The organism is Falsibacillus pallidus (assembly GCF_003350505.1).
Lineage (GTDB): Bacteria > Bacillota > Bacilli > Bacillales > DSM-25281 > Falsibacillus > Falsibacillus pallidus.
Map to the genome: position 1 here is coordinate 1 of NZ_QQAY01000015.1, position 81,374 is coordinate 81,374.

The following is an 81,374-nucleotide window of genomic DNA, read 5'->3' on the forward strand; positions in this document are numbered from 1 at the left end:
TCTGATCTTTCGCCACGTTTATACACGCCCTTTTTATAGTTGTATAGATTTAAACATGACGCCACTACCTGTGTCCACTTTTTATACTAACTTCAATAAGAGTTCGGTTTTCGCGCATAGACTGCTTGGGCCGGCGCATAGCGGGTGGTTTTTCGCGCATAGAACATGTAAGGCCGCGCATAGACAAACATTTTTCGCGCATAAAGCTCGTTGAGCATTGGCATCTGCCATGATTTCCATGCTATTGTTCCTCATTTGTCCATTACTAAAGACATTTTGCTCATTATTTCTTCACATTTTGTCCTTCCAGCAATGCAAAAGGGACATTTCATTCATTTTGAAGAGCCGATTTGTTCTCCAAGATCTTTGGAGAGACATCCCATTGCAATTTCAACAACATATCGTCCCATCGCTCCAAATTTCCACATAAAAAAAGACCCCCATAAGGGAGTCTTTTTAAAGGTTAATTAACCTTTGTTTACGTTAGCAGCTTGAGGTCCGCGAGCGCCTTGCTCAACGTCGAAAGTTACTTTTTGACCTTCTTCTAAAGTTTTGAAGCCATCGCCTTGAATTGCTGAGAAATGTACGAATACATCGTCTCCACCTTCAACTTCGATGAATCCGAAGCCTTTTTCTGCGTTAAACCATTTTACTGTACCTTGTTCCATGTGTGTTACCTCCTGCGTGGATTGAATCCACAATGTATTACTATTATTGCTCAATACGAATTCAAAGGCGAAAAAGACCGAACAAAAATAATTGTAGATTCATCATAACAGATGGTTTAGATAAATGCAACCCTCTTCCTCTCAAAAATAGGCTATAAAGAAACACACGGAAAGACGGCTCTTGAAACAGGCATGGAACTTACTGTTCTCCACGTATTGGTGGCTGGATTGTAAGCCTCTACTACGTTTAAATAGTTATTCGGAGGGATAAATCCGCCCATGACGAAAATTTCTGATCCACATGTACACGCTGCTGCCCCCCCATCTGGCTGTGGGCATTGGTGCACCTGTTGACCATGTATCGGTGGCAGGATCGTAAATATATACAGTGTCTACGGCAACGGCAGGATCTCCGGGATCATTAAGAAACGTATCTGGCGCTACAGGCTCATCTGGGTCTCTACCACCAAAGACATATATTTTACCTCCGAACGCCTCGGCTGCAACGAATGATAGAGGTTGAGGCAGCGGAGTTAGTGTGATCCATGTATTTGTCGCGGGATTAAAAGCATCATGATCTGCAAGATTCACCGATCCATTAAAGCCAGCAATTGCATGCAGCAGTCCATTCAACGTGACAACGGCAAGTTCCGACCTTGGAGTAGGAAGCGGCGTACCTAGTGACCAAGTGTTTGTCGCAGGGTTGAAAACTTCTACAGTGGCCAACACCCCTGCACCAGAACCATTCGTACCTCCCACGGTGTAAAACAATCCATTCAACACATCGCCTCCCAGTGAACCTCTTGGTACATTTGCGGTTGGGGCAGCCGTCCAAGTATCGGTTTCTGGATCATAAAACTCCGCAGTTGCCACACCTGTAAATGCGGAAGGCGAAAAACCGTGGCTAACGATCACTTTTCCATTTCTCAGTAGCCCTGCAGCCTGTGCTTCCCTGACACCAAGCATTGGAGATACTGTGGTCCATGAATCTGTTTGGCAAAAATACTCATCGACTTCATTAATGGCAGCACCAGCATTCTCTCCTCCAAATACCAGGATCCGTGTTGGAGTGCAGTTAAAGAAAACTTCTCCCGCTGTCAGGGAAAGTTTTATTTTTGCTTGAAGCGTTACCCAATCGTATACCTTTTCAGCACGGATGCAGGTATCCTCAAATACCTGAAGTTCCCTTTTGATTATTTCATCGTTTTGATTGGTATTCTCTGTTTCAGTCGATTGAAACACAACTGGACAGGACATAGGGATTCTTACGGGTGGGCACTGAGTCAGAATTTCATTTCTCGGGTTGCACAGCCCTGCTTGAACTTCAATCGTTGTATCTCCTGTTACTTTGATGGACTGGCAAATAGTCAAAAAGACAGAAAGCTGTCTGAGCGTATCTCCTGAACATTGAATGGTGGAAAAACAATTGAAGCTTGTCACCTTGCAATCAACGGTTGTACCTGTTGGTGCACAGAGCAGAACCTCTTCGTCAATATTAAACGGAATCGGCTCCGTCGTGCATGATCCATTGGCGCCGGTTACTTCCACTACTATATAGCCGCTTTTTAATAAATTGATTTTTTGTAATACCGCTGCAGTTCCATTCGGTATTCGAACGACGGTCTCTTTTCGTCCTGAAGGTTGTACAACTTCTTCACATCTAATGGAATTTTCATCTAAGGGATTGAGCCTTTGTCCTGTGGAATCAGTTAAATAGCAACTAATAGACAATGGCCCAATTAATTGACACGGATTAAGAGCCATTCTCTTCTCCCTTTCTTTCCTTTGGCTTACTATAAAATATGTGAAAATTCCACCTTTTGTGTTAGACGACTGCATCAATCAAACTCCATTTTCCGGGCAAAAAAAAGAATTCCTCGTGCACTTGAGGAAATCCTTTTTTAGAAAAATAATAATATCCCTTCAACAACGGACACAATAACCATGGCACCAAGCGGAAAAAGCTTCATGGAAAGGAAACCGTGCTTTTTGGATCCAATCCGCTCAAGAGGATTTTTCGCCGGCTGGGCAAGAAAATAAATCAGTCTGTCCCACTTGGAAGATTTTATGGTAAATTCCGGTACATGCACTTCATATTGGTCCAATTTCCTCTTCAGATCATGATCATTTTTAAATGGATTCTGCTCCATATCCGAAGTCCCCCAATTCTTTTTTTAATAGTTGAATGGCGCTGTGCAATCTGGATTTAACTGTCCCTTTCGGAACTCCAAGGATCTGGGCAATTTCGCCTTGGCTCAAATCATGATAGTAAAATAAGAGAACGACCGCCCGTTGAATTTCTGGAAGTTCGGCTACCGCAGCCTGGACAGCCATCCGGTCATCCTGCTGTATCGATTCCACTGGAGGTGGTGCAAGAAAAGGCAGGAGTGTCCTCCACTTCTTGCGCCGATTCAATTTCGTGACCATATGGTTGTAGGCAATTTGAAAAAGGTATGATTTTACCTTCCCTTTGCTTAAATCAAACCCATGCCGGCTGGACTGAATTTTCACAAAGACATCCTGAACGATATCGATGCTAAGCTGTTCATCTCTCGTGTAGCGGAACACAAAGCAATACAAAGGTTTTCTGAATGATTCATACAGGTGGGCCAGTGCCTCCGTGTCCCCGCTCTGGTAGGCGTACATCCATTCCTCTGCCCGCTCACTCAATGGAATCCCCCCATCTTGCTTTGATGGATTTCAGCGTATTTGAAATGCGGACAAGCAAATAGATTACTGAGATGAGCGTCCATACCTGTCCTTGGTTGGTGAAAAATTGGACATAGACATTCTCCCTGTCTTCCCCAAAGGAAATGAGCATATTTAAGACCTGTATACAGATAATCGAATAGATTGCCAGCCCCAATGTCAACGTATCAAACACATTCCACCGCAGGAATATCTTCGTCTTTTTATAATTGATTTTCCCGTTCTCTTTTACGATATATTTTTGATTCATCGGCAGCATGACCGCCATGATTAACCCAATGATTACAACCGTAACGATCAGCGAAACCATCCATCCCATCCCCATAGAAACACCTCATTTAATTTGTTTTTCATTAGCTATACAATCGGCATCGCAGAATGGTTCACTTTAATTTCAAAAAATTAATCTACCGGTATCCAGATATCCATTTCGTATTCATCTGTGTATTCTTTTCCAAAGAGCTGCAGTGGGACTACTTCGATCTCAGGGATTCCTTTTGTTATTGAATATCCATCCTGATCAAAAATCCCCCATATTTCACCATACGTTTCAGGGATCTCATGGGCACTCCCTCTATGTTTAAAAACAACATATTTATGAGCCGGGAAAATATGAACCGTCATCCCTTCCCCTATTTTCTTAAAATCCACTTGATCCAGTTCAACACCACACGTGTAAAAATAATCATTGCTGCGAGGAGGCAGGCAAACTCCAGTTATATGTCCAGGATTTTGGTCTACAAAAACTTTATACGCCTTCTTCCATAAATCAGGAATGGGATGGACCACATTACTGTTCCAAGTCCCTGGTGCACTGAAGCCCACTATCGTAAACGAATCTTTTTTCTTTTCTATAAAATCCATTTTTGAAGCCCCCTTTTTATTCAATTGTAATCGAGTAAATGGGGGTCATCCGGTCTTTTTATGCGATTTTACGGCAGGTACTCTCACTAAAGTGGAATATTATGGTTTAATAATGGTATTGATACCGCTTAAGAAGGGGGAGAATTGAATTGTTTTTTCTTCAAATGTCGGGCTTTCCAGGTTCGGGTAAATCCACTCTTGCAAGATTGATAGCAAAGGAAACAAGTGCTGTTATCGTCGACCATGATATTGTAAAGTCTGCCCTGTTGGAATCCATGAACGATAGTATCGAAGCAAAGGTTGCCGGGAAAATCTCTTACAATATCGACTGGTCATTAATAGATTTCCATCTCTCACAAGGACATAATGTGATCTTTGACAGTCCTTGCCTTTATTCAGAGATGGTTCAAAAAGGGTTGGACCTAACTGAAAAATACGGTGCTGAATACAAATATGTAGAATGTTTAGTAGACGATTTTCATCTCATAAATGAAAGATTGAAAACTCGCAATCGCAAAATCAGCCAAATAAAAGAAATTGCTTCCGAAGAAACTTTTTATCATGCCGTAGCAAGCAGCAAGAAACCATCTAATAAAGAATGCTTGGTTATTAATTCGGGACAGCCCATTGAAAATTATTTAGATGAAGTTCTAAAATATGTTTGCAAATAACCCGATCTTTACCGCTCCTCTTTTTGCGACTTCTGATATTTAAGAAATGCAATTCCATATAAAATGACGATAAGTACTCCTCCGATTAAAAAGACGTAAGACAGGAGCATCCTTCCATCCCTTTGGTGGTTATAGGCTTGAGAAAAGGCAATGATTGAGGTCAAAAAAGCCAACAGAGTCTCGGTCATTGTCAATTTTCGCATGAATAAGTCCCCTTTCAGGTTAAGGCGAAAACCAAATTTTTCAATATAGTATAATAGAAGCTTCTCTCTTTAAAAAGGAAATTCCTGCCCATGCAGCGAAGTTTATAGAGTTTAACGAATTCTATAAACAAAGCAGGTGCTAACTTTTTATGTTGACAAGCAAAAAACTGAAAGATATTGAAAAGCTGCAAAAAGAGTGTGAAGCCCACGATGGCATCCAACTAAAACTGAATTGGGAAATGCTGAAAGAACGGAATTCTGATCAGCTGGACTTTTTCTATTATGAAGGCGATGAACTCATTGGATTCCTTGGATTATATGGATTTGGTTCAACAGTGGAAGTCTGCGGGATGGTCAAACCATCTGAACGACGTAAAGGCCATTTCAAAAAGCTCTTCCATGATGGGATGGAATCAGTGAAAAACAACGGCTTTAAACGCATCCTTTTGAATACACCGGCTGGTTCTGCTTCTGGAAAATCATTTGTGAAAAGTGTCGGTGCGGAACATAAATTTTCCGAACATCAGATGAAATGGCAAGAGCAGCCCCTGAAAGAGACCGAGGGATTCACGCTTCGTCCGGCTGTGCCGGAAGACTTAGATGCAAGGGTGCACTTAAGCGTAACCGGTTTTGGAGTGAGCGAGGCAGATGCACGGGAAATGGAGTCAAGGACAAGCAATCGGGCAGACACCAAGGTCTATATGATTGACGTAAATGGCAGCACGATTGGTAAAATCCGAATATCTCTTGAAGAAGGCGGCAAGGAAGCCTGGATTTATGGTTTTGCCATTTCTCCCGAACAGCGCGGTAAAGGCATCGGGCGAAAAGTATTGAATAAAGTTGTCAACGATCACATTGCTGAAGGCAGATCTGTACACTTGGAAGTTGAAACGAAAAATGATCATGCACTTGGATTATATGAGTCTGTTGGCTTCAAAACCGTACATGCACAGGAGTATTATTCGTATTCGCTTTAACGAAATTGGCGTCTGCTTCAATTTGAGCAGACGCTTCAAAATGTGGTGAAATAAATGTTTAAACTATTAGTAATTGAAGATGACGCGACATTATTTAACGAGGTCAAAGACCGGCTATCCCAGTGGTCCTATGATGTCTTTGGCATCTCTGACTTCGGGAATGTCATGCAGGAATTTTCCGAAATCAAGCCTGACCTTGTCATCATTGATATTCAACTGCCTAAATTCGATGGCTTTCATTGGTGTCGGATGATTCGGTCGCATTCGAACGTCCCGATCCTTTTCCTTTCTTCCAGGGACCATCCCACTGATATGGTGATGTCCATGCAGCTCGGTGCAGATGACTTTGTCCAAAAGCCTTTTCACTTTGACGTGTTGATTGCAAAAATACAGGCCGTACTTCGCCGCGTTTATAATTACAATACAGAGGCAGTCAGCTTCAAAACATGGTGCGGCGCTGCGGTGGACTACGAACGGAATACGGTTTCAAATGACGAAGGATCTGTTGAATTGACGAAGAATGAAATGTTTATCTTAAAACTGTTGATTGATCAAAAGAATAAAATCGTGAGCCGGGACCATCTTATCAACAGTCTATGGGATGATAAGCGGTTCATCAGCGACAATACCTTGACTGTAAATGTAAACCGCCTCCGCAAGAGACTGGAGGAAATCGGTCTTGGGACCTTTATAGAAACAAAAGTGGGTCAAGGCTATATTGCCATCGAAGAGGAACCATCATGATCCGGAAATACATATGGGAAAGAAAAAGCTGGCTGCTATTCGTCATCGCAATGGAACTTCTTTTTATTTTTGTAGCCGTATTGGATGAAGCGATCCCTCTTTCTCCAATTTTGTATATGGTCTTCCTCTCTTCACTCTTGTTTATCATCTTTGTCGTCATTCGCTATCAGAGGGAAGTTAAGTTTTATCAAAAGCTTCAGGAATGGGACAACAATTTGAATGTAACCGATTTGGACTATCCAGTAGCACCCTTTGAAAAAATCGTGGCAGAGAGTCTTTCTAAACAAGCAGATTTATTAAAGGAGTCTTCATCTGATATCCGTACAGCGATGGAACAGGAAAAAGACGACTTGCTTTCCTGGATTCATGAGGTCAAAACCCCATTAACTGCGATGCACCTCATCATTGAACGAATGGAAGACAAAATGCTGAAATCCCAGTTGAAATATGAGTGGCTTAGAATCCACCTCCTGCTTGATCAGCAGCTTCATCAAAAAAGGATTACATTCATTGAAAATGACCTTTATATTGAAAAAGTTGATTTGGAATCGATTCTATTCGGTGAATTCAAAACGCTGCAATCCTGGTGCATCCAAAAGGGAATCGGATTTGACCTCGATTTAGTTGAAGCAGAAGTCCTTAGTGATGCCAAATGGCTTGCCTTCATCCTTCGCCAGCTGCTGACAAATGCCGTAAAATACAGCGAGGCTTCTGAAATTATGATTAAGAGCAGGATGGAAAACGAACGGACTATTTTAAGTATTCAAGATTTTGGGCGAGGCATCGAAGCAAAAGATTTGCCGCGTATTTTTGAAAGAGGCTTCACCTCAACTGTGGACCACCATGATAATGCATCGACCGGCATGGGACTATATTTGGCCAAGAAAGCTGCTGGACCATTGCTGATTGATATACAGGCAGGCTCGATTCGCGGGGAAGGCACAACCTTCTCCCTCGTATTCCCGCGGAAGAATGACTTTGTAGGAATCATGGAAGGCATCTGATTCGGGGAATTCAGAATGCACATTCAACCAAATGACACGGCGTGTGACAATAATGTCACATGCTTTTCTATTTTGTTCGTGGAATAAAAGGAAAAGGAAGTGGATGCTTTTTATAATAAAAGTATCAAATCAAAGGAGTTTTTCATTTATGACGATATTAGAAGCAGTAAAACTTCATAAAAGCTACGGGAACAAATGGAATAAACAAGAGGTATTAAAAGGCATTGATCTTACCATTCATGAAGGGGAGTTCGTTAGCATCATGGGAGCGTCTGGTTCCGGAAAAACAACACTTCTCAATGTTCTTTCCTCCATCGATAAAGTAAGCGAGGGCTCTATTAAGATTGAGAATAAGGAAATGACGAAAATGAAAGAGAAGCAGCTGGCTGAGTTTCGGAAGCATCATCTTGGTTTCATTTTTCAGGATTACAACTTGCTGGATACCCTCACGGTGAAGGAAAATATCCTGCTGCCGCTATCCATTTCCAAAACACCTAGAAAAGAAGCGGATTCGCGTTTCAATGAGTTGGCTGAGGAGCTGGGAATTCTTGAGTTAAAAGACAAATACCCAAATGAAATTTCCGGTGGACAGAAACAGCGTACTTCTGCTGCCAGAGCATTCATCCATAATCCAAGCATCATTTTTGCCGATGAGCCGACCGGTGCATTGGATTCTAAGTCAGCTTCGGATCTTTTGAATAAGCTTAAGTCTTTGAACAAAACACGCAAAGCTACCATCGTGATGGTGACGCATGATCCAGTTGCGGCGAGCTACTCGAGCCGGGTCATTTTCATTAAAGATGGCCAGATCTATACTCAATTGAACAAAGGCGATCAAGAACGCCAGCCATTCTTCCAAGACATCATTAAGACTCAAGGGGTGCTCGGCGGGGTGCAGCATGAACGTTAATCAGTTGATAATAAGGAATTTAAAAAAGAATCTGAAAAACTATTTCTTGTATGTTTTTGCTCTTATTTTCAGCGTCGGCTTATATTTTGCCTTTGTGACGCTGCAATATGATTCATCGATGGACTCCGTTAAAGGAACCATCAAAGGAGGAGCAGCCATCCGGGCAGCATCCATATTGCTGGTTGTCATCGTTTCTGTCTTCCTTCTCTATGCCAACACCCTCTTTATTAAACGGAGAAGCAAGGAGATCGGTTTATTCCAGCTGATTGGGATGACAAAAAATAAGATTTTCAGGATATTAACATTGGAGAATTTCATTCTTTATTTCGGCTCCATGATTGCCGGGATTCTTATTGGATTTTCATTTTCCAAACTGATCATTATGATTCTTTTCAAAGTAACAGGTGTTAAAGCAATTGCCACCCTTCACTTTTCAACACATGCTTTTTTTCAGACGGTGCTGGTGTTCTGCGGAATCTATATTTTGATCATGATCATGAATTTCATCTTTATTAAAAGGCAGAGCATCCTTTCCTTGTTCAGAGTGAGATCATCGACAGAGACTAAGGTTAAAAAGATGTCGATCTGGGGTATCATCATTGGGGTTATCGGGATTCTTCTCGTTGCGGCAGGATACTATATTTCTTCGAAGCTATTCAGCGGCGACTATACAACAATGCCAGAGCTATACGGAGCCATGATATTTATTCTTGGATCTGTCATTATAGGAACCTACCTTTTCTACAAAGGATCTGTCAGCTTTATCTTCAACATGATCCGCAAGCAGAAAAAAGGCTACTTGAATATTAATGAGGTGCTGTCGCTTTCGTCCATCATGTTCAAAATGAAATCCAATGCCCTTCTGCTCACAATCATCACAACGGTTTCTGCACTGGCGATAGGGTTATTGTCTTTGAGCTATATTGGATACTATTCAGCTGAAAAAACAGCTAAAAATCAGGTGCCGACTGACTTCTCACTCACAGATGAAAAGAGTTTCGATAGATTTACAGATGCATTGGAGAAGAACCAAATTCCATACAGCCAAAAGAGAATTGATGTCATTCAAGTACTTTTAGATGTTGACAAGCTCACCGATTCTGATTTTGCCGCTCTTAACGCCAGCATGGACGCCATGCCTACTTCGGCCATCAGCGAAAAGTCCGTAAAAGGTGTAAATGTTGCTAAGGATGAATTAGTTCTAACCGGATACAGCGACCTGCTTGGAAAAGTTATGCCATTGGTGGAGTCCGGAAAGACAGAATTAAAAAGCAAAACTAGCACATACAAACTGGACTATCTGGGATTAAGGGATGAATATCCTATCTCCAGATTTTATACTGGCGGAGGGTCTCCTGTCGCAATTCTTGATGATTCCCTCTTCCAACAGTTAAAAAAAGAGATGGATCCTTCTATTCAAAAGAAATCGAACACCTATATCGGGGTGACCATCGACAATCCTGACCAGCTTGTAAAAGCCAATAAAATCTTCCACAAACTAGGTTTGGATGTAGCATGGATGAATGACTCCCAGCTTGATATCAAGGACGAACAGAAAAGAAACATCGGTTTAATCATGTTCATCGTTGGATTCCTTGGACTCACTTTCTTGATTACATCAGGCTGCATCCTCTACTTTAAGCAGATGGATGAAAGCGAAGAAGAAAAGCCGAACTATACCATCCTTCGCAAGCTTGGGTTTACTCAAAGTGACTTAATCAAGGGCATTCGCAGCAAGCAGCTATTCAACTTCGGGATCCCATTGATTATCGGACTTCTTCACAGCTACTTTGCGGTTCAATCCGGATGGTTCTTATTCGGTGCGGAAGTCTGGACGCCGATGATTATCGTTATGGTGCTTTATACGGCCTTGTATTCCATCTTTGGAATGCTGTCTGTCGTCTATTACAAGAAAGTTATCAAGGAAGCATTATAAAAATAGCGGGCCATTTCGGCTCGCTATTTTTGGGATGCTTACATCACTGTAAACATCCACGTATGACCATACTTGTCTTTCACGGAGCCGTGGAGTTTGGCGAAGAAAGTTGCTTGAAGGTCCATATGTACGTGGCCTTCTTCTTTCAGCAGATTCCACGCATGCAATGCTTTTTCTTCTGAATTGAGTTCCACACTGATGGCAAAATTATCTCCACTAGTTTGCTCCCTCTGTGAATCAGATCCCATGATATAACCATTTTCAGCTAGTTTCAGCTGAGCATGCAGCACGAGGCTTTTATCCTCTTCTGCTACCGGAAAATTAGGGTTCGGCGGCATATCTCCATATTTTTGAAATTCGATAATTTCTCCCCCAAATGCTTCCTCATACAATTTGAATGCTTCTTCACAGCTGCGGTCAAACATCAAATATGGTTTAATCATTGCATTTACCCCTTTGCTTCAATATTTTTGTATAACTTCACTATACGCGAACAAATGTTCTATTGCAAGGATATTTTTTCCTGTTTTTTAGTATGTACATAAAAATTATGCTCCCATACTTCCTAATCAAACGTTTAAATAATAAAGAAAAAACGGGGAGTGACAGTCACTCCCCGATTTTTGTCGAACGTATTTTATTATGCTACCTGCGCATTGAAGGTCATGATCCACATGGATCCTGCGACAATGACGAAAACGATGAATAATCCTAAAATCAATGCCCAAACATTATATCTTGGCTTATCCCCATCTTTTTCTCTGATGTGCATGAAGAAGAATAGTTGAACCAAGAGCTGCAGGACTGCCATTGCAACGATTGATACGATCAATGTTGTTCCGCTGATCACATGCTTTAGCGTAAGGACCAATGGGATGATCGTCAATATGATGGATAGGATGAAGCCGATGACATAAGATTTGACTGAACCGTGTGATTCTTGATGAGACATCTTACATCACCCCCATAAGATAAACGATTGTAAGCAAGAAGATCCAAACGACATCAAGGAAATGCCAGTACAATGAAACAAGAGTTACTTTTCTTGTTGTCAATGCATTGATGCCATTTCGCTTCAACTGAATCATGATGGCTGTCATCCAGCAAAGACCGACTGAAACGTGGAGTCCATGTGTTCCAACGAGTGTAAAGAACGCCGTTAGGAATGCACTTCGGGAAATTGTAGCACCTTCAGATACCATATTGGCGAATTCAGAGACCTCAAAGCCGATGAATCCCAATCCAAGAAGGGCAGTGACAACCAGCCATCCGATCAGCTGATTGACTTTTCCTTTGTTCAATGCAAGCGTTGCAAGTCCACTTGTGAAACTACTTGTTAACAATAGGAATGTTTCTGTGATATAGCCTGGTGCTTCAAATAATTCTTTTCCAGTCGGGCCTCCGTCAAAATGTGAACGGAGGACCATGAATGTAGCAAATATTGTTCCGAATAAGATAACGTCTGATACCAGGAAGAGCCAGAATCCAAGGACGCTTAAATCCTCATGATGTTCGTGTTCTTCATGATGGTCATTTGTATGAGAAATGGCTTGAGACATTATACCAACCTCCCAAACTTAGCTTCTGTTTCCTTGATTTCTTCTACAGGAATGTAGTAATCAAGTTTTTTCGTGAAGGAACGTGCAAGCATGCTGCCTGCAACTCCAAGCAATCCAACGACAATCATCCATGTCCATCCGAAAGTGAATCCAAATCCGGCAATGAACCAGAACCAGGACATGATGAACGGAATTCCTGAATTCCTTGGCATATGGATCGGCTTAATTTCACTTTCTTTTGTCATTGGTACGATGCCTTCTTTTTTCATTCTCCAGAAATCATCTTGACCTTTGACAATTGGTTCTATTGCAAAGTTATATTCAGGTGCTGGAGATGGAATCGTCCATTCCAATGTGTGGCCATCCCAAGGATCGCCTGTTGTATCGCGTTCTCCGTACTTGATGCTGTATAGGATCTGCCATACTTGGAAGATGAACCCGATTCCCATCAATACGGCACCGATGGAAGAGATTAGGTTCAATGGACCCCAGCCCATGTCCCAGCCATAAGTGTACACGCGGCGTGTCATACCCATGAAGCCAAGAGCGTACTGAGGCATGAAGCATACGTAGAATCCGATATTCCAAAGCCAGAAAGCCCAAAGGCCTAATTTAACATTCAGCTTGAAGCCGAACATTTTTGGCCACCAGTAGTAAATACCTGCAAGGTAGCCGAACACTACACCACCGATAAGAACCTGGTGGAAGTGGGCGATCAAGAAGTAGCTGTTGTGATATTGATAATCCGCTGGTGCCACGGCAAGCATGACACCTGTTGCTCCCCCGATAAGGAACGTCGGGATGAAACCAAGCGTCCAGAGCATCGGCTGTTCGATGCGGATGCGTCCGCGGAACATAGTAAATAGCCAGTTAAAGACTTTAACACCTGTAGGGATGGCAATGGCCATAGTCGTAATCGCAAAGAATGCATTGACGTTGGCGCTTGCTCCCATCGTAAAGAAGTGATGGACCCAAGTGAAATAAGACAAGATACTGATGATCATCAAAGAGAAGACCATTGATTTGTAACCGAAAATTCTTTTCTTAGAGAATACACTTACAACCTCTGAGAATACACCAAATGCCGGAAGGACAACGATGTAAACCTCAGGATGTCCCCACATCCAGATCAAGTTGACATACATCATCGGGTTTCCGCCATGAAGCATTGTGAAGAAGTGTCCACCGGCAAAACGGTCGATGAATAGTAGTGCCAATGTAACTGTCAATACAGGGAATGCGATAATGATTGTTACACAGCTTGCAAATACAGACCATGTAAATAAAGGCATTTGCATCATCTTCATGCCTTTTGCACGCATTTTTAAGATTGTCACAACAAAGTTGATACCGGAAGCCAAACTACCTACACCGGAAAGCTGAATGCCCCAAATATAGAAGTTCTCTCCCACACCCGGGCTGCCTGAAAGCTCAGACAATGGCGGGTACGCAAGCCATCCTGCATCCGGGGATCCCCCGATTACGAATGACAAGTTGAATAGCATCGCACCTACGAAGAACATCCAGAAACTGAATGCATTCAAGAATGGATACGCAACGTCGCGTGCACCGATTTGAAGTGGTACAGCGATGTTAAATAAACCGAACATCATTGGCATCGCCATGAAAAGAATCATGATCGTACCGTGTGTTGTAAAGATTTCATTGTAATGCTCCGATTGCAGGAAATGCACATTCGGCAGTGCAAGCTGTGCCCTCATGAGAAGGGCGTCAACTCCGCCGCGGAAAAGCATCAATAATGATGCAATGATATACATGATACCGATTTTCTTATGGTCAACAGTCGTCAACCATTCACGCCAAAGCCATCCCCATTTTTTGAAATAGGTTAGCACGAAGAAGATGGCAACCATGGACAAACCGATGGAAACATCTGCTCCGTAGATCAAAGGATCTCCTGTTACAAAGAAATGAGAGGCAAAGTCTTTTATTTTATCGATCATTCTGTCTTCCTCCCCCTCTAGTTATGATCCATGTCCATCTCGGACATATCGCTCATATCTTCCATATCTTTCATTTCATGGAATTGGCTGTCGTCTTTTTTCTTGTCGTTCATTTTCATGTACTGACCGCCATTCTTATTAAGCACTTTTTTGAAGTGGTCTTTCGGATATGATGAGAAGTATTTAACATCTGATAATCCTTTTTTCTTCAAATTAGCGTAAGTATCTGTTGTCATAGCAGGCGACGTTTTCTTGACTTTCTCTACCCACTTATTGAAATCTGCCTGCGGTTTCGCAACCACATCAAATCTCATATGGGCAAATCCTTTACCTGTAAAGTTCGCTCCGCTTCCGAAGTACGTACCAGGCTCATCCGCTTGAAGCCAGAGTCTCATAGCCATACCAGGCATTGTATACTCCTGTCCGCCAAGCTGTGGAACCCAGAATGAGTTCATCGGGCCGTCAGCCATCAATTCAAATTGAACTGGCACCCCTGCTGGAATTTCAACATGGTTGACTGTCGCAATTCCTTGTTCAGGATATTCAAACAGCCATTTCCAATCCAACGATGTTACCTGGATTGTGATTGGTTTGGCATTTTGTACAGGCGGTTTTGTCAAAGTATGGATGCCTTTAACTGTGAACACACCCAAAATTGCGATAATGACAATCGGAATTCCCCACCAAATTACCTCCAGGGTTTTGCTGTCATCCCAATCCGGTTGATAAGGAGCCTTGTTGCCCGGCTTATCACGGTATCGGAGGATAATATATACGAGAATCCCCAGTACAGGAATAACGACAATTGCGCAAAGAACTACCGATAAAATAATTAGTTTTAATTCCGTGTGGCCAACCGGCCCTTTCGGATCCAATACAATCATCGAGCTGCTGTCACAGCCAGACAAAAGCAATGCGGTCGCTGCTGCAAGTAAAGCAACTTTTATTCCATTGAGCAAACCACGTTTTTTCAATGCAAGTCATCTCCTCTTAAACACCCGCTCAATAAAATAGTGTTTTTGTGTAATTTACAAACTATCGATTGTGATACTATCTTACTCCTTTCTGAGGTGTTTTTGGGATGGAAATTTGTGATGTTAACGAAAATGACAAATTTTCATTAATAAAGTGTTCAAAAAGATGTCACTATATTGTAATAATTTTCAATGTCAACCATATTTATTTTGGGAAGGATACGTCTGGAAAGATTATTGACTGAAATTTTCTATATTTCGGATAGTTTAGGAGGCGGTTTTACAGGGGATTTGGATGTATATTTTAAGAAACCATTCCAATGCACACAAAAAGACACATGGATCTGCTTATCCACGTGTCTTTTGTTTTTTCTCTATAATTTTTTATACCTGAGAAGGGTTCATATTATCCAATACATCTTCTCTTACCTTTTCTTGTTTCGGATGCTGCTGCATGGATTGGAAGGCAGCCCCGATAATCATCGTTTGAACACCGCCGACAATAAAGCCTATAGAAACCATTAAGTAGATGTTTTTATCACTAAAATCATACATTGTAACTGCCGTGGCTAGAATACCGAAGAAAAAGGAAAATACCCCAAAACGCTGCAACAACATTGATGGTGTAAACATCTTTTTCACAATAATCACTCCATTTTTAGTAATGAAAGAATTTTCTTACTATTATGATAACACAAAATAGACAAAAAGTGTTCATAATTTGTTCGAAATTTACCCATAATTTGTACAAATTTATTTTTTTCTTCCAAAACGTCTTCTTATTAGTAGTATACCCACTTGACGTAGGGCTAAATCATATCGAGATGAAACCTTTTCTTTATCCATCCGTAGAATTGTCATAACCCTTTAAAAAGGACGTGTAGATGATGAATCAAGCGATGCATAAATTTGAAGCGTACCAAGAGATCTTTCATGAGTTGAAAACGAAGTATAAATGGAGCTTTTCCGACAATCGAATTTTAATGATGGCTGCTTCTCTGTATGTTGCGAACGAGAAAGAGTTCAATTTGAAGCGATATGATGAAATTGTGGAGTATATCAAAGGAGAAGTCGGTTTGTTTTCCACTTTAAAAGGAAACGATCGCTTTACATTTGCGGCGATGCTGGATACGAAATTTGATGATTCGAAAGCTGCTTTCAAGGAATTCATTCAAACTTATGATTCCGTCATCGAAGCTGGTTTTCACCGGAGCACCTTCAGCTATATCGCGGCGATGGTTGCATTGACAGGAGAAAAAGATGCCAGTGATGCGATTCCCCGCTCTTATGACATTTATAAAAGCATGAAAAGCAACCACTTCTTCTTCACGGGCATGGATGACTACCCACTGGCCATGCTCCTTGCTCAAAGGGAGCTGGAGAAGGATGCAATGATGGCAGAAATCGAATCCTTCTACCAAAAACTGAATGAAGCGGGCTTCAGAAAGAGCAATGAACTGCAAAGCATGAGCCATATCCTTTCCCTTGAAGGCAAGACAAATCCGGATACGCTTGTGAGCAGATGCCAAGAGATGTTCTCTTTAATGAAGGAAAGCGGACTCAAGCCGAAAGCTATGCATTACCCTCATATCGCACTTCTGGCATTCTTGGATCAGGCGAAAGTCAATCTGCATCAAGTAGTGGATATCTTTGACCAGCTCAATGCAGAAAAAGATTTCAAATGGCAAAAGGATTTTAATCTTGTTATGGCCATCCAACTGCTGATTGCAGAAAAAGTTGGAGAGTCCACTGTTCTTTCAACGGCCCTTCATTCCACAATTCAAGCCCTGATCCAGGCACAGCAGGCTGCATGCATTGCAGCAGTGTCAGGAGCAACGGCGGCTGCATCTACAGCGGGTGCATAATTCAAAAAAAGCCTGATGAAGAGTCAGGCTTTTTCCTATTATTATCGTATTGCCTGCGGGAACCGGAACACATTGTAAGGGTCATACTTCTTATTAATCCGGTTCAGCCTTCCTGCATTCTGGCCTCCCCTCCTCTAATTGCTGCTACTTTCATTCATATTCCTGCATTCCCATCCTTACGCATGACTGCTTGTGACATTATGAAAGGATGAGTCATGTTATTCTAGATATTAAGAATAAAGAATGAGGAGTTTTACAGATGACCATTCGAAAAGCACTCAAAAAGGACAGCCAACAGGCAGCCGTTCTCATATACGATGCCATTCATGATATCGGGGAGGCTTTGACGGGGGAAACCGACCCAGACAAAATACTGCAGCAGCTTGCAGCGTTTTTTCAGAGTGAAGGCAACAGGCTCAGCTTCGAAAACAGTTATGTAAAAGTTGAGGATGGAGAAGTTGTCGGAATCATCATTTTGTATCATGGAAAAGACGCGGAGAAACTGGAGGAGCCGATAATCGCGCATTTACAGAGCAAATTTGGGGATGAAGGTGTAGATACAGATAAAGAGGCAGATTTGGAGGATTTTTATATAGATACTTTAAGTGTGTCTCCTGAGCATGGCGGACGGGGAATCGGGACTGCACTTATCGAATGCGCCTTGTTGGAAGCCAAAGAGCGCGGCTATCCTACCGTATCCCTTAACGTTGAAGAAGAAAACACGGGTGCCATGCGTTTATATTCGCGGCTTGGTTTCCGGGTGAGGAAAACTATCATGATTAATGGAAAGAACTATCATTATCTGGTTAGGGGAATTTAGATGGGGCTTGATTGGGGAGCCCCATTCTTCATTTAATTAAATCGAATAACTCATCCGGAACTAATTTGAATTTAGGATTGGTAAAGTCGCTTATCGGCTTCCAAATCAATTTAAAGGTATGTCCGGTGTCTTCCTCTCCTATGAAGGACGTGTTTTCATAAAAACTCTTATCAACAAATTCGGCATCATAAACAAATACAACTTCATGTCCAAGATTGCCATTGAATTCAAAAATATTTTCTATGGTTCCTAAGTATTTTACATTCGTTATTTGTGCACCAATTTCTTCAAGCACTTCCCGTTCTAATGCTGCGGAGCTTCTTTCTCCATACTCTATACCGCCGCCGATCGGACGATAAAAATATTCCCCTGTCACCTCGTCAAACCCTTCGATGACCACGATTGAATCATCTTTCTTAAATGGACATATAACAATAGGACGAATTTTTGATACTCTCATATATTCTCCTTTCCAAATCTTATTTGAATGTCAAAAGCCATTTAATTGCTTCATTAAGATCCTCAGCCACAAAATCCGGCTCTACTTCAGCCCACTTACCATGGAACTCCTTGTTTATGTATTGCTCATATGCTGCTTTTCCGCTCCCTGTTTTGACCAGGATTTTCTTGCATCCTGCCTCATGTGCAGCCAATAAATCCGTCCATCTATCCCCGATGACTGCACACTGTTTTAAACTCATTTGGTTCTCTTCAGCAGCCTTTTTTAGCATTCCTGGAGATGGCTTTCTGCAATGGCAGCCCTCAGAATGCTGGTGAGGACAAACATAAATTTTATCAAATCCAAAATTTCCAAGTTCCTTTTCAAAGCTTAATAAAGTTGCCTCTCCTATTGAAATTCCAGGCTGATTGGTAAAAGAACAAACGAGTACTCCTGATGTTTTCAATTGCTGTATTGACTCAGCCACACCGTGAAAAAGTTCAAATTCTCCTGGATAAATGACACGGTCGCTGCCGCCGAGAGTTCCGTCCCTGTCTATGAAAACCGCTTGTATTTCCATGAAGAGTCCTCCTTTTCTATTTGGATTATTAGGTTAACTCAATTTATCCAGCAAGATTTCTTTATGTTGGGAAGATAATCGAATCAACGGAAAATCCCCGCTAGTAATTAGTTTTTTAATCCTTTTTTGTTCTTCCCAAGCCAAGTCATAAAGGGAATAATTTATGATTCCTTTGTTATAGGCAACTTCCAATTCGTCAGCATCTTTCTCTATTAATTCACCTGAAGGAAGCAGGACGATATCCAAAAATAAATCATCCAAATAAGGGAGATCGTTTTCAATTGAATTTTCGAGGCAAATATCGATATACCATTGAATTATTTCTCCATTTGCATCAAACATGGTTGTGACGGCATGATTTTTCCCCATAGGAAATTGCTGCAGCCACAGGTAGCCATCATCAACAATACAGATATCCTGTTCCCCGTACTTCTTGAATAGTGGTTCACTTACTTTAATTGTGTTTAACAGCGTGATATATCCCTTAAATTCGTTCGTATTCAAATAGGTTTGTGCATATTTTCTTTCTAAGATTCTCTGCCACCCTGGACGGTTTCCAAATTTTCTTTCGAGCATGGTTTTCCTCCTTTCCTTTAAGTCATTCACGTCATTATAGGTATTTATATATAATTTTCCTCCTCCAATTTTTCGAATAACCTGTCAGTAGTTCCAATCACGATTTCAACTCCAGACACATGGTAAAACGTACTTGTAGTTTCAAAGTTCATTACTTTATCATCAGGTGAATGGAGAAAGATTGGTTTTCCTTGACCCAATGCAATCCCTAATTCAATATGACTTCCTTTGCCTGCCGGGAGAAGTACGATTATAAAATCTGCATCCTTTACTGCGATTCTTTCTTTTTCTCCTATATCTCTTAAATCCTTAATTGTTGATGCTCGGCTATTATCTGTCCAATCATATGTTTGGACATACCCCTTATTTTTTAATTGCCCACTAATAGATCTTACTTGCTCAATGTTTCGAAAACTTGATGCAACATAAAATTTTTTCATTTGTGTACTCCTTTTATATCAAACAATTAAAATTTAATTATTGTGCTGAAAAAGTGTGAGACATTACTAATAGTTGTTCCAATACCATTCACATCCCACACAAAAACATTCGCCTATTTCACTGCTATTATAGTGAATTCCCATGGTATATTTTCACCATTCCATACCCGGTGCTCTTCGAATTGTTTTAAAGTAAGACCAGCTGAAATAACTGAGTTGATGATCTCTCCTAATGTATAATAGCGCAGGGACACCTCTGGAAAAGAATCATGTTCTGCAGCATCAAAAAATGATTTATAAGCTACATCACCGTTATGGAGCTCTTCATCGAAATATCCATGAATGATTGTATTATCCCTGCCTATGCATCTTTTCAAAGGATGAAAATCACTTAATATCATTCTTCCCCCGCTTTTTAGAATAGAGAAAAGAATGTTCATTAACCTCTCTATGTCATTAAAATAATGAAGAACTCCACCTTCTAAATAGAGGATATCAAAGAGATGTGAATATCTGTCTAGGTCAATGTCATAAATATCCCCTATTACATACTCAATGTTTGTATTTGCACATTGTGCCAGCTCTAAAGCATATCTTTTATTCTCTTCTGAAATATCAAAAACAGTTACATCTGCTCCCAATAATGACAGTGGGACTGCTTTCCTGCCATTTGATCCACATATATTCGCAATCTTCATCCCATCAATCATGTGGAAAAACTGTTGGTGTTTTTTTAAGCTGGCTAAAGGATTTTCTATTATTTCCATAGCTTTTTCTTGTGGAGAACCGTCTCTTTTTTCCCAAAATTCGTATGCACGATATTCCCATGCCTTTTTATTGGTAGAGCTCTGCTCATTCATTCTTTCTGCCTCTTCTTTCCTGAATGATTTGTTATTTAGGCATTTCGAATCCTAAATTCAAAATAATAAAGGTTTTTAACCGTTTGTTGTAAAAGTATATAAATACCCTTTACATAAAGGAGTTGTATGTATGAGCAGCTGGTGGTACAGCCTCTATTTCATCATTTTGGGGATCGTTTCTTTTTTCACAGGTGAAATCGTTACATTTGCGATGCTCGGCTTAATTCTTATTGCACTGAATAATATCAATATTACGCTGAAGAAAATCTATCATCAGAATAAGCAGAATCAATCGGTTCCGAAAGAATAAATGCATAGGAGAACTTAGATGAAAAAAATAATCATGGGGTTAGTTGTAATACTCGTTATACTTTTTGCCTTTGAATATCAAAAACCTGTAATGACCTCCCTGGAGGCTGAGAAGAAAACGATAGAATGTATTAAACATCCACCTGAAGAGTGGCAGATCACCCCTGTTGATGTAAGTCTGGATGATTTAAAGTCGTTTTATATGATTATTAAGGCCAAAGAGGGTTTTTTCAACCAATTGACCAATCAAAGAGAAATGTCCGTAACAGCTGATTTGAAGGGCAAAAACCCGATGACGCCGATGGTCCAATTGGATGCCTATACTGGAAAGTGCTTAAGGATTATTGGTCCGATGGAGTAATATTACTCATCGATCTTTTTTCATGTCATCCAAAGGCTTCTTTGAGATTCCTTCTTCATAAAATTCAATCAGCCATCCATTTTTTTCAACGATTTTATCCGCACACATCATTGCGAGAAAGAATACGATTGCTGGATGATCTGTTGACAACCAGCCAGCCACCAAATAAAAAAGAACCAGTGTTGTAACGAATAGTGGAATTAAATATGATAATCCTTTTTTCAAACCAATCACCTCCTGCTTCTCATTATTTCAAAAATATTCCATAAATTCAACAATCCTCATTACACAAAATGAAGTTCCAGGTGACTGTCACGCCCCGGTTTTTGTCAAATGGTTGTGGTTGATTTGCCGCTGGCGCATAGACAGTGGCGTTTGGCGCATAGCCGGGCTGCAGCGGCGCATAGGATGGTTTTCTCGCGCATAGGAATTGGAAATTAGCGCATAGACAACCAATTTTGGCGCATATAACATGACTGTATAGAAAATCACCCATGTTTCCCAGCCATTTTTATCACAGAAATCAATTCCGGCTCATTTTTTTCATTTCCAGAACGGGAATCCATCATTTTAAGACGGAATTCCCCTCCACAACTAAAAAAATCGAGCATGCTCATGCATACTCGATTTTTTCTCTTCTTATTTGTAAAATACTTTGTCGATATTGTATTTTGCTTTTAGTTCATTGATGATGTACGTTTCATAGATTTCACGGTCCATCGCTTCGTCGACGATCATAACGTCAATGCGGTACACTTCATCACGGTATTTTTTCAATGGGGACACGTTGTCTTCCAGATGCTTAACAACACGCTGTCTTAGCTTTCTTGCTTTCCCGACAAACAAGAGCTCGTCGTTGATGTTATAAAACAAGATGATGCCGCCTTTGTCCCTTGGAATTTTATGAAGGTCGATGAACCCTTGCACTGACTTGATTACAGGTTCATTGTCCGCTGGATTTTGCTGTCTTTCCGTAATGGAAACATCTACTTTTGGTATCTCAATTTTAATCATTTTATCATCCACCCTATCTCTAGTAACAATTCATACTATCATAGCTCAAAAGAATACACTAGGGCAACATCCGTTATGAATTTCCCTATAAATTGAAACTTTTTCCTTTTATATCCGTAGATAAATTACACATAAAATGGGAGGAATGCAAGATGTCAAAAAAGCTGGCGCTAGTTTTATTAACCCTGATGCTTATCGGAGTTGTTTATGGAATCATTTCATCTCATATTACTATGCTAACTAGTATCGGCATCCTTTTCGGAGTTGTATTGGTGGGCTTTAAAAAGAAATGGAAGCTGAACTCATAAAAAAATGCCTGTCCCTTTTCAATAAGGACAGGCATTTATCATTCTACTGGATCATCCACTTCAATTTTCCGGTCTGAATACAGTTTAGAATTCAGTCTGATGAATTGGTAGAGATGTGTGATGATTACTTTCAAGACAGCGTATCCCGGAACAGCGAGGATGATTCCGACGATTCCGAACAGGTTGCCGGCAGTCAAGATGACGAAAATGACGGTGATCGGATGGATTTCCAAGCTTCGTCCCATGATTTGCGGCGAAATCAGCTTTCCTTCCAAGAGCTGGACAATGACCCATACGATGGCCAGCTTCAGCAGCATGAACGGCGAATCGATGACGGCAATGACAAATGCCGGTGAGATGGCGATGAACGGTCCGAGATACGGAACCACGTTGGTGACCATCGCAATGACGGCGAGCAGCAAGGCGTAGTCCAAGCCAATGACTAAATAGCCGATGAAAAGCAGCACCCCGATACATAATGAGACAAATATCTGACCCCTGATATAGGAGCTCAATGCATGGTTCATGTCTTTCAGAATCAACTTGGCCTCCCCGCGGCTTCTATTTGGCAGAAACTTCGAGATGTAATTCGGGACATTTTTTCCATCCTTTAATAGATAGAACAATAGGAACGGCAGGACCGCAACGGAAAGGACAATTTCAGTCACCGTGCCGACAAACGTCATCAGCCCGTGTGAAAAGCCCGACGCGTATTTTTGGATATAGCCTGTAACGTCTTTGGTCATTTTATCGATATTCGTATTGGCCGATTCAAGCCCCTTCTGAACATATGGATTATGTGAGAGCGTCTGGATTGAATCCTTGAATTCCTTCCGGATATCCGGTACGTTGTCGACAACGCTTTGAATCTGATTTTTCAATGGAGGAATGACGGAAGACACGATTACGGTAATGGCGCCGATGATGACCACATATAAGAGGACAATGGCCAGAACCCGCTTGCAGCCTTTCCTCTCCAGGAAATCAATGATCGGGTTAAATAGATAGAAGCAGACTCCTGCGAGGATCATCGGAAGGAAGATCGTCCGTATAAAAATGATGAACGGTACGAGCACAAATCCGATTTTTGACAATGCCAGGATCGTCATACTTAATATGAAGATAATGATGGTATAGACAACAAATTTACTATTTAATACTTTCTCTTTAAATACGGTTTTCTTAGGATCTTTGTTCTGAAACTCCAATATCCACAACTCCCTATATAAACAACCTTTTCTCTATTTTACTTAATATGCATCAAATTAGTATACCCATATTTTACATTTCCCTAACTTACTTTCCTTTTGGTAAATGTTACCCTACGTTAATGTGTTTATCAGGCGTCCTCAACGGCTATTTAATACCTAAGCAAAAAATAAAACGAAATGAGGGATTTTAAATGAATGGCAACGGTAAAGAAGATCAATTAAAAGGAAAAGGTAACCAGGCGAAAGGCGAAATGAAAAAAGAATGGGGCAAAATGACAAACGACCCTGAAAAGATCGTTGAAGGCGAGCATGATAAAGACAAAGGAAAAGCGCAAGAACATGTAGGTAAAGTAAAAGACGCATTCGGAAGATAAGCAAGATGGAAAAGACGTGGACTCCACGTCTTTTTTTATTTAGTCAAAATTTTTCACTCCTACCCCTTGACCTCAACTCAGGTTTAGGTTGTATCTTTAATTTATCAACAAAATATCGTAATTAATGGAGGAAATAATGATGACAAAATATGCGTTTGTAACAGGTGCGAATAAAGGGATCGGATATGAAGCCGTTCGCCAATTAGCAGAAAAGGACTACCATGTATTCTTGGGAGCGCGCAATCCGGAGCTCGGTGAGAAAGCCATCGAGTCTTTAGGACTTCCAAATGTATCGCTCGTGCTTGTGGATATCTCGAATGCGGAATCCATCCAAGAGGCATTCAAACAGATTCAAGAAGTAACGGACCACTTGGATTTGTTAATCAACAATGCCGGGATTGCCGTGGACTTCAATATCAAGCCAAGCAAGTTGAAAGTGGAAGCACTTCGCCAGGGGTTTGATGTCAATTTCTTTGGAACGTTCCAAATGATTCAATCTTTCTTGCCGCTCGTTCAAAAAGCGGCCCGCGGTAAAATCGTCAATTTGACAACTGATATGGCGTCCCAGACGATGTTTGACAACGGCGAGGCTGGTCCTTTGAACCTTTTGGGCTACAACTCTTCGAAGACTGCTGTTAATTCACTGACATTGGCATTCAGCAAAGAATTCGGAGAAAATGGTCCTGAAATATTCGGTGTGACGCCTGGATTCACAACCACGGATTTGAACGGGAATGCCCCTGGCGGCAAGACCCCTGCAGAAGGTGCTGAAATTATTGTGGACTACGCTTTAAGCGAAACCAATTATCATGGTAAAATCTTAAATAAAAATGGCATCATTCCTTGGTAATGCCGAAAGGAAAATGAAATGAATTATACCATCGGACAAGTGGCGAAAATGAAGAATTTGTCGATCTCCCAGCTCCGCTACTATGACAATCAGGGGCTCCTGCCTTTTTTGAAACGCACGGAAAAAGGCGACCGGGTATTTGATGAAGATACACTAAGGTTTTTAGAACTCATCCTCTGTCTGAAGGACACAGGTATGCCGATCAAAGAAATCAAGCAGTTCGTCGATTGGTCCATGAGCGAAGATGGGAACACCCCGGTGCGGATCGAGATGATGAAACAGCATGAAGCGGCCGTGCAGCAGCAGATCCGAGAAACGCAGGAAAACCTCAAAAGGATTCAGGCCAAAATCTCAAGGCTTGAACGGGAGCTGGTGGAAGGGCGTTTGGATAAGTGATAAAAAAAGACCTGAGGTGGTCTTTTTTTATTTGGGATGTATTTCAAAAGTGCCTAAAAGGTGCCTGTCACGCCCCGGTTTTTGTCGGATAGGGTCGAGGTTTGTCGGCGGATTATGCTCATTCGGATGGCGAATTTGCCGCTGGCGCATAGGAGGCTGTTTTTGGCTCATAGGATGCATAGTCCCGCGCATAGCGAAGGATTTCTGGCGCATAGACCACGAAATGCGGCGCATAAGCAAAGGTTTTTCGCGCATAGAGACTATCGATAAGTAGAATCCATCCCGTTTTTCTATCTAATTCACTTCATATTCCCCTCCAAAAGAACACTTCCCTCATTATCAACCAGCATTCTGCCCATCTAGCGCTCCTGAGAAGATCATTTCATTAATTTCCTATCACTATTCTGCTCTTTAATCACACTTGCAACGCTATTCACTCGATCCCGCGCTTCTTTTTCTCGCCTTCAATCATTCCTGAACTGTTTTCTTTATCAAATAAATTCAACGCTGTAAACATGGCAAAGAATACGCAGACAAGCCCGGCACCGTGCATAGTTAAATTGCCAATTCTATCAAATTGATCGATTGTAAAGCTATTCAAAAACCAGCCGGCAAACGCAAAAATGAAGATGAGCAAAACTTTTAGAAATACTTTCAAAACGATTCCCCCTGAGACATAGCACTATTTAATTTTTTCATATAGCTTACTTCCATTCCATCTGCCAGGAGACTCCAAACCGGTCATTGACCCAGCCGAATTTCCTGCTGAATCCATAGTCGCCAAGGGGCATCAATGCTTGTCCATCTTGGCTGAGCGCTTGATAGTACGAGTCAATTTCCTCTTCTGTATCGCACGTAATAAAAATGGAGAACGACGGGGTGAAGTCAAATTCGTGCTTGATGGGACTTTCGAAAAACATGAATTCCTGCCCCTTAAATGTAACGGTGGCACTCTTCAAGGTCCCTTCCTCCTTGCCCATTTCGTCCGGACCATACCGTTCCATATGGAGGATTTCCGATTCTGAAATCACATCCATATAGAATGTGAGCGCTTCTTCTGCATTTCCTTGAAACATTAAGAATGGTGTAATTTTGGCCATTGTATTCAACTCCTCATTTAGTTATAAGAACTACTTCCATATTCACCCTTCCTATCCCTTCTCGCTTTAGAAAATCGTTCAATTAACGCAAAAAGCAGCCCAGAAGTTCTCCTTCTTCCAGACTGCTTTATCAATCATCTATTAATTTAAAACTTGAATAAATCCAAACGCACGTAACTTTTTAGGTGGTGGTGGCCGAGCATACGACTTCTCTTGTTGCTTTGCAAAAAACGTTCATCTCCCTTAAAGCTTTGCCCCCAGCAAGGCATCACTGTTTTGAAATGAGTGAATGAACATTCAGCCAAATCTGTCTGGCTTGCTATTACTATATTCGATTGGGACAGGCAGCGTAATAGGTCAATTAACTTTTTTCATAGAAAATGAGAATGATGCCTAGCAGGATACTATACTGAAAAAAGAGAATGTAGGAGTATCCGTAAAATGAAGGAGAACATGAAATGAATCGGTTAAACATCATACAAAAGATAATGGGCACCATCCCGACTCTTGAACATGGCCAAAGATTCATTCTTGGAATCGACGGCCTGAGCCGCTCTGGCAAAACAACATTGACCGAAAAAATTGTGCAGGAACTTCGGGATAGGAATGTTTCTGTCTGTCTTTTTCACATAGACGATTACATTGTGGAAAGGAAAAAGCGCTACAACACCGGCTTTGATGAGTGGCATGAGTATTATCATTTGCAATGGGATGTGAAGTGGCTGGAAGAAAACCTTTACGCAAAACTGAGAGATGCGGATGAACTCCAGCTGCTTAAGTATGAGGATGTTTCCGATGCTCAAAAACTGGTTACCATTCAGTTGCCGGATACTTGCCTCATTATTATAGAAGGCGTTTTTCTGCAGAGAAAAGAATGGAGACATTTTTATAATCGGGTGATATATGTAGATTGTCCGAGAGAAAAGAGATTTAGCCGTGAGAGTGAAGAGACTCAGAGGAAGATTGAAAAATTCCAGAAACGGTATTGGAAAGCGGAGGATTATTATGTTGAGGCAGAAAATCCATTAGTGCAGGCTGACGTTGTTATTCAAAATTAAAGGACGCACGGTTGAGGAGGATTCCACTCCTTTAAACCGCGCGTCTTATATGTAACCTATGAAGGGATATTCATCTGCTGATCGAACCAGCCAAAGAAATGTGTGGAAAACATTGCACCTAAGAGGATGCAAAGAAACAATAATTGATACGCAGTCACTAGATATTGATTTTTATTTTTGGCGTACTTCTTTTCCATAAAGGCTTTCACAACTTCAGTGATAACAATGAACACGAACATGAGGCTATATGTCTGCAGATACCACGGAGTGTTGATAAAATCATTCTTTGCATTGAAAGCGTACTGAATGACTATAAGCACCATCACACTGATCCGAATCGTCCAGTCAACCTTTTTATGCCGACCATTCACATGGTTATAGGAAAACAAGTTCGATTTTTCGACTTTAAATATTTTTCTCAAAATCAAATTGATAGCAAACATCACTATAAAGATGCCAAGCAACACTAAAAATAGTTTTACTCCGAAAGTCATAGTAATCCCTCCCTTACTGGAACAACCTCAAACTAGCCATCCAAAAACTCTTGTTGCAATTAAAGTACATATCAAAATGTAATTAAACAATAATTGAAATGTTGTCACGAGATATTTATTTTTATTCTCGGCGTACTTTTTTTCCATTACGACCTTTGTTATCTCGGACACTATAAGATACAGAATCACTGGATAAGGTATTTTCAAATACCAAGCCAAGTTGAAAAAGCCATATTCCGCTTGAATAATGAATTGGACAAAAATAAGAACAAGACAGCTAATTCGTATAGTCCTGTCAATTTTTTTATGCCCCTCATTCACATAGTCGTTCGAAAACCAGCTCTCCTTTTCGACTTTCAAAATTTTTCTCATAACCATGTGGAAAGCCATGATAATTACAAAAACTCCGATGGTAACCAAAATCACTTTTCCTTCAAAAGTCACCCCACTCGCCCCTTATGCTCATTCCAAATGCAGTACATTCTAAATTTTAGGATGCCATTATATTGCCGCTGGAACAGCCTCACCCAAACCACCCAAAGAAATCGGTGGAGTACAACACACCAATCATCGTGCATGTGAACAATAATTGAAACGTAGTTCAAGGTATGCTTTCTTATTTTCTGCATACATCTTTTCCATTACGGCCCGCAAGGTTTCAGAGGAAATAAGATAAAGTAAAAAGAGATTATAGGGTTTTAAATACCAAGACTCATATAGATGGTCATATTTTAGGACTAAAATGAACTGCAGTAATAAAATTACCAGACCCAAAAATTGAATCGTTCTATTAATCCTTCTATGCCTATCGTTCACATAGTAGTCAGTAGACCTCGATCTCTTACCTGCCTTCAAAATCTTACGCAAAACCATATTAATAACCACAATCAATCCAATGAACCCAAGTATCATTAAAATCAGTTTCAAAGTGAATATCATTTCATCTCCCCCTCACTGGCATACCCCTAATGGATTTCCGTCCGGGTCATAGAATGTAAAGAATTTCGCGCTGCCATCTCCTCCGATTGGCGTAACATTTATCTCTTTTTCCTGTAGAACTCTATGCGCCTCATCTATATCTTCTGGAATGAAATTATAATACTTCCCTACGCCAAAACGATTCTCGGGAAACTTCATCGGCGCATGATTTTCCGTCCGGACGAGGCATACCACAGTCTGTGCCCCTTCCGCAATTCTCATGACGGCAGCCTCTTCTTCAATATATACAAGGTTGAATCCTAGCACATCCTCATACCATTTGGCCGACCGCTCCGGATCTTTTACCGGGATGAAGACTCCTTCCATTCCTTTTAATAAAGCTCTTGCCACACCTTCATCCTCCCTTCTAATGTACGATGATTGGGCTCGTCAGCGAATAGGATGTGATCACATCGCCATTCAATTCCGTAATGGATGCTTTTATCGCACCATCTTCAATCATCTTCTTCATTTCCTTTGAATTGAGATCTTTTAATTCCATTGTGATTCCTGTACAAAACGTTTTTCCTTTCGGGGGCGCCTCTGAAAAGTCTGTATCCTTCTCATTGACCATATTTCGGCTGTCGAGTGTTTGCATGTAGTTTTCCTTGATGAAAGGCTTTAATTTGTCACTTACATCAAACGAGATTAAAAATGGCTCGAGTGTCTTTTTTTCTTGTTGATTATTTTGGATGCAGACTCTCGGAGCAAGAAGCCCCTCTCCTTCAACAATGGCCACATGGCTGCCGGATTGCATTATGCTCAATCGCTCATCCTTGGAATCCTTCTGGGAACATCCAGTGATTAAGCAGCCTACAAGCAGAAGCAGTGCGAGTTTTTTCAATAGATTGCCTCCTTATTGTACATTGGCGGATTTTCGAAGATTTTTAATATTATTCGGATTCAGTTCCCATTCATCCAACAATGCCATTTGTTTTACTTTTAAATCATGGAATGGTTCTTCCATGACTTCCACCTCATGAAATCGCTTATCAAAGATGTTGGCATCCCTTAGCTTTCGATATCCGCCGAAACCTTCATCATCATTGTTAATCCAGACTACTCTTTTGATATTGGCAAACAAGAGCCCACCTGTACACATAGGACATGGTTCCAGTGAGGTGTAAATGGTGAAATGTTTCCTCTGCGTTTTTCCCTCTAAAATTAGCGGACCTGCATTTCTAATGGCGCCGATTTCGGCATGGGCTGTTAGATCCTGCTGAGCGTGTACCCTATTTCGCCCTTTGGAAATGATGTTGTTTCTTTCATCAACAATGACCGCCCCAACCGGATAAGTGTTTTCCGATAATGCCTTTTCAGCTTCTTGCAAAGCAAGTTTTAAGAAATGCCGATCAATATCACTTTTCAATGTTGTCTGTTCCTGTCTATTCATCGTTCTTCATTCCATGACTGACCCTTTTCAACAGCACTATCATTTCATTCGTTTCCGATTGCTGCCGTTCGCTCATTTTCTCGATTTTCTTTATTTTTTTCACTAAATAAAGAATGATGAAAAATTGTATGATGAGCAGAATTTTCATCACCATGACCCTATCACCCATTCATTAGAGTAGTTCGTCATCCTCTAAACATTTTCCAGAATAGCGGGAAAAGAATTAATATGACGACACTGTATATCAAAGAAATCAGCACATCTTTTTTCCATGAATTCGGACTTGGATATCTGTTGGTAATCCGCTGAAAAATCAAACAGATAATCCACCAAATCAAGAAATTATATAGTATTGCCTGGAAGCTGTCGTACATCATCTGCAGCACTTCCTTTCTTTTTTGAAACCTATATTAGTTACTTATTGTTAATTTTATCAAAATATAGAAAAAATTATAAGGAATTTTCAGAAAATGATTAGTGGCTATGTTATGATTAATGGGAATTTATGTATGAATAACGAAGGATGTGTATGATTTGGCTGGTATGAATCTTCTGGTATTAATTATTTTGGGGACCATCCTGGGTTACCTCTTAATACTAATGGGACCGTTTTTCGGCGCCTTGATAGCCTTTGGAATTGTGGTTGGTTGTTTGTTTAGAGGATTGATTCTTTTGAATGAAATTAACAATAAGCTATCCAAATCATCACGGAAAACTGATAATGTTTATGCTTTGTTAAAATTCAGTAAGGAAGCCAAGAAAGATACTGACATAGACACGCAAATTGACACAAAAGATAATGGCAGCATGACTTATGAAAAATGATAAAAAACACATCCACCGACTGAATGTGTTTTTGAAAATCCCATCTATTTGGTAACCACCTTAAAATCCCTTGAATCTAAGAACGGGAGAATTGGTGCAATCTCTTGGATTCCTTTTGCTGCTATCGCCTCAAGGGCAAGCTCGTTCAATAATTCTCCCTCGATAAATGGACAAATAGCTACGATGGAAGAGATTCCTTCCTTCTCAAAGCTGCTCCTCGCGCATTCATCTAAAGTATTTTGACTGACGAAAGGTGCAATGCTGCTTAACTCTGCTATGCCTTTTTGTTCAAAATCCTTTACAGCAAATTCATCGATTTTTTCTTGACCTAAAAAAGGAGCAATAGCGGCCAGAGAGGATATTCCGTTTTCACCAAATTCTTTTGCGGCCCACTCATCGATATAGTCCTGGCTGATAAACGGCGCAAGGATGGACAACTCATCTATCGTTATTTCCGCTTTCAATTGATTGAAGATCGAATCCGCCTGCTCCATTTTAAGGACAGGTGCAGCATTCATAAATTCCTCTTTCGGATTCTCCAACTCTTCAATAAATGTGTCATCCATATTTTCAATTACCCCTTTTACCAACTGAGTCCCTTTTCCATTAGTAAGAATCTCATCGATCTCTACCTGGAAAATACGCGACAGGTCAGGAAGCTTTGAAATATCAGGCATCGTCTCGCCTCTCTCCCAGTTGCTGACGGCTTGAAAACTGACACCCATCTGTTCCGCCAGCTCCATTTGGGTCATTTTCATTTCTTTCCTTAGATGGGCAATCTGCTTCCCCACTCTTCTCATATCAAACATCATCCAACCCCATTTCTATTATTTGGTTTCATTCTAGCAAGCTGCCGCAATTCTGTGTATCAAGTGATGCTTGAATATGAGAAAAATAGCATTCAAGGATGGCTTGAATGGTGGTTGATTGCAAATGCCCAAGACGTTATAAACCCTGAGGACTATCCGGCATGGTATTTGCAAGAATGATATAGACAAGAATATTGGCAGGCAAAAAAATAAATATCAGCCTTACGAACAAAGAAGGGATACCGAAATATTCCGCTATGCCTCCACAAACGCCGGTTATAGACCTATCTGTTTGTGACTTTCTTATCTTATTGTCCACGTGAGTTCCCCTTTTCTTATCTGTTGAAAACTATTCGGCCCGAGTAAAATCTTCTATTATTTCAACCACTTCAATTTTTCCATTGATCAGCAGCTCTGGCAGCTCATTATGGACATTCCCTTTCCAGTATGTTCTTGCCTGCTCAATTTTCTGTGCAAATGGAAGTCCATCTTCTTTCGGCAGCAGACTGCCATCACCTTCAAAGGAAGAGCCATCAACTTTCAATTTCACAATCTGCAAAACTTTGCGGTTGTACGAATCAAATAACTCCTTCCAATTCAAGGCTTCTCCATATGTTTTTGATGCATATAAGCATGACAGGCGGGACGGATATTCCGGAAACTCCTGCAACCTGACCATTTCTGCAATGGTCTCTCTGATGGCTCTTATCGTTTGATCCGCATACCTCACAACCACATCTGCATCTTCTTTATTCAAAGCCAGTCCTTCTGCTGAATACTTTCCATACATGATTTTGAAAAAGTCTTCCCCTTTGGTATTTAATTGCTCCCGCTCGAAGAAAAATCGATACAAGGTATTTTTTGATTTTCATCAAAGTGAATTACCTGACCGAGATGCATTTTTTGCCTCGTTACAATGTGGTACGCATAAAATGGGTTCATTGGTTATCTCCTATCAATCTCTATGATTATGAATTGGATGTCCGCTTCCATTGATTTCTACCAAATTTTTATTTTTAATCCTTTGCCCTGGAAGTTTAATTCTTGAATTAAAAAGCCCTTCAAAAAATGTTGAAACTGCTTCCAGAATAGCATCTGATACCACTGGATTAGTTCCAAAAATCAAAGTCCCTAAGGTAGAAAAAGTTAGATGGTTGGCGCCAACAACTTTCATAAATAAACTTCCTGACTGCAACATGCGGTACATCCTCTGTTGATTCATTAGGTAGGATCTTGCTTTTTCCTGGTCATCTCCAATTACCGTTAAATATTCCTCATAAGATGCAGCTTCCTGACGAAGGTTCAAGATCGGTACATTAGGCATTACGTCGCCAATCAAATGCATACTGGCATCCAACAATACAGCTCCCTTGACTCTATTGTCGATAGCAGCGACATTGAAAACAGCCGCCCCGCCTAGAGAATGTCCAATCAACCCAATTTTCTCGAGGTCAAATATCCCTTCAAAAGATCCTCTTTGATTCCACTTTTCCAAGTAATCCAACACAAGGCATATATCTTCAACTCTCGTATTCACCTGGATTCGGTCATCTGGGAATCTATCAGCTTGTGGAATGACTTTATTGTCCGGATAGATTGTGAATAAACTGTCGTATGGAACGCTCAATGTTACAACGACAATTCCTTTTTGCACTAAGGCCGTCATTGTTTCCATATATAGATCCCGGTCAATTCCAAAGCCTGGCGATAGGAGGACGATTGGAAAAGAAGATCCCTGTACAGGTTTGGCATTTTCTTTGACCGGAATTTTTATTTCATTCAGCTTTTCTTCAGATATGCCTGCATTGCCAAAGAATTCAACGGCTTTCTTAATGGCAGGGTAGAAAAGCGATGTAAGATTCCTTTCTTGCTCACCAGTTCTTTCTACAGTGGGATAAAATATACTCACTGGGAATGATCGGGTTTCTTTTTCACCCGTGAACAGTTCTTTTCTATTTTTGTCCTCTATGACTTTTACTGTTCGGCCGATGGCGTATTTACCATTCAAAATAAATCCCCCCATACATCTCCTAAATTTCGACCCCATTATTCTTCTTATATTTTTGATTAAAATATTTGCGGAATCCGTTGCTTAGGAGGGAAAAAGTAAAGATGGTTACTCCTATTGCCAACGCACCAGTAATCGGCATCCATGCATGTGCCCAAATATGCTTTGTGATATCCACAAAAAAGATTGGCCAAATATTCGTCGTATTGATGGCTTTATACGATCCCCCTAATTGGGAAACAAATTTCACACTGAAAAAGATTTCTACGATACCTAATTGACCAATGAGAAACATAATCCTTCCCAAATCTGAAAAAAACTGAATGATAATATGAGGAATTAAAGGAGGCAAATAATATTTTTGGATCATTCTAAAATTCGAGTTGCCTCCTACGATACCTGCTTCAATATATGGTTTTCGCGATAGCTGATTCATAAATTGATAAAAAATATCCCCCACCCTCCCAACTTCCACAAGGGCAATGACGAACATAAACAGAAGATATCTATTACTGGAAAAACTAATAAAGGGGCTTCCTACTAAAATGATAATAAAGAAAATAGGAGGCAAAAATGAAAACACCCGGTTCCAAACAAATAAAATGGTTCGGATGATCCTTGAGTAGAAACTTAGAATACCTAATGGGATGGCAAAAATATATCGGAGTACACAAATCCCTAAAACGGTTAGAAGTGTTTCTTTTGCTCCCATCAAGAGTCTGCTTAATAAATCGATGCCATTAAAATCCGTTCCAATCGGGAATTCTTTAGATGGCGGGAAAGGAGCAATTTCTAACATTCCTTCTGACGATTGCCTCATTAAATGTGGTTTTAAAGACTGGTCAACAAACGGCAAATAAGGGGCGAAAATAGAAATCAAGAAAAGAAAAACAAGCAGACTCAAACCCAGCCCTAATGATCTGTTCATCTAGACACCTCCACGTTATGTGGTGATAGGTGTGTTTTTCCTATTTGTGCAAGAATGTTGGTAAACAATATGATTAAGGTGAAGAATATTGTGTAGCCTACTGCAGAAATCCCATCGATCCCAACATTAAGACCGATTCGAAAGCTGGATCCATGGAAGACCGCTTGGAATAACCCATACCCAGCACCTTTGAAGTCCGTCAATTTTTCTACAATGAACAAATTTGACAGAACATAAAGTGTGACGGTATTGGCGTGAGATAGAATGATAGCCATGGCGTTCTTTAAAATATGTATATAAAGGATTCTAAAGCTGCCAGTACCCTTGGATTTTGCCGTCCGGATATAATCATTACCCATCTCATCCTGCAGGCTGGCATTTGTGATATTTGCGATATAAAAAATCGGATAGATCGCTAAAAACAGGATACACATCACATAATTCTCAACCTTGTCACTGCCAAAAAGATCTACATGAATGAAAAGTCCCTTATGATAAAGAAACATTAGACCAATCTGAATCATGATAATAAAAAATATATCCGGAATCGATAAAAACAGCCAAGTCGTCCCTTTCCCTAAGAAGTTTAATTTCTTATTACTCCACTGAAAATCCAGAATCCCTTTAATAATTCCAAGTACAAATCCCAAGAACAAAGCAGGAAGGATCAAGAAGGAACTTTTCTTCACTTTATCTCCAATTACAGACATATAGGATCTGCCAGGACTTTCTTCTCCTAGACCTTTATTTTCTTTAATATAAGAAATAAAAAATTTCATATTCTCCACATGGTGTTTAAAGCTGTAATTGTATTCTGCAGATTGAAACTCACCGCTCTCCCCAGCCTTAAAATTGGTATTTACCGGAAGGAACAAAATACTGATAAACAAAAATGTAGAAAAAGCCCATAATACGATTTGAATGACCACCTTTGAAAGATAGTTCACAAAACCCCTCCCATTTTTAGACAATTAGTTGGTATACGTAAATTTTTGGAAAAAGATTCATATTACTTTTTAAAAATATAGAATTTTTACTGTCATTGACACTATACTGTTAACCGCAGTATACTGTTATCAGCAGTTTACATCGATGAATGAATTGGAGGTTTTTTTATGAAACATACAGGAAGACATACAGGTGCTTTTCTATTGTTATTTTTAACGGAAGGCGACAGCTACGGCGGGCAGCTTTTGCAGAAATGTGAGGAGGAACTGCCGGTCAATCCGATCGATAGCGCCATTCTTTATCGCACGCTGAAAAAGTTAGAAAATGAAGGGGCTATTGAGTCTTATGTGGATACCATACATCATGATAAGCCGGTGAAGATGTACCGGGTCACGGAGGAAGGCAAGAAACAACTCGGGGAATTCCAAAGGGACATTGAGGAGAAAATGAGGAATTTGTCTTTCTTCCTAACGAAATACAATCATTGGCAGGAGTCCAGTCATGATTAATGGTGTGATCCTTTATGCGATTGCGCTTGTGCTCTTGAGCATTTCTTATACGAAGGATCGTCAAAAAACGAAAGGGGCACTCTTAAAAGCATGGAATATGTTTCGCAATGTTCTGCCTGATGTACTGGCCATCATGCTTTTTGTCGGGCTTTCTTTATCGATTTTGACGCCATCGTTCATTTCTTCGATGGTCGGAGAACAATCTGGGATCATGGGGGTCATTTATTCCAGCTTCATCGGTTCCATTGCACTGATCCCAAGCTTTGTCGTCTTTCCGCTTGGCGCTGCACTCGTGCACAATGGCGCAGGACTTCCCCAAGTAGCCACTTTGATGTCCACACTAATGGCGGTCGGCATCACTTCCATCCCGATGGAGCAAAAAATGTTCGGACGAAGCTTTGCCTACTCCCGCAACGCTTCTGCATTAGTGATGTCCCTTCTCTTCTCTCTGATTGTTTGGGTGGTGATGACATGAAGGAAATCAAGAAATATCGCTTTTTTATCCTGCTAGTAATAGGGCTGATCGTTTTGACTTTCATTAACAGAGAAATGGGCTGGAAGGCATTCCGGCTTACAGGAAACAGCATCGTGAATATGCTGGTGCTGCTTCCTCCTGTTTTAATTTTTGTCGGTTTGCTTGATAAATGGGTCGAGAAAGAGACACTGATCAAATATATGGGAAGTGAATCAGGTTTTTACGGCGTACTTTTCTCCCTTCTAATGGGAGTGGTCGCAGCAGGTCCCCTCTATGTGGCCTTTCCGATTGCGGCCCTTTTATTGAAAAAAGGAGCAGGCATCCGGTACATCGTGTTTTTCCTCGGTGCCTGGACAACGGCAAAACTCCCAGTGCTAGTATACGAGTTTTCCTCATTTGGAGCCCGTTTCACTTTGATCCACATCGGATTCGGGCTGGTATTTTTCTATGTGATGGGCCTCATTTTTGAAAAATTCTTTGACCACAGGCAGCTCGTAAAACTGGATATCACGGAAGAAGCCTAGAATATAAGGATACAGATGGTCTGTATCCTTTTTCCCATTTTGAAATTTTTTTAGTTTACGTGATTAAAAGTCTGAAAATTTGGGAATGATAGAGTTAACAAACCAAACAGGAGGAATTCAAAATGCTAAACACTAACTCTCTTACAATTACTGATTTTATTTCCGAGGAACAGTTTGATTTAAACAGCTATCTTTCTCAATTGGTTCATACGGAAGAGATTGCAGCCGAGGGCGTATAATTTTTTAAGTGATGATTTTCGCAGCCAGTTTTTCATTTTTAAAATGAAGATTTTCGTTGTCTTCCAGACGATAGAACGTACTGATATTTGTTTGGACAGCTGCCCAATTGTCAAATTCAATTCGACGCTTTAAATCATTGTAATGCGGACAAAAACTGCCTGTTAAAAAACCTAATCCCGGGAATTCTTCATATTTGTCTTCTTCATTCTCGCTATAGCACGTTTCGAACCAGCACATGGCTCCTGCGCTGATTCCGGCTATTATAATGCCGTTTTGATAGGCATTCCTCAATACTTGATCGAATCCTGTCTTTTTCCAAATTTCAACCATAAAGCGCGTATCACCGCCGCCTACATATATGATATCCAAATCATTCACAACCTCTTGAATATTCGGGGATTCAAAGTCCTTTATTGTTAAATGGCTTGGATTTTCTGATTGAAATGCATGATAAAACGCATCAATATATTCTTGTGCGTCATTGCTTGCTGCTGCAATAAAGGCGATATTCAACGGCCCCTGTTTCCTGGTGATTTTCACTAAGTACTCATCGATAAATGAATTTTCTTCTGTTGAGAAGCCGCCGCCTGAAATGGCGAGAATATGTGTGTCCATTGTTCTTTCCTACTTTCCTATGTATAGTCCACACCTTAACTTCTACACATTTCATCCAATCCCCTTGTTTTCTATACAAAAAAGCCTCCCCATGTAAGGAAGGCCTTCATTCTATCAATCTTTTTCATTTTATAAATTTAAACAGGCTCTAGTAGTCCCATTTCCAGACAAGTTGCAATGGATAAAGTTTTCTCCTTGGAAGGGAACTTGATCTGCATCGCGTCTCCGTCGATTTCAACAATGGTTCCCGTACCAAATACCCTGTGCTTGACGTCGTTGCCAGCCAAAAGCTCTTCTGCACGTTTGATGGCATTCGGGTTGTACGGGACGCCTTTCACTTTTCTGACCGGTTCTTTTTCACTTCTTTGACCGATGACTACGCCGCTTCTGACCGAACCTGTTCTTGGTTTCGGCGGGTCCAAAATGTATTTCACATTTCCTACGAAACGGGATTGTCCGACATTCTTCCCGTCTTTTGTACGATAAGTAATGAGTTCGAGGTCTTTTTTGGCCCGAGTCATGCCGACATAGAAAAGCCGAGTCGCTTCTTCCATCAGCAATGGATCGTCCAAATCTTCCTGAGCCGGGATGACGCCGTTCACAAGGTCGATCATATAGACCCGTTCGAATTCGAGTCCCTTTGAACTGTGAAAAGTGGAAAACGTGACAGCATTCTGCCCTTTTTTCCGCTTGGCGTTTTTAAGGACAGATTCGAGATGGCTCAGCCGTTTAGCAAAATCCTCGAGTGACTTGAGATCTGCTGCAATTTCCTCCAGCGTGTTCAAAATGCTAAGGAGATAATCCATGCGGAATCCGAGATTTTTGCTCATCTTTTCTAATGCTTTCTCATAGCCAAGCTGGTTCCTGATGGTCTGGATGGCAAGCCTCGGCTTCATTTCCTTCATATCCGCGAAAATCTTCCGGCTTTCCTTCAACGGTTTCATCTGATATTCCTTCAGCGAGGCAAATTTCAATAGGTTATCAAAGACCGACTCCCCGTTCCGGACTTTCATCAGCTCCTGCATTTGCTGCTTGCTTAAATAAGCGTTGAATTTCAAATGGATTTTCTCCAAAATATCCGGCCGTTTGTCAGTAAAGGCCATGCGCATGAAATTTTTGACGTCCTCCACCACCCAGTGAGAAAAGAACCGGTTGTCTGCATCCTTCATATAAAAAGGGATGCCAGCCCGGTCAAACTCGTTCATGAGCGAAATGGATGATGAGTTATTCCGGTATAAAACCGTCGTTTCTCCAAGCTCTTTTATCTTCTTGATTTCCTTGACCAGGTACCCAGCCTGGTCGTTGTAATCCGAAAGCTCTTTGATTTGGATATCCTGATGCGGCGGATTTTCCGTGAACATATTTTTCTCATAGCGATTTTTGTTCCGCTTGATGAACTGGTTTGCAAGCGTCACGATGTCTTTTGATGAGCGGTAATTCTGCTCCATAAAAAGGATTTCCGCGTCAGGATAGACTTTTTTGAAATCTAAAAGGTACTGCGGCTCCGCTCCACGCCAGCTGTAGATCGACTGGTCGTCATCCGCCACTACGCACAGATTTTTGTGTTCCTCCACAAGCTTTTCCATGATGGCATGCTGCACAAGCGAAGTATCCTGACTCTCATCCGTCAGCACATAGTCATAGCGCTGCTGGTACTGCCATAGCAGCTGGCGGTCGCTCCCGAGGACATCATTCGCAATCGTCAGCATGTCATCGAAGTCGACGAGAAGCTTCGTTGGATGGGATCGCTTGAATTTTTCGTATTCCTTCAGGATCCTCTCCGCTTTTGGCACTTCGCATTTCACCGTCGCCCATTCCTCACGGCCGATCATCTTGTTCTTGATATAGCTGATATATGTCGTCAGCTCTTCCATCTGGCTGTCCGTGATGTTTTCACCAACCAGCGTTTTGAAGATTTTCCGGATGATGATTTTTTTATGAAGTCCCTGCTCATCCGAAGGCAGATTTCCTTCAATTAGTTCATACGGAGTCCTCGTTTTCCGGAAGTGGTCCCTCACCACCTCAAAGGCAAAACTGTGGATTGTGGAAAAATCGACAGGCGGCAGTTCAGGGAAAAACCGCTGGAACCGCTCCAGCATATCGGACGCAGACGCCCGGCTGAACGTCACCGCTTTTATCCGTGAAGGATCCACTCCCTTCTCCTCAATTAAATACCCAATCCGCATGATGACCGTCGTCGTCTTACCCGAACCCGGCGACGCCAATAAAAGAAGCGGCCCTTCCGTCTGAAGCACAGCCTTCCGCTGTACATCATTCAAGGACACGCCCAGTTCACTCTTCTTGCGGCTGAAAAAATCCTGCATACAAAAAACCCTTTCGAAACAAATAGTTGGTTTAATTATAACGCAAATGTGGGACGTGGGGACAGGTTTACTGTCCCAGGTGAGGTAGCCGGCGTGGGACGCGGGGACAGGTTTATTGTCCCAGTCCCTGACGTGGTATGACGCTCCCGGATTCCGGCTGGCGCATAAACAGGTGATTCCCGCGCATAAAATCCATTTCCAGTTCATAGCAGGAGCGTTTTGGCGCATAAGCCAGGTAAAGTCACGCATAGACAGCCTGTTTTCGTGCATAGCCGGGGGTGAGAGGGCAAAAAGCGGTAACTTTTTAATAATTATGCGGCATTTGCTTATCTACTTTCCTTTTTGCCTACGTTAAAACCGATGATGATTCCAATTACCATTGAAAAGAGTGACTGTGTTCCAAAATCCTTCAGAATGAACCCAAGTACGAACCACGCTGTTGTCGCACCTAGTATCGTTAACAAAAGTGCTTTCATTTTTCCGCCTCCTATTTGTTTAAGTTTAACAGAAAAGTGATTTACTATAGGAAATTTTTACCTTAAACTAATTAAGAGAAGGAGTGAACTTATGATTAAAAAAGGGACAGTGCCTATTACCTTTATCATTATTGGTCTAATTGGATGGTTTCTTTATGAAAAGATGACAGCCCTTGATGGGCCTCCTATCGACACTTTTCTTACAGAGATTTCCTATAAAGATATCCAGGACAAAATCAACTCAAATGAGAGTGAGATCTTGCAGATTCAAGATGGTAAAGTGAAAGTACGTGAATATGAAAATGCTAATCATCAAAATTTCATATCCTATTCTTTTTGGATTGTTAATAAAACAAATCAAACCATATCTTTTAGGGATCGCTATTTTCTAGGAGAAGAGATGCAGCCATTTCTTGAAGGAGATAGTGCATTTGGCGCGTCTTCTAAAGATCGTTTCATTACATTGAAGCCCCATGAAAAAACGGGAATTACCGCCCCCATTGACATCAAAAAATACAACCAACTAGGTTCTGAGGAGCGACGCGTTTTCGATCAATTTAAAAACTTCCTGTACGTTGAATTTGCCTATAAGCATCATAAGCCGGAGTATTTAAAGGTGGAACTTTAGGTACATGGGGACAGGTTTTTCGTCCCCCCATACTTTCGGGTAAACTCAAGGATGGAGGGGCATTTCGGCTTGGCACCACTTCCACTTTGACTCTCTAGCTTTTCCAAAGAGTCATTCTGCCTCAATTCTATCTCTAATTTAATCCTCCGCCTGACTCGAATAGTTGAATTTCTCCACTAATCTGTCTCACCCTCTCTACAAAATTGACCCTCAATTTCTACTTTCTTGCCTTTTTTCGCTCATAGCCCATATGCATCGTATGCCAAGGAGGCTGAAATGCCCTTTCTCACTGAGACAATCGTAAAGTTTTTGGGACGCGGAACCTGTCCCCGCGTCCCACAGAATGCTATGATGGGTTAATGATCCTCTTCCTTTAGGGGCAAACAATTTGAATGCAAGCAGGTGCACTTATTTGGATATCAAACATCTACAATATTTTATCGAAGTTGCCAATTTCAATAGTTTTTCACGTGCAGCGGAAAATTTATTTATCACACAGCCGACCATCAGCAAAATGATTAAAAACCTGGAGACGGAGCTTGGGATCGAACTTTTTGAACGATCACGAAAGCAATTGACTTTGACGGATGCGGGAAAGATCATCTTGGAGCAGGCAAAATTGATCGATACTGCTTTTAAAAATCTGGAAACGGAACTGGACAATCTGACAGGGCTAAAAAAGGGGCACATTCGGATAGGTCTTCCACCGATATTCAACGCTCATTTTTTCTTGAAAATCATCGGCCAGTATCACGAAATGTATCCTGGTATTACATTTCAATTAGTGGAGGACGGTTCCAAAAAAATTGAAGAAGATGTCAACAACAATAACTTGGATGCCGGAGTGATCGTTCTCCCGACGAAGAACGACCTCTTTGACCATTTCGCGTTCATGGAGGAAGACTTGAAGCTCATCATCCATCCCTCCCACCCGTTGGCGGATCGGGAGGTAATCAACTTGGCTGAGTTGGAAAAAGAGTCGTTTATTTTATTCAATAAAGACTTTGCCTTGAATGACCGAATCGTGCATTCCTGCAACAGCGTGGGGTTTAATCCACACATCATATCCGAAAGTTCTCAAAGATCCTTTATCGAAGAAATGGTAGAGAGCAAGCTCGGCGTCTCTCTTTTGCCTGAAAGCGTCTGCCATAATCTCAATAAAAATGTCAAATCGGTTAAAATCGTCAACCCGTCAATCAGTTGGAATTTAGCAATCATTTGGGGCAAAAATCAGTACATGTCTTATGCCGCAAAAGAATGGCTGCAATTTACAAAAGAACAGCTGCTAATCGGGAATCAAGAAGAAGAAAATAATTAATTTTACAGAAAACGGTCCTGATTAAGGGCCGTTTTTTAATAGGAGTATATACGTCTTGCATACATGTAAGCATTTACATAGACGATGGCTATACAGAAGATGAAATATAACCATTTTACGAAATCATTCATCAGTCGTACACTTGTTGCAGGCAAAAAAAACCTTTTAACCCATTGGCTATAATCAAAATTCAGCCATGAAAGGATGCAATGATATGAACGATCTAATGAACGCAAAAAAAGCTAAAGAAAGTCGTATTGTGAATACTGCTCAAGTATTATCATGCGATTTAAATAATTATAATACATTGTTTGGCGGCGTCCTGATGAAAAAGCTCGATGATGCGGCAACATTATCAGCCCGCAGGCATTCAAGAGTGAAGGAGTGCGTGACGGCATCCACCGATTCCATCGACTTCCTCCACCCTATCCAACAATCGGATTCCGTCTGTGTGGAATCATTCGTCACTTATACTGGAAAAACATCTATGGAGATTTTCTGTAAAGTTATCGCTGAAGATATGCTGACTGGCATTCGCAGAATCGCAGCTACTGCTTTCCTGACGTTTGTAGCATTGGATGAAAACAAGCGGCCAGTGGAAGTACCAAACATCATTCCGGAAACTTCTGAAGAAAAATTCCTTTATGAAACAGGGAAAGAACGAGCAGAAATGCGAAAATTGCGTAGACAAAAAAGTAAAGAATTAGCGGAGTACATTTCAATCGAAAAACCTTGGGACAACTAAAAGGAGGACAAAAGAATGATTACCTTATCTAATATCACTGAACTAACAGAAACGAACGAAGCCATTAAAAAGGTCAAAAGAGACTACCCTTCCTTGTTCGAAAAACTGGCAGAAGTCGTGAATTTGACACGTGCTTTCCAATTTCAATTTCAGTACATGGGCAGCCTCATCATGAACGAAGACCCAGGCCAATCCGCTCCAAATTTCGTATATGGCTCAGTTCTGCGTCTATACAAAAAAGAAGTGCAAAAACTGAAAGATCATGAAGATGCACAAGCATTGCAGCAAATCTTTTCTGAATGCAAACACACAGGCTATGCCAAAATCAGCCTTTTAATCCTCGGGAAAAAACCTGAAACATTGGTTGGCGCTTCAAGTATTAAATAAAAGAAACATAGCTATTTCAATAAAAGTAAATAACACCAAAAAGATCTGAGCAATTATTACGCTCAGATCTTTTTTTGGGACATGGGGACAGGTTCATTGTCCCACTGAGCACTCGTATGATTTTCTCAAGTCCGGCAATAGTACTTTTTCTAGTTTTTATTTACAAACCAGAAGAATTAGTATATTATTTTCTTAATTGAGAACATAAAATATTATAATTAAGAACATTAATTTGAAAAGGGGGATATACATATATTGCATAAGCGTATTAGGATACTTTTCTTAATCCTTGGTCTTAGCAGTTTTTTTATTATTTCCACTTCAGCCTATGCCTCATCCAGTAATCATACGAGTTCATCAAATAGTTTTTTTCAAAGCTTCTCGCTCTCTACGATTTTTTCTTATTTCAATAGCGGTTCGAAAACGTCTGACAGTTACAATGGTGGATACGGCGATAGCCATGGTGGCAAAGGTGGATATGGCGATCATTATGATGATGGGAATTATAATAATAACAATAATCATGATGATGATTGGTGGAATTGCTGGTGGGATTGGTGGTGCGGCGGTAGCAGCGGCGGCGGTGGTCATGACGATGGCGGACACGGTGGCCACGGTGATGACGACGACTGGGGAAATGATGATGGATGCACTACTTCCTCTGACATTTGGAAAAAATGGTACGGACATTAAAAGAAAAAGCCAGCCTCTTCTATACACTGAGAGTCTGGTTTTTTTCATTTCAATTATGGGACGCGGGGACAGGTTCATTGTCCCAACTGCAGCCCTTGTATGACGCTCCAGGAATCTGGCTGGCGCATAAGATAGTGATTCCCGCGCATAGGATCCATTTCCGGTTCATAGCAGGAGGGGTTTGGCGCATAAGCCAAGAAAATTCGCGCATAGACAGCATGTTTTCGCGCATAGCCGGGGCTGAGCGAGTCATTTCGTGCAAGAATCACTGTCTAAATGACCTTCCAATTTATCTGGAGGGTTATTTTTCTTTATTTCGAATACTATTTGACTCTTCTGCCTCCTCAAATACACAATTTTCTTCACAAATCAGCCTCCACCGCCCATCCCCCGTATAAAACTCACTTGAAAATAGTTAATTCACCTTCACAGCTCACGTTTTAGCCCTATTGAATGTGTGCTTGATACTTCAACAGCAAAAAGGGACCTGCCACATTGACAGGTCCCTTAGATACTCTATTATTCTACGACTCTTCTTACTACTCCACTGAATGTTGCTTTCCAATATGGATTGTTCATGGAGTCGATAGATACGCCATCTGAACTGTTGTCGTCGAGGAATTGACCGTTTCCTAGATAGATGCCGACATGTCCATTCGTTTTGTATGTGTCGAAGAAGACCAGGTCTCCTCTTTTCATATTTGATGCACTGACCGGTTTTCCTAGTCCCACGAGTGTATTGGTGGAAGTGGAAGTAATTCCGCCTAGATCTACTCCGGCTTCAGAATATGCCCAGCGAACGAATGATGAGCAGTCAAATGAGCGGTTGGCAATATCCGTGCTGTTTCGGCCGCCGCCCCAGTTGTAAGGGGAACGTCCAACAATTGATGAACCTGCACTGATTGCAGACTCGATGGCACCTGCGCCTTTCTTGATGGTGTTGCTGGCTGGAATCGGAGCCGTATAATGGGTAATGCTTTCACCAGCTGATTGAGAGCTTGAACTTGTTGAATGGGAGCTCGCACTTGATGAATGAGAGCTCGCGTTTGATGAATGTGAGCTTACGCTTGATGCATGGGCTGATTTTGCTGCTTTAGCCGCTCTTTCTGCTCTTGCTTTTTCTTCAGCTGCTTTAGCTGCCCTTGCTGCTTCTGCTCGTTTTCTTGCTAATTCCGCTTGTCTTTGTTCTTCTGCTAGGATGGCTTTTTCCTGGCTGGAAAGATTAGCGGACTGATTCTGCAAATCAGTTAAATCCAAATTTGTTTGGATCTGCTCTTCTTTGATTTTTTTCATGATTGCTTCTTTTTCAGCTATTTGGTATTTCAATTGAATTTTCATATCTTCAATTTTTTTCTTATCGTCCTGCAATTGATTCATTTTATCCTGAACGCTTTGTTCAGACTCTTCCAATTGGGCTTTGTCCTTCTTTTGTTCCTCAAGCAAATTGTGGTCTGCTTTGACAACTGTTGATACAGCCACCGCGCGATCGATGAAATCACCGAAGCTTTCGGCTCCCATCAGAACATCCAAGTAGCCAGCTGAGCTGCCATTTACTTGCATGGCGCGCGCTCTATTCTTCAAAATCTCGTCGCGCTGTGCGATTCGTTTTTTTGTATCGGAGATTTTCTGTTTTAAATCATCCATCTCTTTTTGAGTATCTGCGATATCCTTAGTCGTTTCGGCCATTTTATCATTTGTATCTTTTACTTTAGCTGTGATGGAGTCCATGGCTTCCAGCAAGCTTGCTGCGTCAGCCTGAAGTTCAGAAAGCTCCGCATTTTTATCATTCATTTCCGATTGAACCTGTGCTTGCTGATTATGTATTTCTTGTTTTTTACTATGTAAATCCTCTGCAAATGCCTGGTTATTATATGTAAATAGTAAACTGCTGATTCCAATGACTGATAACGTGTTGAAAGCAAGTTTCTTCATTTGTTTATTCATCATTTTCCCCTTATAGTCTATTTATTTCGCTCTATGTAAAAACGATTTCATTTTGTAATAATTGTAACTTCTTGTCCAACCCGATTATAACATCCACCATTCGACAGTAAACGTTAAAAAACATTACAGTTATGTTTCAGTAATATGACAGACAAATTCAAAAAGTGATTAATTGCAAACAAAAAAAGAGACATTTGACGAAATGCTCCCTTGTGATTGGTTTATTAGATTAGTATGAACTCAAATTTCTCTCTTTTGCATATTGAGCCACTCCGATAATGAAACGGCCACTTTTTCATAATCCGGTCTCCGTTCAAGCGGCAGCTGGCAGATGAATTCAAGTCTGTTGCCATCCAGATCGTTGAAAAAAACGGATGCCGAAGCAAGCCAAGGATAGACAACCGGTTCATCAAGCGGAAGCCCCTCCCAGCCGCAGACGACTTCAATTCCCTTCTTATCGAGAAATGGGATCATTTCATGTAGATCTTCATAGGAAACCCGGAAAGCAAAGTGGCGGATATCAATCTCTTTGCGCTCCACAATCGAAATCATAGATTCTTCTTTTTCACCGAAAAGATAAAAGGCTCTTCTCCTTCCTTCTTCATACCTTCCTAACTTCAGCTCCAGCTTTTCTTCATAAAATTTCACTGATTCCTCTAAATTTGTGACTTCCAAGTGCGTCTCATATAACCCTTGAATGATTCCCATCTTCTAGTCTCCTTATTTCGTATTCTACTCATTAGTTTAGGAGAAATTTGAGCAAGATCATATAGCATATTGTTGTATCTTTATTGAGACTTTGGATGGAGATGAGTGATGGCTGCGGGCATGGGAGTGTTATTTTAGCGATGCAATTTAGTGGCTAGGCCCGCCTCGCCCCGCTCGCGCATAGGGAACTGTTTCCAGCGCATAGCAGTAAGATTTTGGCGCATAAACCGCGAAAAGTCTTTCATAGACCCGCACTTTTCGCGCATAGCCGGGATTAAGAAGATCATTTCATGCTTGAACCACTTAAAAAGCCCTTCCAAACTAACGGAAGGGCCATGCCGAACATAATTAACCTCCATTTTGAGTATCAATCTCCGGCTAAGAGCTTTCTCCTACCTCCAAAAGAGGGATATCGAGCGGGCCTCACTTCCAAAGCTGACAGTTCTGATTAATCTAGAGTGGGACAAGGAACCTGTCCCTCCGTCCCACCTGTCACTTCTTGTAGACGTCTTCTCTCGAATGGTAGCCGTCGGCTATTACGGTGCTGTCGATGTTGGATTTGTCGACGGCTATTGGGGAGAGCAGTACGGATGGGACTTCGATTTTGCCGTTGTTTACTTTTTTGTCTGTGTCGATTTTTTCTCCTTTGGCCATTCTTACGGCTAATGATGCGGCCTCAATGGTAAGGGATTTGATCGGTTTGTAGACGGTCATGGTCTGGGTGCCCTGGACGATGCGCTGGACGGCTGCGAGTTCGGCGTCCTGCCCGGCGACGGGAATTTTTCCTGCGAGTCCCTGTTCTTTGAGTGCTTGGACCACGCCGCCAGCAGTTGCATCGTTGGCCGAGATGACGGCGTCGATCCTGTTGTGGGTGGCTTTGAGTGCTTCCCTCATGTTGATGAGTGCGTTGGCTGGGGTCCAGTCCTTCGACCATTGGTCATATACGATCTGGATGTCGCCTTTGTCGATCAGTGGCTGAAGGACGTTGAAGACGCCTTTTTTGAACAGGTGGGCGTTGTTGTCCGTGATAGCGCCGCCGATGTAGACGTACCGGCCTTTTGGCACGCGTTTCGTAATTTCTTTTGCCTGCAGCTCGCCGACTTCTTCGTTGTCAAACGAGATGTACAAATCGAGGTCTGCGTTTTTCACGAGACGGTCATAGGCGATGACTTTGATGCCTGCCTGGTGTGCTTTATTGACGATGGCGGCGGTTGCCTCAGCATTGTGGGGCACGACTACGAGGAGGTCGATGCCATGGCTGATCAAGGTTTCAGCCTGGGAAATCTGCAGGGCATCGTCGCCGTTTGCGGCCATGACTTCACATTCCGCACCCATTCCTTCCACTGCTTTCTTGAAGAGATCGCGGTCCTTCAGCCATCGCTCTTCCAGGAGGGTATCCATTGAGAAGCCGATTTTGATTTTTTCGCCAGGATGCTTGATCTCTTTCCCGTTTGCTGCCACTGGTTTTGGGGCTGGAGCAACTGCCTTTTCGCCGTCACCCTTGCAGCCAGCCAAGCTCAGGAGCAGAGCCAATAATACCGCGACAATTTTCAAACGCTTCACCATGTTCTTCCCCTCATTCCCCCGCCCACTAAATGCCTGCCTTTTGGCCAGTGAGCGTTTTACGATAATCCTTCGGCGAAACGCCGCAGACCTTTTTGAATACCTTGCTGAAATAATTCGGTTCGTGGTAGCCGACTTCAAATGTGATTTCTTTGATGCTTTTCTCAGGATCCTGCATGAGTTTCTTTGCCTTTGTGATGCGGCATTCTGTCAGGAAATCAATGTAGTTGATGCCAAGCCGCTCCTTGAAAAGCTTGCTGATATAAATGGGACTGAGACCTACTTTTCGACCTAGTGCATCGAGAGAAATATCTTCATGGGAGTGCTCCATGATGAACTGCCGCAACTGATGGATCGAATCGGCTTCGAGCCTTTCATGATGCTCTTCGTATGACTGCCTCATCTGCTCGAGTAGGATGCTTGTTTCGGACTGCAGCTGGCGCGGATCCTGGGCCTGGAAGGAAAACATCGGCGTTTCAATTTCCATGCCCATTTCGCTCATGACCCTGCCGGCGATCCAAAGGAGTTCGAGCACCTTTTGCTGAATTTGCAGCATGCTGGCCCCTTCATGTACGAAGCGCTGGATCAAGTCAAAAAGATTCTCCCTGACTTTTTCCCATTCTCCGAGTCGGACTTGGTCAAGGAACTGCTGCTCGCGTTTTTTTGCCATCTGTTCGTCTTCTGCGGTTCCGAGCGGCGGAAGTTCGGAGTAGAAGCGGTATTTGACTGGCAGCGATGCATCCATGGAAGCGATCAGTGCTTCCTGGTAGGACTGGCGGATGGCTTCCAGTGAACTGCACGGATTGCCGATGCCTACAAACCAGCCTGCTGCCTGGTCTTTTTTGGCGAGCTTAATGATTTCCCCTGCGAGGAAAATGGCCTGGGAACGGAAGGACTTTTCTGAATCGCGGAATACGATGATCGGAAGCTGGCGACCATACAGTGCACCAACCCAGCCGCTTTTGGTTGTTCTGATTTTTTCTTTTATGGCGGAATAATGTTGTTCAGAACCTGCCGGAAGCAGCACCATCATCACAAATTTTTCGCTTGCCGGATGGATGTGGAGCATTTCCACCAGCATATCCAAATGGACCTCGTGGACATGGTCGAACAAGAGCTGTGTGACGACATCTGTTTCAACGAGTGTCAATGCTTTCTGGAGCGCATCCTGCTGTTTGCGGCTCTTCGCAATGGATTCCTGCTCTTCTTCGATTTCCTTCAACACTTTACCGACGGTCTCGCCAATTTCTTTAATGGTGCTTGGCTTCAATAGATAGTCTTTGACGCCGAGCTTCAAGGCCTGGCGTGCAAATTCGAATGTATCGTATGCGGTGATCATGATAAATTTGATCGCCGGGTGAGCGGCGCTGATGAGTTCAATCGCTTCGAGGCCGTTCATCCCTGGCATTTTGATATCCATCATGATCAAATCAGGTTGAAATTCGTCTGCTTTCTGCACAGCAATCTTTCCGTTTTTTGCTTCGTCTATGTTGAGCTCCGGAAAGGCTCGCTTCAGGATGACACGCAGCCCCTCCCTTTCTGTCTGTTCATCATCCACGATCAGGAGTTTAACCATGTCGTACACCCACCTTGTTTTTTGGAATGTTTAATAAGACCTTGGTGCCGATTCCGATGGTGCTTTCGATGTTTATGACATCCCTCGATTCATAGAACAGGCGCAGCCGTTTGACGACGTTGCTGAATCCGATCCCCGTTGAATGGCCTTCTTGCTGAACAGGTTGCTCGTTCAGGATCTGCTGGACTTTTTCCGCTTCCATCCCTAATCCATCGTCTTCGATTTCGATGACGACCGACTCCTCTTCATCCATAATGCGAAGCCAGATGGCACCGCCGTCTTCCTTCGGCTCTATGGCGTGAATCACGGCGTTTTCGATAATCGGCTGAAGCGTAAGGCCAGGGATTTTGCTATCGAGGCAGCCCTCATCGATGTCCATATAGAAAGCCAGCCGCTCTGTGAATCTCGCTTTTTGTATATCCATGTATTGCTGGATTACCACGATTTCATCAGCCAGCGTGACCGGTTTGTCCAATCTCCGCAAGTTATAACGGAGGAGGCCCGCCACACTGACTAACAGGTCGCTCGTTTCTTCATTTCCTTCTAAATACGCTTTTTTGGAAAGCATATTCAGCGTATTGAATAGGAAATGCGGGTTGATCTGGCTTTGGAGGCTCCGAAGCTGGCTTTCCTGCAGAAGGAGTTTGCTTTCCTGGAGCTCCCGTTCGAGCTGCGCCTTCTCTTGGATTTCTGAAATGAGTCCGTTGATGTTGATGCGCATCCGGTCGAACGTTTTAGCGAGGAAGGCAATCTCGTCATTGGATTTCACTTCTATTTGGCGGTCAAACCGTCCTTTTGACAGTTCGTTGGCAGCCTGGGTCAGCTGGTGCACCGGCTTTGTGATGCTGAGCGAGAATCCGTAGGTGATGATAAGGAGCAGGAAAGTAATCAAAAGCATGAGCCAGATGCCGAGTTTTTTGATTTCAGCTGATTTTTCGATGATGCTTCGATAGAACCGGTCATACGTCTTCAATTCGGTGTCGATCAACGTGAGCGTCATGTCGGAAATATATTTGGAGATGCGCGTCGCTTCGGAAAATTCGCTGGCAGAGGCTTCTGTTTCGTTATCCTCCTGGAACAAAACGGATCGGTCCGTTGTTTCGATCAGGCTGTCGATTAAGTTCATATAATTGCTTAGGGCAAAATCGTTCTCTTCGTTCCGCAGGCCGGCTGCTTCTATTTTCGCCTGCCGAAGTTTGTCTTCCGTTTCTTTCAGGCGCTTCTTGTTGTCTTCTGAAGGCTCATTCAAATAACTGTTAAGATTGACGATCATCTCCTGGCTCGCCGTCTTCGCCTCGTTCAGATGCAGATAGCGCTGAAGGATTTCGTTGTATTGGGTCTGTGTTTTCTGATTGTAGTATGTAAGGGCGAACCAGATGGCGGCCATGATGAAAAGCACGACCATCGCGAGCATCCATATTTTCTTCTGTATCGTATTCATTGGACGTCCTTCGCTTTCACGATGCGGATATCGGTATGGTAGCCTTTCATATCGAGCGGCACCTTTTCACCGCGCAGCCACTGCATCATTTCGCTCACGCTTTTTTTGCCCATCATGTCAGGCGACTGCTCGATCATTCCATCAAGCTTTCCCTGTTTCAAAAGCGACAGGGAATCGGCTCCGTCATCAAATGTATAGATGAAGTAAGGCTCCACCTGATAGCGGCGGCCGATTTCCTGCACCATTGCCCCCGTGATATTCGCATTGACCGCGATGAACGCATTCACATCGGGATTCTTGTTCAATAGGTCCTGTGTTGACGCGATGATTTCTTCTTTTGATTCGTTCGTTTCGGCAAATATGGTATGGACTTTCGGATAGTTTTTCAGCACGTCCTGCATCCCTTTCAAGCGCTGCTGCTGAAAATATTCCTCGCGGGTGTTGCCAAAAAGGACCACCGTTCCGGAAAGCCCCATATCCGCCAGAAGCTGACGGGCAATCATCGTTCCCGCACGATACTGGTCAGATCCGACATACGTCCTTCTCAAACTTTCTTCCATAGGGACGTCGTTCGCGACCGTGATGATGGGAATTCCATAGAATGCGGCTTTCACTTTTGCCAGGGTTTTGAATTTTTCGGTATCAAGTCCTTGAACGATGATTCCGTCCACCTTTGATTGAATGGCAATCTCCACTTTTTTCAGGAAATCTTCCTGATCGTGGCCATAGCTCCCCCAGACCTCAAGGCTTGCCCCTTCCTTTTTCGCCTGTTCGATGGCGCCTTGGCCGACCTTGTCCCAAAATGGAGTCTCAAGCTCCTGGGTAATCAGGACGAGGCGGTACTTCGCTTCTTTCTGCCCGGAGTCCCCGGGGAGCTGCCAATCCGAGTGGAATACTTTTTCGGCTGAAACGGCCGTTAAATAAAATATGAAAACGCATACAAAACAAAGCAGTATGATGCCGGTCTTTCTCACGTGCCGCAGCCCCTTTTTCCCATGTCTCATTTCTTCCTATCATACCATTTGGAAGATTTAGAGAGTAGCAGTTCTTTTAGCAGGCGTAAAAATAGAAAAGGAGGGGCATCATCGGCCCCTCAGCTGTCTGCTATCCTCTTTTTTTCCGCGTCATGACATCAAAGATGACCGCTCCGGCCAATACAGCACCGCGAATCATATATTGATAGGAAATCCCTACGCCAAGCAGGTTCATCCCGCTTGATAGGGATGCCATGACGATGGCCCCGATGATGGCGCCCGTTACTTTTCCGACACCGCCTGCAGCAGAAACCCCGCCGACATAGGCAGCCGCGATGGCATCAAGCTCGAACAGCGTCCCGGCAGTAGTTGTTGCCGATTGAAGGCGAGCTGTGAACAGAATGCCTGATAGTGCAGAAAGCATTCCCATTGAACCAAACACAATGTACGTGATTTTTTTGACATTGATCCCGCTTAAATGGGCAGCTTCCGGATTGCTTCCCACCGCATAGATATGGCGGCCGAGCACCGTTTTTGTTGAAAGGAAATAATAGATGACAACGACAAGGACCATGATGACGACTGTCCAGGAGAATCCGTTGTAGCCTGCTAGAATCCATGTAATATAAGCAATGATTGCTGAAACAAATACAAGCTTGATGGCGAAGATGCCTTTAGATGGGACATCAAATTTATACTTCAGTTTGTTGCTGCGGTTGGAAAACTCACTGTAGATGTACAACAGAATCCCGACAGCACCGACAATCAAGGAAAGCAGATGCAGTCCATTGACTTCCATGAGAGATGGAATGAATCCATTTCCAAGCGCGTTGAAATGGTCGTCTTTGATGATGATTGTCCCTGTTTTTTCAGTAACCTGCAAAAGAGCTCCCCTGAAGATCAGCATTCCGGCAAGTGTGGCCACGAATGATGGAATCCCGATGGACGCAATGAGCACCCCGTTCAGAAGTCCGACAAAGATTCCGAGCACAAGGATGATCGGAATGGTCAAGTAGACCGGCACCCCTGCCTGCGTCAATAGAATCGCAGCAATCGCCCCGAGGAAACCGGCTGCAAATCCGACGGACAAATCGATATGGCGGATGACGATGACGAGGGTCATTCCGACCGCCAGCACCGCGATGTAGCCTGTTGAATCTAATAGATTGCTAATGTTCCTGGATGACATGAACAGTCCGTCCGTCATCACCGTGAAGACCAGGATGATGGCAAGCAGCGCGATATACATCCCGTATTCGCGGATATTGTCTTTGATCATCGTCTTCGCTTCATTTAATAATCCCATTGTGTTTACCTCCTATTGCGTCGCAAGCTCCATGATTTTTTCCTGATCGGCGTCGTCTATGGAAAGCTCGCCTTTGATTTTTCCTTCGGCCATAACGTAGACGCGGTCGCTCATCCCAAGCACTTCACCGAGCTCAGAGGAAATCATGATGATACTCAAGCCTTCTGCGATTAATTTATTCATGATGGTGTAGATTTCAAATTTTGCCCCGACATCGATCCCGCGCGTCGGTTCGTCTAATATTAGGAGCTTCGGCCCGACGAAAAGCCACTTTCCAAGCGACACCTTCTGCTGATTTCCACCGCTCAGCTTTCCGACCGTCTGTTCAAGCGAGTGCGCTTTGATGTAGAGGGAATTCTTGTATTCTGTCGCGACTTTTACTTCTTCGTTTTCGTTCAGGATGCCTTTTTCGGCGATTCCCTTCAGGTTGGCCGCGGTCACGTTGTTCTTGATATCCTGGATCAGGAAAAGCCCATCGCCTTTGCGGTCTTCCGTGACATAGGCGATCCCTGCTTTGATGGCATCGCTCGTATGTTTGAAATTTCGCTTCGTCCCATCGACAAAAAGTTCGCCCTGAAGCTTATAGTTTTTCGGATTCCCGAAGATGCTCAATGCCAGTTCGGTTCTGCCAGAGCCCATGAGGCCTGCGATCCCAACAATTTCGCCCTTTTTGACATGGAGGTCTGCATTTTTGACGACCGTCCGTGCGAGCTGCGTGTCATGGGCTGACCAATTGCGCAATTCGAGAATGGTTTCGCCGATCTTTTTTTCCGGACGCTTCGGATAGATATCCTCTATTTCGCGCCCGACCATGTTCTTGATGATGGTGCTTTCAATGATTTCACCTTTGGCGGCATCCAGCGTGCAGATTGTCCTTCCATCCCGCAGAACAGTCGCTTTGTCTGCAATGGAAATAACCTCTTTGAGCTTGTGGGAAATCATGATGCACGTGATTCCCTGGTTGCGCAGTTCTTTCAAAAGCTCAAGCAGGTTTTCACTGTCATCCTCGTTGAGTGCTGCCGTCGGTTCGTCAAGGATCAGCAGTTTGACTTCCTTGCTGAGGGTTTTTGCAATCTCCACGAGCTGCTGCTTCCCGACGCCAAGGTCTTTGACTAGCGTCTCGGGATTCACATTGAGCTTCACTTTTTTCAGCATTTCCTTCGCCTGCACAATCGTTTGATTCCAGTCAACGAAGCCCTTGCGTTTGATTTCGTTGCCGGCAAAAATATTTTCATAAACCGTGAGATCCGGAAAAAGCGCAAGCTCCTGGTAGATGATCGCGATGCCAGCTTTTACACTGTCGTTGATTTTGTTGAACTTTTGGACTTGTCCTTCAAAAACAATATCGCCTTCATACGTACCGAACGGGTAGACCCCGCTGAGGACTTTCATCAAGGTCGATTTCCCTGCCCCGTTTTCCCCAATCAGGCAATGGATTTCGCCTTTTCTTACTTTGAAATTTACATTGCTGAGCGCTTTGACACCTGTAAACTCTTTGGAAATATCGTTCATTTCCAAAATGAATTCGCTCATGATAGACCTCCTCCTACGCTCTTTTCAATGATGGAAAAGCGCGCCGTTGCTTCGTTCATCATGCCTCAACTGCGAAATAGTGATAGAGGTCATCTATCACTATTCCGAGTCGAACATGACTTATTGAATTCCTGTGAAATCGTCTGCTTTATAGTAGCCGGAATCGATCAATTCTTTTTTCACGTTGTCTTTATCCACAACGATGACGTCTGTCTGCTTCGCTTTGACATCCACTTTACCATTGTTGTAAGAACCAGTCGTTTCAGGTTTTTTGTCATCAAGGATATTGATCGCCATACCCATTGCATCTTTTACAAGCGTACGAACGTCTTTGAAGACCGTCATGGACTGCTTGCCGTCGATGATGTATTGGATAGAAGCTTTTTCAGCATCCTGGCCTGTTACGACAAAGCTTGTTACTGCACTGTCTGATCCGAAAACATCAGCGATAGAGCGTGCTGTTCCATCATTTGGAGCAAGGATCGCTACGTCGCCTTTCATGTCAGCGCCAGCAGCAGTCAAGTGAGTCTGTGCTTTGTTTTTCGCTTCGTTTGGATCCCAGTTCGTTGTTACCTGGCCGATGATTTTGCTCAACTCATCGCGAGAAAGATCCGCTTTGTCCTGAAGTGCAACCGCTTCTGAGGAGTTAGCGATTTTGAATGTGCCGTCAGCAATCTTCGGCTGAAGCACTTGCCATGCACCTTGGAAGAACAAGAATGCGTTGTTGTCAGACGCTGCACCCGCATATAGGTAAAGCGGCTCGCCTGAACCTTTCGCATGGTCAACCAAATATTGAGCCTGCGCTGCACCCACCGCAACGCTGTCGAATGTTACATAGTAGTCCACTGCATCTGTATTCGTGATCAAACGGTCGTAAGAGATAACCGTGATGCCTTCTTTCTTCGCTGCTTCGACTGCAGAAGCTGCTGCTGCACCATCTTGAGGGCAGATGATCAATACTTTGATTCCTTTATTGATCAACGTTTGAACGTTTTCTTTTTCTTTAGCTGAAGAACCTTGGCTGAACAGGATTTCCGTTGAATACTTCGTGCCTTTCAACGCATCCTTGAATCGCTTCTCATCCTGAACCCAGCGAGGCTCATCCTTCGTCGGCAATACAATCCCCACACTGACTTTGCCTCCGCTGTTATTGCACCCTGCAAATACAACCGCAGCCAGCATCACAACAAGCAAAAGCGATAACGCTTTCCACATCTTTCTCATGTTTATCCCCCTTTAGGATTATGTTTGAAAATTAGTACAATTTTATTATATTATTGGGCGCGGATTGTGAAAGCGCTATCACTAGCACTCTTTTAACATCGCCTATACTTTTTTAAAATTGGTTGGTGGTGGCGACGCGGAGGTGACTGTCACCACCCGATTTTTGTCGATTACCGGGATGGCAGCGTTGGCTGGATATGCCCGCCTAGCGCATAAGGGGTGTGTTTTCGCGCATAAAATCAAATTTTCGTTCATAAGAGCCAGAAAGTGGCGCATAGGTGGTTGAGTTTCGCGCATAGCAGGGGGGTTCTCGCGCAAAGGGGCTTTTTTCCATACAAAAAGACCCGCTTTTTAATAGCAGGTCTCATAAATTTAGGCATTTTTCACGTCATGTTCCACAATATGTGCGATATGGACGTTCGGGAGGCTCAGGAAGTCGGGCGTACTCCTCCTGATCAGCCGAATAGGCGTATGGATTTTTCAAAACTGCGACTAACTTTTCCATTACAGTGTAGTCCCCTTTTTCCACGGCAGCTTTCAATGCTTCTTCTACTCGGTGGTTCCTCGGGATAATGGATGGATTGGTTTTTCTCATGAGCTCTTCGGAATCTTCTTTTGATTGATCCTGTCTTTCTAGCCTTTCTTCCCACTGAATTTTCCACTCAGCAAAATCTTCTGTTTCAAACAGCTCTATGCCTTCAAACTTGCCGAGAGTCAGTGCGCGGAAAGTATTGGTGTAATCCGCTTTATGCTTATGCATCATGCCGAGGAGGTTTTCGATGAGTGCCTTATCTTCTATTTCCTCATTAAAGATTCCAAGTTTAGCCCTCATGCCGGCAAGCCAGTTTGCATAGTACTGCTTCGGGAATTCCGAGATGGCATCCTGAGCCAGCTGCAATGATTTTTCCTCGTCTTCATCAAGGAGCGGCAGGAGGCTTTCTGCAAGTCTTGCCAAGTTCCAGCCGCCCATGCTTGGCTGATTTCCGTAGGCATAGCGCCCTTGAATATCGATGGAGCTGAACACGGTGGCGGGATCGAATGTGTCCATGAAGGCACACGGTCCGTAGTCGATGGTTTCCCCGCTGATCGTCATATTATCGGTATTCATGACCCCATGGATGAAGCCGGCGAGCTGCCACTTCGCGATCAGTTCTGCCTGCCGTTCGATGACTTGCTGAAGCAAGGAAAGATAGGGATTCTCAGCGTTTTCCGCATCTGGATAGTGGCGCTGGATCGCATAGTCAGCCAATTCCTTCAGCCCCTCTTTCGAATCGATTCCTGCGGCATATTGGAACGTTCCGACACGCAAATGGCTTGAACCGATGCGGGTCAAAACGGCGCCAGGCAGCTCTGTTTCGCGGAAAGTCGGTTCTCCTGTCGTCGTGACAGCCAAACTTCTCGTCGTCGGAATGCCCAAACCATGCATCCCCTCGCTGATGATGTATTCGCGCAGCATCGGTCCAAGAGAAGCACGACCATCACCGCCGCGGGAATACGGGGTGCGTCCTGGGCCTTTCAATTGAATGTCAAACCGTTTTCCTTCAGGTGTGACCTGCTCTCCAAGCAGGATCGCGCGGCCGTCTCCGAGCATCGTCAAGTTGCCAAACTGATGTCCGGCATAAGCCTGTGCGATGGGTTCCGCCCCTTCCGGGATCTTGTTCCCCACAAAGATTTCCGCTCCATCCGGGGTGTGCAGATCGCTTGGATTCAATCCTAATGATTCTGCCAGCTGCTCATTAAAGACGACCAGCTTCGGCTCCCGTACAGGAGTTGGGTTCAATTTAGCATAAAACGTCTTCTGCAATTCAATATAACTATTTTGAAAGTTCCATCCTGAATGATTCGTCATGGTATCCCCTTCTTTGCATATATTGTTCCTTACAGTGTATCAGTTTCCGGGACGGAGAGACAATTTTGTGGGACATGGGGACAGGTTTGTCGTCCCACCCTTCTCATTTCAGTGGAAGCGTTGAAATTTGGGACAGTAAACCTGTCCCCGCGTCCCATGTGGTATGATATTTGTTAGAATATTAGATTATTTTAGGGGTGTTTTGTTTGGATCATTTTGATGCATGGGAGAGGTTTAATTTCACCGAGAATGATGTTTACTCTAATGAAGAGAAGGAATTTGCATCAGTGCTTAAGTTTATTATTGAAGGAAGCGACCTTTCGGCTATTGAACGTTTAAAGCCTTTGTTTAAGGAATCGCAGACTCCACAGATTCGAAGTTGCTCTGCTGAACTATTGTTTAACCTTTATTTTAATAGAGGTGATTGGCCGGAATTAAATCAGCTCGGTCTGCTGGATGATCCTGCAATCGATGAGAGCAGCCGACAGATAGCAAAAGCCTGCCTTCAGGTGGAGCCTGTCGCCTTTTCTTTTCCGCCGACTTCAGTGGACATCCCGATGGAGCTCTCTTTATCTGGTTCCCCTACTGTTGATGTCTTCATTAATGGGAGGAAGAAACGCGTCTGGCTGGATACAGGGGCCGGAATGACAGTTATTTCTTCTTCCTTGGCTGTGGATTGCGGGATTGAAGTGGGGAGAGGCAGTGGTATCGAGGTTGGCAGCTCCACTGATAAGAGCATGGAAACCGACCTTGCATTTATTGAATCCATTAAGATTGATGGATTGAGCATCCTCCGTCAGCCTGCACTGGTCCTCTCTGACGAAATGCTGACGATAGCAAATCCAAAGACCGGAGAACAGATCGTCATCGATGGGATCCTGGGATGGGATTTGATGCTCCATCTATGCATTGAACTCGACTATTTGCGAAAAAAAGTACGCATTGAGGAGCCTGTGCAAAATGCGGATGGAGAAAACAACCTTTTCTTCTGCGGATACCCTATTGTGAAAGTGATGGCCGAGGATCAATCGACATTGTATTTTGGATTGGACACAGGCGCTAATAAGACATATTTCGGCTCGCCGCTCCTATCAAAAGTAAATGGTCTGGAGTTAGAGAAAAGAACCATCCACGTCGGCGGTATCGGGGAAGTGAAGGAAGTCGAAATAGACAGCATCAAACAGCTGAATCTCCTACTGAAAGACGGGCAGCCAATTACTTTCTATGACGTCAGGAAGGTCCTCCCAGACTATGCTGCATTCTTCAAGCTTGACGGTGTCTTCGGCAGCGACATCGCTAAAGACGGCCGTATTTTCATAGACTATTATAATAGAAGAATCGAATTTAATTAGGAGTGCGGGCAGGCGGGACAGAGGGACAGGTTCCTCGTCCCGTTTGGGAGGTTGGATCGTTTGACCACACTTTTCGTGTTTAGATACTGAAATGTGTGGTGGGACATGGAACCTGTCCCCACGTCCCACTTATATGAAAGGGGAGAATAAAATGAAATTCGATTTTCATGAAGCGATCGAGATATTGGAACGGACACCGGGCACCCTTGAAACTTTACTGTCAGGGTTATCGCCGGATTGGGTGGCATGCAATGAAGGTGAAGGAACGTGGAATGCATCGGAAGTGATTGACCACTTGATTGAAGGCGAAAAGACCAATTGGATTCCACGACTGGAATTTCTCCTTCTGGAAGGTGAAAGCAAGCCCTTCCCTCCTTTCGATCGGTTTTCTCATTTAAATGATGCAGAGGAAAAATCCATTGAATATAAATTGCATGAGTTTGGAATTATTCGCAAAGAAAGCTTAGCAAAGTTAAGAAGCATCTTTGAAAGCGGCCTGGATTTAGAGAAAACGGGCACCCACCCTGCTTTTGGCCAAGTCAAAGCTAGAGAGCTGATTTCCACCTGGGTGGTCCATGATTTGACTCATATATCTCAAATCGTGCGGGTGATGGCCGAGCGCTACCGTGCAGATGTCGGGCCGTGGGTTGAATATCTAGGGGTTTTGAAGAAGTAGTCAGGGGTGGGACGCGGGGACAGGTTTACTGTCCCGCGGATCTCTAATCCCACGATTTATTATTTTGAACGCCAAGACCGAGTATTAGACAAAAAAGCAAAAGGCACAATCCTCTTCGTGTTAGGGCGGAGGAGTGTGCCTTCTTTGTATGATGCAGTTTCTTTTGTTTTTTTCGGACAGGTTCCTTGTCCCTTTATTAATAGGAGATTGGGACAAGAAACCTCTCCCCCTGTCCCGCCGCCCTCACTCTCTATTCAAAGAAACGGCTGGGACGAGGAACCTGTCCCCGCATCCCACTTGAGGACTTTGGCCAGTTCTTCGAGTGGTTGAGACTGCAGGATGCGGTAGCGGGTACCTTCTTTTTGCAGGTAGCCTTTTTCGATGAATTGGGCAAAGACGTGCAGCAGGTGGCGGTAGGAAACGCCAAGGAAGTCGCAGACGGTGACGTGCTTCTCCTTGTAGATTCCATTGTGCTCGGTCTGCAGGATAAAGTCTGCGAGCCTGTTTTCCAACGGGAACGCGAGGCTTTGCGAATATTTGGCCGACATCGAAGAGGATTTTTGGCTGAGGAACAAAGAGAGTCCGCGGAGAAATGTGGTATCCTCCAGCAACTGTGCGCGGCATTTGTGAAACGGAAACGCAAAGCATATGGTTTTCCCCGCACTTTGGACCCCTTTTGTGTAATAAACCTCATTCAACAGCTCCATCTCTCCGAAAAACTCGTTTTCATTGATGAAATGCAGCAAGGAGACTTTCCCGTTTTGATGGGTCAAATATATTTTGGCCTTCCCCTCAATCAGATAGAACAAACAGTCCGGCCGCATATTTTCCTGGATAATCCATTCATCCCGGTCATACTCCCGCACTTCGATGAACCCTTTGATTGGAAAAGAAAATAAGTGATCGATGGAATGCTCCTCCAATAACCGCTCCCTATTTTTATTTTGATAAATTCTCATCGTTAACCTCCAAAATATGAGATATCTCATATTTTCATTCTTTCCACCATGATACCATGCAATCAATGGAGGTTGACACAATGAATACACAACGTTGGATGAGCAAGCAATTTTTTAGTTTTTATTTGACTTGGGGCATTTTCCTACCGTACTGGACGGGATGGATGATTCATACAAAAGGAATCACTGTGGGGCAGGCTAGTTTGATTATGAGTCTGGGCCTTGCGGCAAGGGGGCTTTCTACTTTATTTGCATTCCCTGCTCTTTCAGGGAAATTCAGTAGTAAAACTCTGTTGAACGCGGCAGCCATTGGGACATTGATTTTTATTATTTGCGCCATTCCTGCAAGTTCCTTTACCACACTGCTCGCTGCGACGCTGCTGCTTCACTTTTTTTATCCGACTTTGATGCCTGCATTGGACACAGCAGCCGGTGTATTGGTGCAAAGCAATCAACTCAAGCATTACGGAAAAAGCCGCTTATGGGGATCTATAGGATTCGTGGCTGGCGGGATGCTTTTGACATTTTTCACCGGGGCGCTTGGGGATCAAGTAATTGTGTGGGTGCTCGGGGTAGGAATGGCCATTTTCCTAGGGCTGGGATTGATGCCAGCACCTGAAATTCTATCTAAAAAGCCAAAATCCCCTGTATCTAAGGAAGGCGGCATGCTGAAATTATTCCGCATTAAACACTTCGGGTTGGTGCTCGTCATTGTCATCTTGCTGCAGGCAGCCCACGCTTCCTATTACAATTACGGCTATATTTATCTGCAGGAAATTCATGCACCGGCCTATTTGATTGGGGTAATCATCAACATTGCGGTGATTGCAGAGATTATTTTCTTCTCCGTCGCTGATCAAAAATTCCGGAACTTTTCAGTGGGATCCTTGCTTGCACTGGCTGCATTGGGATCGACCGTACGCTGGGTAATGGTTTTCGCATTTCCAAGTGTTTGGGTATTCTGCATCGCGCAGACGCTGCATGCCTTTTCCTTCGCGATGGGGCACTATGCATTCATGAAATATTTGATCGAAAATATTCCACACGAACAGATTCCAAAAGCGCAGGGGCTCTACTCTGCATTGGCACTCAGCTGGAGCACAGCCGTGTTCACCATATTCGGCGGATTCCTATACGAAATCGAACCGAGATACGCATTCTTGGGAATGATCGTCTGCACCATCCCATCCATGCTCCTTGCACTCCGCTACCGATCCGTTGGGACATAGGGACAGGTTTACTGTCCCTTTTCGGTTTATTGGTACGGTGGTGTGCTTGGGGAGTGGGGTGCTAGTGCTGGTGCTGGTGGGACAAGGAACCTGTCCCCACGTCCCTTCAAAGAACTCTTTTTAACCACATTAATAAAATGTCAGCAAGTTCCTTCCTTTTGTCTATATAATTATGGTCTGTTTCTAACACTTCGCATTGCAAATTGTTGGCCCCAGCTTGCTTCAGTGAATGTATTAAAGGATCAAAAAAGGATTGTTTAGGCAGCTGCAGATCATACTGAGCTGCTGTTACCAGCAGTTTTCGATCAACGAGTTGTGGGGCAGCTAAAAATGTATTCCACTCCTTTTTGTTCAACAAAATCTCTTCCATGATCCCATCAACAGAGGCTCCGTTTAAAAAGAAGCAACTATCATTCAACATTTGAGAGAATTGTTCCTCTAAATCAGGATCTTGTGCCAACATCTCAGCAAACAAGGAAAAGTTAGCACTGGATAATGCAGCAACAGCTTGAATAGTTGGTTCAGAAACAGCAGCAATCAGAGATAAAAACCCACCGAAACTGTGTCCGGCCAAAGCGATTCGGTTTACGTCAATTCGATTTTTTCGGGCTACTTCTTTTTGTTTAATATAGCGAAGAGTTGCATGGACATCTTCCAACGAGGTAGAAAATGAAAATGATCCCTGACTCCCCCAAGACCCACGGTAGTTGATTATCATTATATTAAACCCATTCTTCTGCAATTCGGCTGCTGTATCCTGGTTCATCATTACACCAGGGAAACCATGAAGCAAAAGCATTGTAGCATGTGGCCCTTCACCCTCTGCTACATACATCCTTCCAACAATCTTATCTTCCCCACTTGGGATTGCTAATAAATTCAAACTCAAAGGAAACTCACTTTTCACGTAAACCTCTCCTTTTCTGGGACATAGGGACAGGTGAACTGTCCCATTTTTGGTTTATTGATATGCCGGCGTGCTTGGGAAATGGGATGCTGGTGGGACAATGAACCTGTCCCCACGTCCCATTTACTTTGTTACGGGATATTTTATTGCGTTTTTCTTCATTTTTTTAAAGACTTCTTCCTCTAAGTCTACATTCATTTTGTCGGCCATCTGCAAGAGGTAGATGAATACGTCGGCCATTTCTTCTTTGATGTTCTGGTCAGGTGACTGCAGCGCTTCTTGATCACTTTTCCATTGGAAATTCTCCAGCAGTTCATTGGCTTCCAAGGAAATGGAGATAGCCAAATCTTTTAAATCGTGGTTTCCTTTCCATCCTCTTTCGTCACGGAACTTGGTGATGGCATCAATCATGTTCTTCATTTTATTAATCTCCTAATATTTTTTATGAATATTTTACCATATGATCTACAATTCAATTATCAAGTCGTTCTGATTTTAAAATTATGCCTAAAATTATATTTTTACAGTAATTGAGATATTTCGCTAGATTTCCTGGGAAATCGTCAACTTTCACCAATCTCCAATTAATCCCTACACGAGATATTTTTACAATTCACGCCATAAAAAATGCTAATCTAAAATAGAAAAATATTACATTTAATAGGGGGAATAGTATGAAAAGATGGAAAATGCTCATAACAGCAGCTCTTATTTTAGGAGGTTGGTGGATGACACCGGACAAACCAGCTTCAGCAGCTTGCGCAAATGGTTCGTATGATCTTCTGGACAATGACAACAATCAGTTGAATTCTCCTGATAATAGTTACTCCGGGAATTGGGTGCACGCATCTTCTTCCTTGTCTTATCGTTCAGAACATCGCTATCTTGCTTCCTCTCCGAGCTCAGGAAGCAGCGATTATAGCTGGATTTTCCCAAGCTGCAGTAACCTTTATGGAAGCCTTTACGTCTATATCGATAATACAAAGTTCACTAATGCAAATGCTGTTTATCGAATGTACAACAATAGCTCTCAAGTACTAAGTACTTCTCTTAATCAGCGCTATGCAGCCCGCGGATGGAATTATGCAGGGAAAACTCCCGGTGCAAAAACAGGCAAGGTTGTACTAAGTGTCCCTTCAGGTCAACTCGGTGGAACGGGTGCAGACGCAGTAAAAGTTCTTTATAGCAGCAACTAAAATAGGAGGCTAAGATATGGTGAAAAAATTCATGGCTGCAGCGGCAATTGCAGTTGCAGTGGGTATTGCAGGGATTTATGGGCTATCAGAGTGGAACCATCCAAAAGAGAAAAAGGAAGTACATGCAGTACATACCAATTTTAAGAGAGCATCTGCTCCTGCAGCTTCAGCTCCTAATGAAACGATATTCCCCTTGGATTTATCTGATCAAGACGCGATTCAGGAACGGATGTTGAACAGCTATAATTATTTTGACAGTGCAAAAGGGTCATTCCGTTATTACAGCGAAACCGTTCCATTCGACTTAATAATAGATTACAAGCTTCAGATGAAAAATAAAGTCTCTTATTCTACGTCGTTATTAAATCAAGCCACCGGGGTAAAAACAGAAGAAACATTCGATGGCAATAATTTGATTTCACTAAATCATCATGATAAAACGTACCAATCCCAACCGTACGAGGTTCAGAGTAAAGGGCAATATATGAAACTTAAAAATGCAGTGACGAAAAATGGAGACGGTACCAAAAACTATAATTATCCTGCAACAGGTATCGAACTTGGATATGCTGGAACATCTCTTCACAGCAAGGAAATTGCTCTTGGATTCCTTGAAGACCATAGTCTTTGGAAAGCAAGCAGAAGGGAAAACATTCTTGGCAGAACAGCAATCGTCATCGAGGGAACCTTTGATGATTCCTTCCAACGAAAACTTTCAGCAAAAACCTTCACACTATGGATGGACCAAAATTCAGGCATCCTGCTGAAGATGGAATTGTATAATGCGAATGGAAGATCAATAGAAGGAATCGAAACAAAAGATATCAAAATCAACGAAGCATTCGATGTTGAAAACGCAAAAATCCCAAAAGACTACAAACAATTCAAATCATAAGGACGGGAGGACAGTTCACAGCAACTGTCCCTTTTTTGTTTGGGCGGGACATGGGGACAGGTTTACTGTCCCGTTGGTGTTGATAATTGTAATTGAAATCATCGGCAGGTCCTGCAGGGACACTGAACCTGTCCCTGTGTACCGCACGTTTGTTTTTTGTATGCGGATTCATGTGGGACGCGGAACCTGTCCCCACGTCCCTCGGCGTACCAATTGTTGTTTCGGAACTTGCAGGTGGTTTATAATGAAGCGTACTTTATATGAAATTATTAAATTTTATTAGAAAAAGAGGTGTTATGATTTATGTCTATTTGGCGTAAATACAAGGATTCTTCCTTCCTTCTTAAGATGACGGCTGGATTTGTCCTTGGTATCATCGTCGGCGTTCTTTGGGGACCTGGGGCTGACGTTATAAAGCCGTTCGGTACATTATTGATTAAAATGCTGAACTTGATTGCAACGCCGGTTGTGTTTTTGACAGTCGTCCTTGCAGTTAATCAAATGAATCCGAAACAGCTTGGCCGAACGGGAGGAAAGCTTGTTGTTTACTATGGCATCACAACGGCTGCGGCTGTTTTGATTGGTCTTGGACTGGCTCTGTGGATCAATCCGGGGGCATCCCTTTCCCTGCCTGATGTTTCTGTGCAAAAACCGGAAAGTCCATCTGTGGCAAACATTCTGTTAAGCATAGTGCCTGACAATATCGTCACAGCTTTCACCAGCGGAAACTTGATGGCCATTTTGTTTTTAGCAATCATCATTGGTTTTACGACTTCAGGAATGCGCTTTTCTACTGATGAAAAAATGCAGCGTTACGGAAAATCCCTGCATCATATTTTTGATGCAGCAAATGAACTTTTCTTCCGCATTTTAAAAGGGATTCTACTCTATGCTCCGATCGGAATTTTTGCCATTGCAGCTTCCTCATTCGGTGCACAAGGATGGGATACGTTTAAATCCCTATTCAAGTTTACAGCAGTCTTTTACCTTGGAATCGTCATCCTTTGGGTTGTCGTGTACAGCGGAATTCTAAAGATGTTCAAGATTTCATTGCGAAAATTCTTTGGCAGCACAAAAGAAGCGTTCACTACTGCCTTCTTCACATCCAGCAGCATTGCCACCCTTCCAGTTGCCATTGAAGGAGCTAAAAAAGCGGGAATTTCAGATAGGATCGTAAACTTCAGCCTTCCCCTTGGTGCGGTATTCAATTCCGATGGTGGCGCGCTCAGAATGGGAGCTTCCATCGTTTTCGCAGCCAATGTTTCCGGGGCGAATTTCTCCGTGACTGATTTCATTACAATCATTTTGGTGGGCACACTGCTATCCATCGGTACAGCAGGTGTGCCAGCTGCAGGGCTAGTCACGCTCTCAGCTGTCCTGACAATGTTCAACCTGCCGCTTGAAATAGTGGCACTCATTGCAGGCGTCGACGCCATCATCGGCATGGCCGGCACAGCTTCCAATGTTATCGGTGACATCGTCGGAGCTGCCGTCGTCGACCAATCAGAAAAAAAACACAATAGCAAGGTCTAGTGTGGGACAGGGGGACAGGTTAACTGTCCCCCTTTTTTTGTGCATTTACCTGTTTTTGGCCATACAATCTGGGCGGGCTCGTGGGACAAGAAACCTGTCCCCCCGTCCCTTTTTCTTATTCTTGCAGGAGTATGGATTTGTTTGTTGAATAGGTAGTTTAATGAAATTAAGGAGGTGTTTTTATATGTACATTGTCTATTAATCCTTCCCCCAATTAACCTGAATCCCCCTCGTTCTCCCTAAGAATCATTCCATACAATCTCCCAACCTACTTTTTAAAAAGAATATCAAAATCCAAGGTGTGATAAAACTATGCCAAGAAGAGCCAGAAGTAAGAGCAGCACCGCTATCTACCATCTCATCATGAGAGGTGTTAATTGCCAATCCATTTTTGAGGATGATGAAGATCGAACCCGATTTCTAGAGACCATTTCACGATTTAAGAGGAATAACAGTTTTCAACTTTACAGCTATTGCTTGATGAATAACCACGTCCATCTTCTGATGAAAGAAGGAGCCGATTCCATTTCAACCGTTGTACAGAAAATCAGCTCAAGCTATGTTTATTTTTACAATGAAAAATACGAACGAAGCGGGCATTTATTCCAGGAACGTTTTAAAAGCGAAGACATCAATAATATGCGGTATTTCCTCACCGTTCTGCGTTATATTCACCAAAATCCCTTGAGGGCTGGCCTCTCCATTTCCGTTTTTGATTCCCCATGGACAAGCATCCACGAATATGAAAAAAAATATAGTTTCGTTGACACAGAATTCCCTTTGAGTTTATTTTCCTCAAATAAGAAGAAAGCCTATGAACTGTTTCAGCAGCACATGCAGACCCTCACCGATGATGAATGTTTGGATTATCGGATAAGAATGCGACTGACTGATAACGACCTTAGAGAGCACATGCTAGCCTACGGGATACGAAGCGGAAGCGACCTGCAAAAACTAGAACTGACACAAAGAAACACAATTCTCTCACGACTAAAACAAATAGAAGGAGTCTCCATCCGACAACTCGCCAGAATCACCGGAATCTCCAAAAGCGTAATCCACCGCGCAGGGACAGAGGGACAGGTTTCTTGTCCCTCGGCGGCCACCTCTACGTCCGTCTCCACCACCACCTCGAATCTCCGAACGGCAAGCCAATTGTAACTCTATTAGTTCAAGAATGTTTCCGATCGAAGCACGGCCAGCTGTGACATTGTTGAAACACATCCCACTGGGACGAGGAACCTGTCCCCGCGTCCCACCCGCATGAGTCCCTCCTGCCCCCCCTAAAGTTTGTTTCTACTTATCAAGGTAGTTTATAATGAAGCCGGACCTACACGAAGCGAAATAGTGGGGCAAGTGGGACAATGAACCTGTCCCCACGTCCCACGAAATTCATCATAGAAAAGAGGCTGATTTTATGAAAGCACTTGTTTTTGAACAATTTGGCGGACCTGAAGTTCTGCTTTATCAAGAAATCGATAATCCTTCTATTGGACCGAACGAGGTGTTAGTGCGGACCAAAGCGATTGGATTGAATTTTGCTGATATTTATCGACGCAAAGGCAACTATCATCTATCCGGCAACCCTCCATATATTTTAGGATATGAAGGCGCTGGTATTGTTGAGGAAGTCGGCAGCGAAGTACGCGATATTCAAGTGGGCGATCGCATCGCGTTTGCTGATGTTCCCTATGCAAATGCAGAATTGGTGGCAGTCCCTGAAGAAAAAGCAATTCCTGTTCCGGAAAGTGTTTCACTAGAGATTGCCGCGTCCATTTTGCTGCAAGGATTGACGGCTCACTACCTTGTCCATGACAGCTACAAGGTAAAAGAAGGCGATACAGCACTTGTCCACGCAGCGGCAGGCGGAGTCGGCCAGCTGTTGACACAAATGGTCACCATCCTTGGCGGCAAGGCAATCGGCCTCACCTCTTCCCCAGTAAAAGCGGAAACGGCAAAAGTTGCAGGCGCCGAAGAAGTATTTTTATACAACGGAGATTGGGTTGATCAAGTGAAGGACAAAACGGATGGAATAGGCGTAGATGTCGTTTTCGAATCTGTCGGTGCCACTCTTTCGAACAGCTTTTCAGCGACGAGAACGGGAGGAACAGTCGTGTTCTTCGGTATGGCAGGCGGAGATCCTGAACCCGTTGATCCACGGATGCTGATGGATACATCCAAAACCTTGACTGGCGGGGACCTTTGGAATGTTTTGACGTCCAAAGAAGAAAGAATAAAGCGATCCTGCCAACTATTTGACTGGATCGCAGAGGGCAAGCTCAAAATTGCCGAACCTGTACAATTTGCGCTAGAAGACGGCAAAAAAGCACACGAACTCTTAGAAAGCAGAAAAAGCACAGGCAAAATATTGTTGATCCCTTAATTGGGACAGGGGGACAGGTTTTCTGTCCCCCCTTTTTTTACTTTTTTTCATTGTCAGGACTGCACTGGGCAGACTGTTGTGGGGGGGGGTGGGACGAGAAACCTGTCCCCGCGTCCCACACCATCACTTCCGGTAGCGCAATGCGAGTCCTTTCAAGAAGTTCCTAGCGTACTTATCTCCGCATTCTACGTAATTGAAATGCCCTTCTTTACGGAAAAAGGCACTTAACTCACTTTTTCTGATGATGACTCCTGTTGATTCGAGTATGTCCATGACGTCCTCACTCGTCAAAGCGAGGGCAATCTTCACTTTTTTCAGCATCACATTGTTTACGCTGCTGTGCTTCTTAATGGACATCGGTGGTCTCTCCGGCTGGCCCGGCTTTGGCTCCTGCCTGCCTCTTTTGAAAATGATCAGACCATTCAAGAAAGTCTCCAGCATAAAATCGCTACACTCATTGCTTTCTTCATCTTCCAACTCCAACTCGCCTTCATTATCTCTCTCGCGGTCAGTCGTTTTCGTTAGCAGCTCAGCAAGCTCTTCTCTTGTCACCTCGACGCCGCCAAGCTTAAAAATCTCCAGCATATCGGTATTTTTTATATCAAGCGCATATCTTAAGCGAATTAAAATATCGTTATTATTCATATCCATTAAAATCATCCTCCTGAACTAACAGCCTATATTAATTATTGCCATTTAAATGACTAGTGTAACATGGAATGGTTTTGGTAGATAGCGCTGATAGAATCTAATTCGTTTCTCTTCCATCTCCTCCCCATCAAAAAACCCCTTTCCAAAAGGAACGCAATGTCCGAGGAAAGGGGGTTTTCATTTTAGCTGTTAGGGGTGCTGCATCTGCGGTGGGACAAGGAACCTGTCCCCATGTCCCATTAGTTTAGGATTTGGATGTCGTCGAAGTTTAGGCGGTTTCCGCTTGTTCCGCTGACGACGATTCGGAATCGGACGGAGCTGCTTTGGTTGACGCTGAATGTTTTTTTGGTCAACGTTGATGAGCTTGTATTCAAGCTACCAACATTCGTCCAGCTGCCTCCTTGATTGGTGGACATTTGCAGCTGCCAGGTCGCACCTGTATCGGATCCGAAGTTCGCATGTGAAATGACGACGGACTTGGCACCATTCACATCGAAATTCATGGTCAGTGCTCCGCTTGCTTTCACGCGTGCTGACTGGGATCCATTTTTCACATCGCTGCTCAAATTGCCTAACAACGCATTGTCAAAATACCATGATCCGCTGGCTAAAGTAACATTTCCAGCTGTATAAGATCCTTTTGACCCTGTTTCAAAATTTTCATTTAACACCGCAGTCCCAGATGCAACCGTACCTGTATGGCTTCCCAAGTAGCTAAAAGTATCTGCAGGATAGCTGGTCCATTCGCTGGAGTCGTATGCAGTCGTTCCTGTTGTGACGGAACTGTTCCGCACTAATGTCTTATCTGTTCCGAACGAAGTGCCTGCTGTACCGACTACATCCACAACCGCCCCATTATGCTGGAGTGTTACGGAGTCATCCCCATTGAATGATAAGCTGCTGCTCAAGAGATCAGCTTTATTTAAAACAGTCTGTGAAGCGCCGCTGTTTGCTACTACAAACACATCTCCGCTCGCAAGCGTTCCTGAAAGCGAAATCGCGCCTGAAACATTGGATAGCTGCAATGAATACCCAGATAAATCAATGGCTGAAGATGTACCATTATAAATTTCAATGGCTTTATTCAAACTGCTTCCCTCTACATATTCAGAAATGTAGACATTCTCAGTGGAACTGCCTGATCCGCCTGTTCCACCGCCGCTTCCACCTGTGCCTGTATTGCCATAGGAGCCTGCTTTGAACGTGGAAGGATCGTACCATTTATAGCCTGCATCCGGTGCTGCCCACGTTTCTGCTTGAGGCTCAGTTGATGATTGAGGCGTTTCCATGCTTAAAAGCGCTGTCGGCTGATCAAGCTGCAATCCACTTACCTGTGAAAGACTTGTATAGTTTTCATGCTGTGAAAGCCAGTCGATGATATTTTCCAGTAAAACGCCGTCGTTCTGCTCTTTAAAGCCGTCATAAGTCGTTTTGGCTTGGCCTGTTTCTTCACGTTTATACTTTGGAGTGGCGTCTTCAACCGGAGATGAATCCCCGATGAACGCAGCTTTCCCAAGGCCCACTTTTGAAACAGCAACGAACGGACCTTCTGCGCGGCCGCCGCCGTCATAAACGCCTTGGTCAACCGCATGACTCCAGCTCGCAGTCGTTTGCGGCAAATAAACAATTCCTTTGGCTTTCGTACCATCCGTGATGGCAAGAGTGGAACCCGCATGCATAGCGACTGTTGAAACACCGCTAGTAATGCCGAATGCCTGGCTTGGCGCCACAATGTCATTGGCCGTGATATCAGCAAGTGCATTGTAGCGGAAACGCACGCCAAAGTTAGTGGAAAGCCAGTCGGAGCTCGCAACGCCCTGCATGGCAGCAGAGTTTGCCTCTTCCGTCGTCATTCCTTTGGCCGGGTTGTCCCATGCTCCGCGGCGGTATCCATTGAAAACCTCGGAGGCATCCCATCTATTTTTATTACGGTCTGCATTGTAATGATCGGCGATGAAGAAAATGCTCCCGCCGTTTTGTGCGTATTGAAGAAGTGCATCTTGCTCAGAAGTTTTGTAAGGGATATTGGCTTCACCAATCACGAGGACGTCATACCCCTGTAAATCAGAATAAGTGATCGGTGTAGTCTTACGAAGTTCTTTTACATAATAGCCATTTCCGGCAATGCCATTGGCAAAATCAGAAAAACCGCCATCAATGACCCAGTCTGCTGCTCCTGCTGTCTGTCCATGAGTATTGTCAAATAAAATTTTCTTCCCATTCGCTGACCCGATCGGCTGAATGACCGGCGCCGGATCACTCGGACCCTCTGCAAATGCCGTTGGGAGATTCGAAAAAACGAGCGGCAAACATAACATCAAAACTAATAAAATAATACCTGACTTCCTTGTTTTCACCATTCTTCACTCCTTTTTTAAAATAACAACCAAATCAAAATTATCACAAAATTGTTGTGCTAATGTAAATTTTAGAAAAAATGAGTGATAATACCTATTTTGGTACAGAGGGACAGGTTCCTTGTCCCTCTGCTATTGGTGATGAGGAATGGTTATATGAAAAAGTTGTTTACTTTTGGACAGGGGCGATGCTGAGGTGGGACAAGGAACCTGTCCCCGCGTCCCGCAAAAAAAAAGAGTATCTCCCCTTAACCTGAGGAACATACCCTACTAAAAAATCTATTCTCTCTCTAATATCATTTGCTTCAGAATCTTTTTGCTTTCCGCATCCTTTTGTCTGTGCGGCCTGCCGATTTGCTCATAGACTTCCTTTTCTTCCAGCAGCTGTTTTGGATTTAACACCCGAGCTGATATTCCGTTCAATGTATAGCTCTCTGTCATGAGAGAATCAGGTCTCCATACCCATTCTGGAAGTCCATTCATGATAATGTCACCCTCAACAGAATGTGTTATAAATACAAAACTGCAATCAACTTCATTTTTTCGAAAGTCCGACTGCCTGTTACAGAAAGGTTCATTGACAGGGACTTTCTCATACCCAGCACTCGCCAGTTCAGCCTCTAGCCTTTGTCTATCCTGAACCCAAGCAACAAAATCAATATCCTCATGGGGGCGGGTGAGCCTTCCGAGAAGAAAATCAATGGCCCATCCTCCGCGAAGCCACAATTCCATTCCAAGACTTTCAGCTATTCCACTCACTTCAGCCAAAACCTGCAATTGCGACTCCTCACGTTCATCCTTCGAACATTGTGCCATAAATATGAACCCTCCCGGGACAGAGGGACAGGTTTACTGTCCCTCTGTATTTTAATGTATAGAGTCTGCAGCGGTGGGGTGACGCAGGACGACTGGGACAATCAACCTGTCCCCGCGTCCCACGTCTCCGTCCCGCTTAGTCATTCATCCCTTTGCCTTCAAGGATTTGCTGTATATACTTCTCCACTCTCGCCTGTCGTGTCTTTGCTTGTTTTGCCTGTGAAAAATGGAGGATGTATGCTCTTTGGCGACCTGGCGTCAAGGATTCGAACGCCTCTTTCAAATCGGGCATTTCTCCAAGCTTCACTTGAAATTCTTCTGGAATACTGTATTCTGTCGTCTTTTTAAACTCTACTTCCAATCCGGATTTTTCCACTTCTATAGCCTGCATTATATAGTCTTTCAGGATTGATTCCATTTCAATAATTTCTTCCACATTGGTGAATCGAATCTGCCGGGCTGCCTGAACATTCTCCGTCTGTTGGATCAGAATACCTTCTGGATCTTTCATCAAAGAACCTTTATGGAAGAGGTACGCGCAATAGTCTTTAAATCCATGGATCAAAACGACATTCTTGCCTTCCAATGTGTAGCAAGGATGCATCCACTTAAAATCTTCCGTCAAACCACAGTCGAGAGCAATATCCCTCAACTTCATATACTCAGCACTCCACTTTTTAGCCCTGATCATAAACGCATCTACCTTCGGATGCAGTTCACTACGTGTCATCAATGACCACCCCTTATTCATCTGAATCATATCGATGAACATAGTTTACCATACGGGACGGGGGGACAGGTTAACTGTCCCCCCATTTACTGGTAATCAATATTTATATTTTAATTCTCACTTAATATTATGAGTGGAACAAGGAACCTGTGAACTATGCCCCCATATTCCCTCCGTCCATTTTCATTAATTCTATTGAAACACAAAAAGCCCCGGATAAGGGGCCCTTTTTTATCAGTGTCCGTTATCCTGGGCATAGTTCACCTGTCCCCATGTCCCACCACACCCCGCTCAATCATTGGGGAGCCGCGGGACGATGAACCTGTCCCCGTGTCCCTTAGTGGATTTGGGCGATGATTTTGCCTTTTACTTTTCGGGTGGCTAGTTCAGCTAGTGCTTGTGGTACTTCATCCAGTGATACTGTTTTTTGGACTAGCGCGTTTAGTTTTCCTTCTTTCAAGAGCGATAGCATGTGGTCGCCCATTTCGGCGAGTTTGAGCTGCTCTTTTCGATTTCCGGATTGGTGGACGCTTCCTAGTGCTACTTGGTGGAAGGACAGTGGATGCGCGAAGGAGATGGCTTCGTTCGCATTTGGCGGCCCTGCAATGAAGGCGATTTGTCCGTTGAACGCCAGCGCCTTCAAGGATTTGTCCGCGTTATCGCGTCCGACTGTATCGAGTACCAGGTCGACACCGAGTCCATCCGTGATTTCCAATGCTTTTTCTACAAAATCTTCTTCACGGTAGTCGATGCCGTAGTCGGCTCCTAAGCCTTTCACATACTCATGGTTGGCAGCGGATGCAGTTGTAAGCACCTTCAGTCCAGCATTTTTCGCCAGCTGGATTGCGAAACCGCCGACACCGCCAGCTCCTGCATGTACTAGAATCGTTTGTCCTTTAGCAGCATGCAATTTATGAAATAACGCTTGGTATGCGGTAAAGCCAGCACACGGCAAGGCAGCTGCGTCTTCGAAGGAAATGCCTTCCGGGATGAGTGAAACGGTGTGCGCTGTCGTCACTCCATACTCCGCAAATCCGCCTTTTTTCGTCATATCACCATGGTAGACAACTCTGTCACCTGCTTTAACGTTAGTGACACCTTCGCCTACTTCTTCCACAATCCCTGCAGAATCAAGACCAAGTACATGCGGATAAGTCCAGTTCGGATTGCCTCCGTTCCCTGTTTTATAGTCGACCGGATTTAAAGCAGTGGCTTTAATTTTTACCAAAATTTCTCCTTTACCTGGTGTCGGTTTTTCAATTTCACCAACCTTCATTTCGTTTACTTTTCCTTTGTCTTCAAGCAATAATGCCTTCATTGCGATTCCTCCTTTTTAGTAAGCCCCTTGGGAATAAGTCAATTCATAGCTGTGGGTGTAAATTTCAATGAGATTGCCGAATGGATCTTCGCAGTAGACCATTTTGTACGGCTTTTCATTCGGATAATATTCACGAATGGGCATGCGCTGCTTTCCGCCATGCTCGACGATTTTTTCCACAAGCCCTTCAATGTCGGGATCCTGCACGCAGAAATGGAAGATGCCCGTCTTCCAATATTCAAAGTTATTCTCAGGATTTTCGTTCGTTTCAAACTCGAACATTTCGATGCCGATTTTGTCAGAAGTAGCGAGATGGGCGATTTTAAATTTGCCCCATCCTTCCCCAAAAACATCCTTGCACATTTGCCCGATCGGACTGTCGTCTTCCACAATTTCAGAAGGCTCCATGATGACGTACCAGCCTAAAACCTCTGTATAAAATTTAACAGCCTCCTCTAAATTCGGTACAGATAAGCCAATATGTGAAAAGGAACGTGGATATGGTTTATTCATTAATATCTTCTCCTTTTTATTGAAAGTTCTTTTTCAGTATAATGATGACATGTCTATATTTGAAGACGGCACTTTTACGTAACCAGGTACCTTTATGGTAACCTTATTTGATAAATACCCCACTATTATGTACGGAATCCCTGTTTTTATAGGAATAGGAGGAAAAAACGGTGAAATCGACTAAATATAACGTGCCCGTTGAAGCGACGTTAGAAGTTATCGGAGGAAAATGGAAGGTCGTCATCCTCTGCCTGTTAAAAGAAGGCGACAAACGTTTCAGCGAACTCCAGCGAGCAATGCCGGTCGTCACGAAAAAAATGCTCTCCCAGCAGCTCCGGGAATTAGAAAAAGACGGCATCATCAACCGAACCGTCTACGACGAAATTCCGCCAAAAGTAGAATACTCACTCACCGAAGAAGGAGAAAGCCTCCGGGAAATCCTCAACCTCATGTGCGCGTGGGGAGACAAGAGACTCGGCAACGACCCCGACTGCAGCGGGACATAGGGACAGTGTTACTGTCCCTTTTCTTCTGCCTATCCCTTGGTGGATGTAGTCACTGACAGGGTTGGCAGTCGCGGTGGGTATGGCAGGGGTGTGGCGGGACAAGGAACCTGTCCCCGCGTCCCATAAAAGTAAAAAGCGCGGAGTTTTTTCTCCGCGCTTTGTTTCCGCTTATTCTTCACAGCTGGTGGAATATTGGATTGACACGCCACACAGGGATTCTTTCATGACGTCTTCAAAAACTTTGGAAGCTACTGCTGTGAAATTATTGCAGAGGTTTGATATGTCATCGTTATAAAACTGGATGACTTCTGGCTTAAATACAGGATATACTGCGTTATTGCCACCCATGTTCTGTCGCTTGACCACAACGTCCTCATAATATGGATTGTCTGATAGTGCTTGCTGAACCAGCCCTGCTATTGCAAACGCCCCTAATGGACATGGAACAGGCTCGACGATTTCCTGCTCGCTGTTGATGACCACCACGTTTATGCTCACATTTCCAAATTCAACAGGATTCTTCAAAAGCGTCGCCAAAGCGATGGCCTTTGCATCTCCAATTACCGTAACCGGGATGATATAGTTGCCGGCTGTTGGTATAAGCGGCCCTACAATCACACTCGGATCCTGGCCGATCGAATATTTCAACTCATTTTGATATGTGACCCATGGTGCTGAAAGCTGAACTCCTGCCTCTGCCCCGACCTTTTCACTCATTTCATTTTCCATAAATCTAGTGCCCCCAAACTAATTAAAAAGTTGTACCACATAATAGTTTATTAATGATTGAGGAATTGGTGTGGGACAGAGGGACAGGTTCTTTGTCCCATTTTCACATGATGGACACTCGACGCGGTACCATTTAAAAAGTGAATGATTCAGCTCTCAAAACTGCTTCCACATAGCAAGGCTAACGGTCATCCCCGCTCTCTCACTCTCCGTTCCCGCTTCAACAGCGCCCACATTGGCAGATATGAGATAAGGAAAACAAAGATTGCAGCCACTTCGAGGTTGATATAATACATGACTCCTGACCCAAAAAAGGACAGGATGGTTTCAGCTTCCGTCGGGCTCGCCAAATAGAAAAAGTTGGTGTCTAGCCAAATATTCAGGAGAAAGATTGGCACCGCAATCAAATTTGCCAACAGAAAGCCGGTCCAGATGGATTTCTTAGGGAGGCGGTACCCTTCATACACAACGAAATAAAGGACTGCCCAAGGAATGGCGGAATGGAACAAGAAGTATCTTAGGAAACTGAAATGAGGAAATTGGTAGAACAATTCAGGTGTGACCATACTGAGGATTGGAGGAAGAAAACCGATAAAATACAGCAGCGAAAAGGCTCGGAGGCTTCGCTTGAAGAACAAATAAATCGAGATAAAAGCGCTGAACGAACACATCTGGAGAGGCAGACTGCTGACATCCCACTGATCCGTGGCCATATTCCAAATTTGACCGGATACTTCGCAGATGACCAAGAGGCAAAATAAGGTCCATTTGATAGCTGACCGATGTGGTCTTAACGACCCTCTAAAATAAATAAGGAAAAAACTGATAGCAAGGAACACCAAGAATACCATGATATGAGGACCAGAGAACAGTTCAAACGTCATCATTTCTGAAGGCGAAAACATGATCCCACCCCTATTCCCTTAAGATTAGACGGTTATTATACATAGTCTATTCGGCAGGGGTAAGAAATACGACTGTGGGACATGGGGACAGGTTCACTGTCCCGCCACCATTTTCAGGAAGGATATTTAAAATATATAAGGAATGTTTATAGGAGAAGGAGTGGAGTTTTCATCAACAAATGACTATTTGAATCAATCGAATAACTAGCTTCTAAGATTCATATTTCATGAAAAGGAGATCGAAGTGATGGAAGTTTTTGCGACACAATATAATTGGATCAAACGGACCCGGGAACCACTGTTCCGCTACTGTGAGTCCCTTCCGCATGAAGACTATGCGAAGGAGCTTGATATTTTTGCAGGGGATTCCATCCTCAGCCTTCAGGTCCACACTGCGAATTGCTATCGCTGGTGGCTGGGGATTCGTGCCCTAGGAAAATCACTTCCAGAACGCACACCGGAATCCGTAAAAGACATCCAAGGAGTGCGGGAACTTTTCCGTGAGGTCGATGATCTGGTGGAAGAATTTCTTCAAGAATTCCAAGGAAAGTGGGATCAAGTCATCCCGATGACCCTGAGCAATGGGGAAACCTTGAATCCTACTACATTATGGCTTTTCACACATACCACCACCCACGAATTCCACCACAAAGGCCAAATCGTCAAAATGGGAAGATGCATGGGGCATATTCCGCCGGATACAGATTTAATTATCGAACCATAATGGGACGGAGGGACAGGTTTACTGTCCCTCCCCCCTCTTTCTGTTAAGTACTTAAGCTTGGGACACGGAACCTGTCCCCTTGTCACGCATTTATATGAATTGAAGATAATCTATGGTATTTCCAAAGGGGTCATTAATGCTGATGTATTTTCCTGGAGGGCAGTCTGTTGGCTCTTCGATGATGAAGTTTACTTCTTTTTCTTTTAGAGATTTTACTGTTTGCTCGATATCATCGGTTTTCAGCCCCAGTGCTATCCCTGTAGATCTCCTATTTTGGTCATAAACCGCTGAATCACTTTCCTCCAAAACGATTGGTAAATCCCCATGAACTAGAGAAGCGATAGACGGACCATATTGCTTGTTTACCTCAAATCCTAAGACGTTGGTATAAAACTCAATGGCTTCATTTAAATTTGGTACATAAATGCTAATGACACAAACTTGGCTCACCTTTATCACCACTTTCAATATATTTTAAATGGAACAATCAAATCATCATCATCTGCTTCATGCTCTTAATTGTCCCCATGTGCAGATTCTCGTGATTCATATGAAAAAGAAGCATATCCCCCACCGTGTTCATATGTAAAAATGATTCTTGCAGTCTATCATCAAGTCTTCCGCTGCATGCCTGTTCAACCAATGTAGGCTGTTCCTCCAGCAACTTAATCAATGTCTCCATTGTTGGAGGAGTCCTATCCCAATCCTCCGGTTTACTGCCACGTGGAAACATCATGTGATAGGATTGAGGCAGCTTTCTCTCCTCACCAACTGATGGAAACATCGTATGATCCCAGCCAACTAAAATATGTCCAGCGTTCCATCTAATGCTGTTGCGATGGCCAAGGGGAATCCTGTCGACCATTTCCTCAGGTATGGTACCAAGAAAATCCACCGTCCACTTCCTCCACATCTTCATTTGACTAAACAACTGCTCTTCATTCATTCCTTCCAGCTCCTTTCATTTTGGGACACGGGGACAGGTTTACTGTCCCATCCCCCCTCTTGCTCACTCAATCTCGTACTTGGGACGCGGAACCTGTCCCCGCGTCCCACATTTATCATTTAGTTTCCTTTATTACCTTGAAAGACAAACTACTTAGAATAAATGCCGCTGCTATTAATAAAGGGATTACCACAACGACCCCAATGAAGTCTGTTTTATAATTCCACGGTACGAAGGCCTCCCACAACCTTGTCATTACATTCCAAAGCACAATAAAAATGAAGAAGGTGAAGAGAAAATAAATGATTCTTTCTAACAGTTTCATCTTATTTAATCCTTTCCCGTTTTAATTTAATGGTGTTCCTTTCTCGACGGCTAGCGGACCAAATCTTCCGTCTCATGCTTCTTCCTTTTCAAGTGGAAGTATGCTACCCAGAACAAAATGCAATAAATAATGATCATTCCAGCACCCAATTTCGAAGAACCGGAAAACCCTTCAAACATAGAATAAATCACCCAGATAATCATCAGCATCAGACATGCTAGACCTTTTTTTCTGTTTTGCCTGTAGATAGAAACGAAAATAGCCAATCCTAACATTCCACCGATTATCTGAACAATAAAAATCATTATATACACCCATACATCAACGTCCATATGCTCAACCCCCTATTTAGAGTGGGACGCAGGGACAGGTTCCTTGTCCCACTCCACCACCCCGCTCCTGAGTTTAATCCATCAATGGGACAAGGAACCTGTCCCCATAGCCGTCAAGTTAACAAGAAAAAATAGGTACGTAAACCAGTGATAGTAAGAAAACCCTATGACTATTCAAAATTTTTCCATATATAGACGACTTGAATGAAAGCT

The 81,374-nt window shown here is 43.2% G+C and carries 96 protein-coding genes and 4 pseudogenes; 34 read left to right on the forward strand and 66 right to left on the reverse strand.

What is annotated here, in order from left to right; translation table 11 throughout:
- Window positions 1-467 precede the first annotated feature (467 nt).
- From DFR59_RS16195 to DFR59_RS16225, 7 genes are all read right to left on the reverse strand, one after another.
- Window positions 468-668, reverse strand: coding sequence for a cold-shock protein (locus DFR59_RS16195; protein WP_114746713.1), 201 nt, complete (start codon window positions 666-668; stop codon window positions 468-470).
- 152 nt (window positions 669-820) lie between these two features.
- Entirely contained in the window at window positions 821-949 is a 129-nt protein-coding gene (locus DFR59_RS20590) for a Kelch repeat-containing protein (RefSeq protein WP_114746714.1), read from the reverse strand.
- Window positions 924-2,432, reverse strand: coding sequence for a BMQ_0737 family morphogenetic spore coat protein (locus DFR59_RS16205; RefSeq protein WP_158538426.1), 1,509 nt, complete (start codon window positions 2,430-2,432; stop codon window positions 924-926). Before DFR59_RS16205 ends, DFR59_RS20590 begins: the two co-directional genes overlap by 26 nt.
- Window positions 2,433-2,569: 137 nt before the next feature.
- Window positions 2,570-2,818, reverse strand: coding sequence for a hypothetical protein (locus tag DFR59_RS16210; RefSeq protein ID WP_114746716.1), 249 nt, complete (start codon window positions 2,816-2,818; stop codon window positions 2,570-2,572).
- Window positions 2,799-3,314 carry an RNA polymerase sigma factor gene (locus DFR59_RS16215; protein ID WP_114746800.1) on the reverse strand — a complete coding sequence of 172 codons (516 nt, stop codon included), beginning with the start codon at window positions 3,312-3,314 and terminating at the stop codon, window positions 2,799-2,801. Before DFR59_RS16215 ends, DFR59_RS16210 begins: the two co-directional genes overlap by 20 nt.
- Before the next feature lie 16 nt (window positions 3,315-3,330).
- Window positions 3,331-3,702, reverse strand: a complete 372-nt coding sequence (locus DFR59_RS16220) for a group-specific protein (RefSeq protein ID WP_114746717.1) — start codon at window positions 3,700-3,702, stop codon at window positions 3,331-3,333.
- A gap of 77 nt (window positions 3,703-3,779) precedes the next feature.
- On the reverse strand, window positions 3,780-4,241 hold the full coding sequence (locus DFR59_RS16225; RefSeq protein WP_114746718.1) for a GyrI-like domain-containing protein: 462 nt from the start codon (window positions 4,239-4,241) through the stop codon (window positions 3,780-3,782).
- Window positions 4,242-4,390: 149 nt separating this feature from the next.
- Between DFR59_RS16225 and DFR59_RS16230 the strand changes: the two genes are divergently transcribed.
- Entirely contained in the window at window positions 4,391-4,912 is a 522-nt protein-coding gene (locus DFR59_RS16230; RefSeq protein WP_114746719.1) for a P-loop nucleotide/nucleoside kinase family protein, read from the forward strand.
- 8 nt (window positions 4,913-4,920) lie between these two features.
- Here DFR59_RS16230 and DFR59_RS16235 read toward each other — a convergent pair whose 3' ends face one another.
- Entirely contained in the window at window positions 4,921-5,115 is a 195-nt protein-coding gene (locus tag DFR59_RS16235; protein ID WP_114746720.1) for a hypothetical protein, read from the reverse strand.
- 149 nt (window positions 5,116-5,264) lie between these two features.
- Between DFR59_RS16235 and DFR59_RS16240 the strand changes: the two genes are divergently transcribed.
- The 5 genes from DFR59_RS16240 (at window position 5,265) to DFR59_RS16260 (ending at window position 10,686) form a co-directional block, all read left to right on the forward strand.
- On the forward strand, window positions 5,265-6,092 hold the full coding sequence (locus DFR59_RS16240) for a GNAT family N-acetyltransferase (protein WP_114746721.1): 828 nt from the start codon (window positions 5,265-5,267) through the stop codon (window positions 6,090-6,092).
- A 54-nt stretch (window positions 6,093-6,146) separates the two neighbouring features.
- Complete coding sequence (locus DFR59_RS16245) at window positions 6,147-6,836, forward strand: response regulator transcription factor (protein WP_114746722.1); 690 nt, start codon at window positions 6,147-6,149, stop codon at window positions 6,834-6,836.
- The gene (locus tag DFR59_RS16250) at window positions 6,833-7,840 is read left to right on the forward strand and encodes a sensor histidine kinase (protein WP_114746723.1); all 1,008 of its coding nucleotides are present in this window, start codon (window positions 6,833-6,835) and stop codon (window positions 7,838-7,840) included. The genes DFR59_RS16245 and DFR59_RS16250 overlap by 4 nt, the downstream gene beginning before the upstream one ends.
- Before the next feature lie 148 nt (window positions 7,841-7,988).
- Window positions 7,989-8,750 (forward strand): ABC transporter ATP-binding protein, encoded by a 762-nt coding sequence (locus tag DFR59_RS16255; protein ID WP_114746724.1) that lies wholly within the window; start codon window positions 7,989-7,991, stop codon window positions 8,748-8,750.
- The gene (locus DFR59_RS16260) at window positions 8,740-10,686 is read left to right on the forward strand and encodes an ABC transporter permease (protein WP_114746725.1); all 1,947 of its coding nucleotides are present in this window, start codon (window positions 8,740-8,742) and stop codon (window positions 10,684-10,686) included. The genes DFR59_RS16255 and DFR59_RS16260 overlap by 11 nt, the downstream gene beginning before the upstream one ends.
- 38 nt (window positions 10,687-10,724) lie before the next feature.
- Here DFR59_RS16260 and DFR59_RS16265 read toward each other — a convergent pair whose 3' ends face one another.
- The 6 genes from DFR59_RS16265 to DFR59_RS16290 all read right to left on the reverse strand — a co-directional run bounded on the left by DFR59_RS16265 (window position 10,725) and on the right by DFR59_RS16290 (window position 15,825).
- Window positions 10,725-11,129 carry a VOC family protein gene (locus tag DFR59_RS16265; RefSeq protein ID WP_114746726.1) on the reverse strand — a complete coding sequence of 135 codons (405 nt, stop codon included), beginning with the start codon at window positions 11,127-11,129 and terminating at the stop codon, window positions 10,725-10,727.
- 197 nt (window positions 11,130-11,326) lie between these two features.
- Entirely contained in the window at window positions 11,327-11,638 is a 312-nt protein-coding gene (gene cyoD / locus DFR59_RS16270; RefSeq protein ID WP_114746727.1) for a cytochrome o ubiquinol oxidase subunit IV, read from the reverse strand.
- Between the two features lies 1 nt (window position 11,639).
- Window positions 11,640-12,245 (reverse strand): cytochrome o ubiquinol oxidase subunit III, encoded by a 606-nt coding sequence (cyoC, locus tag DFR59_RS16275; RefSeq protein ID WP_114746728.1) that lies wholly within the window; start codon window positions 12,243-12,245, stop codon window positions 11,640-11,642.
- Window positions 12,245-14,209, reverse strand: a complete 1,965-nt coding sequence (locus DFR59_RS16280) for a cbb3-type cytochrome c oxidase subunit I (RefSeq protein ID WP_114746729.1) — start codon at window positions 14,207-14,209, stop codon at window positions 12,245-12,247. Before DFR59_RS16280 ends, cyoC begins: the two co-directional genes overlap by 1 nt.
- 17 nt (window positions 14,210-14,226) lie before the next feature.
- A complete protein-coding gene (locus tag DFR59_RS16285) occupies window positions 14,227-15,183 on the reverse strand; it encodes a ubiquinol oxidase subunit II (RefSeq protein ID WP_245948509.1) in 957 nt (318 codons plus the stop codon).
- A 384-nt stretch (window positions 15,184-15,567) separates the two neighbouring features.
- Window positions 15,568-15,825, reverse strand: a complete 258-nt coding sequence (locus DFR59_RS16290; protein WP_114746730.1) for a hypothetical protein — start codon at window positions 15,823-15,825, stop codon at window positions 15,568-15,570.
- A 242-nt stretch (window positions 15,826-16,067) separates the two neighbouring features.
- Here DFR59_RS16290 and DFR59_RS16295 point away from each other — a divergent pair, with 242 nt between their 5' ends.
- The gene (locus DFR59_RS16295; protein ID WP_114746731.1) at window positions 16,068-17,048 is read left to right on the forward strand and encodes a DUF4003 family protein; all 981 of its coding nucleotides are present in this window, start codon (window positions 16,068-16,070) and stop codon (window positions 17,046-17,048) included.
- Window positions 17,049-17,089: 41 nt separating this feature from the next.
- On the opposite strand, the pseudogene DFR59_RS20595 reads toward DFR59_RS16295, so the two are convergent.
- Window positions 17,090-17,161 (reverse strand): annotated as a pseudogene (locus DFR59_RS20595) (BBE domain-containing protein); the annotation flags it as partial.
- 146 nt (window positions 17,162-17,307) lie between these two features.
- On the opposite strand from DFR59_RS20595, the gene DFR59_RS16305 reads away from it, so the two are divergent.
- Window positions 17,308-17,868 carry a GNAT family N-acetyltransferase gene (locus DFR59_RS16305; protein WP_114746732.1) on the forward strand — a complete coding sequence of 187 codons (561 nt, stop codon included), beginning with the start codon at window positions 17,308-17,310 and terminating at the stop codon, window positions 17,866-17,868.
- A gap of 28 nt (window positions 17,869-17,896) precedes the next feature.
- Here DFR59_RS16305 and DFR59_RS16310 read toward each other — a convergent pair whose 3' ends face one another.
- The 5 genes from DFR59_RS16310 to DFR59_RS16330 form a co-directional block, all read right to left on the reverse strand.
- Window positions 17,897-18,328 carry an NUDIX hydrolase gene (locus DFR59_RS16310; RefSeq protein ID WP_114746733.1) on the reverse strand — a complete coding sequence of 144 codons (432 nt, stop codon included), beginning with the start codon at window positions 18,326-18,328 and terminating at the stop codon, window positions 17,897-17,899.
- A gap of 19 nt (window positions 18,329-18,347) precedes the next feature.
- Entirely contained in the window at window positions 18,348-18,887 is a 540-nt protein-coding gene (locus tag DFR59_RS16315; protein WP_114746734.1) for an HAD-IIIA family hydrolase, read from the reverse strand.
- A 33-nt stretch (window positions 18,888-18,920) separates the two neighbouring features.
- Entirely contained in the window at window positions 18,921-19,463 is a 543-nt protein-coding gene (locus tag DFR59_RS16320) for a ribonuclease FAU-1 family protein (RefSeq protein ID WP_114746735.1), read from the reverse strand.
- Between the two features lie 44 nt (window positions 19,464-19,507).
- Window positions 19,508-19,903 (reverse strand): nucleoside 2-deoxyribosyltransferase, encoded by a 396-nt coding sequence (locus DFR59_RS16325; protein ID WP_114746736.1) that lies wholly within the window; start codon window positions 19,901-19,903, stop codon window positions 19,508-19,510.
- Between the two features lie 113 nt (window positions 19,904-20,016).
- Window positions 20,017-20,763: a class I SAM-dependent methyltransferase gene (locus DFR59_RS16330; protein WP_114746737.1), complete on the reverse strand. Its 747-nt coding sequence runs from the start codon at window positions 20,761-20,763 to the stop codon at window positions 20,017-20,019.
- A gap of 130 nt (window positions 20,764-20,893) precedes the next feature.
- Between DFR59_RS16330 and DFR59_RS16335 the strand changes: the two genes are divergently transcribed.
- Entirely contained in the window at window positions 20,894-21,073 is a 180-nt protein-coding gene (locus tag DFR59_RS16335) for a hypothetical protein (protein ID WP_114746738.1), read from the forward strand.
- 18 nt (window positions 21,074-21,091) lie between these two features.
- Entirely contained in the window at window positions 21,092-21,433 is a 342-nt protein-coding gene (locus DFR59_RS16340) for a hypothetical protein (protein WP_114746739.1), read from the forward strand.
- A 6-nt stretch (window positions 21,434-21,439) separates the two neighbouring features.
- Here DFR59_RS16340 and DFR59_RS16345 read toward each other — a convergent pair whose 3' ends face one another.
- Window positions 21,440-21,658 (reverse strand): short-chain dehydrogenase, encoded by a 219-nt coding sequence (locus DFR59_RS16345; RefSeq protein WP_114746740.1) that lies wholly within the window; start codon window positions 21,656-21,658, stop codon window positions 21,440-21,442.
- Window positions 21,659-22,072: 414 nt separating this feature from the next.
- On the reverse strand, window positions 22,073-22,447 hold the full coding sequence (locus tag DFR59_RS16350) for a nucleotide excision repair endonuclease (RefSeq protein WP_114746741.1): 375 nt from the start codon (window positions 22,445-22,447) through the stop codon (window positions 22,073-22,075).
- A 152-nt stretch (window positions 22,448-22,599) separates the two neighbouring features.
- Here DFR59_RS16350 and DFR59_RS20140 point away from each other — a divergent pair, with 152 nt between their 5' ends.
- Entirely contained in the window at window positions 22,600-22,755 is a 156-nt protein-coding gene (locus DFR59_RS20140) for a hypothetical protein (RefSeq protein ID WP_158538427.1), read from the forward strand.
- Between the two features lie 38 nt (window positions 22,756-22,793).
- Here DFR59_RS20140 and DFR59_RS16355 read toward each other — a convergent pair whose 3' ends face one another.
- Complete coding sequence (locus tag DFR59_RS16355; RefSeq protein ID WP_245948510.1) at window positions 22,794-23,963, reverse strand: AI-2E family transporter; 1,170 nt, start codon at window positions 23,961-23,963, stop codon at window positions 22,794-22,796.
- Between the two features lie 194 nt (window positions 23,964-24,157).
- On the opposite strand from DFR59_RS16355, the gene DFR59_RS16360 reads away from it, so the two are divergent.
- From DFR59_RS16360 to DFR59_RS16370, 3 genes are all read left to right on the forward strand, one after another.
- A complete protein-coding gene (locus tag DFR59_RS16360) occupies window positions 24,158-24,340 on the forward strand; it encodes a CsbD family protein (RefSeq protein WP_114746742.1) in 183 nt (60 codons plus the stop codon).
- A gap of 139 nt (window positions 24,341-24,479) precedes the next feature.
- A complete protein-coding gene (locus tag DFR59_RS16365; protein WP_114746743.1) occupies window positions 24,480-25,190 on the forward strand; it encodes an SDR family NAD(P)-dependent oxidoreductase in 711 nt (236 codons plus the stop codon).
- Window positions 25,191-25,208: 18 nt separating this feature from the next.
- The gene (locus DFR59_RS16370; protein WP_114746744.1) at window positions 25,209-25,586 is read left to right on the forward strand and encodes a MerR family transcriptional regulator; all 378 of its coding nucleotides are present in this window, start codon (window positions 25,209-25,211) and stop codon (window positions 25,584-25,586) included.
- Between the two features lie 433 nt (window positions 25,587-26,019).
- Here DFR59_RS16370 and DFR59_RS16375 read toward each other — a convergent pair whose 3' ends face one another.
- Entirely contained in the window at window positions 26,020-26,244 is a 225-nt protein-coding gene (locus DFR59_RS16375; protein WP_114746745.1) for a hypothetical protein, read from the reverse strand.
- A 46-nt stretch (window positions 26,245-26,290) separates the two neighbouring features.
- Window positions 26,291-26,686, reverse strand: coding sequence for a VOC family protein (locus tag DFR59_RS16380; protein WP_114746746.1), 396 nt, complete (start codon window positions 26,684-26,686; stop codon window positions 26,291-26,293).
- Between the two features lie 488 nt (window positions 26,687-27,174).
- Here DFR59_RS16380 and DFR59_RS16385 point away from each other — a divergent pair, with 488 nt between their 5' ends.
- Complete coding sequence (locus tag DFR59_RS16385; protein WP_114746804.1) at window positions 27,175-27,744, forward strand: kinase; 570 nt, start codon at window positions 27,175-27,177, stop codon at window positions 27,742-27,744.
- A gap of 56 nt (window positions 27,745-27,800) precedes the next feature.
- Here the strand turns inward: DFR59_RS16385 and DFR59_RS16390 are convergent, their stop codons facing one another.
- The 7 genes from DFR59_RS16390 to DFR59_RS20145 form a co-directional block, all read right to left on the reverse strand.
- On the reverse strand, window positions 27,801-28,238 hold the full coding sequence (locus tag DFR59_RS16390) for a DUF4181 domain-containing protein (protein ID WP_114746747.1): 438 nt from the start codon (window positions 28,236-28,238) through the stop codon (window positions 27,801-27,803).
- A 27-nt stretch (window positions 28,239-28,265) separates the two neighbouring features.
- Window positions 28,266-28,628, reverse strand: coding sequence for a DUF4181 domain-containing protein (locus DFR59_RS20600; protein WP_425454723.1), 363 nt, complete (start codon window positions 28,626-28,628; stop codon window positions 28,266-28,268).
- A 177-nt stretch (window positions 28,629-28,805) separates the two neighbouring features.
- Window positions 28,806-29,177, reverse strand: a complete 372-nt coding sequence (locus DFR59_RS16400) for a DUF4181 domain-containing protein (RefSeq protein WP_114746749.1) — start codon at window positions 29,175-29,177, stop codon at window positions 28,806-28,808.
- A 12-nt stretch (window positions 29,178-29,189) separates the two neighbouring features.
- Window positions 29,190-29,543 (reverse strand): VOC family protein, encoded by a 354-nt coding sequence (locus DFR59_RS16405; protein WP_425454724.1) that lies wholly within the window; start codon window positions 29,541-29,543, stop codon window positions 29,190-29,192.
- Between the two features lie 40 nt (window positions 29,544-29,583).
- Window positions 29,584-30,060: a hypothetical protein gene (locus DFR59_RS16410; RefSeq protein ID WP_114746751.1), complete on the reverse strand. Its 477-nt coding sequence runs from the start codon at window positions 30,058-30,060 to the stop codon at window positions 29,584-29,586.
- A gap of 12 nt (window positions 30,061-30,072) precedes the next feature.
- Window positions 30,073-30,609: a nucleoside deaminase gene (locus tag DFR59_RS16415; protein WP_425454722.1), complete on the reverse strand. Its 537-nt coding sequence runs from the start codon at window positions 30,607-30,609 to the stop codon at window positions 30,073-30,075.
- The gene (locus tag DFR59_RS20145) at window positions 30,602-30,763 is read right to left on the reverse strand and encodes a hypothetical protein (RefSeq protein WP_158538428.1); all 162 of its coding nucleotides are present in this window, start codon (window positions 30,761-30,763) and stop codon (window positions 30,602-30,604) included. The genes DFR59_RS16415 and DFR59_RS20145 overlap by 8 nt, the downstream gene beginning before the upstream one ends.
- Window positions 30,764-31,143: 380 nt before the next feature.
- Here DFR59_RS20145 and DFR59_RS16425 point away from each other — a divergent pair, with 380 nt between their 5' ends.
- A complete protein-coding gene (locus DFR59_RS16425) occupies window positions 31,144-31,434 on the forward strand; it encodes a hypothetical protein (RefSeq protein WP_114746753.1) in 291 nt (96 codons plus the stop codon).
- Window positions 31,435-31,478: 44 nt separating this feature from the next.
- On the opposite strand, the gene DFR59_RS16430 is transcribed toward DFR59_RS16425, so the two are convergent.
- The 6 genes and pseudogenes from DFR59_RS16430 to DFR59_RS16455 all read right to left on the reverse strand — a co-directional run bounded on the left by DFR59_RS16430 (window position 31,479) and on the right by DFR59_RS16455 (window position 36,126).
- Window positions 31,479-32,243, reverse strand: coding sequence for a helix-turn-helix domain-containing protein (locus DFR59_RS16430; RefSeq protein ID WP_158538429.1), 765 nt, complete (start codon window positions 32,241-32,243; stop codon window positions 31,479-31,481).
- Window positions 32,244-32,379: 136 nt separating this feature from the next.
- Window positions 32,380-32,562 carry a PspC domain-containing protein gene (locus DFR59_RS16435; protein WP_114746755.1) on the reverse strand — a complete coding sequence of 61 codons (183 nt, stop codon included), beginning with the start codon at window positions 32,560-32,562 and terminating at the stop codon, window positions 32,380-32,382.
- Window positions 32,563-32,592: 30 nt separating this feature from the next.
- Window positions 32,593-33,185 (reverse strand): annotated as a pseudogene (locus tag DFR59_RS16440) (DUF2441 domain-containing protein).
- A 13-nt stretch (window positions 33,186-33,198) separates the two neighbouring features.
- Window positions 33,199-34,251, reverse strand: a complete 1,053-nt coding sequence (locus DFR59_RS16445) for an alpha/beta hydrolase family protein (protein WP_158538430.1) — start codon at window positions 34,249-34,251, stop codon at window positions 33,199-33,201.
- Window positions 34,252-34,273: 22 nt separating this feature from the next.
- A complete protein-coding gene (locus tag DFR59_RS16450) occupies window positions 34,274-35,179 on the reverse strand; it encodes an ABC transporter permease subunit (RefSeq protein ID WP_114746757.1) in 906 nt (301 codons plus the stop codon).
- A complete protein-coding gene (locus tag DFR59_RS16455; RefSeq protein ID WP_114746758.1) occupies window positions 35,176-36,126 on the reverse strand; it encodes an ABC transporter permease subunit in 951 nt (316 codons plus the stop codon). Before DFR59_RS16455 ends, DFR59_RS16450 begins: the two co-directional genes overlap by 4 nt.
- Window positions 36,127-36,294: 168 nt before the next feature.
- Between DFR59_RS16455 and DFR59_RS16460 the strand changes: the two genes are divergently transcribed.
- From DFR59_RS16460 to DFR59_RS16470, 3 genes are read left to right on the forward strand one after another with little or no spacing between them, the layout of a single operon-like run.
- Complete coding sequence (locus DFR59_RS16460) at window positions 36,295-36,636, forward strand: PadR family transcriptional regulator (RefSeq protein WP_114746759.1); 342 nt, start codon at window positions 36,295-36,297, stop codon at window positions 36,634-36,636.
- On the forward strand, window positions 36,629-37,111 hold the full coding sequence (locus DFR59_RS16465) for a hypothetical protein (RefSeq protein WP_114746760.1): 483 nt from the start codon (window positions 36,629-36,631) through the stop codon (window positions 37,109-37,111). The genes DFR59_RS16460 and DFR59_RS16465 overlap by 8 nt, the downstream gene beginning before the upstream one ends.
- Window positions 37,108-37,635 carry a permease gene (locus tag DFR59_RS16470; protein WP_114746761.1) on the forward strand — a complete coding sequence of 176 codons (528 nt, stop codon included), beginning with the start codon at window positions 37,108-37,110 and terminating at the stop codon, window positions 37,633-37,635. Before DFR59_RS16465 ends, DFR59_RS16470 begins: the two co-directional genes overlap by 4 nt.
- A 243-nt stretch (window positions 37,636-37,878) precedes the next feature.
- Here DFR59_RS16470 and DFR59_RS16475 read toward each other — a convergent pair whose 3' ends face one another.
- The 3 genes from DFR59_RS16475 to DFR59_RS20150 all read right to left on the reverse strand — a co-directional run bounded on the left by DFR59_RS16475 (window position 37,879) and on the right by DFR59_RS20150 (window position 41,290).
- A complete protein-coding gene (locus DFR59_RS16475; RefSeq protein WP_114746762.1) occupies window positions 37,879-38,490 on the reverse strand; it encodes a Type 1 glutamine amidotransferase-like domain-containing protein in 612 nt (203 codons plus the stop codon).
- Window positions 38,491-38,627: 137 nt separating this feature from the next.
- Window positions 38,628-40,814 carry an ATP-dependent helicase gene (locus DFR59_RS16480; RefSeq protein WP_114746763.1) on the reverse strand — a complete coding sequence of 729 codons (2,187 nt, stop codon included), beginning with the start codon at window positions 40,812-40,814 and terminating at the stop codon, window positions 38,628-38,630.
- Between the two features lie 326 nt (window positions 40,815-41,140).
- Entirely contained in the window at window positions 41,141-41,290 is a 150-nt protein-coding gene (locus tag DFR59_RS20150; RefSeq protein ID WP_158538431.1) for a hypothetical protein, read from the reverse strand.
- A 91-nt stretch (window positions 41,291-41,381) separates the two neighbouring features.
- Here DFR59_RS20150 and DFR59_RS16485 point away from each other — a divergent pair, with 91 nt between their 5' ends.
- The 5 genes from DFR59_RS16485 to DFR59_RS16505 all read left to right on the forward strand — a co-directional run bounded on the left by DFR59_RS16485 (window position 41,382) and on the right by DFR59_RS16505 (window position 45,164).
- Window positions 41,382-41,918, forward strand: a complete 537-nt coding sequence (locus DFR59_RS16485) for a hypothetical protein (RefSeq protein ID WP_114746764.1) — start codon at window positions 41,382-41,384, stop codon at window positions 41,916-41,918.
- A gap of 412 nt (window positions 41,919-42,330) precedes the next feature.
- A complete protein-coding gene (gene cidR / locus DFR59_RS16490; protein WP_114746806.1) occupies window positions 42,331-43,236 on the forward strand; it encodes a cidABC operon transcriptional activator CidR in 906 nt (301 codons plus the stop codon).
- A gap of 226 nt (window positions 43,237-43,462) precedes the next feature.
- Entirely contained in the window at window positions 43,463-43,981 is a 519-nt protein-coding gene (locus DFR59_RS16495) for an acyl-CoA thioesterase (protein ID WP_114746807.1), read from the forward strand.
- A gap of 15 nt (window positions 43,982-43,996) precedes the next feature.
- Window positions 43,997-44,368, forward strand: a complete 372-nt coding sequence (locus tag DFR59_RS16500; RefSeq protein WP_114746765.1) for a hypothetical protein — start codon at window positions 43,997-43,999, stop codon at window positions 44,366-44,368.
- A gap of 460 nt (window positions 44,369-44,828) precedes the next feature.
- Complete coding sequence (locus DFR59_RS16505) at window positions 44,829-45,164, forward strand: hypothetical protein (protein ID WP_147278279.1); 336 nt, start codon at window positions 44,829-44,831, stop codon at window positions 45,162-45,164.
- A gap of 416 nt (window positions 45,165-45,580) precedes the next feature.
- Here DFR59_RS16505 and DFR59_RS16510 read toward each other — a convergent pair whose 3' ends face one another.
- The 10 genes from DFR59_RS16510 to DFR59_RS16560 all read right to left on the reverse strand — a co-directional run bounded on the left by DFR59_RS16510 (window position 45,581) and on the right by DFR59_RS16560 (window position 59,179).
- On the reverse strand, window positions 45,581-47,005 hold the full coding sequence (locus tag DFR59_RS16510; protein ID WP_245948511.1) for a C40 family peptidase: 1,425 nt from the start codon (window positions 47,003-47,005) through the stop codon (window positions 45,581-45,583).
- A gap of 240 nt (window positions 47,006-47,245) precedes the next feature.
- Window positions 47,246-47,713, reverse strand: a complete 468-nt coding sequence (locus DFR59_RS16515) for a VOC family protein (RefSeq protein WP_114746767.1) — start codon at window positions 47,711-47,713, stop codon at window positions 47,246-47,248.
- A gap of 492 nt (window positions 47,714-48,205) precedes the next feature.
- The gene (gene xylF, locus DFR59_RS16525) at window positions 48,206-49,279 is read right to left on the reverse strand and encodes a D-xylose ABC transporter substrate-binding protein (protein WP_114746769.1); all 1,074 of its coding nucleotides are present in this window, start codon (window positions 49,277-49,279) and stop codon (window positions 48,206-48,208) included.
- A gap of 25 nt (window positions 49,280-49,304) precedes the next feature.
- Entirely contained in the window at window positions 49,305-50,852 is a 1,548-nt protein-coding gene (locus tag DFR59_RS16530; protein ID WP_114746770.1) for a response regulator, read from the reverse strand.
- Entirely contained in the window at window positions 50,845-52,293 is a 1,449-nt protein-coding gene (locus DFR59_RS16535; RefSeq protein WP_114746771.1) for a sensor histidine kinase, read from the reverse strand. Before DFR59_RS16535 ends, DFR59_RS16530 begins: the two co-directional genes overlap by 8 nt.
- Window positions 52,290-53,267 (reverse strand): sugar ABC transporter substrate-binding protein, encoded by a 978-nt coding sequence (locus tag DFR59_RS16540; protein ID WP_114746772.1) that lies wholly within the window; start codon window positions 53,265-53,267, stop codon window positions 52,290-52,292. Before DFR59_RS16540 ends, DFR59_RS16535 begins: the two co-directional genes overlap by 4 nt.
- A 130-nt stretch (window positions 53,268-53,397) precedes the next feature.
- Window positions 53,398-54,573, reverse strand: coding sequence for a sugar ABC transporter permease (locus DFR59_RS16545; RefSeq protein ID WP_114746773.1), 1,176 nt, complete (start codon window positions 54,571-54,573; stop codon window positions 53,398-53,400).
- Window positions 54,574-54,585: 12 nt separating this feature from the next.
- Window positions 54,586-56,106: a sugar ABC transporter ATP-binding protein gene (locus DFR59_RS16550; RefSeq protein ID WP_114746774.1), complete on the reverse strand. Its 1,521-nt coding sequence runs from the start codon at window positions 56,104-56,106 to the stop codon at window positions 54,586-54,588.
- A gap of 120 nt (window positions 56,107-56,226) precedes the next feature.
- Window positions 56,227-57,330: a sugar ABC transporter substrate-binding protein gene (locus DFR59_RS16555; protein ID WP_114746775.1), complete on the reverse strand. Its 1,104-nt coding sequence runs from the start codon at window positions 57,328-57,330 to the stop codon at window positions 56,227-56,229.
- Between the two features lie 388 nt (window positions 57,331-57,718).
- Window positions 57,719-59,179, reverse strand: coding sequence for a protein adenylyltransferase SelO (locus DFR59_RS16560; RefSeq protein WP_114746776.1), 1,461 nt, complete (start codon window positions 59,177-59,179; stop codon window positions 57,719-57,721).
- 206 nt (window positions 59,180-59,385) lie between these two features.
- Here DFR59_RS16560 and DFR59_RS16565 point away from each other — a divergent pair, with 206 nt between their 5' ends.
- Both DFR59_RS16565 and DFR59_RS16570 read left to right on the forward strand, forming a co-directional pair.
- Window positions 59,386-60,531, forward strand: coding sequence for a retropepsin-like aspartic protease (locus DFR59_RS16565; RefSeq protein ID WP_114746777.1), 1,146 nt, complete (start codon window positions 59,386-59,388; stop codon window positions 60,529-60,531).
- Window positions 60,532-60,682: 151 nt separating this feature from the next.
- A complete protein-coding gene (locus DFR59_RS16570; protein ID WP_114746778.1) occupies window positions 60,683-61,207 on the forward strand; it encodes a DinB family protein in 525 nt (174 codons plus the stop codon).
- 254 nt (window positions 61,208-61,461) lie between these two features.
- On the opposite strand, the gene yeiL is transcribed toward DFR59_RS16570, so the two are convergent.
- Window positions 61,462-62,166, reverse strand: a complete 705-nt coding sequence (yeiL, locus tag DFR59_RS16575; RefSeq protein ID WP_114746779.1) for a transcriptional regulator YeiL — start codon at window positions 62,164-62,166, stop codon at window positions 61,462-61,464.
- Between the two features lie 80 nt (window positions 62,167-62,246).
- Here yeiL and DFR59_RS16580 point away from each other — a divergent pair, with 80 nt between their 5' ends.
- Window positions 62,247-63,395: an MFS transporter gene (locus tag DFR59_RS16580; protein WP_114746780.1), complete on the forward strand. Its 1,149-nt coding sequence runs from the start codon at window positions 62,247-62,249 to the stop codon at window positions 63,393-63,395.
- A 106-nt stretch (window positions 63,396-63,501) separates the two neighbouring features.
- Here the strand turns inward: DFR59_RS16580 and DFR59_RS16585 are convergent, their stop codons facing one another.
- Both DFR59_RS16585 and DFR59_RS16590 read right to left on the reverse strand, forming a co-directional pair.
- Window positions 63,502-64,302 carry an alpha/beta hydrolase family protein gene (locus DFR59_RS16585; protein ID WP_114746781.1) on the reverse strand — a complete coding sequence of 267 codons (801 nt, stop codon included), beginning with the start codon at window positions 64,300-64,302 and terminating at the stop codon, window positions 63,502-63,504.
- A gap of 123 nt (window positions 64,303-64,425) precedes the next feature.
- On the reverse strand, window positions 64,426-64,722 hold the full coding sequence (locus tag DFR59_RS16590) for a nucleotide pyrophosphohydrolase (protein ID WP_114746782.1): 297 nt from the start codon (window positions 64,720-64,722) through the stop codon (window positions 64,426-64,428).
- Between the two features lie 254 nt (window positions 64,723-64,976).
- Between DFR59_RS16590 and DFR59_RS16595 the strand changes: the two genes are divergently transcribed.
- From DFR59_RS16595 to DFR59_RS16615, 5 genes are all read left to right on the forward strand, one after another.
- Window positions 64,977-65,498 carry a hypothetical protein gene (locus tag DFR59_RS16595; RefSeq protein WP_114746783.1) on the forward strand — a complete coding sequence of 174 codons (522 nt, stop codon included), beginning with the start codon at window positions 64,977-64,979 and terminating at the stop codon, window positions 65,496-65,498.
- A gap of 16 nt (window positions 65,499-65,514) precedes the next feature.
- Window positions 65,515-66,393 carry a sigma-E factor regulatory protein RseB domain-containing protein gene (locus DFR59_RS16600; RefSeq protein WP_114746784.1) on the forward strand — a complete coding sequence of 293 codons (879 nt, stop codon included), beginning with the start codon at window positions 65,515-65,517 and terminating at the stop codon, window positions 66,391-66,393.
- Window positions 66,394-66,696: 303 nt separating this feature from the next.
- Window positions 66,697-67,926, forward strand: coding sequence for a dicarboxylate/amino acid:cation symporter (locus tag DFR59_RS16605; RefSeq protein WP_114746785.1), 1,230 nt, complete (start codon window positions 66,697-66,699; stop codon window positions 67,924-67,926).
- Between the two features lie 312 nt (window positions 67,927-68,238).
- On the forward strand, window positions 68,239-69,087 hold the full coding sequence (locus DFR59_RS16610; protein ID WP_245948512.1) for a transposase: 849 nt from the start codon (window positions 68,239-68,241) through the stop codon (window positions 69,085-69,087).
- 256 nt (window positions 69,088-69,343) lie between these two features.
- The gene (locus tag DFR59_RS16615; RefSeq protein ID WP_114746786.1) at window positions 69,344-70,309 is read left to right on the forward strand and encodes a quinone oxidoreductase family protein; all 966 of its coding nucleotides are present in this window, start codon (window positions 69,344-69,346) and stop codon (window positions 70,307-70,309) included.
- A gap of 123 nt (window positions 70,310-70,432) precedes the next feature.
- Here the strand turns inward: DFR59_RS16615 and DFR59_RS16620 are convergent, their stop codons facing one another.
- The 7 genes and pseudogenes from DFR59_RS16620 to DFR59_RS16645 all read right to left on the reverse strand — a co-directional run bounded on the left by DFR59_RS16620 (window position 70,433) and on the right by DFR59_RS16645 (window position 76,694).
- Window positions 70,433-70,960, reverse strand: a complete 528-nt coding sequence (locus DFR59_RS16620) for a YehS family protein (protein ID WP_114746787.1) — start codon at window positions 70,958-70,960, stop codon at window positions 70,433-70,435.
- A 239-nt stretch (window positions 70,961-71,199) separates the two neighbouring features.
- Window positions 71,200-72,084 (reverse strand): annotated as a pseudogene (locus tag DFR59_RS20430) (lamin tail domain-containing protein); the annotation flags it as partial.
- A 48-nt stretch (window positions 72,085-72,132) separates the two neighbouring features.
- Window positions 72,133-73,278: pseudogene (locus DFR59_RS20435) on the reverse strand (Ig domain protein group 2 domain protein); the annotation flags it as partial.
- Between the two features lie 318 nt (window positions 73,279-73,596).
- A complete protein-coding gene (locus DFR59_RS16630; protein WP_114746789.1) occupies window positions 73,597-74,133 on the reverse strand; it encodes a nucleotidyltransferase domain-containing protein in 537 nt (178 codons plus the stop codon).
- 136 nt (window positions 74,134-74,269) lie between these two features.
- Window positions 74,270-74,863, reverse strand: a complete 594-nt coding sequence (locus tag DFR59_RS16635; protein WP_114746790.1) for a YdeI/OmpD-associated family protein — start codon at window positions 74,861-74,863, stop codon at window positions 74,270-74,272.
- Window positions 74,864-75,200: 337 nt separating this feature from the next.
- Window positions 75,201-76,181 carry a zinc-binding dehydrogenase gene (locus tag DFR59_RS16640; RefSeq protein ID WP_114746791.1) on the reverse strand — a complete coding sequence of 327 codons (981 nt, stop codon included), beginning with the start codon at window positions 76,179-76,181 and terminating at the stop codon, window positions 75,201-75,203.
- Window positions 76,182-76,196: 15 nt separating this feature from the next.
- The gene (locus DFR59_RS16645; protein ID WP_114746792.1) at window positions 76,197-76,694 is read right to left on the reverse strand and encodes a lactoylglutathione lyase family protein; all 498 of its coding nucleotides are present in this window, start codon (window positions 76,692-76,694) and stop codon (window positions 76,197-76,199) included.
- A 170-nt stretch (window positions 76,695-76,864) separates the two neighbouring features.
- Between DFR59_RS16645 and DFR59_RS16650 the strand changes: the two genes are divergently transcribed.
- The gene (locus DFR59_RS16650) at window positions 76,865-77,200 is read left to right on the forward strand and encodes a winged helix-turn-helix transcriptional regulator (protein ID WP_114746793.1); all 336 of its coding nucleotides are present in this window, start codon (window positions 76,865-76,867) and stop codon (window positions 77,198-77,200) included.
- Between the two features lie 168 nt (window positions 77,201-77,368).
- Here DFR59_RS16650 and DFR59_RS16655 read toward each other — a convergent pair whose 3' ends face one another.
- Window positions 77,369-77,917, reverse strand: a complete 549-nt coding sequence (locus DFR59_RS16655) for a hypothetical protein (protein WP_114746809.1) — start codon at window positions 77,915-77,917, stop codon at window positions 77,369-77,371.
- Window positions 77,918-78,117: 200 nt separating this feature from the next.
- Window positions 78,118-78,834, reverse strand: a complete 717-nt coding sequence (locus DFR59_RS16660) for a YwaF family protein (protein ID WP_114746794.1) — start codon at window positions 78,832-78,834, stop codon at window positions 78,118-78,120.
- Window positions 78,835-79,081: 247 nt separating this feature from the next.
- On the opposite strand from DFR59_RS16660, the gene DFR59_RS16665 reads away from it, so the two are divergent.
- Window positions 79,082-79,558: a DinB family protein gene (locus DFR59_RS16665; RefSeq protein WP_114746795.1), complete on the forward strand. Its 477-nt coding sequence runs from the start codon at window positions 79,082-79,084 to the stop codon at window positions 79,556-79,558.
- A 90-nt stretch (window positions 79,559-79,648) separates the two neighbouring features.
- On the opposite strand, the gene DFR59_RS16670 is transcribed toward DFR59_RS16665, so the two are convergent.
- From DFR59_RS16670 to DFR59_RS16685, 3 genes are all read right to left on the reverse strand, one after another.
- Window positions 79,649-80,008: a VOC family protein gene (locus DFR59_RS16670; RefSeq protein ID WP_114746796.1), complete on the reverse strand. Its 360-nt coding sequence runs from the start codon at window positions 80,006-80,008 to the stop codon at window positions 79,649-79,651.
- A gap of 37 nt (window positions 80,009-80,045) precedes the next feature.
- Window positions 80,046-80,504 carry a DinB family protein gene (locus DFR59_RS16675; protein ID WP_114746797.1) on the reverse strand — a complete coding sequence of 153 codons (459 nt, stop codon included), beginning with the start codon at window positions 80,502-80,504 and terminating at the stop codon, window positions 80,046-80,048.
- Window positions 80,505-80,879: 375 nt separating this feature from the next.
- Window positions 80,880-81,161: a hypothetical protein gene (locus DFR59_RS16685; protein ID WP_114746799.1), complete on the reverse strand. Its 282-nt coding sequence runs from the start codon at window positions 81,159-81,161 to the stop codon at window positions 80,880-80,882.
- Window positions 81,162-81,374: the final 213 nt, after the last annotated feature.

What these genes read in the sequence shown, in the direction of transcription:
- DFR59_RS16195 (WP_114746713.1), bottom strand. Translation starts at nt 668, where the DNA reads ATGGAACAAGGTACAGTAAAATGGTTTAACGCAGAAAAAGGCTTCGGA.
- DFR59_RS20590 (WP_114746714.1), bottom strand. Translation starts at nt 949, where the DNA reads ATGGGCGGATTTATCCCTCCGAATAACTATTTAAACGTAGTAGAGGCT.
- DFR59_RS16205 (WP_158538426.1), bottom strand. Translation starts at nt 2,432, where the DNA reads ATGGCTCTTAATCCGTGTCAATTAATTGGGCCATTGTCTATTAGTTGC.
- DFR59_RS16210 (WP_114746716.1), bottom strand. Translation starts at nt 2,818, where the DNA reads ATGGAGCAGAATCCATTTAAAAATGATCATGATCTGAAGAGGAAATTG.
- DFR59_RS16215 (WP_114746800.1), bottom strand. Translation starts at nt 3,314, where the DNA reads ATGTACGCCTACCAGAGCGGGGACACGGAGGCACTGGCCCACCTGTAT.
- DFR59_RS16220 (WP_114746717.1), bottom strand. Translation starts at nt 3,702, where the DNA reads ATGGGGATGGGATGGATGGTTTCGCTGATCGTTACGGTTGTAATCATT.
- DFR59_RS16225 (WP_114746718.1), bottom strand. Translation starts at nt 4,241, where the DNA reads ATGGATTTTATAGAAAAGAAAAAAGATTCGTTTACGATAGTGGGCTTC.
- DFR59_RS16235 (WP_114746720.1), bottom strand. Translation starts at nt 5,115, where the DNA reads ATGCGAAAATTGACAATGACCGAGACTCTGTTGGCTTTTTTGACCTCA.
- DFR59_RS16240 (WP_114746721.1), top strand. Translation starts at nt 5,265, where the DNA reads ATGTTGACAAGCAAAAAACTGAAAGATATTGAAAAGCTGCAAAAAGAG.
- DFR59_RS16245 (WP_114746722.1), top strand. Translation starts at nt 6,147, where the DNA reads ATGTTTAAACTATTAGTAATTGAAGATGACGCGACATTATTTAACGAG.
- DFR59_RS16250 (WP_114746723.1), top strand. Translation starts at nt 6,833, where the DNA reads ATGATCCGGAAATACATATGGGAAAGAAAAAGCTGGCTGCTATTCGTC.
- DFR59_RS16255 (WP_114746724.1), top strand. Translation starts at nt 7,989, where the DNA reads ATGACGATATTAGAAGCAGTAAAACTTCATAAAAGCTACGGGAACAAA.
- DFR59_RS16260 (WP_114746725.1), top strand. Translation starts at nt 8,740, where the DNA reads ATGAACGTTAATCAGTTGATAATAAGGAATTTAAAAAAGAATCTGAAA.
- DFR59_RS16265 (WP_114746726.1), bottom strand. Translation starts at nt 11,129, where the DNA reads ATGATTAAACCATATTTGATGTTTGACCGCAGCTGTGAAGAAGCATTC.
- cyoD (WP_114746727.1), bottom strand. Translation starts at nt 11,638, where the DNA reads ATGTCTCATCAAGAATCACACGGTTCAGTCAAATCTTATGTCATCGGC.
- cyoC (WP_114746728.1), bottom strand. Translation starts at nt 12,245, where the DNA reads ATGTCTCAAGCCATTTCTCATACAAATGACCATCATGAAGAACACGAA.
- DFR59_RS16280 (WP_114746729.1), bottom strand. Translation starts at nt 14,209, where the DNA reads ATGATCGATAAAATAAAAGACTTTGCCTCTCATTTCTTTGTAACAGGA.
- DFR59_RS16295 (WP_114746731.1), top strand. Translation starts at nt 16,068, where the DNA reads ATGATGAATCAAGCGATGCATAAATTTGAAGCGTACCAAGAGATCTTT.
- DFR59_RS16305 (WP_114746732.1), top strand. Translation starts at nt 17,308, where the DNA reads ATGACCATTCGAAAAGCACTCAAAAAGGACAGCCAACAGGCAGCCGTT.
- DFR59_RS16310 (WP_114746733.1), bottom strand. Translation starts at nt 18,328, where the DNA reads ATGAGAGTATCAAAAATTCGTCCTATTGTTATATGTCCATTTAAGAAA.
- DFR59_RS16315 (WP_114746734.1), bottom strand. Translation starts at nt 18,887, where the DNA reads ATGGAAATACAAGCGGTTTTCATAGACAGGGACGGAACTCTCGGCGGC.
- DFR59_RS16320 (WP_114746735.1), bottom strand. Translation starts at nt 19,463, where the DNA reads ATGCTCGAAAGAAAATTTGGAAACCGTCCAGGGTGGCAGAGAATCTTA.
- DFR59_RS16325 (WP_114746736.1), bottom strand. Translation starts at nt 19,903, where the DNA reads ATGAAAAAATTTTATGTTGCATCAAGTTTTCGAAACATTGAGCAAGTA.
- DFR59_RS16330 (WP_114746737.1), bottom strand. Translation starts at nt 20,763, where the DNA reads ATGAATGAGCAGAGCTCTACCAATAAAAAGGCATGGGAATATCGTGCA.
- DFR59_RS16335 (WP_114746738.1), top strand. Translation starts at nt 20,894, where the DNA reads ATGAGCAGCTGGTGGTACAGCCTCTATTTCATCATTTTGGGGATCGTT.
- DFR59_RS16340 (WP_114746739.1), top strand. Translation starts at nt 21,092, where the DNA reads ATGAAAAAAATAATCATGGGGTTAGTTGTAATACTCGTTATACTTTTT.
- DFR59_RS16350 (WP_114746741.1), bottom strand. Translation starts at nt 22,447, where the DNA reads ATGATTAAAATTGAGATACCAAAAGTAGATGTTTCCATTACGGAAAGA.
- DFR59_RS20140 (WP_158538427.1), top strand. Translation starts at nt 22,600, where the DNA reads ATGTCAAAAAAGCTGGCGCTAGTTTTATTAACCCTGATGCTTATCGGA.
- DFR59_RS16360 (WP_114746742.1), top strand. Translation starts at nt 24,158, where the DNA reads ATGAATGGCAACGGTAAAGAAGATCAATTAAAAGGAAAAGGTAACCAG.
- DFR59_RS16365 (WP_114746743.1), top strand. Translation starts at nt 24,480, where the DNA reads ATGACAAAATATGCGTTTGTAACAGGTGCGAATAAAGGGATCGGATAT.
- DFR59_RS16370 (WP_114746744.1), top strand. Translation starts at nt 25,209, where the DNA reads ATGAATTATACCATCGGACAAGTGGCGAAAATGAAGAATTTGTCGATC.
- DFR59_RS16380 (WP_114746746.1), bottom strand. Translation starts at nt 26,686, where the DNA reads ATGGCCAAAATTACACCATTCTTAATGTTTCAAGGAAATGCAGAAGAA.
- DFR59_RS16385 (WP_114746804.1), top strand. Translation starts at nt 27,175, where the DNA reads ATGGGCACCATCCCGACTCTTGAACATGGCCAAAGATTCATTCTTGGA.
- DFR59_RS16390 (WP_114746747.1), bottom strand. Translation starts at nt 28,238, where the DNA reads ATGACTTTCGGAGTAAAACTATTTTTAGTGTTGCTTGGCATCTTTATA.
- DFR59_RS20600 (WP_425454723.1), bottom strand. Translation starts at nt 28,628, where the DNA reads ATGGCTTTCCACATGGTTATGAGAAAAATTTTGAAAGTCGAAAAGGAG.
- DFR59_RS16400 (WP_114746749.1), bottom strand. Translation starts at nt 29,177, where the DNA reads ATGATATTCACTTTGAAACTGATTTTAATGATACTTGGGTTCATTGGA.
- DFR59_RS16405 (WP_425454724.1), bottom strand. Translation starts at nt 29,543, where the DNA reads ATGGAAGGAGTCTTCATCCCGGTAAAAGATCCGGAGCGGTCGGCCAAA.
- DFR59_RS16415 (WP_425454722.1), bottom strand. Translation starts at nt 30,609, where the DNA reads ATGAATAGACAGGAACAGACAACATTGAAAAGTGATATTGATCGGCAT.
- DFR59_RS20145 (WP_158538428.1), bottom strand. Translation starts at nt 30,763, where the DNA reads ATGGTGATGAAAATTCTGCTCATCATACAATTTTTCATCATTCTTTAT.
- DFR59_RS16430 (WP_158538429.1), bottom strand. Translation starts at nt 32,243, where the DNA reads ATGTTTGATATGAGAAGAGTGGGGAAGCAGATTGCCCATCTAAGGAAA.
- DFR59_RS16450 (WP_114746757.1), bottom strand. Translation starts at nt 35,179, where the DNA reads ATGAACAGATCATTAGGGCTGGGTTTGAGTCTGCTTGTTTTTCTTTTC.
- DFR59_RS16460 (WP_114746759.1), top strand. Translation starts at nt 36,295, where the DNA reads ATGAAACATACAGGAAGACATACAGGTGCTTTTCTATTGTTATTTTTA.
- DFR59_RS16465 (WP_114746760.1), top strand. Translation starts at nt 36,629, where the DNA reads ATGATTAATGGTGTGATCCTTTATGCGATTGCGCTTGTGCTCTTGAGC.
- DFR59_RS16470 (WP_114746761.1), top strand. Translation starts at nt 37,108, where the DNA reads ATGAAGGAAATCAAGAAATATCGCTTTTTTATCCTGCTAGTAATAGGG.
- DFR59_RS16475 (WP_114746762.1), bottom strand. Translation starts at nt 38,490, where the DNA reads ATGGACACACATATTCTCGCCATTTCAGGCGGCGGCTTCTCAACAGAA.
- DFR59_RS16480 (WP_114746763.1), bottom strand. Translation starts at nt 40,814, where the DNA reads ATGCAGGATTTTTTCAGCCGCAAGAAGAGTGAACTGGGCGTGTCCTTG.
- DFR59_RS20150 (WP_158538431.1), bottom strand. Translation starts at nt 41,290, where the DNA reads ATGAAAGCACTTTTGTTAACGATACTAGGTGCGACAACAGCGTGGTTC.
- DFR59_RS16485 (WP_114746764.1), top strand. Translation starts at nt 41,382, where the DNA reads ATGATTAAAAAAGGGACAGTGCCTATTACCTTTATCATTATTGGTCTA.
- DFR59_RS16495 (WP_114746807.1), top strand. Translation starts at nt 43,463, where the DNA reads ATGAACGCAAAAAAAGCTAAAGAAAGTCGTATTGTGAATACTGCTCAA.
- DFR59_RS16500 (WP_114746765.1), top strand. Translation starts at nt 43,997, where the DNA reads ATGATTACCTTATCTAATATCACTGAACTAACAGAAACGAACGAAGCC.
- DFR59_RS16505 (WP_147278279.1), top strand. Translation starts at nt 44,829, where the DNA reads ATGGTGGCAAAGGTGGATATGGCGATCATTATGATGATGGGAATTATA.
- DFR59_RS16510 (WP_245948511.1), bottom strand. Translation starts at nt 47,005, where the DNA reads ATGAATAAACAAATGAAGAAACTTGCTTTCAACACGTTATCAGTCATT.
- DFR59_RS16515 (WP_114746767.1), bottom strand. Translation starts at nt 47,713, where the DNA reads ATGGGAATCATTCAAGGGTTATATGAGACGCACTTGGAAGTCACAAAT.
- xylF (WP_114746769.1), bottom strand. Translation starts at nt 49,279, where the DNA reads ATGGTGAAGCGTTTGAAAATTGTCGCGGTATTATTGGCTCTGCTCCTG.
- DFR59_RS16530 (WP_114746770.1), bottom strand. Translation starts at nt 50,852, where the DNA reads ATGGTTAAACTCCTGATCGTGGATGATGAACAGACAGAAAGGGAGGGG.
- DFR59_RS16535 (WP_114746771.1), bottom strand. Translation starts at nt 52,293, where the DNA reads ATGAATACGATACAGAAGAAAATATGGATGCTCGCGATGGTCGTGCTT.
- DFR59_RS16545 (WP_114746773.1), bottom strand. Translation starts at nt 54,573, where the DNA reads ATGGGATTATTAAATGAAGCGAAGACGATGATCAAAGACAATATCCGC.
- DFR59_RS16550 (WP_114746774.1), bottom strand. Translation starts at nt 56,106, where the DNA reads ATGAGCGAATTCATTTTGGAAATGAACGATATTTCCAAAGAGTTTACA.
- DFR59_RS16555 (WP_114746775.1), bottom strand. Translation starts at nt 57,330, where the DNA reads ATGAGAAAGATGTGGAAAGCGTTATCGCTTTTGCTTGTTGTGATGCTG.
- DFR59_RS16560 (WP_114746776.1), bottom strand. Translation starts at nt 59,179, where the DNA reads ATGACGAATCATTCAGGATGGAACTTTCAAAATAGTTATATTGAATTG.
- DFR59_RS16570 (WP_114746778.1), top strand. Translation starts at nt 60,683, where the DNA reads ATGAAATTCGATTTTCATGAAGCGATCGAGATATTGGAACGGACACCG.
- yeiL (WP_114746779.1), bottom strand. Translation starts at nt 62,166, where the DNA reads ATGAGAATTTATCAAAATAAAAATAGGGAGCGGTTATTGGAGGAGCAT.
- DFR59_RS16580 (WP_114746780.1), top strand. Translation starts at nt 62,247, where the DNA reads ATGAATACACAACGTTGGATGAGCAAGCAATTTTTTAGTTTTTATTTG.
- DFR59_RS16590 (WP_114746782.1), bottom strand. Translation starts at nt 64,722, where the DNA reads ATGAAGAACATGATTGATGCCATCACCAAGTTCCGTGACGAAAGAGGA.
- DFR59_RS16595 (WP_114746783.1), top strand. Translation starts at nt 64,977, where the DNA reads ATGAAAAGATGGAAAATGCTCATAACAGCAGCTCTTATTTTAGGAGGT.
- DFR59_RS16600 (WP_114746784.1), top strand. Translation starts at nt 65,515, where the DNA reads ATGGTGAAAAAATTCATGGCTGCAGCGGCAATTGCAGTTGCAGTGGGT.
- DFR59_RS16605 (WP_114746785.1), top strand. Translation starts at nt 66,697, where the DNA reads ATGTCTATTTGGCGTAAATACAAGGATTCTTCCTTCCTTCTTAAGATG.
- DFR59_RS16610 (WP_245948512.1), top strand. Translation starts at nt 68,239, where the DNA reads ATGCCAAGAAGAGCCAGAAGTAAGAGCAGCACCGCTATCTACCATCTC.
- DFR59_RS16615 (WP_114746786.1), top strand. Translation starts at nt 69,344, where the DNA reads ATGAAAGCACTTGTTTTTGAACAATTTGGCGGACCTGAAGTTCTGCTT.
- DFR59_RS16620 (WP_114746787.1), bottom strand. Translation starts at nt 70,960, where the DNA reads ATGGATATGAATAATAACGATATTTTAATTCGCTTAAGATATGCGCTT.
- DFR59_RS16630 (WP_114746789.1), bottom strand. Translation starts at nt 74,133, where the DNA reads ATGGCACAATGTTCGAAGGATGAACGTGAGGAGTCGCAATTGCAGGTT.
- DFR59_RS16635 (WP_114746790.1), bottom strand. Translation starts at nt 74,863, where the DNA reads ATGACACGTAGTGAACTGCATCCGAAGGTAGATGCGTTTATGATCAGG.
- DFR59_RS16640 (WP_114746791.1), bottom strand. Translation starts at nt 76,181, where the DNA reads ATGAAGGCATTATTGCTTGAAGACAAAGGAAAAGTAAACGAAATGAAG.
- DFR59_RS16645 (WP_114746792.1), bottom strand. Translation starts at nt 76,694, where the DNA reads ATGAATAAACCATATCCACGTTCCTTTTCACATATTGGCTTATCTGTA.
- DFR59_RS16655 (WP_114746809.1), bottom strand. Translation starts at nt 77,917, where the DNA reads ATGAGTGAAAAGGTCGGGGCAGAGGCAGGAGTTCAGCTTTCAGCACCA.
- DFR59_RS16660 (WP_114746794.1), bottom strand. Translation starts at nt 78,834, where the DNA reads ATGTTTTCGCCTTCAGAAATGATGACGTTTGAACTGTTCTCTGGTCCT.
- DFR59_RS16665 (WP_114746795.1), top strand. Translation starts at nt 79,082, where the DNA reads ATGGAAGTTTTTGCGACACAATATAATTGGATCAAACGGACCCGGGAA.
- DFR59_RS16675 (WP_114746797.1), bottom strand. Translation starts at nt 80,504, where the DNA reads ATGAATGAAGAGCAGTTGTTTAGTCAAATGAAGATGTGGAGGAAGTGG.
- DFR59_RS16685 (WP_114746799.1), bottom strand. Translation starts at nt 81,161, where the DNA reads ATGGACGTTGATGTATGGGTGTATATAATGATTTTTATTGTTCAGATA.